The 115,343-nt window shown below is 43.8% G+C and carries 121 protein-coding genes and 3 pseudogenes; 100 read left to right on the plus strand and 24 right to left on the minus strand.

The features are described 5' to 3' along the window. Positions 1–742 precede the first annotated feature (742 nt). Both ACQSGY_RS04585 and ACQSGY_RS04590 read right to left on the minus strand, forming a co-directional pair. Positions 743–1,480 carry an MBL fold metallo-hydrolase gene (locus ACQSGY_RS04585; protein WP_427050863.1) on the minus strand — a complete coding sequence of 246 codons (738 nt, stop codon included), beginning with the start codon at positions 1,478–1,480 and terminating at the stop codon, positions 743–745. 96 nt (positions 1,481–1,576) lie between these two features. After that, on the minus strand, positions 1,577–2,119 hold the full coding sequence (locus ACQSGY_RS04590; protein ID WP_427050864.1) for a hypothetical protein: 543 nt from the start codon (positions 2,117–2,119) through the stop codon (positions 1,577–1,579). A 579-nt stretch (positions 2,120–2,698) separates the two neighbouring features. On the opposite strand from ACQSGY_RS04590, the gene ACQSGY_RS04595 reads away from it, so the two are divergent. Continuing rightward, a complete protein-coding gene (locus tag ACQSGY_RS04595) occupies positions 2,699–3,562 on the plus strand; it encodes an SDR family oxidoreductase (protein WP_427050865.1) in 864 nt (287 codons plus the stop codon). Positions 3,563–3,757: 195 nt separating this feature from the next. Here the strand turns inward: ACQSGY_RS04595 and thrS are convergent, their stop codons facing one another. From thrS to ACQSGY_RS04610, 3 genes are all read right to left on the minus strand, one after another. Continuing rightward, a complete protein-coding gene (gene thrS, locus ACQSGY_RS04600) occupies positions 3,758–5,746 on the minus strand; it encodes a threonine--tRNA ligase (protein ID WP_427050866.1) in 1,989 nt (662 codons plus the stop codon). A gap of 518 nt (positions 5,747–6,264) precedes the next feature. Beyond that, positions 6,265–8,010, minus strand: a complete 1,746-nt coding sequence (locus ACQSGY_RS04605) for a sensor histidine kinase (protein WP_427050867.1) — start codon at positions 8,008–8,010, stop codon at positions 6,265–6,267. Beyond that, positions 8,007–8,768 carry a response regulator transcription factor gene (locus ACQSGY_RS04610; protein ID WP_289374929.1) on the minus strand — a complete coding sequence of 254 codons (762 nt, stop codon included), beginning with the start codon at positions 8,766–8,768 and terminating at the stop codon, positions 8,007–8,009. Before ACQSGY_RS04610 ends, ACQSGY_RS04605 begins: the two co-directional genes overlap by 4 nt. Positions 8,769–8,990: 222 nt before the next feature. Here ACQSGY_RS04610 and ACQSGY_RS04615 point away from each other — a divergent pair, with 222 nt between their 5' ends. Together ACQSGY_RS04615 and ACQSGY_RS04620 are read left to right on the plus strand one after the other, a co-directional pair. Beyond that, positions 8,991–10,043 (plus strand): M23 family metallopeptidase, encoded by a 1,053-nt coding sequence (locus tag ACQSGY_RS04615; RefSeq protein WP_427050868.1) that lies wholly within the window; start codon positions 8,991–8,993, stop codon positions 10,041–10,043. A 460-nt stretch (positions 10,044–10,503) separates the two neighbouring features. Next, positions 10,504–11,007, plus strand: coding sequence for an N-acetyltransferase family protein (locus ACQSGY_RS04620; RefSeq protein WP_427050869.1), 504 nt, complete (start codon positions 10,504–10,506; stop codon positions 11,005–11,007). 94 nt (positions 11,008–11,101) lie between these two features. Here the strand turns inward: ACQSGY_RS04620 and ACQSGY_RS04625 are convergent, their stop codons facing one another. Beyond that, positions 11,102–11,596 (minus strand): DinB family protein, encoded by a 495-nt coding sequence (locus ACQSGY_RS04625; protein WP_427050870.1) that lies wholly within the window; start codon positions 11,594–11,596, stop codon positions 11,102–11,104. A 291-nt stretch (positions 11,597–11,887) separates the two neighbouring features. Here ACQSGY_RS04625 and ACQSGY_RS04630 point away from each other — a divergent pair, with 291 nt between their 5' ends. The 10 genes from ACQSGY_RS04630 (at position 11,888) to ACQSGY_RS04675 (ending at position 21,831) form a co-directional block, all read left to right on the plus strand. Further along, complete coding sequence (locus ACQSGY_RS04630) at positions 11,888–12,307, plus strand: hypothetical protein (RefSeq protein WP_427050871.1); 420 nt, start codon at positions 11,888–11,890, stop codon at positions 12,305–12,307. After that, positions 12,304–13,593 carry an ammonium transporter gene (locus ACQSGY_RS04635; protein WP_427050872.1) on the plus strand — a complete coding sequence of 430 codons (1,290 nt, stop codon included), beginning with the start codon at positions 12,304–12,306 and terminating at the stop codon, positions 13,591–13,593. The genes ACQSGY_RS04630 and ACQSGY_RS04635 overlap by 4 nt, the downstream gene beginning before the upstream one ends. 147 nt (positions 13,594–13,740) lie before the next feature. Next, positions 13,741–14,700, plus strand: a complete 960-nt coding sequence (locus ACQSGY_RS04640) for a DUF1963 domain-containing protein (protein ID WP_427050873.1) — start codon at positions 13,741–13,743, stop codon at positions 14,698–14,700. Positions 14,701–14,935: 235 nt separating this feature from the next. Continuing rightward, a complete protein-coding gene (locus ACQSGY_RS04645; protein WP_427050874.1) occupies positions 14,936–15,394 on the plus strand; it encodes a DinB family protein in 459 nt (152 codons plus the stop codon). 134 nt (positions 15,395–15,528) lie between these two features. Continuing rightward, positions 15,529–16,479, plus strand: a complete 951-nt coding sequence (locus ACQSGY_RS04650; RefSeq protein ID WP_427050875.1) for an aminoglycoside phosphotransferase family protein — start codon at positions 15,529–15,531, stop codon at positions 16,477–16,479. A gap of 17 nt (positions 16,480–16,496) precedes the next feature. Then, on the plus strand, positions 16,497–17,243 hold the full coding sequence (locus ACQSGY_RS04655) for a response regulator transcription factor (RefSeq protein ID WP_427050876.1): 747 nt from the start codon (positions 16,497–16,499) through the stop codon (positions 17,241–17,243). A gap of 66 nt (positions 17,244–17,309) precedes the next feature. Continuing rightward, positions 17,310–18,446 (plus strand): sensor histidine kinase, encoded by a 1,137-nt coding sequence (locus tag ACQSGY_RS04660; RefSeq protein WP_427050877.1) that lies wholly within the window; start codon positions 17,310–17,312, stop codon positions 18,444–18,446. Positions 18,447–18,567: 121 nt separating this feature from the next. Next, the gene (locus ACQSGY_RS04665; RefSeq protein ID WP_427050878.1) at positions 18,568–19,266 is read left to right on the plus strand and encodes a hypothetical protein; all 699 of its coding nucleotides are present in this window, start codon (positions 18,568–18,570) and stop codon (positions 19,264–19,266) included. Next, positions 19,260–21,137 (plus strand): transglycosylase domain-containing protein, encoded by a 1,878-nt coding sequence (locus tag ACQSGY_RS04670; protein ID WP_427050879.1) that lies wholly within the window; start codon positions 19,260–19,262, stop codon positions 21,135–21,137. The genes ACQSGY_RS04665 and ACQSGY_RS04670 overlap by 7 nt, the downstream gene beginning before the upstream one ends. A 145-nt stretch (positions 21,138–21,282) precedes the next feature. After that, entirely contained in the window at positions 21,283–21,831 is a 549-nt protein-coding gene (locus ACQSGY_RS04675; protein ID WP_427050880.1) for a DUF2569 domain-containing protein, read from the plus strand. 80 nt (positions 21,832–21,911) lie between these two features. On the opposite strand, the gene ACQSGY_RS04680 is transcribed toward ACQSGY_RS04675, so the two are convergent. The 12 genes and pseudogenes from ACQSGY_RS04680 to ACQSGY_RS04735 form a co-directional block, all read right to left on the minus strand. Continuing rightward, positions 21,912–22,370, minus strand: coding sequence for a threonine/serine exporter family protein (locus tag ACQSGY_RS04680; RefSeq protein WP_427050881.1), 459 nt, complete (start codon positions 22,368–22,370; stop codon positions 21,912–21,914). Positions 22,371–22,388: 18 nt separating this feature from the next. After that, complete coding sequence (locus ACQSGY_RS04685) at positions 22,389–23,237, minus strand: threonine/serine exporter family protein (RefSeq protein ID WP_427050882.1); 849 nt, start codon at positions 23,235–23,237, stop codon at positions 22,389–22,391. Positions 23,238–23,435: 198 nt separating this feature from the next. Beyond that, on the minus strand, positions 23,436–23,741 hold the full coding sequence (locus tag ACQSGY_RS04690) for a hypothetical protein (protein ID WP_184190620.1): 306 nt from the start codon (positions 23,739–23,741) through the stop codon (positions 23,436–23,438). Between the two features lie 69 nt (positions 23,742–23,810). Then, positions 23,811–24,853 (minus strand): annotated as a pseudogene (locus ACQSGY_RS04695) (S66 family peptidase). Between the two features lie 14 nt (positions 24,854–24,867). Beyond that, positions 24,868–26,211: a DUF4179 domain-containing protein gene (locus ACQSGY_RS04700; RefSeq protein ID WP_427050883.1), complete on the minus strand. Its 1,344-nt coding sequence runs from the start codon at positions 26,209–26,211 to the stop codon at positions 24,868–24,870. Continuing rightward, complete coding sequence (locus ACQSGY_RS04705) at positions 26,208–26,723, minus strand: sigma-70 family RNA polymerase sigma factor (protein ID WP_427050884.1); 516 nt, start codon at positions 26,721–26,723, stop codon at positions 26,208–26,210. The genes ACQSGY_RS04700 and ACQSGY_RS04705 overlap by 4 nt, the downstream gene beginning before the upstream one ends. A 454-nt stretch (positions 26,724–27,177) precedes the next feature. Further along, positions 27,178–27,645, minus strand: coding sequence for an NUDIX domain-containing protein (locus tag ACQSGY_RS04710; protein ID WP_427051194.1), 468 nt, complete (start codon positions 27,643–27,645; stop codon positions 27,178–27,180). Positions 27,646–27,837: 192 nt separating this feature from the next. Then, positions 27,838–28,323: pseudogene (locus ACQSGY_RS04715) on the minus strand (GNAT family N-acetyltransferase); the annotation flags it as partial. A gap of 175 nt (positions 28,324–28,498) precedes the next feature. Then, complete coding sequence (gene flgB / locus ACQSGY_RS04720; RefSeq protein WP_184190612.1) at positions 28,499–28,909, minus strand: flagellar basal body rod protein FlgB; 411 nt, start codon at positions 28,907–28,909, stop codon at positions 28,499–28,501. 85 nt (positions 28,910–28,994) lie between these two features. Next, the gene (gene speD / locus ACQSGY_RS04725; RefSeq protein WP_216516457.1) at positions 28,995–29,813 is read right to left on the minus strand and encodes an adenosylmethionine decarboxylase; all 819 of its coding nucleotides are present in this window, start codon (positions 29,811–29,813) and stop codon (positions 28,995–28,997) included. Positions 29,814–30,098: 285 nt separating this feature from the next. Further along, positions 30,099–30,677, minus strand: a complete 579-nt coding sequence (locus tag ACQSGY_RS04730; protein WP_427050885.1) for a DUF1273 domain-containing protein — start codon at positions 30,675–30,677, stop codon at positions 30,099–30,101. An 80-nt stretch (positions 30,678–30,757) separates the two neighbouring features. Beyond that, complete coding sequence (locus ACQSGY_RS04735; RefSeq protein ID WP_427050886.1) at positions 30,758–31,900, minus strand: RluA family pseudouridine synthase; 1,143 nt, start codon at positions 31,898–31,900, stop codon at positions 30,758–30,760. Positions 31,901–32,088: 188 nt separating this feature from the next. Between ACQSGY_RS04735 and ACQSGY_RS04740 the strand changes: the two genes are divergently transcribed. Beyond that, the gene (locus ACQSGY_RS04740; RefSeq protein ID WP_427050887.1) at positions 32,089–32,496 is read left to right on the plus strand and encodes a hypothetical protein; all 408 of its coding nucleotides are present in this window, start codon (positions 32,089–32,091) and stop codon (positions 32,494–32,496) included. Positions 32,497–32,837: 341 nt separating this feature from the next. Here the strand turns inward: ACQSGY_RS04740 and ACQSGY_RS04745 are convergent, their stop codons facing one another. Then, on the minus strand, positions 32,838–33,548 hold the full coding sequence (locus tag ACQSGY_RS04745; RefSeq protein ID WP_427050888.1) for a GT-D fold domain-containing glycosyltransferase: 711 nt from the start codon (positions 33,546–33,548) through the stop codon (positions 32,838–32,840). 312 nt (positions 33,549–33,860) lie between these two features. Between ACQSGY_RS04745 and ACQSGY_RS04750 the strand changes: the two genes are divergently transcribed. The 5 genes from ACQSGY_RS04750 (at position 33,861) to ACQSGY_RS04770 (ending at position 39,914) form a co-directional block, all read left to right on the plus strand. Next, positions 33,861–34,550: a glycosyltransferase gene (locus tag ACQSGY_RS04750; protein ID WP_427050889.1), complete on the plus strand. Its 690-nt coding sequence runs from the start codon at positions 33,861–33,863 to the stop codon at positions 34,548–34,550. A gap of 17 nt (positions 34,551–34,567) precedes the next feature. Next, positions 34,568–35,557 carry a polysaccharide biosynthesis protein gene (locus ACQSGY_RS04755; protein WP_216516466.1) on the plus strand — a complete coding sequence of 330 codons (990 nt, stop codon included), beginning with the start codon at positions 34,568–34,570 and terminating at the stop codon, positions 35,555–35,557. Positions 35,558–35,591: 34 nt separating this feature from the next. Next, complete coding sequence (locus ACQSGY_RS04760) at positions 35,592–37,112, plus strand: nucleotide sugar dehydrogenase (protein ID WP_427050890.1); 1,521 nt, start codon at positions 35,592–35,594, stop codon at positions 37,110–37,112. Beyond that, positions 37,099–37,842, plus strand: coding sequence for a class I SAM-dependent methyltransferase (locus tag ACQSGY_RS04765; RefSeq protein WP_427050891.1), 744 nt, complete (start codon positions 37,099–37,101; stop codon positions 37,840–37,842). Before ACQSGY_RS04760 ends, ACQSGY_RS04765 begins: the two co-directional genes overlap by 14 nt. Positions 37,843–38,807: 965 nt before the next feature. Next, positions 38,808–39,914, plus strand: a complete 1,107-nt coding sequence (locus ACQSGY_RS04770) for a glycosyltransferase (RefSeq protein ID WP_427050892.1) — start codon at positions 38,808–38,810, stop codon at positions 39,912–39,914. A 142-nt stretch (positions 39,915–40,056) separates the two neighbouring features. Here the strand turns inward: ACQSGY_RS04770 and ACQSGY_RS04775 are convergent, their stop codons facing one another. After that, positions 40,057–40,596, minus strand: a complete 540-nt coding sequence (locus tag ACQSGY_RS04775) for a DUF5412 family protein (RefSeq protein ID WP_427050893.1) — start codon at positions 40,594–40,596, stop codon at positions 40,057–40,059. A 30-nt stretch (positions 40,597–40,626) separates the two neighbouring features. Beyond that, the gene (locus ACQSGY_RS04780; protein ID WP_427050894.1) at positions 40,627–41,520 is read right to left on the minus strand and encodes a helix-turn-helix domain-containing protein; all 894 of its coding nucleotides are present in this window, start codon (positions 41,518–41,520) and stop codon (positions 40,627–40,629) included. Positions 41,521–41,641: 121 nt separating this feature from the next. On the opposite strand from ACQSGY_RS04780, the gene ACQSGY_RS04785 reads away from it, so the two are divergent. The 46 genes from ACQSGY_RS04785 (at position 41,642) to ACQSGY_RS05010 (ending at position 80,642) form a co-directional block, all read left to right on the plus strand. Next, positions 41,642–43,438: an ABC transporter ATP-binding protein gene (locus ACQSGY_RS04785; RefSeq protein ID WP_427050895.1), complete on the plus strand. Its 1,797-nt coding sequence runs from the start codon at positions 41,642–41,644 to the stop codon at positions 43,436–43,438. Between the two features lie 56 nt (positions 43,439–43,494). After that, positions 43,495–45,528, plus strand: coding sequence for an ABC transporter ATP-binding protein (locus ACQSGY_RS04790; protein WP_427050896.1), 2,034 nt, complete (start codon positions 43,495–43,497; stop codon positions 45,526–45,528). 185 nt (positions 45,529–45,713) lie between these two features. Next, complete coding sequence (locus tag ACQSGY_RS04795) at positions 45,714–46,604, plus strand: hypothetical protein (protein ID WP_427050897.1); 891 nt, start codon at positions 45,714–45,716, stop codon at positions 46,602–46,604. Positions 46,605–46,868: 264 nt separating this feature from the next. Then, entirely contained in the window at positions 46,869–48,749 is a 1,881-nt protein-coding gene (gene recQ, locus ACQSGY_RS04800; RefSeq protein ID WP_427050898.1) for a DNA helicase RecQ, read from the plus strand. A 1,523-nt stretch (positions 48,750–50,272) separates the two neighbouring features. Continuing rightward, entirely contained in the window at positions 50,273–52,315 is a 2,043-nt protein-coding gene (locus ACQSGY_RS04805) for a B12-binding domain-containing radical SAM protein (protein WP_427050899.1), read from the plus strand. A 131-nt stretch (positions 52,316–52,446) separates the two neighbouring features. Next, positions 52,447–53,673 (plus strand): tyrosine-type recombinase/integrase, encoded by a 1,227-nt coding sequence (locus ACQSGY_RS04810; RefSeq protein ID WP_427050900.1) that lies wholly within the window; start codon positions 52,447–52,449, stop codon positions 53,671–53,673. Positions 53,674–53,739: 66 nt separating this feature from the next. Then, a complete protein-coding gene (locus ACQSGY_RS04815; RefSeq protein ID WP_427050901.1) occupies positions 53,740–54,072 on the plus strand; it encodes a DUF3024 domain-containing protein in 333 nt (110 codons plus the stop codon). Between the two features lie 175 nt (positions 54,073–54,247). Continuing rightward, positions 54,248–54,853, plus strand: coding sequence for a hypothetical protein (locus tag ACQSGY_RS04820; protein WP_427050902.1), 606 nt, complete (start codon positions 54,248–54,250; stop codon positions 54,851–54,853). Positions 54,854–55,026: 173 nt separating this feature from the next. Further along, on the plus strand, positions 55,027–55,668 hold the full coding sequence (locus ACQSGY_RS04825; protein WP_427050903.1) for a YdcF family protein: 642 nt from the start codon (positions 55,027–55,029) through the stop codon (positions 55,666–55,668). 221 nt (positions 55,669–55,889) lie between these two features. Beyond that, positions 55,890–56,564: a hypothetical protein gene (locus ACQSGY_RS04830; RefSeq protein ID WP_289373752.1), complete on the plus strand. Its 675-nt coding sequence runs from the start codon at positions 55,890–55,892 to the stop codon at positions 56,562–56,564. 260 nt (positions 56,565–56,824) lie between these two features. Further along, a complete protein-coding gene (locus tag ACQSGY_RS04835) occupies positions 56,825–56,917 on the plus strand; it encodes a putative holin-like toxin (RefSeq protein WP_007431380.1) in 93 nt (30 codons plus the stop codon). Positions 56,918–57,240: 323 nt separating this feature from the next. Continuing rightward, positions 57,241–57,828, plus strand: a complete 588-nt coding sequence (locus tag ACQSGY_RS04840) for a M23 family metallopeptidase (protein WP_427050904.1) — start codon at positions 57,241–57,243, stop codon at positions 57,826–57,828. A gap of 340 nt (positions 57,829–58,168) precedes the next feature. Further along, complete coding sequence (locus ACQSGY_RS04845; protein ID WP_427050905.1) at positions 58,169–58,936, plus strand: GNAT family N-acetyltransferase; 768 nt, start codon at positions 58,169–58,171, stop codon at positions 58,934–58,936. A gap of 294 nt (positions 58,937–59,230) precedes the next feature. Continuing rightward, on the plus strand, positions 59,231–59,743 hold the full coding sequence (locus tag ACQSGY_RS04850) for a GNAT family N-acetyltransferase (RefSeq protein WP_427050906.1): 513 nt from the start codon (positions 59,231–59,233) through the stop codon (positions 59,741–59,743). 232 nt (positions 59,744–59,975) lie between these two features. Further along, positions 59,976–60,470, plus strand: coding sequence for a GNAT family N-acetyltransferase (locus ACQSGY_RS04855; protein ID WP_427050907.1), 495 nt, complete (start codon positions 59,976–59,978; stop codon positions 60,468–60,470). A gap of 363 nt (positions 60,471–60,833) precedes the next feature. Then, positions 60,834–61,658: a stalk domain-containing protein gene (locus ACQSGY_RS04860; RefSeq protein WP_427050908.1), complete on the plus strand. Its 825-nt coding sequence runs from the start codon at positions 60,834–60,836 to the stop codon at positions 61,656–61,658. Positions 61,659–61,901: 243 nt separating this feature from the next. Next, a complete protein-coding gene (locus ACQSGY_RS04865) occupies positions 61,902–62,231 on the plus strand; it encodes a low molecular weight protein tyrosine phosphatase family protein (protein WP_289376950.1) in 330 nt (109 codons plus the stop codon). A gap of 70 nt (positions 62,232–62,301) precedes the next feature. Next, positions 62,302–62,706: a DUF4259 domain-containing protein gene (locus tag ACQSGY_RS04870; RefSeq protein WP_427050909.1), complete on the plus strand. Its 405-nt coding sequence runs from the start codon at positions 62,302–62,304 to the stop codon at positions 62,704–62,706. A gap of 158 nt (positions 62,707–62,864) precedes the next feature. Then, positions 62,865–62,966 (plus strand): putative holin-like toxin, encoded by a 102-nt coding sequence (locus ACQSGY_RS04875; RefSeq protein WP_427051195.1) that lies wholly within the window; start codon positions 62,865–62,867, stop codon positions 62,964–62,966. 91 nt (positions 62,967–63,057) lie between these two features. Continuing rightward, a complete protein-coding gene (locus tag ACQSGY_RS04880; RefSeq protein WP_427050910.1) occupies positions 63,058–63,633 on the plus strand; it encodes a dihydrofolate reductase family protein in 576 nt (191 codons plus the stop codon). A 96-nt stretch (positions 63,634–63,729) separates the two neighbouring features. Continuing rightward, positions 63,730–63,849 (plus strand): NUDIX domain-containing protein, encoded by a 120-nt coding sequence (locus ACQSGY_RS04885; RefSeq protein WP_353957318.1) that lies wholly within the window; start codon positions 63,730–63,732, stop codon positions 63,847–63,849. Between the two features lie 191 nt (positions 63,850–64,040). Next, entirely contained in the window at positions 64,041–64,493 is a 453-nt protein-coding gene (locus ACQSGY_RS04890; RefSeq protein ID WP_427050911.1) for a hypothetical protein, read from the plus strand. Between the two features lie 14 nt (positions 64,494–64,507). Then, positions 64,508–64,822 (plus strand): GrpB family protein, encoded by a 315-nt coding sequence (locus ACQSGY_RS04895; protein ID WP_427050912.1) that lies wholly within the window; start codon positions 64,508–64,510, stop codon positions 64,820–64,822. 202 nt (positions 64,823–65,024) lie between these two features. Further along, positions 65,025–65,555 carry an AAA family ATPase gene (locus ACQSGY_RS04900; protein WP_427050913.1) on the plus strand — a complete coding sequence of 177 codons (531 nt, stop codon included), beginning with the start codon at positions 65,025–65,027 and terminating at the stop codon, positions 65,553–65,555. 201 nt (positions 65,556–65,756) lie between these two features. Continuing rightward, a complete protein-coding gene (locus tag ACQSGY_RS04905) occupies positions 65,757–66,560 on the plus strand; it encodes a phosphotransferase (RefSeq protein ID WP_427050914.1) in 804 nt (267 codons plus the stop codon). A 76-nt stretch (positions 66,561–66,636) separates the two neighbouring features. Beyond that, positions 66,637–67,020, plus strand: coding sequence for a nuclear transport factor 2 family protein (locus ACQSGY_RS04910; protein WP_427050915.1), 384 nt, complete (start codon positions 66,637–66,639; stop codon positions 67,018–67,020). 38 nt (positions 67,021–67,058) lie between these two features. Then, entirely contained in the window at positions 67,059–67,829 is a 771-nt protein-coding gene (locus tag ACQSGY_RS04915) for a nucleotidyltransferase domain-containing protein (RefSeq protein ID WP_427050916.1), read from the plus strand. Positions 67,830–68,056: 227 nt separating this feature from the next. After that, entirely contained in the window at positions 68,057–68,479 is a 423-nt protein-coding gene (locus tag ACQSGY_RS04920) for a GNAT family N-acetyltransferase (protein ID WP_427050917.1), read from the plus strand. 192 nt (positions 68,480–68,671) lie between these two features. Beyond that, a complete protein-coding gene (locus tag ACQSGY_RS04925; protein ID WP_427050918.1) occupies positions 68,672–69,109 on the plus strand; it encodes a GNAT family N-acetyltransferase in 438 nt (145 codons plus the stop codon). A gap of 185 nt (positions 69,110–69,294) precedes the next feature. Continuing rightward, positions 69,295–69,822, plus strand: coding sequence for a histidine phosphatase family protein (locus ACQSGY_RS04930; protein ID WP_427050919.1), 528 nt, complete (start codon positions 69,295–69,297; stop codon positions 69,820–69,822). Positions 69,823–70,102: 280 nt separating this feature from the next. Further along, complete coding sequence (locus tag ACQSGY_RS04935) at positions 70,103–70,450, plus strand: DUF952 domain-containing protein (RefSeq protein ID WP_427050920.1); 348 nt, start codon at positions 70,103–70,105, stop codon at positions 70,448–70,450. 56 nt (positions 70,451–70,506) lie between these two features. Then, a complete protein-coding gene (locus ACQSGY_RS04940) occupies positions 70,507–71,025 on the plus strand; it encodes a GNAT family N-acetyltransferase (RefSeq protein WP_427050921.1) in 519 nt (172 codons plus the stop codon). 204 nt (positions 71,026–71,229) lie between these two features. Beyond that, complete coding sequence (locus ACQSGY_RS04945; protein ID WP_427050922.1) at positions 71,230–71,508, plus strand: hypothetical protein; 279 nt, start codon at positions 71,230–71,232, stop codon at positions 71,506–71,508. 66 nt (positions 71,509–71,574) lie between these two features. Further along, a complete protein-coding gene (locus ACQSGY_RS04950) occupies positions 71,575–71,931 on the plus strand; it encodes a DUF2834 domain-containing protein (protein ID WP_427050923.1) in 357 nt (118 codons plus the stop codon). Continuing rightward, positions 71,928–72,266 carry an ROK family protein gene (locus tag ACQSGY_RS04955; RefSeq protein WP_427050924.1) on the plus strand — a complete coding sequence of 113 codons (339 nt, stop codon included), beginning with the start codon at positions 71,928–71,930 and terminating at the stop codon, positions 72,264–72,266. The genes ACQSGY_RS04950 and ACQSGY_RS04955 overlap by 4 nt, the downstream gene beginning before the upstream one ends. Next, on the plus strand, positions 72,256–73,299 hold the full coding sequence (locus ACQSGY_RS04960; RefSeq protein WP_427050925.1) for a hypothetical protein: 1,044 nt from the start codon (positions 72,256–72,258) through the stop codon (positions 73,297–73,299). Before ACQSGY_RS04955 ends, ACQSGY_RS04960 begins: the two co-directional genes overlap by 11 nt. 34 nt (positions 73,300–73,333) lie before the next feature. Continuing rightward, positions 73,334–73,930 carry a hypothetical protein gene (locus ACQSGY_RS04965; protein ID WP_427051196.1) on the plus strand — a complete coding sequence of 199 codons (597 nt, stop codon included), beginning with the start codon at positions 73,334–73,336 and terminating at the stop codon, positions 73,928–73,930. Positions 73,931–73,939: 9 nt separating this feature from the next. Then, positions 73,940–74,563: an NUDIX hydrolase gene (locus ACQSGY_RS04970; protein WP_427050926.1), complete on the plus strand. Its 624-nt coding sequence runs from the start codon at positions 73,940–73,942 to the stop codon at positions 74,561–74,563. Between the two features lie 45 nt (positions 74,564–74,608). Continuing rightward, positions 74,609–75,145 carry a GrpB family protein gene (locus ACQSGY_RS04975; RefSeq protein WP_427050927.1) on the plus strand — a complete coding sequence of 179 codons (537 nt, stop codon included), beginning with the start codon at positions 74,609–74,611 and terminating at the stop codon, positions 75,143–75,145. 237 nt (positions 75,146–75,382) lie between these two features. Next, the gene (locus ACQSGY_RS04980; RefSeq protein WP_427050928.1) at positions 75,383–76,291 is read left to right on the plus strand and encodes a serine hydrolase domain-containing protein; all 909 of its coding nucleotides are present in this window, start codon (positions 75,383–75,385) and stop codon (positions 76,289–76,291) included. 63 nt (positions 76,292–76,354) lie between these two features. Then, positions 76,355–76,798: a GNAT family N-acetyltransferase gene (locus ACQSGY_RS04985; RefSeq protein ID WP_427050929.1), complete on the plus strand. Its 444-nt coding sequence runs from the start codon at positions 76,355–76,357 to the stop codon at positions 76,796–76,798. Positions 76,799–76,857: 59 nt separating this feature from the next. Beyond that, on the plus strand, positions 76,858–77,853 hold the full coding sequence (locus ACQSGY_RS04990) for a hypothetical protein (RefSeq protein WP_427050930.1): 996 nt from the start codon (positions 76,858–76,860) through the stop codon (positions 77,851–77,853). A 203-nt stretch (positions 77,854–78,056) separates the two neighbouring features. Next, positions 78,057–78,740, plus strand: coding sequence for an Lrp/AsnC family transcriptional regulator (locus ACQSGY_RS04995; protein WP_427050931.1), 684 nt, complete (start codon positions 78,057–78,059; stop codon positions 78,738–78,740). A 66-nt stretch (positions 78,741–78,806) separates the two neighbouring features. Next, a complete protein-coding gene (locus ACQSGY_RS05000) occupies positions 78,807–79,604 on the plus strand; it encodes a patatin-like phospholipase family protein (RefSeq protein WP_427050932.1) in 798 nt (265 codons plus the stop codon). A 111-nt stretch (positions 79,605–79,715) separates the two neighbouring features. Beyond that, on the plus strand, positions 79,716–80,084 hold the full coding sequence (locus tag ACQSGY_RS05005) for a hypothetical protein (protein WP_427050933.1): 369 nt from the start codon (positions 79,716–79,718) through the stop codon (positions 80,082–80,084). A gap of 78 nt (positions 80,085–80,162) precedes the next feature. Next, a complete protein-coding gene (locus tag ACQSGY_RS05010; RefSeq protein WP_427050934.1) occupies positions 80,163–80,642 on the plus strand; it encodes a hypothetical protein in 480 nt (159 codons plus the stop codon). A gap of 88 nt (positions 80,643–80,730) precedes the next feature. Here the strand turns inward: ACQSGY_RS05010 and ACQSGY_RS05015 are convergent, their stop codons facing one another. Beyond that, positions 80,731–81,351: a hypothetical protein gene (locus ACQSGY_RS05015; RefSeq protein ID WP_427050935.1), complete on the minus strand. Its 621-nt coding sequence runs from the start codon at positions 81,349–81,351 to the stop codon at positions 80,731–80,733. 122 nt (positions 81,352–81,473) lie between these two features. Between ACQSGY_RS05015 and ACQSGY_RS05020 the strand changes: the two genes are divergently transcribed. The 35 genes and pseudogenes from ACQSGY_RS05020 (at position 81,474) to ACQSGY_RS05190 (ending at position 114,202) form a co-directional block, all read left to right on the plus strand. Then, positions 81,474–82,049, plus strand: coding sequence for a histidine phosphatase family protein (locus ACQSGY_RS05020; protein WP_427050936.1), 576 nt, complete (start codon positions 81,474–81,476; stop codon positions 82,047–82,049). A gap of 74 nt (positions 82,050–82,123) precedes the next feature. Then, positions 82,124–82,870, plus strand: a complete 747-nt coding sequence (locus ACQSGY_RS05025) for a cyclase family protein (protein WP_427050937.1) — start codon at positions 82,124–82,126, stop codon at positions 82,868–82,870. 111 nt (positions 82,871–82,981) lie between these two features. Next, a complete protein-coding gene (locus tag ACQSGY_RS05030; protein WP_427050938.1) occupies positions 82,982–83,566 on the plus strand; it encodes a chloramphenicol phosphotransferase CPT family protein in 585 nt (194 codons plus the stop codon). Between the two features lie 15 nt (positions 83,567–83,581). Beyond that, positions 83,582–84,064, plus strand: coding sequence for a GyrI-like domain-containing protein (locus ACQSGY_RS05035; RefSeq protein ID WP_427051198.1), 483 nt, complete (start codon positions 83,582–83,584; stop codon positions 84,062–84,064). Positions 84,065–84,430: 366 nt separating this feature from the next. Further along, positions 84,431–85,258 carry a transporter substrate-binding domain-containing protein gene (locus tag ACQSGY_RS05040; RefSeq protein WP_427050939.1) on the plus strand — a complete coding sequence of 276 codons (828 nt, stop codon included), beginning with the start codon at positions 84,431–84,433 and terminating at the stop codon, positions 85,256–85,258. A gap of 27 nt (positions 85,259–85,285) precedes the next feature. Next, on the plus strand, positions 85,286–85,981 hold the full coding sequence (locus ACQSGY_RS05045; protein ID WP_145403262.1) for an amino acid ABC transporter permease: 696 nt from the start codon (positions 85,286–85,288) through the stop codon (positions 85,979–85,981). Beyond that, on the plus strand, positions 85,978–86,688 hold the full coding sequence (locus tag ACQSGY_RS05050; RefSeq protein WP_427050940.1) for an amino acid ABC transporter permease: 711 nt from the start codon (positions 85,978–85,980) through the stop codon (positions 86,686–86,688). Before ACQSGY_RS05045 ends, ACQSGY_RS05050 begins: the two co-directional genes overlap by 4 nt. Then, entirely contained in the window at positions 86,685–87,437 is a 753-nt protein-coding gene (locus ACQSGY_RS05055) for an amino acid ABC transporter ATP-binding protein (RefSeq protein ID WP_111272589.1), read from the plus strand. Before ACQSGY_RS05050 ends, ACQSGY_RS05055 begins: the two co-directional genes overlap by 4 nt. Positions 87,438–87,485: 48 nt before the next feature. Next, entirely contained in the window at positions 87,486–88,496 is a 1,011-nt protein-coding gene (locus ACQSGY_RS05060; protein WP_427050941.1) for an LLM class flavin-dependent oxidoreductase, read from the plus strand. Between the two features lie 61 nt (positions 88,497–88,557). Then, entirely contained in the window at positions 88,558–89,052 is a 495-nt protein-coding gene (locus ACQSGY_RS05065) for a DinB family protein (RefSeq protein WP_111272587.1), read from the plus strand. Further along, positions 89,052–89,636, plus strand: a complete 585-nt coding sequence (locus tag ACQSGY_RS05070) for a GNAT family N-acetyltransferase (protein WP_427050942.1) — start codon at positions 89,052–89,054, stop codon at positions 89,634–89,636. Before ACQSGY_RS05065 ends, ACQSGY_RS05070 begins: the two co-directional genes overlap by 1 nt. A gap of 23 nt (positions 89,637–89,659) precedes the next feature. Next, the gene (locus tag ACQSGY_RS05075; protein ID WP_427050943.1) at positions 89,660–89,797 is read left to right on the plus strand and encodes a hypothetical protein; all 138 of its coding nucleotides are present in this window, start codon (positions 89,660–89,662) and stop codon (positions 89,795–89,797) included. Positions 89,798–89,951: 154 nt separating this feature from the next. After that, positions 89,952–90,230 carry a hypothetical protein gene (locus ACQSGY_RS05080; protein WP_427050944.1) on the plus strand — a complete coding sequence of 93 codons (279 nt, stop codon included), beginning with the start codon at positions 89,952–89,954 and terminating at the stop codon, positions 90,228–90,230. Positions 90,231–90,381: 151 nt separating this feature from the next. Next, positions 90,382–91,422, plus strand: a complete 1,041-nt coding sequence (locus tag ACQSGY_RS05085; RefSeq protein WP_427050945.1) for an ABC transporter substrate-binding protein — start codon at positions 90,382–90,384, stop codon at positions 91,420–91,422. A gap of 1 nt (position 91,423) precedes the next feature. Beyond that, positions 91,424–92,200: a (2Fe-2S)-binding protein gene (locus ACQSGY_RS05090; RefSeq protein WP_427050946.1), complete on the plus strand. Its 777-nt coding sequence runs from the start codon at positions 91,424–91,426 to the stop codon at positions 92,198–92,200. 275 nt (positions 92,201–92,475) lie between these two features. Next, complete coding sequence (locus ACQSGY_RS05095; RefSeq protein WP_427050947.1) at positions 92,476–94,197, plus strand: helix-turn-helix domain-containing protein; 1,722 nt, start codon at positions 92,476–92,478, stop codon at positions 94,195–94,197. A gap of 266 nt (positions 94,198–94,463) precedes the next feature. Further along, complete coding sequence (locus tag ACQSGY_RS05100; protein WP_427050948.1) at positions 94,464–95,207, plus strand: hypothetical protein; 744 nt, start codon at positions 94,464–94,466, stop codon at positions 95,205–95,207. Between the two features lie 632 nt (positions 95,208–95,839). Next, on the plus strand, positions 95,840–96,964 hold the full coding sequence (locus ACQSGY_RS05105; protein ID WP_427050949.1) for a GntR family transcriptional regulator: 1,125 nt from the start codon (positions 95,840–95,842) through the stop codon (positions 96,962–96,964). A gap of 547 nt (positions 96,965–97,511) precedes the next feature. After that, on the plus strand, positions 97,512–98,813 hold the full coding sequence (locus ACQSGY_RS05110) for an ABC transporter substrate-binding protein (RefSeq protein WP_427050950.1): 1,302 nt from the start codon (positions 97,512–97,514) through the stop codon (positions 98,811–98,813). 70 nt (positions 98,814–98,883) lie between these two features. Beyond that, positions 98,884–99,819 (plus strand): carbohydrate ABC transporter permease, encoded by a 936-nt coding sequence (locus ACQSGY_RS05115; RefSeq protein ID WP_427050951.1) that lies wholly within the window; start codon positions 98,884–98,886, stop codon positions 99,817–99,819. Between the two features lie 16 nt (positions 99,820–99,835). Then, positions 99,836–100,672, plus strand: coding sequence for a carbohydrate ABC transporter permease (locus ACQSGY_RS05120; RefSeq protein ID WP_427050952.1), 837 nt, complete (start codon positions 99,836–99,838; stop codon positions 100,670–100,672). A 502-nt stretch (positions 100,673–101,174) separates the two neighbouring features. Next, positions 101,175–101,588: a hypothetical protein gene (locus ACQSGY_RS05125; protein WP_427050953.1), complete on the plus strand. Its 414-nt coding sequence runs from the start codon at positions 101,175–101,177 to the stop codon at positions 101,586–101,588. 282 nt (positions 101,589–101,870) lie between these two features. Next, positions 101,871–102,167: a hypothetical protein gene (locus tag ACQSGY_RS05130; RefSeq protein ID WP_427050954.1), complete on the plus strand. Its 297-nt coding sequence runs from the start codon at positions 101,871–101,873 to the stop codon at positions 102,165–102,167. Between the two features lie 305 nt (positions 102,168–102,472). After that, the gene (locus ACQSGY_RS05135) at positions 102,473–103,495 is read left to right on the plus strand and encodes a hypothetical protein (protein ID WP_427050955.1); all 1,023 of its coding nucleotides are present in this window, start codon (positions 102,473–102,475) and stop codon (positions 103,493–103,495) included. Between the two features lie 144 nt (positions 103,496–103,639). Continuing rightward, on the plus strand, positions 103,640–104,152 hold the full coding sequence (locus ACQSGY_RS05140) for a hypothetical protein (RefSeq protein WP_427050956.1): 513 nt from the start codon (positions 103,640–103,642) through the stop codon (positions 104,150–104,152). 289 nt (positions 104,153–104,441) lie between these two features. Then, positions 104,442–104,591 (plus strand): hypothetical protein, encoded by a 150-nt coding sequence (locus tag ACQSGY_RS05145; RefSeq protein WP_427050957.1) that lies wholly within the window; start codon positions 104,442–104,444, stop codon positions 104,589–104,591. 321 nt (positions 104,592–104,912) lie between these two features. Continuing rightward, positions 104,913–106,148, plus strand: a complete 1,236-nt coding sequence (locus ACQSGY_RS05150; protein ID WP_427050958.1) for a DNA cytosine methyltransferase — start codon at positions 104,913–104,915, stop codon at positions 106,146–106,148. A gap of 19 nt (positions 106,149–106,167) precedes the next feature. Further along, positions 106,168–108,039 (plus strand): ATP-binding protein, encoded by a 1,872-nt coding sequence (locus ACQSGY_RS05155; RefSeq protein WP_427050959.1) that lies wholly within the window; start codon positions 106,168–106,170, stop codon positions 108,037–108,039. 554 nt (positions 108,040–108,593) lie between these two features. Further along, positions 108,594–109,295, plus strand: a complete 702-nt coding sequence (locus ACQSGY_RS05160) for a hypothetical protein (protein ID WP_427050960.1) — start codon at positions 108,594–108,596, stop codon at positions 109,293–109,295. Between the two features lie 848 nt (positions 109,296–110,143). Continuing rightward, entirely contained in the window at positions 110,144–110,620 is a 477-nt protein-coding gene (locus tag ACQSGY_RS05165; protein ID WP_427050961.1) for a hypothetical protein, read from the plus strand. A gap of 266 nt (positions 110,621–110,886) precedes the next feature. Beyond that, a pseudogene (locus ACQSGY_RS05170) lies at positions 110,887–110,982 on the plus strand (hypothetical protein); the annotation flags it as partial. Positions 110,983–111,027: 45 nt separating this feature from the next. Next, on the plus strand, positions 111,028–111,597 hold the full coding sequence (locus ACQSGY_RS05175; protein WP_427051199.1) for a TOPRIM nucleotidyl transferase/hydrolase domain-containing protein: 570 nt from the start codon (positions 111,028–111,030) through the stop codon (positions 111,595–111,597). A 362-nt stretch (positions 111,598–111,959) separates the two neighbouring features. Then, positions 111,960–112,130, plus strand: a complete 171-nt coding sequence (locus tag ACQSGY_RS05180) for an aspartyl-phosphate phosphatase Spo0E family protein (protein ID WP_427051200.1) — start codon at positions 111,960–111,962, stop codon at positions 112,128–112,130. 33 nt (positions 112,131–112,163) lie between these two features. After that, on the plus strand, positions 112,164–112,469 hold the full coding sequence (locus ACQSGY_RS05185; protein ID WP_427050962.1) for a hypothetical protein: 306 nt from the start codon (positions 112,164–112,166) through the stop codon (positions 112,467–112,469). Positions 112,470–113,206: 737 nt separating this feature from the next. Beyond that, positions 113,207–114,202 carry a CPBP family intramembrane glutamic endopeptidase gene (locus ACQSGY_RS05190; RefSeq protein WP_427050963.1) on the plus strand — a complete coding sequence of 332 codons (996 nt, stop codon included), beginning with the start codon at positions 113,207–113,209 and terminating at the stop codon, positions 114,200–114,202. A gap of 112 nt (positions 114,203–114,314) precedes the next feature. Here ACQSGY_RS05190 and ACQSGY_RS05195 read toward each other — a convergent pair whose 3' ends face one another. Beyond that, complete coding sequence (locus ACQSGY_RS05195; protein ID WP_427050964.1) at positions 114,315–114,713, minus strand: hypothetical protein; 399 nt, start codon at positions 114,711–114,713, stop codon at positions 114,315–114,317. Positions 114,714–114,950: 237 nt separating this feature from the next. Then, positions 114,951–115,220: a hypothetical protein gene (locus ACQSGY_RS05200; RefSeq protein ID WP_426334332.1), complete on the minus strand. Its 270-nt coding sequence runs from the start codon at positions 115,218–115,220 to the stop codon at positions 114,951–114,953. Positions 115,221–115,343: the final 123 nt, after the last annotated feature.

The raw sequence follows: 115,343 nt of genomic DNA on the forward strand, positions 1-115,343 counted from the left end.
ATATTCTTTATTTCACTGTTAAAGAGAATTGCTAAAAATATTAATTTATAATGTTAGGTTATTTGCATGGCTAGTGTTCTGGGAATCGTTAGAATTCTGCGGAGATCGGAGAGCGAGAGGCGAAGAGTGAAGGTCGGTGGCAAAGGATGAAGAGTGAAGGGTCCGAGGTCGAGGTCGAAGATCGGAGGCTGGAGGCGAGAGTAGAAAGGTCGGAGAGCGAAGGGCGAAGGTTGGTAGCAAAGGATGAAGAGTGAAGGGTTCGAGGTCGAGATCGAGGATCGGAGGATGGAGACGAGAGTATAATGGTCGGAGAGCGAAGGGCGAAGGTTGGTGGGCAAAGGATGAAGAGTCAAGAGTGAAGGTCGGAAAGTGGAAGCCGGCGAGTGAAGAGTGAAGGGCAGAGATCGGAGGCCGAAAGGCGGAGGTTGAACAGCAAGAGGCAAGAGGTGAAGGCGGAGGTTGGAGCAAACCGCGAAAGGCGAGAAGATAAAGCACAAGTACGAAAGGACAAGAGCGCAAGGCAAGCGTCAGATACTCTCTCATCGTATAAAATGAAAACAAAAGCAGCTGCCCTCCGCCAATGTTCTGACATGGGACAGCTGCTTTCAAGAAAGTTGGAACGGGCTAGAGATCGAGCGATCATTACGATTGAGGCATCATTTAGCCATAGTATAGCCATCCAATCGTAATCATCCAGTGGTGATCATGATTTTGCAATCACTATGCCCTACCCGTACGATGCTCAAGCTTCTTCGGGATTCTCCGCAAGCTCGGCAATGCGTTTCTCAGGGTTTTGCGTATATTCTCCCCCGTGGTAGCAGAGGACTTTATTCAGCTTCAAGCCTGTGAGTTTTTTCAGACTGCGCAGCGCTTCTGGCATGTCGGGAGTTGCTGGAGGTGCGGGGCCGACCAGTTCGTCGTCAACGACACGCAGCTCATCGGCAGCAAGCAGGAATTGCTGCTCGCCAAAATACAAACACAGATGACCTGGTGTATGCCCAGGTGTGTGAATGACTTGTGTCCCGCCTTGCAGCGGCAGGATATCTCCGTCGGCTAACGTTCTGCTGATGTTAATCTCAGGCAGCTGCATTAGCAGTTGATCGGCAAGCGCCAGGACAGGGGCGGGCAGCATGGCCCGGCGCTCCGACGTGAATTTGATCAGAGGCTGTGCACCGGTAACATACGGGATTTCATCCGCATGAGCCCAGACCTCCAGACCCGGGATGGCATCCAGCAGGGCGCCCAGATTACCGATATGGTCCATATCCTGATGAGTCAGGATCACACGTTTGATATCGGAGAGGGATACATTCAGGTCTTCGAGTGTGGCCTCCAGCTCGGCAAATTGACCAATCATGCCTGTGTCAACAAGGGTATAGCCGTCTTCGTCACGAAGCAGGACGGGATGGATCGGGTTCTTGCCTGTTGGTGTTGGAATATGCAGCTGTAACACGGTGATGGATGGGATCGGTTGGTTCATATATTTTTCCGGATATGAATCCGGAACACCTCCTTTAATAAATGTAGTTTTTCAAGATAACGACATGCAGGCATTATTAATCTTTCACACATTCATTTATGCCAAGCCTTCATACTTGAGATGTTTCCTGTATTTTTTCACCGCATGCAGAATCCATTCAAACGTCTCTTCCTCATTACTTCCGTCCTTGACGACAGCTACGAACGAAAAGTTTTCGTGAATCAGCCGGTTCCTAGTCTGGAATACCTGATGAAGTGTGGTGCTGCATTGCTCTTTGCCCGCCTTCAGAACGATATGCTGTTTGCCAAGCTCGGCTTCAAGTATTTCCATGTTAGTGCGTGCCCGGTATGCAGGAGTTTTCATGAGTTGGGTCGAATTAAACCTTTTCTGATACGTACGTTTGTAGAGCTGCAGCAGCATCTGCTCCATAATCGAGCATAATTCCACGGTGAGCGAAGCGTATCTTCTGTTTTTTCGTTTACGGACAAGCTCGCTCGTTTGTTCTTCATCCAGCCATTCGTAGTGTTCATATATAGCGGAATCGACATGGTTCAGAATATCGTGATATTCCTGTTCGAGCAGATGGATCTCAAGCTTGGCGAGTTTCTTCACGTGTTTGAATTCCTCTTGGGTCAGCATACGACTTGTCCTCCCATGAATACCGAGATGTGAATGGATAACGATCTGATGATAGGTGTAAAAAAAGATCACCTTAATTATGCTCATTAAAGAATCGCGATAACTCCGGTTCATCGAGAAACCGCTATGACGAAAGCTTTTAAATGGATTACTATGATAATAGTTGCTAAAGATCGTCATAGCTCCGGTACATCCATCAAGGGTTTACAATGATGCTGGTTGTTAAAGAGATCAAGATAGTGAGCTATATAAGTTGAACTATTTATTTACACGTGAACGGAGAGGACAGAAAAAACCTGAAAAAGCGGAGCTAAAAGCTTTCTGCAAGAAAGCTACATCGGAAGCATAAGCTTCGCCTTTATCACCAGATTTTTCCCGTTGTAAAAGGGAATCGAAAAAATCTGGGGATAACAGCGATTGGAAGGTTATTCTGTCATCGGAGGATTGTGTAAAATCTTTAGTTCAACACTTATATATTAAAGTATCGCTTTATTATCTCATATTTTGGAACAAAATTCCGCACACGCTTTCGGGGCAAAAACAATTCACAGAACCTCCGGTTCAGAAGGGAAGAACCATATGTCTATTCAGACTGCAATTGTTACGGGAGCCAACTCAGGCATGGGTTTGGCAACTACCATCGAGCTTGCAAGGCAGGGGTATCATGTCATTATGGCCTGCCGTAGCGAAAAGAGAGGACTGGAGGCGCTTCAGCAGGCTTTGCGCCAGTCTGGCTCTACCCGGATCGAGCTGATGCTCTGTGATCTCGGTTCGCTGGACAGCATACGCCAGTTTGCCCGCAGCTTCCGCGAGCGGCATAAGCAGCTCGATGTGCTGGTGAACAATGCAGGTGTAGTGATGATAAAACGCAAGGAGACATCGGACGGCTTCGAGCAGAGCATCGGCATTAACCATCTGGGACATTTTCTGCTCACTCTGCTTCTGATTGAACCGTTGAAGGCAGCGAAGCAGGGGCGCATTGTAAATGTCTCGTCTGGTGCGTATAAAGCCGGAAAAATTCATTTTGATGATCCGCATTTCCACAAAGGATATAACCCGATCAAAGGTTACGCCCAGTCCAAGCTCGCTAACGTATATTTTACCCGTTCGCTTGCCCGCAGGCTTGCGGGAACCTCGGTTACAGCCAATTGCCTGCATCCCGGTGCAGTTGGAACCAGCATCGGAGTAGACCGCAACACCGGATTCGGCACTCGCATTATGGCTTTTGCAAGCAAGCTTCCCTTTTTCCTGACACCGGAGGAAGGGGCCCGGACAGCGATCTATCTGGCGACAAGTCCAGATGTCGTCGGAGTGACCGGACGTTACTTCTACCGGCAGAAGGAAGAGCGCCTGAAGAACCACGCCCTGGATGATGCGGCTGCTGAGCGGTTATGGACGTGGAGTGAAGAGCAGGTCGGACTGCAACCTGAAGAAAGATTGTAATCTGACCTGAGATGCATGATGCGATGCACCCCCTTGTCACTTGAAGCAGATCAAAGCCACGTCATCTCTTATTACGCCTATCCACCACAAGTCAAGCACGACATTTCAAGTCACGCCTAATCATTACAAGCATGTCTGGTCATTCCACATGACTCATGTCACGCTGCGCTAACAGCCTGCAAGAAGCTTCTTTGTTCAAGCCTTATTCTTCACAGTCTGCAGAATCTCCTCAATTAAAGCATCAACACGCTTCATGCCTTGATCCCCCTGACCGTAAGCGCGGACAGAGACAGACGAGGCATGTTTCTCTTGTTCCCCGAGCACCAGTGAATACGGAACCTTTTGCAGCTGGGCCTCGCGAATTTTGTATCCGAGCTTTTCACTGCGCAAGTCTGTCTCCACACGTATTCCGGCTGCCCGCAGCTGGCTTTGCACCTGAAGTGCATAGTCTGCATAATGTTCCGATACGGGGATCAGCTTCACTTGCACAGGAGCGAGCCAGAGCGGGAATGCGCCTGCATAATGCTCTGTAAGAATACCGATAAAACGGTCGATGGAGCCGTAAATGGCTCGGTGGATCACGACCGGACGATGCCGGAGGCTGTCTTCACCGATGTATGTCAGATCGAATTTTTCGGGCATTTGAAAATCAAGCTGGATTGTTCCGCATTGCCAGCTGCGCTTGAGCGCATCGAGGATATGAAAGTCAATCTTGGGACCGTAAAAAGCACCATCGCCCTCGTTAATGCGGTATTCCACACCACGGGCGTCCAGCACGTTTCGCAGCGCCTGCTCCGCCTGATCCCACAATTCTTCCGAGCCCATGGAATCCTCCGGGCGTGTAGACAGCTCTATTTTATAGTCAAATCCGAAAATGTCATACATCCGTCCAATCAGGGAGATGGCCCGGTTGATCTCCTCTTCAATCTGTTCGGGCATCACATAGAGATGGGCATCGTCCTGACAAAAAGTCCGCACACGCATCATGCCATTCAGGGCACCTGAATATTCATGACGGTGAACCTGACCAAATTCCATCATGCGAATGGGTAATTCGCGATAGGAATGCAGTGTGTTTTTGAAAATCAGCATATGTCCCGGGCAGTTCATCGGTTTCAATGCAAAAGTGGCGTCATCCACATCCGCAAAATACATGTTGTCCTTGTAGTGCTCCCAGTGACCGGACTGCTCCCACAGACGGTTGTTCATCATGAGCGGAGTGCGGACCTCCTGATATCCTTCCTGCAGCTGCAGCTCTCGTGAGAACTGCTCCAGCTCTGTACGAACAGTCATGCCTTTGGGCAGATAGAAGGGCATGCCGGGTGCTTCTTCCGAGAACATAAACAGCTCCAGCTCTTTGCCGAGCTTGCGGTGATCCCGCTTTTTCGCTTCTTCGAGCAGATGAAGATGCTGCTCCAGCTGGGCTTTATTCGGAAAAGCAGTGCCGTAGATGCGTTGCATCATTTTGTTGTCCGAATTGCCGCGCCAATATGCACCTGCCACATTCAGCAGCTTAAACGCCTTGATGCTGCCAGTGGAAGGTAGATGAGGGCCGCGGCACAAGTCGAAAAACTCACCCTGCTCATAGATTGACAGTTCAGCATCCTCCGGCAGATCCCGGATGAGCTCCAGCTTGTAAGGGTCCTGAATGGCTTCGAATAACTCCACAGCTTGCGCCCGGCTAACCACCTTGCGGTGAATCGGAAAATTTTCCTGAATGATCTTGTTCATTTCCCGCTCAATCGCTTCAAGATCGCTGATGGAGAGGGACTGCTCCAGATCCACATCGTAATAAAATCCATCCTCGATGACAGGACCAATGCCCAGCTTCACCTGGTCTGCCCCATACAATCGTTTCAGTGCTTGTGCCAGCACATGGGCTGTGCTGTGACGATACCTGTACACACCTTGCTCGCTGTCCAAAGTCACGATGATCAATTCGCAGCTCTGCTCCAGCTTTTCGCTCAGATCGACATGTCGACCATTCACAATACCGCCGATGGCCTGTTTGCCAAGACTTGTGCTGATCGAAGAGGCAACCTCACCCACAGTAGTGCCCGCATCGTAAGAACGGAGATCTCCGCCTTGCAGCCGAACTTCGATTAACGCTGCAGGTACTTCAGACTGCGGATTGCCCGGGGAACCAGTGTTGTTTTCAAATTTTTGTTTGTTCTCTTGACTCATGTGAACCACTCTCCAATATGTGTGATGGAAGCGCAAAAAACACCCGTCCCGGAAAAGGGACGAGTGCGCTTGGCTCGTGGTTCCACCCTAATTTGGTTATGGTGCAGTCCATTCTCGGCCAGCCGCCGGAAATAGACACATCATAACCCTCATTGGAATCCATTAACGGGGATCAGGCGGTGAACTCTACTGACCGTTTGGACTGATGGTATCCCGCGAAGGCGCGGCAGCAGTTAAACGGAGGTTCGAGACCACGGCTGCAGAGGGGTAACTTCGGTCCGTTCGCTGAAGAAGGTCTCACCAATCCCTTCTCTCTCTGGGCAGCACGCAAACGAAATCATGTCTCTGGTCATTGCCAAATATGAATGGACCATGCGAATCGAATTCTTTAGGTAAAATTCAGATACGTTGATCCAGAAATGTTCAACATTCATATTACCATTTGGAACAGGTGTTACTTGAGTGTCGATTATATAGACTGAAAATGGAAAGGTCAAGTGCAAGATTGAATCGGGCAATTATGAATCCCAGATCAGTCGAATAGTAGTTCCTTCCCCTGGTACAGAGCGGACCTCAATGCGTCCTTTCATCGCTTCGATCAGACCTTTGGTGACCGCCATGCCGAGCCCGGACCCGATGTCAGAAGTGCCTGTATCCGTACCCCGATAATATCGTTCAAACAGCTTCCATACCATCTCGGGGCTCATGCCTTGACCATTGTCAGCAAATTCAATCGTAAATTCACCGTCTCGTTCACCGTTAAGCACACGAACAACAAGAGTAGCTTCTGGCGGGTTGTGGAGCAGTGCATTAGCGGTCAGATTATCTACGATTCGTTCAAAAGAAGGAATGTGCACCAGCCCGTATACAGGCTTGTCAGCAGGTTGAAAAAGAATACGCTTCTCCCCATAGGCAGGATTACGCTCGGCTCGCTGCACAAGATCACAAAGTAGCGCATTTACGTCACTTCGTTTGACTTCAGGCTGGTATCCTCCGCTCCGCAGCCGATAGGTCATCGCCAGGTCATTCACAAGCCTGTCCATGTACATTGATTTATCTATCATAATACCTGCGAATTCCCGGACTTCCTCTGTCGTCCAGCTGTACTTGTCCGTTTCCAGCATATGAGCGTAGCCCTGAATGGAAGAAAGAGGTGTCTTGAGGTCATGCGTAATGCCAGCGATCCATTCCTCTCGAAGAGAATCCGTCTGTTTCCGTTGTTCTTCATTCTGCTTGAGTGTATGAGATAACGCCTGCATGGAATGAAGCACCTCGCCATACACCTGATATTTACGCTTCCATTTACCATTGCGACGCTGACTTCGAGGAATTCCCGAAACTCCTGCAGGCTCCTCGTAGTGTCCTTTCTCCAGACGCTGCAGCCACTGCAGCATATGCAGCATCGGGGAACCGAAGCGATTGGCGTACCATAATGCCACCAAAACCAGCAGTACAATGATGGACGAAATCAAGACGATCAGTGCTGGCTCCAAAATGAAAGCGTAGGGATTGGTCTCATCCGTAATGGATGCCTGAACTGGTACACTGAGCAGCCAAGTCGTTTCATGTTGTTCGTCATACCACGTTGATACAGAGATGCCAGAACGATTGGGATAACGTACCTTGAGAACAAGATCCTGAATGCTGTATTCACTAGGCACTTCAGAAGACGGTTTATTATAGGATGTGATCTCCTTCCCGTAGGTATCCAGAACTTGAAGATAAGCATTTGATTTTCGAAAAGCCTGCTGCTCAGCTGGCTTTACAGTAAGTTTTCCGTGGTCATACAAGAGCTTTGCACGGACCTGATCCATTAACGATGTGGCAACATTCTTTTCACCATATAACAATGTGAAATTCTTCCCGTCTTTCTCTCTGATGAGCATGGAGAGTTGGTACGGGAACGCTTTTTCGGCTACCCAATAGGCGATTAATTCACCAGGTTTGTAGGAGCTCGGGACATCAGGCGGGACGTGGTAATCGTCAATTACAGCCCCTTTTTCATCCAGAACCTGCAGCCATCCCTTATTTTTATCCACCTGCTTCAACAGATCGGGATCGTAGCGTATGGTGTTATCCGGCAGGATCTCCGCTGTATTAATAAGCTGATCCAAGCCGTAGTTTACAAAATCATCCACCAAATTGACTTCATTGGTTTTCTGTACAACCCAGAAGGTGACAAGTGAACCTAACAAAATAATCAGGAGCACAGTACCCGTAAGCATGCCGATAAACCGGGTCATTAATTTGCGGCGAATACTCATGTCTGCACGGCACTTCCAGCTTGAACCAGCTTGTATCCCAGACCTCGCACATTGACGAGAAATACCGGATTGGACGGGTCTGCTTCGATACGTTCCCGAATACGGTGGATGTGCACCATAACGGTGTTATCATCGCTGATGGCTTCCGAGCCCCATACGCGTTCATACAGTTCTGATTTGGTGAAGATTCGGTTAGGATGCTTGCAAAAAAAGAGCAGTAGTTGGAACACGAGTGCCGGACAGGTGACAGCCTTTCCTTCGACACGAAGCTCTCCGGCCAGCTCATTCACCTGAAAACGACCATAGTTATATACCCCTTGCGGTGTATTAGGCGATGACGTTTTTACGTATTCCTGATTGTTTTGTTGAACGTTTGAAGCTTTGGAAGGCAGGTAACGATTCAGCAGCGATTTGATGCGTGCGACCACCTCAAGCGGATTAAATGGTTTGACAACATAATCATCACCGCCAACGGCGAAGCCTGTAAGCTTGTCATAGTCTGTTGTTTTGGCGGTCAGAAACAGAATAGGTGCATCCGTAATTTGCCGTAGAAAAGGACATATTTCCAGGCCACTTCTGCCTGGAAGCATGATATCAAGCACGATGCAATGATACGTTTTATTGCTGCAGGCCTCGAGTGCAGCTTCGCCTGTAGTCACCGTGTCGATATCGAGAAACTGTTCTTTGAGCAGCACGGTTTTGAGCATATGCAAAATCGCTTGTTCATCATCAACAAGCAGCAGCGAGACGTGATCCATGGTGTTAAACTGCCTCCTTGTCATTCCTTTTCAGTATATTGTTCATATCATATCATTCTTGAGACAGCTTGGAAGAGTTGTTGTCTTAACAGAACCTTAATTATGACGTTTAAAGTCTGGCGATAAATTTAACTAGATGTAAGTGAGGGTTAGACGAAGCATAAGACTCATGATGTAGATTTGACAGAAGAAAGAAAAGATAAACAGAAAGGGTGTTGAATGATGAATAAGAAATGGAAACTGCTGCTCCTGACGGTGACAGCGTTTGCTGTACTATCTGCTTGTACAAGTAACAAAATTACCTCCGATGAGGCAGTGCAGGCTGAAAAGCAAGCTGGAGAACAGGCGACGGATCAAAAGGAAAACGGTGACACTTCAAGCAACGAACAAAATGCGGGTTCGACAGATCAACAGGTAACACCGGACAATCTCATTGATACATTGACGAAGGGTTCCAAAGATGCAATTTATAATCAGTTTACTCCTGATATGAAGCAAGCTGTATCCTTGGAAGATTTCAAGGCGTCTGCTGACAGCTTTTTGAAAGGAGTGAAGTCGTGGAAGCAGATGGTGGATGCTGAGATGAATGGTTTGACGGAACATGCGTGGACAGACGATACAGGAACCAAGGGGATCCTCGCTTATTTTACAGAAGATCATCAGATTGCCGGATTAAGCATTACTCTACTGGAATCTCATCCCGATACAGATAACAAGCTGACCAAGACCGAGTTTCATTTTCCGATGAAAGGAGAGATGTATGTCTTCTGGGGAGGCCATAGTGTTCTGGAAAATTATCATTACGAGCATGAAACACAGCGCTATGCACTCGATATTGTTCAGACAAAAGACGGGGCGAGTTATCAGGGAGACGCTAAGAATAACGCCAACTATTATGCCTTTGGTCAGCCCCTCTATGCTGCTGCGGATGGTACGGTAGTGGAGATCAAAAATGATATCGAGGATAATGTGCCTGGTGTGATGAATCCGGAAGAACCAGCGGGTAATTATGTGGTTATCGATCACGGTAATAAAGAATACAGTATCACGGGGCATATCAAAAAAGGCAGTGTAGCGGTGAAAAAAGGGGATCAAGTCAAGCAGGGGGATCACATCGGTGATTTAGGTAATTCAGGCAACTCCAGTGAAGCTCATTTGCACTTTCAGGTATCCGATGGTCCAGACCTGTTCACTTCGCGTTCGCTCAATATTCGCTGGGCTGATCAGAGCCAGGAGTTGACGCGGGGAAATACAGTACAGGGATTGCCAGAGTAATCTGAACAAGGGTTAGCATTTTACAGAATCCCCGAACGAGAAAGCCCACTTCTGTAGACGTGGGATAAAAGTGAGGTCGGATACGGAGTATCACAGATTCATTGGATGTTGGGATGTCGGGATATCTACATGCTGTACGCCAGCTTCCGTTTTCCATTATAATAGCCTTTATATTAAAGCTTTGAACTGGGCGTATACTAATATTGGACGATATAAGTTTTACTATTCATTTACACGTGAACGGAGAGGACAGAAAAAACCTGAAAAAGCGAAGTGTTCGCCTGAAAGCTTTCTGCAAGAAAGCTGCTTCGGAAGCATACGTTTATCACCGGATTTTTTCCTTTATTAAAGGGAATCGAAAAAATCTGGGGATAACAGCTACTCTCCAGGTTGTTCTGTCATTAGAGTGATTGTGTAAAATCTTTTAGTTCAACTTATAAACGTTAATGGAGGAATCGGAATGGAACTGGAAAAGGTGCAGATTGAATACGCGCGTCTTGAAGACTTGCCAGGTATTGTAGCCATTTATAATTCTACGATCGAAAGCCGTATGGTAACGGCAGATCTGGAGCCGGTGACGGTAGAGCAGCGCCTGCCATGGTTCAATGAGCATTCGCCGGATCGTCGTCCATTGTGGGTAATGAAGCTGGATGGGCAGGTGATGGCATGGGCCAGTCTGAGTTCATTTTATGGGCGTCCTGCTTACAATGGCACGGTAGAAGTGAGTGTGTATGTGGATCAGCATTGCCGGGGGATCGGCGCAGGAGGCCGTTTGCTGGAGACAGTGTTTGACGCATGTCCTGCACTGGGGGTAACGACAATTCTTGGTTTTGTGTTTGGGCACAATGAGCCGAGTCTGGGGTTATTACGCAAGCATGGCTTTGAACAGTGGGGATTCTATCCCGAGGTGGCTGTGCTGGACGGTGTGAATCGGGATTTGGTCATTCTGGGTAAAAAAATCTGACTGGAGCCGATTGCCTGCGGCTTCAACGTAAATATAGGAAAACCTCCGTATCCACGATGACGTGGCTTGCGGAGGTTTTGTTCGTTTTATGGTATCACAAGCCAAGCTGCTGCTTGATCTCCAGAATCTGTCCCAGATGGCGCTCCTCATGATAGCTTGTAAAATCGACCCATTGCGCAAGATCCATCTCACCGAAAGCCGGGTGCGGGAACGACTTGCTGCGTAGCAGGGCAACATCATGCTCCTGTGCAAACTGCTCCAGTGCGCGATGAGACGCAGCCAGATCGTTGCGAATATCCGAAAGTGCCTCAGGGTCAGTTGGTGGCTGCACATGAGGAGGGGCTTCAACGGATCGGCTGCGGTCCAGAGACATTTCATAAGGTTTTTTCTCAATGGACACATTTTGTTCTTTTTCCAATGCAAGACGAGCTTGCTTGGTGATTACATTTTCCATAAGATTCAAGTGCCGCAGCACTTGTATAATGCTCCACTGTTCGGGTGAAGGCTTCTGATTCAAGTGATCTTCATCTAATCCAGAGATAGCCTCCCAGATTTGATTGCGTATTTCATCATTACGTTCAAACATCATTAACATCCTCTCTGTAGGTTTATTACAATAACATTACGGTTTTTATATGTTCAATGGAACATATGTAATCTTGTTTAATCAGCATAGAACATAGAAGGAGTAAATGCGAACTTCACCTATATTTCCTCTTGTTAGATGAATTTTTGGAGAAAACAAAAAACATACCCTTGAATTGGGTATGCTGAATCGTATACATCGTCGTCTGTAAAACGAAAAAAAGATTGACGGGCAACCCCCGGCAAACTATAATCGGTAACAAGTAACTTGATATGTAAGGAGTCCTGACATGATATGTTAGTAATCGACGAGGTGTATCACCATACAGCATTGCAAATATCATCGTCCGATCTATTGTACCTTATCGAACGGTTGAAGGTCAAAAAAGAAAATGAGATCGACACACTCAAGCAGAAGATTGAACAGTTTGAACAGAAGCGGCGAGCCGAGGAAGTGGCGTACCAGTCCTTGTCGCCTGTACGCAAATGGTTTGCAGGGCGTCCGGCTTCTCACCACCAGGCGGTGGAATATATGGTGCAGGTGAAGGAACGTTTTCGCAAGATGGAGCAGATTCGCAGACGCATTCGTGAGCTGGATCTGATTGTGGAACGCATTCAACTTGCTGAACAGCATCATCAGGAAGAGCTCGAGCTTACACCCGAGACGATTCGCGAGATCAGACAGCTTAGTGAAACGGAGGATGTACAGGCATGACTTTGGAGACGTTAAGCTCCGGGATCGACACCGTCTGGGTTGTACTCAGTGCAGCGATGATCTTGTTGATGGAGGGCGGATTTGCCCTGCTGGAGGCCGGGTTTGTCCGATATAAAAACAGTGTGAACATCATTATGAAGGTGTTTGCCGATATTACAATCGGTACATTATTGTTTTACACCATCGGGTTTGGATTGATGTACGGTTCAGATGCAGGTGGTTTCGTGGGTGTAACAGGATTTTTCCTGAACGGAGATCTTTCCCATCTGGATGTGCCGGTATCGCTGGAGACTTTCTGGCTGTTTCAGGCGGCCTTTACGATTGCCGTGATATCCATTGTGTCCGGGGCGGTAGCCGAAAGGATCAATTTCAGGGCATACCTGTTGTATATTATTCTAATGACAGCGATTATCTATCCGATTGGCGGACACTGGGCATGGGGAGGTGGCTGGCTCAGTCAGCTGGGCATGCAGGATTTTGCAGGATCAGCAGTCATCCATGCTCTGGGCGGCTTCTCTGCGCTGGCCGCTGCGATTATTATCGGGCCGCGCAAAGGCAAATACACACCGCTTGGTGTGAGTGCGATCGCACTGCCGAGCAATTTGCCGCTGGCATCGGTCGGTGCTTTCCTGCTGTGGTTCGGATGGTTCGGTTTTAATGCGGGAAGTACCTTGAGTGCCACAGATGTCAGAATCGGTCACATAGCAATTGTGACGATGCTGTCTGCAGCTGCAGGTGGTGCGGCTACGCTGCTGTACACCTTGTTCCGCTTTAATCGTTCGGATGCGCCATCTGTTATTAATGGTTCACTTGCGGGATTGGTAGGTATCACGGCTGGATGTGCTTTTGTAGGTGATCTGGCGGCGATATTCATCGGCGCCGTCTCCGGTCTGCTGATGATGGCCGCCACCAGCTGGCTGGATCGCATGCGGATTGATGATCCGGTCGGTGCATTTCCTGTACATGCCGTCTCGGGAATGTGGGGAACAATCGCAGTAGGGCTGTTCGCTACGGATGGCGGGCTGTTCATGGGCGGCGGCTGGAAGCTGCTTGGCGTTCAGGTGCTGGGCCTTACTGCACTGGTGCTGTGGGGATTTGCGATGACCTGGTTTGGACTCAAGCTGATTGGCAAGCTTGTTCCTGTCCGCTCCACTGAGGAAGAGGAGGAACTGGGCCTGGATATCAGTTATCACGGGGTGATGGCTGCCCACCAGTCGCATGAGTTCCTGGATGGTGAGGAGCATATGCTTGCGTATCAGAAGAAATTCCCTGATTCAAATCGATAACATGAGTATTATGAAGAGAGAGGGGCTGACGGAGTCAGCCTCTTTTTTACACAAGAAAGCAGGGAAAAAAGACAAGGCGGAAGAATATACAGGTGTGAGCGTGAATAAGTCTCAGCATAGGTGTAACGTCAAAAAGGGAGGATCTATATGATTAAGCCGGAACAATGTGAACGTCTGACTAGAAAAGCTCGTAAAACCCTCGAAGAAGAATACGGTCTCGGTGCTGTTGCTGATCTGGTGCTGGATGCTGGACGCTGGGGTATTCGTCTGGATGTATCCACAACGGATCAATATCGCAGAACAGGCAATTCGCGTGTAGGCGGGCACCCTGATCTGCCGGAGGATCTGGACTGGCCGCTTACAGAGAACGGGGTGCCGATGACTTTTCTGGCCCAGCTGAATATGGTGGATCTGACTCCATACACGCCGAATGACGGACGCGGAACGCTGCCGGAGCGGGGCATGCTGTACTTTTTCATTGGAGAGGTGCAAACTGGCTACCCGATTGAACATCAGGTGATTTATGAACCTTCAACACATCATTTAGTGAGACGCGAGCCTGAAGGGGACACTGCGCTGGGGGGGAAACCGACGGTAGCTCATTCCGTTACGGTATTGCCTAACCTTGAAGTTCCTACATATCCGTATATAGATGGGGCGGCATTAAATGAACGGCAAGCAGTTCCAGCGATTGAATCCGGGAAAGAGACTGCTGTTGAAGCTGCCGAGGGCAGTTTGTTTGACCGTTATCTTGAATTTGAATCGGATTGGAATCATCCAAGCCCGCTGAACTGGGGTGGTATGTTTGGTTATCCGGAGGGGCAGCATCCCGATGCAGAGCATCAGGCATTAAGTTATATCGAGCTCGGTGAGGCTTACAATGGCGATGAGCTGGAATGTATGAACAAGCTGACAGCACACTACGGTGGTGATGAGGAACGGACGTGGGAAGAGCTGTCGGATACATTGCTGCTGTTAAAAATAGATACGCATGATGCCATCGGCTTTCATTGGCTGGACTGCGGTGAGCTTCAATTTTTCGTTCGAGGTGCGGACTTGGAGGCTGGTCAATTTGACCGCACATGCTGCTTGATTTATTCAAGCTGATTGGCCGCGTTTAAAATGTTGAGTCTAACCCATTGTTGTATTCCATATATTAGGTGAATAAAAATTCGGAATTTGTAACAAAATGTCCCACGCGCCCGTCTATATGAAGGAGCAGGGACTTTTTTTATGCATAAATGTTAGCTGGGGAAGGGGGCGGTTTATAAATAAAATGGAGTCATCGGCTTGAAATGAGATCATACGTTCTGTATAATGTAATTAAAAGGAAGTGGTGACGTTGATTCAGTCTGCATTTAAACATATCGATACAGCTGTTACATCTTTAATGGAAATCTGTGATCAATTAAGTGAGGAAGATTTAACTATAGCACCGATCGAAGGGAAACGAACGATAGGAGAGCTGCTTTGCCACCTGGCTTTAGTCTGTCGGGCAGACTTGTACATATCCGAAGGTGCGTCCGAGCAAGAAATGACTGATTTTTATAATGAAAATCGTGTGTGTACTCTGCAGCAGATCAAGCATGCGCTTATTGAGAATCGGAACTGTCTGTATCAACAATATATGCAGTTTACGACAGAAGAATTGCTTCAGGTCACAACATCCTATTGGGGTGCTTCTTACACTCGTTTGGAGTGGCTGCTTGAGATGATGGGGCATATGTATCACCACAGGGGACAGCTCTACACGATGTTGACACTCACCGGCAGAGAACCTCAGACGGCCATGTTTGTTTGAACGGATACATAACCAAATACATATAAGCTGCGTTGATTAGAATATAGGGTTTGAGAAAAAGGCATATACAGCGTCGCTAATCCATCGTGGTGATTTTGAGTATGCATCATACAATGATCAATGGAGGGCTGAAAATGGCGGAATTCAAGCTTGACCTTTTTTCCGGTGTCAATTTGATTGAGTTTGTGAAAGGCATACCTGAGCTTCAGAACGCGGTACAGGTTGAACGTATCTCAAAAGGATACTCCCTGGATCACAAGTTTAAAGTGGTTACTCCCCATCTGGGGAAGGTGCTGCTTCGGGTTTTTCCTCACAGTGAACTGCAATCCAAGCAAACAGAGGTTCACCTATTGGAACGGTTAAGACAGATGGGAGTTTTGTGCTCTGCACCCCTTGGCATCGGGAAGCTGGATGAGAACAACGGGTATATGATCCTGAGTTATCTGGAGGGCGAGGATGCCTCTGAGGCGCTGCCTCTCCTGAATGAGAAGCAGCAGTGGTCCATCGGCATGCAGGCAGGAGCGGAGCTGAGAAGAATTCACAGGCTTCCTGTGGAGAAGCAGGCCGAGTCATGGTATAGCCGCAAAAGCGAGAAACATCGGCGTTACGTGCACAAATACAGAGAGTGTTCTGTTGTTATGAAGCAGGATCAAGCTATTCTGAACTTTATTGAGGACCATCTGGATTGCATGAAAGGACGTCCCGATTATTTTCAGCACGATGATTTTCATCCCGCCAATCTCGTCATAAACCAGGGAGAATTGGCCGGAGTGATTGATTTTAATCGTGCAGATCAGGGAGACCCTGTACATGAATTTCTGAAACTGGGTTTATTTGCGACGGAGACCAGTGTTCCCTATTCGATCGGACAGGTACAGGGGTATTTCGATGGGAATGAACCGAATGAAGAATTCTGGAGTATGTATTCACTGTATATGGCCATGGCTCTGGTATCTTCCGTAGTGTGGATTCAGCACGTAAAGCCGGAAGAGACGGATGATATGATGATGAAAATTGACCGTGTACGTGAAGATCACGATGATTTTCGCAATCTGATCCCAAGGTGGTATACTGTGAACAGATAAGATGGAATGAACGTTGCATGAAGCCTTACAGCACTTGTGAGATAGAAAGGAACTATGCCGTGGCACAACCAGCATCCATACTGCTTGTTGATGATGAGCAGGATATTATTAAACTGATGGAAATTTATTTCGGCAATGAAGGATACCGGATTCTGAAAGCAAATGATGGAATGCAGGCGCTGAAGCTGCTTGAGACCGAAGTGATTGATCTGATCATTCTGGATGTCATGATGCCGAATATGGACGGGATTGAAGCCTGTATGAAGATTCGGGAGCAGCAGAAGATGCCGATTATTATGCTGTCTGCCAAGAGTACGGATATCGATAAAATCACAGGTCTGAGCATTGGAGCTGATGATTACGTAACCAAGCCGTTCAATCCGCTTGAACTCGTAGCGAGAGCCAAATCGCAGCTTCGCAGATATCACACATTTAATGACGGCAGAGAGAGCAGGGAGTACGAATGGGTCATTGATGATCTGGTGATCAACACGGATACACATGAGGTATGGGTAGATGAGAAAGCGGTTCATCTGACACCCCGTGAATTCGCTGTGCTGGAACTGCTGGCCCGTCATCAGGGCTCTGTGCTGAGCATGGAGCAGATTTATCGCCAGGTCTGGAAGGAAGAGTTTATGGAGTCTAACAACACTGTTATGGTCCATATTCGTAAACTCCGCGAGAAGATTGAGCCAGACAGCAAACATCCCAAATTTATTCATACCGTGTGGGGTGTCGGATACAAAATGATTAAACCGCAGTAATTGGATTGATGAATGCAGTTTGAATAATACAAGCAGTTTGAATGAAACAAGCAGGGAGTTTCTTTAATGAATTCGAAACTGATCAACACGGTACGATGGAAGTTTATTTATGCATTCCTACTGAGCGGTGTGTTAACTGCAGGAATACTGTACGGAGCATCCAGGCTGGGCGAGACGATTCTGGAGACTCAGCGTTATCCGAATTATACGATCCCGGGGCAAGCCGTTCGATGGCTGGTGAATCATATTGGCTCCGTTCCGCTGATGATTGCTGTCGGAATCATCAGTTTTGTGCTGTTTTTCTTCCTGTTCACCCGTAAAGTCATGGTTGTGCTGGATGAGATCACGGCTGGAATTCAGGAGGTAGCCAAAGGTGAACTTTCACATCGCATCGAGGTGAAAACTTCCGATGAATTCGGCGTGGTTGCCGCGAGTATTAATCAGATGGCGGAACAGCTGCAGCGATCCTTGCAGGAAGAACGAAGTGCGGTGGCTGCCAAGAATGATCTGATTACAGGCATATCACATGATCTGAGAACACCGCTGACTTCGATCCTCGGCTTTCTGGAATATATCGAGAAGGATCGATATCAGGACGAATTGGAAATGCGTTATTACGTTAGCATCGCCTATGAGAAATCATTGACCTTACGCAAGCTCATTGATGATTTGTTTGAGTATACACGGGTCAGTGGAGGGAGTCTGCCCTTATCCTTGAAACCGCTGAATCTGAACCCCTTCCTCATGCAGCTTGCCGAAGAGTTTGCTCCCATGCTGGAGGAGGCAGGTATGACTTATACAATGGTTGGAGCCGAGCAGCCCTTATGGATTCAGGCAGCTCCTGGGGAACTGGTGCGAGCCTATGAGAACCTGTTCAGCAATGCCATTCGTTACGGGGCTCAGGGCAAGCTGATGGAAATTGGACTTTCGCTTGAAGACGGAGAGGCCGTTGTACGTATCAGCAATTACGGAGAACCGATTCCGGCGCAGGACTTGCCACATCTGTTCGAACGTTTCTACCGCGTGGATAAATCACGTTCTCGTGATACTGGAGGTACAGGACTGGGATTAGCCATCGCTAAATCAATGATCGAACTGCACCAGGGGAGCATTGCTGCAACCAGTGAACATGGTCGAACCGATTTTGTGACCCGCTTTCCGGCTATTACTCCACCAGCATCGCACGCTGGAGAAGCAGAATAGGTTTTATGGATTCGTTTGGATGAAAATTAAGAATTTGATAAGAAGTTAGCAAAGCCTTTTTAAGAAGTATTCGGTATGCTACCTGTATTACTTGCTGGGAGCATGAGGGAGGATACCGAATATGGGTACAAGAGTAAACACAGTTCGAATGAAATACATATATATCTGCGGAGCAAGTGTGATTCTGAGCACTGTGCTTCTTTTTGTTAGTTACCAGCTGATGAATCTGGTGTATCGTTTCATGTTCCATGATGTGCCGTGGATTACTCAACTGGTGCATTGGTGCATTAATGTCATCGGAAAGAAACCGATACTTTTGGTGGCAGGTGGAGGGTTGTTTGCGTTGTTTTTCTGGATTCGCTCACAGAAAATCGCTGATGATGTGGGACAGCTTGTCCGGGGAACGCAGCAGCTTGCAAATGGCCGGATTCCTGAACCAATCCGAGTGTTGAGCAGCGGTGAACTGCGGCAGTTAAGTGATCAGATCAATGCGATCGCCGCCCTGATGGCAAAGGAAGCCGGGTATCCTCAGATTTCCCGTGTGAGAGCCAAAGAAGCCGAAGCTGTCACTCATGTCCTGCCTCAGGTGGAAAGTAAACGTACGGCCCTACCTGTTGAGCTTACACTGTACAGCATTCAATCAGCATTGGAGGAGCTGATGAATGGGCCGGGCGGGAAGGATCACGAAGTGCTGCAATGGGCAAAAATGGCGTATGAACAGACAAACCTGCTCCAGCATGCGCTTGAAATTCCCGACTGGAGCAATCTCAACAAGCAGCAGGAACAAGACTTTACACAAGCTGAGGAAGCAAAATGTTAAGTGCGAAAGTCAAGCGCTGGGCATACCGAACGTATGATGTTGGCGTCATGGCAGCCGTTCTGCTGGTGATATTATATGTTTACCTTCACACATACGGTAATATGGTAATCCGTAGTTCATCAAATGTAGTGCAGGGGGCATCCTCAACCATTATTCTGGACGAAAATGGACGGGAAATAACCCGGTTGAAGGTATCAGGTCGAGGCTATGCAGCGTATGCAAGTCTGCAGGACATGCCAGAGATGCTGGTTCAGGCTTTTTTAGCTACGGAAGACCGGCGCTTTTATCGTCATTCTGGGTTGGATGTCATTGGTGTGGGCAGAGCAGTGGTACAAAATATGATACATATGGATTGGAATCAGGGTGGAAGCTCAATAACACAACAGCTGGCCAGAAATATGTACCTGGACGGAAACAAAACGATGATCCGTAAAATAAACGAGTTATCTCTCGCAATCGAGCTGGAAAAGAAATTTTCCAAAAATGACATTCTGGAAATGTATCTTAATCAGATTTATATGGGACAGCAGCAGTACGGAGTCAAGGCAGCAGCTTTACGTTATTTTGGCGTGAAGGATCTGAAGCAGCTCGAACTGTGGCAGATTGCCACGCTGGCGGGAATGCCTAAAGGCCCTTCCATATACAATCCGATTGATAACGAAAAGCTGTCCAAAGAGCGCCGGAGTGTAGTGCTTTCTTTAATGCATAAACAGGGGATCATTACCAAAAGCCAGATGCAGGAGGCTGCATCTGTCGAATACAACCCTCCACGCTCAGCGATGCTGAACCTGTCATCAACTTCAGCATCGGATGGGCACGGACCTGCGTACATGTCAGCCGTGGATGCAGTCATTCAGGAGGCAGCTCTTCTTACAGGCAAGAGTGAAGCCGAGATTCGCTCCGCAGGCTGGGTTGTACAAACGGGATTAAACCCAAGCGCACAGCGGGCCATGGAAGAAACCTTTGCTGAACCTGTATGGTTTCAGGATGATCGGGAGGATCAGCAGGTACAGGCCAGCATGGTGCTGCTGGATCAGCATAATGGTGAAGTAAAGGCCATGATGGGTGGCCGAAATCCCGCGAAGGGGGATATCAATCGTGCACTGATTGATGCGAGACAGCCTGGCTCAGTGTTTAAACCTGTTATTGCCTATGGTCCTGCATTGGAATCACAGAAATTCAGACCAGAGAGCATGCTGCCTGACCAGCCGATGCGATACGGAAGTTATAAGCCGGGCAATGTGGGCGGCAAATATCGAGGAACGGTATCGTTGTCCGAAGCGCTGCAGCAGTCTATTAATTCACCGGCTGTATGGCTGCTTAATCAGATCGGATTAAGCGAAGCCAAAGCATTTGCCCAGCGACTGGGGATTGAATTACAGGCCGAGGATATGAATCTTTCCATTGCCCTCGGTGGATTGCATCAGGGAATTTCACCGATGAAGCTGGCGCAGGCTTATGCTGTTTTTGCCAATGAAGGCAGGCTGAACAAGGCACATCTTATACGTGAGATCAGAGATGCACGCGGGCGGGTGATCTATGCTCATCGCTCTGATCACAAACAGGTGATATCCAGGCGCACGGCTCAGGAGATGACCGATATGCTGCAGCAAGTGGTTAGTCGGGGTACAGGAAAACGTGCGCAGCTGCCTCAGGAGCAGGTAGCAGGCAAAACGGGCACAACACAGGCGGCATTCCGAAATGCGCCCAAAGGGGCGAACCGGGATATTTGGTTTGCCGGGTATACGCGAGAGTGGACTGGTGTTGTATGGATGGGATTTGATTATACGGATGCGCAGCATTATTTGAAGTCAGGAAGCGGGAGCGCAGCGGCTTTGTTCGCGGCGGTGATGAAACGGGCCAAGAGATGAAGTGATGAAGAGATGATGTCATGAAGTGATGTAGGAAAATGAGTGATGCAGGCAACCTGATTCGTAAATAAATCCTTTTAATAGCTTTTCATACAGATGTTGAGATATAATAAGTGCTTCCAGATTGTTTTATAAGGAGGCTGAAATGAACCGTCCAAATGCTAGATTAGATGAAGAAAAACGTGATGTTTACTCGTATAAAAGTGGAGCACATACAAAACGTTCGGGTATTTCCGGCCTGGGTGGCTGGTTGATTTTAATCCAGATTAGTCTGTGGGCTTCGCTGGCATTTCTACTCTCGGACCTGTCAAGTGTCACGGTAATTATGGACCCTGCAAGGTGGGAAGGCAGTCGAGGGATTGATCCGCAAATATATACCGAAGTGATCCGACCAATCTTGTGGTTTGGCTTCATCAGCAGCATCATTCTGTCTGTATTGGTCATTATAAATCTTGTTCTCTTGTACCGAAGGAAACGCCTGTTTCCCCGTATGATGATCATACAGTACATTGTGAATGTGATCATCAGTGTAGTTACCTGGATTCTGATTGCTCAGCAGGAGATGGGAAGAGAAGTGCATGTGCTGGATGCGGAGCCTGCTTTTAATCTGATTGTTCGATCCCTGCTTGCGTGCTGTATCTTTATTCCCTATTTTCTCAGATCGGTACGAGTAAAGAATACGTTTATCCAGTAACTGAAATTATGATGCAGGTCTGAAAATTAAAGAGACCCACTGAAGCAAGCCGAAGCTTGCAGACAGTGGGTTGTTTGTATTCATTTGGATGCAGATTTGACGCGGCCTGAACGAGATAGGCTGCGAATCATCTGATTCAGTACCTCGGATAATACCAGTCCTACGGCAATAGCACCAGACAACATCAGCGCTTTGGCAGCCATCTCCATCGCGGCACTGTATTCGTTCTGAACAAAGCTGCGCATGGCGTTGTATGCAAGTCCGCCGGGCACAAGTGGAATGATGCCTGCCACGCTGAAAATGATGACGGGGGCACGAAACATGCGAGAGAACAGCTGGCTGATGACACCTACGGCGACTGTTGCTGCCAGAGTAGCGGGAACAGCATCTGCTGCATATTCAAGCACAATATAGATGATCCAGCCAATCATACCAACGAATCCGCCGTGAAGCAGCATACGTCTGGGGGCATTGAAGATAATGCCAAAAGCTGCCGATGCAACAAAACTTGTCAATGCTTGCTCGATAAAATGGAGCATTTCCTGCATACCTCCGTCTTACATCAAAAGTGAAAACACAACGGCAATACCCGTGCCGATAGCAAACGCCGTCAGAAAAGCTTCAGCGCCCTTGGACAAGCCTGACACCAGATGTCCAGCCATCAAGTCGCGTACCGCATTGGTAATCAGCAGTCCGGGTACGAGCGGCATCACGGAACCGATTATAATTTTGTCCCTTTCAAAGCCTGCTCCAACATATACGAGCAAAAAGGCAAGCATGCCGATGACAAAGGACGCCGTTAGCTCTGCAAAAAATTTAACACGCACCCAGCGGTGAAAGAGAATAACGGCAGCATAACCTGTGCCTCCGCAGATGAGCGCTGGTAGAAAATCACCCCAGCCTCCGCCGAACATGATCGTGAAGCAGGCACTGGATAAGGCAGCAGCGGCCAGCTGAACTGTATACGAGTAACCTGAAGGTTTCCGTTCAATTTCCAGCAGCAGCTCGTGTGCTTCCTGAACCGTAAGCAAGCCTTGTCCGATCCGGCGTGAGACGGCATTCACTTCAGACACTTTATCCAGATCGGTCGTACGCTCGGATATGCGAATCAGCTTCGCTGGCTCGGTGGCATCCACCGAGAAAAAGATTCCTGTAGGCACAACATAGCTGTGTGAATGGGGCAGGCCCAGCGCTGCGGCCATACGCTTCATTGTATCTTCGACACGATAGGTTTCGCCGCCGCTCTGCAGCATGATTTTGCCAGCAAGCAGACAGATGGCAATCACGCGGGAGTGCTCCACTGGTTCAGCAGCATGCTGACTTTGGTTACAGATCTCCGGTTCGGGGTGAACGGGAGGATCGGGTTCATGATGTATGTATTTCAACCGGATCAAGCTCCGTTTCATATAAAATAAGGCATCGACATCATTGTACCACATTTCACACGCTCGTAAGCAATCGCAGGACACATTGTGCATCGAGCTGCCCGAAGGGGCCTGTACGGCGCAATAAGAGTGCAGCCAGGAACAATGGAGAATGGCTTCAAGTAAATCCCAAAAAGCTTCGTCCTCTTCCTCGTAAGGGTGAAGGCGAAGCATTCTGGATTACATGAGCAGTGTAATCACGAGTAATTCATACAGCACCAGCGGCAGAATGGTTGGGCCAAACAAAGCACGCGGTTCAGGATAACCGTGCATCGGTGTCACCTGGAGATACAGAATTCCACGGTCTGCGTTAATGATGACACCTTCCCAGACCTGACCGTCGATGTTCTGAACTTGTACTTTCTTGCCGACATGCTGACGAACGGTATGATGCAGCATATTCCGTACACTTTGCACCGATTGCAGCATTGGTTGATTGGCCTGATATACAACGCGCGCGGATGTTGTGGTTGGTGATTCAGACATGATGCACAACCCTTCCTTGAAATAAAAATCTTTCTTGCTACAAGGTATGCATCTGCCTAGAAAAGGTGATTACACATATACCATCCTGAGTGATCCGCTGCCCTTTTCGTAACTGACCTGTCCCATCGCTCCATTAACAAAGGTGATTTGGGGTGGGATGTGTCCCAAGTCTACATCATACAGCACAGGCACGTTCAGATCACCGAGAGCACTGGAAAGGGCATCGGTAAATGCAAAATCAGCTGTGTCGGAATACCCTGCTGGCCGACCAATGAGAAACCCTTCACCCCGGTAAACCACCCTGCCTGTCTCATCTGCCACAGCCGCCGATAAATATCACCTGCATTCATCTCGCAGCTTTCCAGATACCAGATGCTTCCTTCGTCAGCACAGTACTGATGTAGGTAGTTTTCTACAGGTGCAAACGGGGTGCCGATAAGGCAGGTGATTGTGTCCATGCAGCCGCCAAGCAGCCGGCCGGAGAATTGAATAGTGGAAGCAGCGTTTTCTGCTGCTCCAAGCAGCTTCCAGCGCGATGGTGTGTCCAGATTGAAGCCGGGCGCTTTCATGTTCCATTCGGATTGATAATGAGTAGAGGATACCTGTGTAATCTCTTCCCCAGCGCTGGTTTGTAACACATCAAGCCAGCGGGCAGATACAGCATCCAGCTGGGCTGACCGAATATCCATAAAATTGGTACCATGTGCTGAAGCCGATCCCGTTAACAGCGTATAAGCAAAGAGGAACGTGCTGATATCCGAATAGCCAATAATCCATTTGGGCGGTAATTGCTTTAGCGCATCCCAATCCAGTAAGGGTAGAATATCCAGCAGAAATTCACCGCCCCATGGCGGAATGATAGCCTTTATGCTGGAATCAAGCATAAAGGCGTTCAGTTCAGCAGCACGCGTATCTTTGGGAGCACTCACACATTTGGCATTGTGGCGAAGTGAAGAGCTTTCCTTGACGTTGAAGCCAAGGAGCTGCACCTGAGCTATACTATCTTCCAGGTAGTGATGCATGGCTTCATTTACACCACTGGAGGGTGCGGTTACACCAATCGTATCGCCCTGCAAAAGCGGCTGTGGATATCGGACTGAACGTAGGTTCATGGTATGACCACCTTTCAATTATCAATAGGAATCTCAAGTGAAAATGGTGCTTTTACTCGGGAAGGGTAGGTAGAAATCTGCATCTGAAGCTCACCATGTAATTTTCCGCCATTTTCAATTGTAGATGAAACTGTAGTATGATTCTGGTCTTTCCCGTATCCGGGGCTCCAGCTAGAGCCTGGAACCTGATAAGAATGACCTGAGCTGTCTTTCACTTTACTGAAGGAGAGTACAAAGCTATTTTCCATGCTGTCTGGCACGGAAAAATCAATTGTCAGATCTGCGCCTTTGACCTTGCTGCCAAGCATTTGAAGTCCAGGAGGACCACCGGTAATCTCATGGGTTTTCAGGTTGAGGGTGAAATCGAGTTCCTTTTTATCCAGACCTGAGAAGCCCGAACCTTGCAAGGTCAGCTTTTTGGGTTTGGAGAAGTACATGCTCTCGAAATAGATAGAACGTGTATCTTCACCGATGGAAGTGTCGGTTCTCCAAGCCCGTCCTTGTTCATCGACCAGTTGCAGATTGCTGAGCCCGAAGATTTTTTTTGTGTTGCTTGAATCAAGCTGTACATCAAGCACTACACGTGTTGGATACATCGTAGCTTGCTTCACCTGAATACGTTGTCCATCGATGACTAACAACTGATGAACAGGTATGACCTTTTTCATTCCTTTGGTCAGATTTTTATCTACAGGCAAGGTTACTTTCCATACACCTGGTTTAGCTGCGTTTCTGGATTTGAACACTACGGTTAACACATCCGGAGGGGAAGTTTCGTTGGGAAAGGACGCATCAATAAAGTTTTCATACACCGGATCTTTTGCATCTGAATCGGCATGCGGTGAGGCGTAGCTAAATGCAACCGGAAGCTGTTTACCGTTCTCATCGAGCAGGTCGATGTCGAAGCCTGATTTTTCCACATCCTTAATGCCTTTCATCTTGTAAAAAATAACCATGCGTGACTCGTCCGTAATAATACCCTCCACGGTGACAGAACCCCCATCATGCTCATCGGCGATCCCGACCTTCTGCAACAGGGACTGATCAATCGCCATCATAAGTCCTTTGTCCTGACGGATCAGGCTGACGACACTTTCCATGCCAGGCAGCTGCTCTACAAAGGAGGCAAAGGCAGGAGATACCCGGATACAGCCGGTAAACAGTAACACAAGTGCGGCCGCGGAGATCGAACTGGTCAGCCAGCGCAGTCTGGTTTTTCGTTTACGGGAGGCTTGACGGATTCCGGCTTGTACCGCTTGGGATGCAGCCGCCTCTGGCACACTTATCGCATCATATTCATTCTTGCGTGCCTGAAGTCGTGATTCCAGGTTTTCAAATGCATTATGTTTATCGGTCATAAGGAATGTTCTCCTTTCGGTTCAAGTTGATCGCGGAGCTTTCCCAGCGCACGGTGCAGTCGTGATTTGACAGTTCCAGCGGGAATGTCGAGGATGTCCGCGACTTCGGTGAGTGAGAAACCTTCAAAATAGCTTAAAATAATAATCTGTTTGTATTCCGGCTCCAGTGCAGATACAGCGGCGGCCAGATCGGGGTCCTCGGGACGGTCCCAACGACCCGTTTCCTGAACTGCGGATACGGGATGGAAACGATGCTTATGTTTCCGTTCGTCAGCACAATAATTGAGAAGAATACGGATCAGCCACGTACCGAAGTAAGGGGGCTCTTTCAGTTTTTTTAGATTACGGTATGCGCGGTAGGTGGATTCCTGTATCGCTTCCAGTGCATCTCCTTCATTATGCAGATAAGCGTAGGCGATTCGGTACAGGCGGCTCTGATGCATTTCCATTAAGGCTGCAAAAGCCTCAGCATCCCCTTTTTGTGCGGCGCGGGTAAGTTCGGCAGGGGTCACATGGGGCCTCCTTTCAGGATGTTGTTTCGTATTAGACAGGGAAAGCAACCGAACGGTTCTCGTTTTTTAAAAATTCATTCACTGACTATATAAGTTGAACTTAAGTATTTGCACAATCCACTCCGATGACAGAATAACCTTCCAATCGCTGTTATCCCCAGATTTTTTTGATTCCCCTTTCTAAGGGAGAAAATCCGGTGATAAAGGCGAACGCTTCGCTTTTCCAGGTTTTTTTCTGTCCTCTCCGTTAATGTGCAAAAGAATAGTTTAACTCATATAGATTCAAGTTCATCCAATGATAAAGCAAAAAACCGTCATGCTCCAAAGGGCACTGCTGCTCCAATGAGAGTCTGACGGTTATGAGTGTTGCCTTATTGAAAGTTATGAGTGTGCTTTAATGGAGCTTATAAGTGTTGCCCTAAAGAAAGGGCGGGGGGCGAAACCTCTTGCAGCATCACTGCGCACCATGGTTATACGGTTTGCCCGTATATCGTTTTTTCGCTGCTTCCAGTGCCGGGATGGCAAAACTGGCGAGCGGAGCAGGCAGTTCATGCAGCGGGAACCAGCCGATCTCGCCAACTGCACCACCTTCCTCCATATTGCGTGCTTCCCCGCCGATAACTCTGGTGGAATAGAGCATGGAAATCCAGTGCTCCTGCTGTTCAGGACGAATCGTTTCGGCTGTACCAAGCAGTTCGTCGATAACGATATCCAGATTCACCTCTTCTTTGATCTCACGAATGACAGCTGTCTCAAGCGTTTCATATGCGTCTACTTTTCCGCCGGGAATACTCCAGGTGTGCTGCTCGGGTGCGCGATTACGCCATGCAAGCAGCACCTCGCCGCGTTCATTCAGGATTACGGCACCTACACCGATTCGGGGAGAGGCATCTGGAGTATTAGTGGAACCACCCGATTGGATCGAACTTGCAGAACCAGGGGAGGAAGGGGAGTCCGTTCGAGCATCAGAAAACAAGTCTACATGCTCACCATGTTCATCGTGCTCACGGACTTCCACCGTTACCCCGGCCGAGGGCCGAAAAGAAATCGGGTATCCGGTCTGAGCGGACCAATCTGCTGCCAGAATGCTCATCGAGATCAGATCATACTGTGTACCGTCTCGCAGCACGGCTGCCCGATGCCTTCCTTCCTCGCGGAAACCGGCCTTCAAGTACGCTTTTCTTGCCGCTTCGTTGTATTCAATGACATCTAAAGCAATCCGGTTCAGATTCAATTCATGGAAGGCGTAGCGTAAAATGAGCGCAAGTGCATCACTGCCATATCCCTTGCCGCGATCACGCGCTTCACCGATTCCGATCGCGAGCTGGGCGGAGCGGTTGTTCCATTCAATCCGATAGATCGCAACAAAGCCAAGGAAACGGTTATCTTCAATGGTTCGCAGTGCAAATTCGAAATCCTGACCATTCCGGACCGAAGAGCTTCCTGTTTCATCTGATGTTTGCGGAGTAACAATATCGGTATCCATGTTGCGCATATATTCATACTGTTCCGTGAAGTGTGCAATCTGCACACGGTCCTCGGGGCACGGTGCAGTAAGTCTGACCTTGGAGCCTTGAAAAGCATTGTAATGACGAGCCATGTAGCACCTCTTTTACGTAATATAACGTGTTTGCTTTTACCATTATACTACAGCCCGAGCATAATACCGAACATACCTGGTTCTGCAGCAGAACGGGCGAAAGGAGGAAGCGGCAGCAGTTTTCCAAGGCATTAAGGCACAAAAAAACAGCCACGAGGGCTGCTGCGATAATCTGTTATTTTAAATCATTCAACAAATTTTTCATCTTTTTATAGTGTCCGCTGACGCGATCAGCCATGTAGTTATACAAGAGCTGATTCTCGGAGAGTAATGCCATCTCACGGTCAATATCTACGTTATTGTTGTTGTTATTCATCGCTGTTTCATTGTTCTGCATTACACGGTACTGGACGATGGAAGCGTTCGGATTGCTGATCGGAAAATGCTTTTCATGTGTTCGCTGCATCTGAAGCTGTCCTGATTTGCCGTTCTCGATGATACGACGCAGCTCATCCTGAAACTCGACCGTTGTGCTTTTGTAATTCGGCGTATCTGCATTCGCAATGTTGTTGGTGATGGCTTGATGTCGTGCGTTTAAAGCCTGCAAAAGAGATTCATTCCGTTTGGAAGTCTGGGTTTCGATCATGCTTCGATCCTCCTTCACCGCATGTACAAGCAGTTCTCTCTATTTTAAGAAATTCGCACGCACACTGTCAAGGAGATGATTAAAATCAAGCATCAGAGCGGTTGATATTTTTGCCGTAATAAATCTCGTCCATCTCCAGCTTCAGCCATTCTGTAATCTCTTGCTGCTCGGCTTTGCTGAGCTTGTCCTTGGTATATCCAAACAGGTAATTATCGAGATCAAAATCCTTCAGCTTGCATTTGGTGTGGAAAATATTTTCCTGATAGACGTTCACGTCGATCATATCAAAGCCGCTTTTGATCTCATCAGGAATATAATTCTGAATCGAGCTGATCTCATGGTCAATAAACAGCTTGCGTCCGCTTGTATCCCTTGTAAAGCCGCGTACCCGATAATCCATAATCATAATGTCTGTGTCAAAGGAATGAATCAGATAATGCAGCGCTTTGAGCGGTGAAATCTCACCGCAGGTCGAGACATCAATATCTGCACGAAAGGTGCTGATGCCTTCGCTGGGGTGGAATTCGGGATACGTGTGCACTGTAATGTGGCTTTTATCCAGCTGCATGACTACATTATCCGGCAGGGGGCCGGGCGATTCGTCGAAGGATTCCTCGGGAACTTCCACGATGGGCCCTTCCGAAACCAGCATCGTTACACTCGCGCCTTGCGGCACATAATCCTGCTGTGCGACATTCAGGACGTGTGCTCCGATGATGTCCGATACATTTTTCAAAATATGCGTCAGCCGATCTGCATTATATTGTTCATCGATATATTCAATGTACGCTTCGCGTTCTTCTTTGGTTTTGGTGTAACAGATATCGTACATATTGAAACTGAGTGACTTGGTAAGGTTATTGAACCCGTGCAGCTGGATGCGCTGCTCTGGCGTTAAAGTCATGGTTGCAGTTCCCCTTTGTCCCATACGACATAAAAATCGCAGTTTTAATACTACTTATACCCAACCTTGCCCGAAAAAAAACATGAGTTTCCAATTGCGGCAAGCGGAGTACTCTTTTTGAGTTCAACGTAAAGACTGATTAACACAGTCTAAAAATGAGTTACAACGTCTCGCCCAACGATCGCAGAGTGCAGTCCGATAAGAAGGAACAGTCCAATAAAACAGAGTCCAGTAAAATGACAAAAAAATGCTGCACAGCATGTGCTGTACAGCATTTAAATTTCGTTAGAAGGGCGTATCCTCATCATAAGCAAATTCACTCATGCGCTCTTCCTCTGCAACAGACTGGATGTCCTCCGAAGTTATCGTGATAATAGGGTAATCCTCGTGCTGCTGTTTTTTGATTGCCTTTTCCTTCACAAAACGCGGGCTGCCTTCGCCGGCATCCTCGTCATAGACGAGCAGCAGGCCATCGCTTTTGCGCAGCAGCAGATCGTCACGAGCGGTGAACTGCCAGGGTCCGATATAAGGCTGTTTGCTGATCGCACCATAATAATCGACCCCGGACAAGATGGAACGGTAGTATTCCTGCTTGTCTTCCTTCCACTGCTCCTCCGGATTCTGAAAAGCAGTAATGATCGACAGTTTCAGATGCGGATAAGTCCGCTTCAACTCCAGCACAACCTCGCAGGCCCACAGGTCAACGCCATATTGACCGGGCGTAAGCACCCATTCCAGTCCATCCTCTACGAGAGGAGTAAGGCGGGAAGCAATGGCTTTTTTAATGAAGGGAATGCCTTCATGTTTCTGACCAAAAATCTGGAGTTCATGGGCGCGATACCCGGTGATCAACAGGTTTTGCAAACGTGATAACCTCCTTTCGGACGGAGAGAGCTGCGATGTAGTGAAGGATAGGACTTCCCGTCCGTCTTGGTACGAGCACGTTATTGTGCAGATGTAGTCTCTCCGCGGAACGGATACAGGAAGGGCTTCGGAATATCCGTCTCAAATGTCATTAATTTGCCTGTTGTCGGGTGTATGAAGGAGAGCAGGCGTGCATGCAGTCCCAGACGTCCAAGATCTCTTGTACGTGCACCGTATTTGCGATCCCCGGCAATCGGGTGTCCAATGTCCTCCATGTGCACCCGAATCTGATTTTTGCGGCCCGTTTCCAGACGAACCTCAAGCAGCGAGAATTCACGGTTTGCTTTCAAGCGTTTGTAGTGAGTAACTGCATGCTGCCCATCATTCGGGCGGGAGCTGGAGTACATCTTCAGCGTTTTGGTTTCCTTCAGCCAGGAGGAGATGGTGCCTTCCTCTTGCGCTACCTTGCCTTCAACGAGAGCGACATAGACGCGATCCTGAACGTTTTCTTTCCAATTATGCTGCAGCTGCTGCTGCACCTCTTCGCTTTTGGCAAACATCATCACACCAGATGTGTCGCGGTCCAGACGGTGTACAATAAATACCCGGTTCAATGGATTGCTGCGGCGCACATGCGCCATTAGCTGACGATAGGCGGTCAGGTCATCGCTCTTGTCAGCTGCGATGGACAGGAGTCCGGCTTCCTTGCGAATTACAATGATATCATCGTCTTCATGCAAAATGTTGATGCCTGTAAGGGAAGGCGCGGCAACCGCTCCTTCTTTGCTGATGGATACGATCTGTCCGGGCAGCAGCGGCTCGTTAAACTTCGTCACAACTTTCTCATCTATAGATACTTGTCCACGCCCCAAGATGGATTTCACCGCATTGCGTCCTGACTTTACATGCTTCAGCAGAAAATTCAGCAGTTCGTCTGGTTCAGAGACCTTATACTGGCGCGGCGGTTCGGATTTGCGATAAGGTGCATTGCCTGGACGTTTGGATAACGCAGCCGTTTTGGTCGTTTTGGTTCCTTTGCCACCGCTTTTTGCAGGGGCCGCAGACGAATGGGAGGTTGAAACCTTCTTCGCAGCATCTTCCGAGCGAGGGGAGTAGGTTCCCGATGATGAAGCGTTGGAGCGGCCGGAACGCGGCTTGGAAGAGCCTCCATAGGATTTGCCTTTGGCAGATGAGCTGCCGGTTGAGCGTTTGCGTTTATTCATTGTAAATATCTCCTTCTGAACAGCCTGTACCCTTTATGTGCATACGATCCGTTCATTTCGTTATGCAGTTCAATATACCATTAACCGCACTGAATTAAAAATAGGTTCATCAAATTTGCAACTATCCAATCCGAAGAGTTATCAGATTCATAGAATATGATATCCCATAGCATTGGAGGTGTTACTTCATGGGCGTGTTTCTTGATATGAGAACCTCGGAGAACTCGGGATCTGTTGGAGCACCAGGATTACCTTTGTCCGAATCCCCTGAAGTCTTCGGCGTAATCGGTCTTCAAACCCAGGGGGTCATTAATCCGATCATTACCTTCAACGGCACGGTGGGTGTTACGGGAGAACTGGGAGATACGTTTGTTGTAGAGATTGTACGAGGTTTTATCTACGATCCATTCTACGTGATCTATCGCGCGGAGGGTACGGTCGGGCAAAATGGCGGTGCCGAGTTCCATTCGTTCACAGCTCAGGATTTGGCTGCACCACCAGCGCTGGAAAATGTTTATACCTCGTTCATCTCGGGCGTGTCCACAGCTGTGCGAACCGGGCCGGAGATGTTCTACGGCATTGCTGCGACCAACTAAGGAAACACTGGATAGACTTTAGAGAGACCCTTGAGAAAGAATGACGGGAAGTTCGGTCACATGCGATCCACGTGATGTAATGTCATTCGCGCTTATAGTAACGTTTGTTGTCCTCGTTTCAGCTGAATTGCAGTCCAGATATAACTCAAATCCCCGCCTCGGTTGGCGGGGATTTTGAGTTTGAGATGGAGCAGGATTTGAAGAGCGTTGATATACAAGGAGAGAGAAGTAGGGGTACAAAGAGAGGGATGAACAGGAGTACAAGTAGAGAGATCAGTAGAAGTACAAGTAGGGCTGGCGATAGCAGGTATGAAGAAAAAACTGAAAACAATAGATGGAGCTTAGTTCGGACGTCCTTTCAAAATCATGTTGTTGGCTTTGCCAAAATCGATGGCGACTTTCCCTGCCAGTGCTGCTGTTCGTTCTGCAAGAATGACGGCATTAACACCGCAAGAGAACAGAGCAACATCAAAATCATCCTGATGCATTTGAATCCATTGCAAGGTCTCATCCAGCTGATCATAGTTGTCAAACGGCAACGCACTTACGATGTTGAGATGGTAAGGTTCCTTAACGAGTGCGGCCTGTAACTCATCCAGCTCACGCGTAACGAGCAGCACACGTTTGCCGGCAAGCATCTGCCAGAACCGCGGTACCTGCACAAGTTCACGATTCACGCAAGCATGACAGGTCAGCTTTGGCGCGATGCCATAGTGAGCAAAGATCATATCGGTCAGCGGCCGTTTGAGATAATCCGGTGCTTTGATGGTGCTGTCTCCACGTGGAAGGACCCCTACAATAGTAGCCCGCTTCAACGAAGCAGCGACTTCGTCCCGCATCTTCAGGTTGGGAAGGCGCAGCCCCTTTTGTCCGAGATTGGCTTTGATCGCCCATCGTTCTTGCAGTACTTGTTCCATAGGCCATACGGATTCTTGCGACATCACGATATTTTCACCATCCCCCACACGCACCAGAGAAAACGGACGCTGTTCGCTTAAAGCCGTTTCGAGCTGATCCAGCACTTCCTGCATTTCAAGATAAATGGAATTCATTCCGAAAGCCTGCCCCCTTTGAAAATCAAGCTCCTCTATTCTATGTTGCGAGAGAAACCGTGATCTGTGCGTTCGACCTCCAAGAGAGAACTTGGGGTGTATATCAATCTATTTATAGGAAAATCAGTACATATGTCGGTGCCGGAATGTTCAGGAGTTCATACGTTATACTGTGCTGGCATTTAAGAGAATTGAGGTGTAAGCGATCAGCGCGAGGAACGAATTTCGTAGATACGAGATTTCATTTCAAAAAACTATGAAAACGTCTGTACTCGCCTACACAGGCTTACAGCGTTCACGAGGAGGAAGGGTATGTCCAGGAAAGTTGTGATTGAGATTAACTTCAATAACTACGGGTTGGATCCGCAGCGGCTGACCCGCGAATGGCTGGAGCGCCGTATGACCATTTTTCGCACATTTACATTGCATTGTCTCAAGGCTCAGACCAATCAAGATTTCCTGACGGTAGTGAAGCTCTCGAAGGAATCCGGGGAACTGATGCAGGAGATTTTGGCGAGCCAGGAGCCGCTGCCTTCAAATATTCGTTTTGGAACCCATATCGAGAGTGTGCGCGCGATTTTGGAATTTGCCAAAGACGTAGAGAACATCTATATTGCCCGTCTGGATTCGGATGATCTGTATCACAAAACATTTGTGCAGCAGCTTTACGATGTACAGCCTCAGCCTGGAACGATGGCGTTGATCAATCAGAACGGCTATCTGTGGGACAGTGTGAACAATGAGATGGCCCCTGCGTTTCACCGTTCACCGCAATTCTATGTCTATCTCTATAAAACGGCGGAATATGCCGCAGGATATCGGGTTAAACTTCCGGGCCGGGGCACGCATGGGAATGTGATCGACTTGCCGCATGAGCTGCTTGCACCGCGGAACTATGTCAATATCGTGCATTCCAGCAACACGTCAGTCAAAAAGGTACCGCCCAAAGACCGGCTTAGCCGTGAAGAAATGGCTGAGGTTTTACGCGAATTTATGATCTGAACAGGAGGGATTCATCCATGATTCAAGGACAAACGATTCTGGTCACCGGAGGAACTGGCTCCTGGGGTCAGAAGCTGACTGAGGTGCTGCTCGCGCAGAACCCGGCGGAGATTCGACTGCTTTCCCGGAACGAATATGCTCAGATCGCGATGCAGCGGGAGTTCAATCATGATCCGCGTCTGCGTTTTATCATTGGGGATATTCGGGATTACCGGGCAGTGGAGGAGGCGTGTAAAGGCGTGGATGTGCTCTTCCATCTGGCAGCGCTGAAGCATGTTCCGGTCTGTGAGGATCAGCCGGATGAAGCATTTAAAACAAATGTGATTGGAACACAAAATATTATTCGGGCGGCCATCCGTATGGGGATTCCGAAAGTCATTGACGTATCCACCGACAAGGCGGTTGATCCGATTAACGTATACGGCATGACTAAAGCGTTAGGTGAAAAAATGATGATTCGTGCCAACTGGCTGAGCGAGAAAACCCGGTTTGTATGCATCCGCGGTGGCAACGTGCTGGGCACAAGCGGCAGTGTGGTGCCCCTGTTCCGGCGCCAGATTGATGAAGGCAAAAGCCTGACCATTACGGACGAAGGCATGACGCGCTTTTTCCTCACCCGCACCGAGGCCATTCATTTATTACTAAAAGCAGCGGAAGCCGCGGTGGGCGGGGAGACTTTTGTAATGAAAATGAAAGCTTGCAACATGACCGAACTGGCTTCAGTCATGCTGGACCAGGCAGGCCGCCCGTCAGGCGATTACAAAGTGACAGGCATCCGTCCAGGGGAGAAGCTGCACGAAGTGCTGATCTCGCCATTTGAAGCACCGCGTACACGCCAGTACGATGCGCAGTATTATGTCATTTTGCCGGAGCATCCTGACCAGGAACTGACAAAGCATTATGATCATCTGCCGCGTGTGAAATTTGCCCAATACCGTTCAGACAGTGAAATGATGAACAAACCGGCGATTGCTGCGTTTTTGCGTGCAGGAGGATATATCGACTAACGGAAGGGAGGCGGAACGTTTGGAGGTGGAAGAGATGAGTGAGAACAGCCTGAATCCCGAAGAGAAGGGGCAAGAAGAAAAGGAAAAGCAGGCACAGACTCCAGCAGAGCACCGTGGCCGGAAACAGCAGCGATTAAAGCAGCTCTACCCGAAACCACAGCAGACCACGCTTCAATGCATTCATGACCGCTCCCTGAAGGCTGTTGTCATCGGTCTTGGTTACGTGGGTCTGCCGATGGCCGTTGAGATGGCACAGTCCGGTTACCAGGTGCACGGTATTGATATTGATGCAGGCAAAGTGGCAAAGCTCCGCGCAGGCCATTCGTATATTATTGGCATTGAAGATGAGGTGCTTCAAACGCTGCTGGAAGCGAATTTGTTGACAGCAGGCACAGATTATGCGGCAGTCGCTGATGCGGATGTCATTGTCATCTGTGTACCGACTCCGTTAACGGATGCACATCAGCCGGATATATCTTATATTTCATCAGCTGTGGGGGGCATGACCCCCTATCTTCAGATGGGTTGCCTTGTCATTCTGGAGAGCACCACGTATCCAGGCACAACGGAAGAGCATGTGAAACAGCCTTTAGAAGCAGCACGCGGCTGGACAGCAGGTGAACATTTCTATGTCTGTTATTCTCCAGAGCGGGTCGATCCGGGCAGTGTGCATTATGGTGTGAAAAACACCCCCAAAATCATCGGCGGTTCGACTCCCGCCTGCCTAAGCTATGGGTCGCAGTTCTACGGCTCGTTTCTGAACGAGGTCGTGCCTGTAAGCTCGACAACCGTTGCCGAGACAGCCAAACTGTTCGAAAATACGTTTCGTAGCGTAAACATTGCACTAGTTAATGAGTTGACCCCGGCCTGCGAGCAGATGGGCGTGAACATCTGGGAAGTGCTGCAAGCGGCGGCAACGAAGCCGTTTGGATATATGCCGTTTTATCCTGGGCCGGGCATTGGCGGGCACTGCATTCCGATTGATCCGATCTATCTGTCCTGGGCGGCTAATCGTCAGGGATCGGAGCTGCGGTTCATTGAGCTCGCAGACGCGACCAACAGACAGATGCCGCAGCATGTGGTTCAGCGTGCAGCAGCCTTGCTGGAGCAGCGCGGCCATTCTATTCGTGGTGCCCGCGTTGTACTGGCGGGTATGGCGTACAAAAAAGACATTGACGACCTGCGCGAATCGCCGGCGCTCGACGTCTTCCGGCTGCTGCGTGCAGCGGGCGCCGACGTTGTTTTCACCGATCCGATGGTGCCCGTATTCCGTCAGGATGATGGTTCAATGCTTCAGTCCCGGCCAGCTTCGCCCGAATTATGGACATGGGCTGATCTCGTGATCATCACAACAGACCACTCCACGTTTGATTACCAGGAGATGGCAGATCATGCACCTTTGATTTTTGATACACGCAACGCTACGGCCGGATGCCGCGGAGACAACATCGTTGTGCTCGGTCAGCCTGAGCGGCAAGACCGAGGGACAGCACAGAGCTTTGGGCAGGAGAAGGGTACTGGAGGGGAAGCGGGAGATAACTATGGCGAATCATGACCGGGTGAACGAACGTTATTACGGGGAGATTAATTCCGAAGATTCTCATGAAGCGACGAGGACCCGTGTACACTGGATGTGCCGGGAGACCACAGGCAAACGTATTCTGGATGTGGGATGCAGTCAGGGAATTACGTCTATTTTGTTGGGGCGTGAAGGGTTTCGTGTGACAGGTGTGGATCTGGAGGAGGAAAGCATTCGCTATGCGCAGGAGGAACTGGCTAAAGAATCAAAACCTGTCCGCAACCATGTAGATTTCCGCATGCTGGACATCACGCAATGGAAGGCGAGAACAACGTTTGACACCGTACTGCTGGGAGAAGTGCTGGAGCATTTTGCGCATCCGGAGACACTGCTGCTGCAGATTCATCGTCTGCTCGTAGAGGAAGGTACACTCATCGTGACCGTTCCCTACGGCTACCATCCATTCTACGATCATAAACAGACGTTCTATGCGAGTAATCTGGCGATGTGTTTGATCCCGTATTTTGAAGTAATGAAACTGGAAGTTCATCATAAATATCTATGTTGTGTGGCGCGTAAACGGCAGAAAATACAGCTCGACGTAAAACCTCCTCTGAGCCAGGTGCTGGATTGGATGAAGCTGGATCATACCCATTTTGAAGAGGTAGAGCAGCAGCATCTGCGTTCCATGAAACAGCGTAAAAAAGCGCTGGACAGTGCCGTGGAACAACTGAGACGGTTACGTCAGGGGAATGAGGAAGTGTAGCGCAATAAGCTTGAGGAATGACCCTGGAAGGAATTAAAGGGGATGTATCAATAGTAAGAGAAAGGGAGCAAGCAGGAGAGCAGCAGGGAATGGTAGTTGGCGAGCCGATGAGTAGGTAAGTTGGAGAGCAAGAATGAATAGTAGCTAACGGGACAGTGAGTAAGAAAGTGGAAAAGCAAAAATGAATAGTAGTTAGTGGGACAGTAAGTAAGTAAGTAAGTAAGTAAGTAAGTAAGTAAGTAAGTAAACCGGAAGAGCAAGAATGAATGGAAGCCAAGCGTGAGCAGGCGAGTAAGAAGAAAAAGAGCACGAGTGAAAGAGAGCAGAAGAGAATGAAAGGTAGTGAGCATACAAGAGAGTAAGGGAGTAAGTGAAGGAGTTAGTGATCAATGTGAGTAAACGGAAGAGCAAAAATGAATGGGAGCTAGTATGGGCAAGTGATCAAGAAGAAAAGGAGTACGAGAGAAAGAGAAAAAGAGCGCAGATGAGTATGGGAGTTTAATGAGCATACAATAGAGTAAGGGAGTAAGTGAAGGAGTTAGTGATCAATGTGAGTAAACGGAAGAGCAAAAATGAATGGGAGCTAGTATAGGCAAGTGATCAAGAAGAAAAGGAGTACGAGAGAAAGAGAGAAAGAGCGCAGATGAGTATGGGAGTTTAATGAGCATACAATAGAGTAAAAGAGTAAGTGAAGGAATTGGCAGGTAAGTAAGCGGGAGACTAAGGGACTACGAGAGTAATTGCATTTTAACGATTCCCAGACACCTTATTTGTGCCATTTTGCATGGTTGAAAATTGTAACGATTCCTAGTGACGCTATTTCATGAAAATCAGGCAAAATGTCCTGAATTTACACATGAAATGAGAGAATAGCGTTTCTCAGAATCGTTACATTTTTAAAATGCCTGAAATGTATGAAATAGCGTCATCTGGAATCGTTAGCCGCTGCAGGGAGGGCTTGATACGTGATCACCATCAGTTTATGTATGATTGTGAAGAACGAGGAACGCACACTGGCGCGATGTCTGGATTCGGCAGCTGGCATTGCAGATGAGATCATCGTTCTGGATACGGGTTCGTCGGATCGAACGATGGAGATTGCCGCGACGTACACTGACCGGGTATACACGTATGCGTGGAACGAGGACTTTGCCGCGGCGCGGAATGAGTCATTCGCTAGAGCCACCCAGGAGTATATCCTGTGGCTCGATGCGGATGATGTGCTGCTGCCCGCGGAACGGGCGAAGCTTGCGGCGTTAAAGGAGCAGCTGCCGTCCGGAGGTAAGACGGCGGGTGTGATTATGGGTTATACGCTGGCCGAGGGGCCGGAGGGAAGTCCGCTGGTGGCGGACCGCCGGCTTCGCCTGGTCAAGCGGGATGCCGGGTGCCGCTGGCATGGCCGGCTGCACGAGCAGCTGCGCTTCCCGCAAGGCGAGGTCATTACGGCAGATATTGCCGTCACACATCGCCGCGAGGCGGGGAACCATTCGGCGCGAAATGTGCGCATCCTGCGCAAATGGATCGCCGAAGAGGGCATAGCCCAGGGACGCCTGCTATTTTATTATGCAGGCGAATGTTATGACCGCCAGCGCTATGCGGCGGCGGCACGCGGTTACGCGAAGCTGCTGGAGCAGCCCAGCGGTTACCGCGAGGACCGGCTCATTGCCTGCGCAAGGCTGGCGGAATGTTATGAGCGGCTTGGCGAGCCGGGCCGCAAGCTGGGCGCACTGCTGCAGTCGTTCCGGTTCGACCTGCCGCATGCCGATTTCTGCTGCGCGATTGCCTCCTGCTTCCATGAACGGCAGGAAGTGATCTCCGCCATCTACTGGTACATGCAGGCGGTGGATGTGAGCAGCCGCGATCCGGGTCTGCGCCCCGTACCGGCGGCCTGCCGGACCTGGCTGCCGCATGCCCGGCTCTCGATCTGTTATGCGCATCTGGGCAACTGGGAGCAGTCGCTGCGCCACAACAGCAAAGCGCGTGAATACCTGCCGAATGATCCGGGGCTGCTGGACAATCGCCAGAAGCTTGAAGCTGTGATCCGCAAGCAGAGGAAAGAACAGGAGCTATAGAGTTAAGCCACCGTATTCCTGATTCCGAATATGAGGCCAGACATAAAATCAACCCCGTTCAACCGAGAGAATCGGTAAACGGGGCTGGTTTTATTTTTTCACAAATAAATAGCTTTGGTTGCAAGAGGTGTAAACGATCGAATTATTTCAATGTCTTCACATTTTCAGGTGTGAGGCATCGCACGTACTGACCCGTTGTGCGCCAGCTTTTGCAGGCCCAGCCCCGGCCATCATAGATTTCTTCATCAATATTTAATGTAACCGTTTCGTTGGTGTACTTGCTCCAGTTCTCGATCCGCAGGGTGTGATCATTCTCCCATTCGAGGTGATTGTTTCCGTGAAACTCCGTACGATATATACTTTTAGCACTAGTAGTGTCCGCATCCCCTGTTTTCCTCACGTCAACCCAGATCGTTACTCCACCTGCCGCGCCGCCATAGGGAACCCCGTATAGCTCAGCAATATACTCCCCGTTTCGTGAAGGCATTGAGTAGCTCAGATCACCTTCACCAGACCGATCAAAGGTAGAGAGATAAGGACGAAGTGTGAAGAAAAGCGTTAAAGCAAGCGCAGGCACCACTAACATTGCGATCCCTACCGATGCGAGGGGATGCCTGCGTATCCAGGATTTACGGGTGGTCATAGGAGATAAATCCGACCTTTCGTTCATATTTTTAGTCATAACATTGCACCTTCCATTTTGGAGCTTTGTTCAGAGCACAGCTTGTTTCGCAGGGATATAGATGTCGAGTTCGCCGTAATGCTCCTCTGCCAGACTGCCATCGATTCGTTCAAAATAATAAGCATCACTCTTGACGTATCCTGAATGGCTCTGCCAGTATTCATCGATAAACGTCCACACACTATCCAGATGATCAATGTTGATCAAACTCGGGTGGAAGTCACATACAAACTTGAACACCGCATATTGATTGGCAGGTACTTCTATACCGTTTAGCCCCTCCGGGATCTGTTCCAGGCTGGTTACTTCGATCGATGGCTGATATGTACTGTGATGATCCTTGATTTCATTCGTAAGTCCGATGTATACGTTCGGGTACAGCACGTTGGGAATCCTGTCAGCATATTCTTCATAAAAATGGTTGCCCGCCGAATTGGCTTCATACGTTTCCTCGTTGTCCACATATCGAATGCGGGATTGCACACCGATCAGCTTCATTGCAGGTTTGCGTACATATACAGGCTTGAAAATATACCCATATGGAAGCAGCGTAATCATGGATGAGGTCATACGGGCAGTGAATTGTAGATCCCCCGCACCTTGTTTACGATACTGCAGAGGTGTAATACCGAACGCCTGCTTGAAAGCCCGAATATAGGACTGCTCATGTTCAAAAGAATAATGCCCGCTAATATCGATGATTTTCCAATTCAGATCCACCAATTGCTCCAGACTGCGGGCTAATTTGCGGGAGCGAATGTATTCCCCCGGCAGCTGTCCGCTGGCATGTTTAAACATGCGATGCAGATGGAACTTGGAGATATGGGTCACGGATGCCAGGTGATCAAGTGTTAATTTTTCGTGGATATGCTCCTCGATATAGTCAAACAACGTATCTAATGTCTGCAGCAGATCTTGTTGCATAGCTAATCTCCTTGTATTGTCCTGATTTAATGAGTACAGCAAGAAATGTTCATTTTTTCCTTATCACTGATGATATCATAACCAAGTATTTAATTTAACGACAAGATTGGAGTCATCAAGCATGTTAGTCGAGCAAAGCATATCAGAACCCAAAACGTATCGTCCTATCAAAATACTAATACGGTTATGGTCCTTGACCGGAACCTATCGATGGTTTGTCCTCCCGCTACTAATCGCTGCCTTGGTCGCTTCACTGGTGGAAGTAGGTTATCTCGAATCGATCCGCAGATTAGTTAAAGGGGCTTCCGAGTCCCAGTTTTCTCTCATCTATTCTGGGCTGTTGATCGGTGTATCCATTGTGGTGCTCCGTATCGTTGTAACCGTATTCACGACGTGGACCGAGACGGCATTTCAGCAAAAAACACAAGTATCTATTCAATCCAGGCTGCTGCACTCCCTTGGGCAGACAAACACACAAGAGCTGGCGAAGTATCATACCGGGGATCTCACCTCCAGAGTGTGGACTTCGGCAGCAGAGGCACAGAAGGGCATTAATCAGCACGGGATTGAACTTGCCAAAAACATCATTCAATTGCTTCTCTCTTTTGCTTATTTCAGCTGGGTGAACCTGCCGCTGACGTTAGCGATTATTGCATTTACGTTAATCTACCCTCTAGTGACCGTAGGGCTGGGGAAAAAACTGCAGCGCGAGCATGACCAGATGCATGCAAGCGAGGCATCGCGAGATGAGCTGCTGACGGATGTGATTCATGCCCCTGTGGAGATCCGCAGCTATGGACTTGCAGGTTATGTACAGCAGCTTTTTCAGCAACGAATGCATCGGGTATTCAAACAGGCGATGTCGGTATCTGTGATACAGCGTTTGTCGGAGGCAGCCGGGCGGGTTTCCACCTATGGCGGGATGATCCTCATTCTGTATCTTGGTGGCATGCAGGTGCTGCAGGGGCAGATGGATGTGGGGGGCCTTGCGGCTTTTCTGGTGGCAAGCAGCCAGCTGACACGTCCGATCGAAGCATTGTCGGGATTATGGAACCAGGTCATCGGCTCAGCGTCCCATGCAGCCCGTATGTTTGAAATATTGGATTTGGTAAAAAAGAAACCAGCTGCTGCTTCGCCGCAGCACATGTTGAAGAAGGGGAGTGTCCGTGTAGAACAGGTGTCCTACAGATATTCAGAGCAGGAAGAAGTGTTATCTAATATTTCTTTTACAGCGGCAAAAGGTGAATTAACGGTCATTACCGGGCCAAGTGGCTGCGGAAAGACCACATTATTGAAGATGATCGCCGGAGTATATGAGCCTGAGAGCGGCTCCATTGAGTTTGGGCATGTGAGTGGTTTGAAGGAGCGGGACGATTCCGACCTTTTGCCCGAAAAGCAAAACACAGATACAAAGCCGATTTATGTTCCTCAACAAGCCTTTGTATTCTTAGGGACCGTAGAGGAAAATCTCGTATTTGGAGCGGAAGGGTTATCTACCGAAGAAGTACAGCTTGCCGCTCATATGACTCATGTGCACAAAGCCATTTTGCGCCAGGCAGGCGGATACGAGACGCAGCTTCAGCCACAAGGTGGTCCTATGTCCGGCGGAGAGCTCCAGCGGATCAGCCTTGCCAGAGCAGTGCTGCGCAAACCTGAAATCCTGCTGCTGGATGAACCAACCTCATCACAAGACCCGTGGCATGAGCAGCAGTTGAATCTGTTGTTTAGCGGATTAGCTGCGGAGCATGGAACAACGATTATCGCGGTTACCCATCGACTGTCTTTGCTTGAGCGCGCGGATCAGGTGATCTGTATGCAGGATGGACAGATTGTTGATATCGGTACTCATCTTGAACTGCTTGAACGTACGAATGGTTACCATGCCTGTATTATGGAGCAGGAGGACAAGGTGATATAGATTTCGGAAGTAGCGAGACGGGAAGAGAGTAAGCGGAAGAGAAACTGGAGGACGACATGGCACGACAATATAAAGATAAACCAGAAGCTGACCAGATCCATGTAGCTGAAACAGATGAACAACAAGATGTGCCAGAAACTCAACAATCAGCACAACGAGAAGCTCAACAAAAAGTTCAACAAGGAGTACCGCAAGAATTACCGAAAGAAGTACAACAAGAGCCAGCAGATAAACAGCACGTCAAAGTGTTGATATCAGAAGATCGTGAGAAGATCGAAGACGGAGAGCATGACCACCTGGGAGAAGACCAGGCAGAGATTAAGGTTGAACCGGTGTCTTTACGAAAGGTATGGCCAGTTATTGCGCGCTTTATGAAGCCATACAAATGGGCAGTCATCATCATGATTCTTTTTATGGCAGCGGATGCTGTGTTTGACTGGGGACTTGCTTTTGTACAGGGATTTTTCGTGGATGCCATTCATGATGGGGGACAGGAGAAGCTGAATGAAACAGCAGTAACTTTTGTTGCGGTGCTGATTGGATTTATTGTACTGCTGGGGATGCATCGTTATGTGCTGGTACGGCTCAAGGAATCGATGCACAGAGACATGTCGATGAGCCTGCTCCAGCTGTTAAACCGGATGCCCTACGCCTGGGTACGCAGACAGAAGTCCGGGGACGTACTGCTGCGAATCAAGGAAGATACCAGGCATGGTGCAGAAGTTGTGGAAGCACTTGCCGAAGGGGTTACAGTCATATTTATTATCGCGCTGTCGCTCGGATATTTGTACCGTGCTGATGCATGGGTCGCCGGGATTGCGATTGTCAGTGCGGCTGTAATCTGGTTTACGGCCAGATTGTACGATCAGCGAATTGTATGTTTGTCAGATGAAGTGGAATCATTGGAGGGGGAGTCACAGCAGCAGATTCAGCAATACATGGATGGAATTCCTGTGATTCAGGCTTACGCTGCTTCGCCCTGGTTTCTTGGACGCTTTCGTACGCAGCAGCAATCACTGAATCGTGTTCAAGCGAAGCTTCAAATGACTCTGAGCATGTCAGATAATGTGGCGATGGCTATATTCGGGCTGGCGCAGCTGGCAGCGTTATTCCTGATCGCATTAGCAGCGGCTAGGGGTGCTTTGTCCCCAGGTATGGTCGTTGCAAGCAGCCTGCTATTCGAGCTTGTAGTCTGGCCTGTGCTAGGCCTATCCAGCCAGTGGAGCCAGATGCAGGCGAGCATGGGGGCATTTGCGCGGATTCTGACATGGTTGAACCTGAACCAGCGAATGGGAGCAGAAGCGGCTAATCCAGAACAAGAAAACGCACAACCTGGAAGCACGCTAGCCAATAATCCGTCCATCCTTACACTTCAGCAGGTAACGGTATGTGATGAGAGCAGTGGCCGGACCATTCTGGATCAAATTACACTGGACCTGGTTCCGGGTGAACTGGTGGCGCTGGTGGGAGCCAGTGGATCAGGCAAATCAACCTTGTGTCAAGTATGTGCGGGGCTGATTAAGCCAGCGGTTGGACGAGTGATGCTTGGCAGCGAGGACATGGAGCAGATCGTGAGGAGGGATAATTCATCCCGCCTGACGTATATGCCACAGACGCCGGCTTTTTTTACAGGTACGATTGAAGAAAATATTCGACTGGGCGGCAAGGCTGGATTAAATGAGGTGAGACTTGCAGCAGAACGGGCGGGATTGCATGCATTTATTGAATCCCAGGAGGGACAGTACGATGCGATGCTGCAAGAAAAGGGAGCGAACCTGTCGGGGGGACAGCGCCAACGCTTGTCACTTGCCCGGCTGCTGCTGAGAAACTCAGATATATATATTCTGGACGAACCGACATCATCACTGGATAATCAGACAGAGCAGCAAGTCATGCAGCAGCTTCGCCGTTTCGTGCAAGAAAAAACAGGTCTGCTGGTGACTCACCGCATGGATATTGCCCGTCAGTGCTCCCGCATTCTGGTGATGGAAGAGGGGCGGATCGCCGAGGATGGTACACATGAACAGCTGATGCAGCAGAAAGGTTTGTACTATCGAATGAACGTCAACGGTGCGGCTGCCGCAGAATGAAGGAATATAGAAAATGTGTTGCCTCCGTGTCATATAATAATTAACAACAAGCAACCGTTAGTCCTGAATCGGGCAAACGGTTGTTTTGCTTGACGCAAAAGTTATAAGAACTTGCTGCAAACGGAAACTTTTTATCTTTCAGCATCGTTAAGCTAATGAATATCTTCAAGAAATGGAGGATAAATATGAAAAAGAAACCATTCATCAAGTACATCTCAGTGTTCATCGCAGCTTTGTTGTTGTTAACGAATCTTATACAAGGAGTTAGTGCTGCTGAATCTGTTAGCGAGACGCCAACATTTTTCAACAAATCAGCCCTAAAACAAGGGACATTTGGTTTTGCCAATCTGGAGGGAACGAAGCTGTTGGTGGATTACCCGCAGGAGCAGGAATTGAATTGGTCACAGTTCAACGTTGCCGTTGGGCACAATGGACAGCGACTCCTGATCAAATTAAAGGGCAAACAAAAAGAAACAGACGAAAATAACGGGAGACAGACAGCCTATAATTTTGATCAGCTGGGTGGTTTAATTTATGAGGTCATTGGGGGCAAGGCGGAGTCTAATGAAACTTATTTTATAGTAAAGGATTCTGCCCTGACAGATCGTATGTTGCTTGAATTAACTTCGATGAACAAGAAAAAGCCAACTTCAAAGATGAAGTCAGAGATCACCAAGCTGAAAAATCGTGCGGTAAAAAATCTTTACCCTTTACAAAATATTAAGGAAATCGGAAATGTATATTTAGTTGAGTACAAACCAAAAGGGAAAGACATGTTAGCAAGCCTGGCTGTATTAACATCCGATGGATGGGTATTTAAGGACTACCCTGCGAAGTTCAGTGACAATAGTGCCTGGCGTGTTGATGACGGGGGAAGCATTACACCGGATATGTTCTCATTTACCTTTGCTGCCCGTTCACAGCAGGGTTTTATCATTGGTGTGCAATGGCTGGGTGCAGAGGGGGAAAGCACATCGTTTTTAGAATATACACAAGCGAAGAAAGGCAAGAACGGAAAGAAAGCGAAGTTATCCGAGCTTGATGTCAGGTACAGTCGGTACATGATGCCAATCTAAAAAACGGAAAGCAGCCGTTTATCCTGAATGGGATGAACGGTTGTTTTGCCTGATCGGATAAGCTTCGGACGTTTTGGTGGAAAACGCGGTTGCTCATTCGGGGCTGGCCCGTTAAACTAAAGGGAGCGGCGTTTTGCTTGACGGACAAGTCATGAGAACGCCATTTTGTTGTCAAGGATGCGGTGAGCATGTCGTGTTCGCATGTCAGAATCGGATAGAACCAAGCTGGTGCAGGAACACCGGTGACAAGTAAGGAGTCTTTACATGAGTGTGCAAATCCCTTCTTTAGAAGAAGCGCAGGGTCTTCTGCAAAAATATTATGGATACCCCGACTTTCGCGAGGGTCAAAAAAAGATCGTCTCCAGCCTGCTCGAATATGAGGATACGCTGGGCATTATGCCAACCGGGGGCGGGAAGTCGATCTGTTACCAGATTCCCGCTTTGTTATATCCGGGGCTGACACTGGTTGTCTCCCCGTTAATTTCGTTGATGAAGGACCAGGTCGATGCGCTGACGACCGCGGGCATTGCCGCCGCTTATATTAATAGTACGTTAAGCGGCAGAGAAGTGAATGAGCGCATCCGCGCGGCGCAGCGCGGTGAGCTGAAGCTGCTCTATGTCGCGCCGGAGCGACTGGAGCTGGATTGGTTCCGCGATGAGATGGGGCAGCTGCCCATCTCCTGCGTTGCTGTGGATGAGGCCCACTGTGTGTCACAGTGGGGCCATGATTTTCGGACAAGCTACCTGGCGGTAGCGCCGTTTGTGGACAGTTTGCCGGAGCGGCCGGTGGTTGCGGCCTTTACGGCGACGGCGACGCCCGAGGTCATGGGTGACATTCTGCGGCTGCTGCGACTGCAGGACCCGCAGACGTATGTGACCGGACTTGGGCGGGATAATCTCGCGTTCAGCGTGCTGCGCGGCGAGAGCAAAAAGGATTTTGTTTTGAACTACGCGCGCGAGCATGCCAGCGAGCCAGGTATTGTATACGCCGCGACCCGTAAGGACGTGGACGATCTGCATCAGCGTCTGCTGCAGGCAGGTTTGCCGGCAGGGCGCTATCATGCAGGCATGACGGACGATGAACGGGCCCAGAGCCAGGAACAGTTTTTGTACGATGATATCCGGGTCATGGTTGCGACCAATGCATTCGGAATGGGGATCGACAAGTCCAACGTGCGTTACGTGCTTCACTACAACATGCCGAAAAACATGGAGGCATACGTTCAGGAAGCCGGGCGTGCGGGACGGGACGGCGAGCCGAGTCAGTGCATTTTGCTGTTCGGCGCGCAGGATATTATTACCCAGAAGTTTCTGATTGAGCAGAACCCGATGGAGGGCGACCGCAAAGCCAACGATTACCGCAAGCTGCAGCAGATGGTCGATTACTGTTATACGACCCGTTGTCTGCGCAGTGCACAGCTGGATTACTTCGGTGAGGTGCACGAGGACAAGCCGTGCGGCATTTGCAGTTCTTGCACAGACGACCGTGAGCTGGTGGATATGACCATCGATGCGCAAAAAATATTCAGCTGCATCCACCGCATGCGTGAACGCTATGGGGTATCGCTGGTGGCCTCGGTGCTTAAAGGCTCTCGTGCCAAAAAAGTGCTGGACTACGGCTTCGATTCCTTGCCAACGTATGGGGTCATGGGCAACCGCACGGAGCGTGAAATTGCAGAGATCATCAACGTTATGGTATCCGAAGGTTATTTGATGTTGTCCGAGGGGCAATATCCGGTAGTGCGTTTGCAGCCGCTGGCGGTGGAAGTACTGAAGGGTCAACGCGAAGTCATGCAGCGTGTCGTACGCAAAACAGCAGCTACAGCTTCTGGTACGAACTACGGCGGACGCCGTGGACGTGATGCGATGCCTTCGGCCGTGAACGAAACGGTGTTTGAACAATTGCGCCTGATCCGGCGCGACTTGGCAGCGAAAGAGCATGTGCCGTCCTACATCATCTTCAATGATGCCACCCTGCGCGAGATGAGTGTGGTATGCCCGCAGACGGAACGTGACATGCTGAGTATCAAAGGGGTCGGTGAGGTTAAGTACCGCAAGTACGGCCTTCCGTTCCTAGAATTCTTCCAGAAGCAATCGGGTGAAGAAGTGGACACAGACGACGATGCTTTTTATGAATATGAGTGATATATGATAGTGATACGTGATACGTGATACGTGATATGTGATGAGTGATGAGTGATGAGGAAAAATGACAAGTGATATCTGATCTGTGATCGCAGACTAAAGACTGAACCTGAAGACTAAACCTAAATATTAAACCTAAAGACTAGGGCATGTCTGAAAACTCTGAAGGCGGCAGATTTTGCTGAATTTTCGTTCCAAGCCAGGAAGTTTTCCGCAGGCGTGCCGGGGCACGTCAAGGGAAAGTGACGCAGTAGGGGGCGAAAAGCGGTAAAAGATGCACTTCAGTAGATTTCAAGACACGTCCAAGATAAAAGGCTACAGTTTAGGAAAGGGAAATTAGATACAGACAGAGATATGGACAGAAACAGAAACAATTTAAATTGAGCCAAAGAAACGACATTATGCCGCTTAACGGTTCATGATCGTCAATGAGCGCTGTAATGGGGCAAGAAACCAGCCTTGGCAGGCTGCTCAATTCGAAAATAGAATGCTAACGATCCCCATAGAGCTTATTTGCCCTAAATTGGCGACATTTGAAATCTAACGATCTCCAGGAAGCTTATTTCATTCATAATCCTGAAAAATGAGCCTGATCAAGCTGATTTCAGCAGAATAGCGTTTCTTGGGATCGTTAGAATTTTCCAAAGCCCGAATATGCCGAAATAAGGCTTCTCCTGATCGTTAGCGCTCGTAGTAGTAGCAGTAGAGGATGGCAGATTTGCACTAGCGATGAGCGATGGGTGATATTTGCTAATGTGCCTGCATTGATGAGCGTATCGGAGTGGATTGTGTACATTGTTTAGTTCAACCTATATAGATCAGAAGCAAAAACGTGAACAGAAACAGAATAGAACTAGATTAGATGCAGAAATAATGAGAATTAGAATCGGAAGCACAACTAGCGGAAGTAGAAGCACAAGAAGTAGAGCTAGAACCAGAACCAGAACCAAGAACAGAACTAGATCATAAGCAGATAAAGAAGTAGAACAAGATGCCAACAAGACAAGAAGCAACACAAGTGAGCAACATAAGGAGCACAATAAGAACCAGGACCAGAAAAAAACAGAAACGGGATCAAAATCAGGATATGTATCTCATTAAATATGTCTCTATGGAGTAGACAAAGTGGGTGAGATTGTCTTTCAAAGGGTGGACATGGACGTAAAAGGTTGCTAACGAATGTTGGCACAGTATATAGTGACTTTGATGGATGGTAATCTATATATTGTGGTTTTGGTCGGGCGGAGAGTGGTATGTGTTTTTAAAAGATGTGTCCACTCTTTGAAAGACAAATTAGGGATTTGTTTATGAGACGTGGACGGTTATAGCATAAGGTTAACTTGTTATGCGAGTGCGCTGGTGCGTGATGCGCGTGCTGGTGTGAATTTGTGCAAGTGTGGCCTTAGATAGGGCTCGGACTTGCATTAGAGGTTTGTCTGAACAGCATCCGGGGGAGGATGGCTGTGGGGCTTTACTTTTCCCAAAAAAATATGGTCTGGGTGTCCAGGCAAAGGTTGTGAATCATGAAGGTAATTCTATCGACTTTGAATGCAAAGTACATCCATACCTCGCTGGCGCTGCGGTGTTTGAAGGCATACAGTGAGAAGGATTTTGATATTGAGCTCGCGGAGTATACGATCAAAGACCCGGTCATGAATATTGTGTCCGATCTGTACCAGCGCGGGGCGGATGTGATTGGGTTTTCGTGTTACATCTGGAACATTGAAGAGACGATCAAGGTGATTGATAATTTAAAAAAGGTTATGCCTGAGGTGAAAATTTTGCTGGGCGGGCCGGAGGTGTCGTACGACACCGAATATTGGATGAACCGGATTCCCAATGTCGATTTTATCGTCATGGGTGAAGGGGAAGAAACGCTGCATCAGCTGCTCACGGAGCTGGAGGGAAGTAAGAAGTTCCATTTTGTCTACGGACTGGCGTATCGCAAAGGGGAAGAGGTCATTCTCATGCCTGCGCGTCCAAAAGCCGATTTGAACGATCTGCCGTCACCGCATCGTTTTGAAGAGGATATTCCTGATCTCGGGAAACGTGTGGTTTATTTCGAGACCAGCCGGGGCTGTCCGTTTAGTTGTCAGTTCTGTCTTTCCAGTATTGAGGTTGGCGTGCGGTATTACGATATCGAGCGGACGAAGTCGGATATTCTATACCTGATTGAGAAGGGTGCGAAGCTGATCAAGTTTGTGGATCGCACGTTTAACATTAAACGGGATTATGCGATGGAGATGTTTAAATTTTTGATCGAGAATCATCAGGGTACGGTGTTTCAGTTTGAAATTACAGCTGATATCATGCGTCCTGAGGTGCTTGACTATTTGGCAGAGAATGCGCCGCCGGGTATTTTCCGTTTTGAAATCGGGGTGCAGTCTACGAATGATCCGACGAATGAACTGGTGAAGCGCCGCCAGAACTTTGCCAAGCTGAGCCGTACGGTGAACAAGGTCAAAGCCAGCGGCAAGATCGACCAGCATTTGGATTTGATCGCAGGCTTGCCGGAGGAAGATTATAATACGTTCCGCAAGACGTTTAACGATGTGTTTGCTTTGGGGCCGGAAGAGCTGCAGCTCGGATTCCTCAAAATGCTGCGCGGTACGGGTCTGCGTCTGGATGCAGACAAATACAACTATACGTACATGGATCACGCGCCGTATGAAATTCTGGGCAGTGACGTGCTGCCGTTCAGCGACATCGTTCGCCTGAAACGCCTGGAGGATGTGCTGGAGAAATACTGGAACGCACACCGGATGGATCATACGCTTAAGTATTTGATGGAGCAGGAGTTTGATTCGCCGTTTGATTTCTTCCAGGCGTTTGGCGATTACTGGGAGGGTCAGGGCTGGCAGAAGATTGGTCACCAGCTGGAGGATTTGTTTACTCGTCTGCACAGCTTCCTAGAGTCCCGGAACACGCCGCATATGGATATCGTGCTGGGCCTGATGAAGCTCGATTATTTCCTCGGTCACAAGTACAAGCCGCGTAAAATCTGGTGGGACGATGCGCTCCAGAAGGATCAATGGGCGGGTTATATGAAAATGCTGGCTGAACGTCCAGAAGACGTTCGTCTGCCGCGTGTTGCCGGTGCCTCTGGCTCGGCATGGCTGGAAAGCAGCGGCGCAAGTGGAACGGCCGCTGCGGGAACTTCGGCGGCTGCCGGAGAGGACACTGCCGCGGATGCGGCGGGTGTGATCGGCAGCCATGGCGGGGATGCTGCGTCGCTTGCAGCGCGCGACGCGGCTCCGTCCGCCGCGGATGGAGCGGCGGACATGGGGCACGGCAGCGCTTCGCGTGCGCTGCCGATGACCTCGGCCATGACCGCACAGACGGTCATGGGTGCCCGTGCTTTCGCCGATCTGGGACTCGGCGAAAAGGAACTGCAGAAGCACGCCGTACTGGACGTGCTTCCGTTCCGGCTTGAGCGTGTGCTAGCTGGCGCCAGCCCGCTTGCCGCGAAAGGCCAAACGCTGCTGGTCGTCGTATACCAGCAGCATGAAGACCAGCAGGCGCAGTATTACACGCTGCCGCTGGGAGAAGAAGCCGCTGCCATGTAGGTGCAGCGGCCATATTTCCAAAAGCATTGGAAGATCATTGGATTCCTTTACGGGATGAAAATGATCTTCCTTTTTTATTTTCCAAATTCAATAGAACTCATATATCCAATTGAGCTGAAGGAGAATGCCGTATGAAGAACAAAACAGAAGCTGCCATCATGTTAACTAAAGGTTCGGCCGATTCACTGCATGTTCAAATTCCATATAATACGGTGCATATTCAGCGAATTCGTCAGGTAACAGGGAGAAGGTGGGAGGCTGATGCAAAACGCTGGATCATCCCCTACTCAGAGGTATCTCTTCAGGAGTTTACAAAGCACTTTGATGCGCTAGATGTAGAGATTTCCGCGGAGTTGTGGGTGGAGAGCGACATATTGAGAAACTGGAAGTTAAGTGGAGAGCAAACACAATGGAAAAGAGATGATTTGCAGCAAGCGCTGAAATTAAGAGGATACAGTCGCAAAACGATTAAAGCATACTGTAATCAGATTGAACGATTTGTGGCCAGTCTTCCTCAGATCGATACAGAAATCCGTGCATCTCATGTCCAGACATATTGTTTGAATCTGCTTGAGCGTGGAATCTCTCATTCCAGTGTTAATCAGACGATTAGTGCGATCCCATTTTATTGTAAATATGTGCTCCATCATCCTGCTGAAATTCAATACATACGCCCCAAAAAGCAGACGAAGCTGCCCAATGTCATGTCCGAAAAAGAAGTTACCCAATTACTTAAATCCGTAAATAATCTCAAGCATAAGACAATCCTGTATCTCACCTATTCGGCAGGGCTTCGTGTCGGCGAAGTCGTTCGTCTACGCTATAGTGATATGGATATTGAGCGGCAAACCATTATTGTAAGGCAGGGAAAAGGTCAGAAGGATCGGAGAACGCTTCTTTCTAATCTTGCTTGGAACATGGTGCAGAAATACATCGCAGAGTATCGACCCGATCGCTGGCTATTTCCGGGAAAAACTTCGGATCGACATCTTACCGAGCGCAGTGTGCAAAAGGTTTTTGAAGAAGCTAGACTAAAGGCCGGTATTGTAAAAAAGTGTAGCATCCATGCTTTGCGGCACTCTTTCGCCACGCATTTGCTGGAAAACGGAACAGACCTGCGCTATATACAAGAAGCTTCTTGGTCATACGAGTGCACAAACCACACAGCGATATACGCATGTGAGCACGAAAAATATCCAGCGTATTCAAAGCCCGCTGAATCGTATGGATATGGGAGATTGAGTAACTCAAACTTCTCCCTTTTTCACCAAATTTTTCTTCGCAAATATCACCCCGTAGGTTATCATATACGTAGTTCATATATTACGTTAAATGGGTGGCATTTACGAAGTACATAAATAAGATGTTATGAGACATCATTGTGATATAAACAGAGTAAAACGGATAAGAGAGGAGAGCCATAAATGGATGATTTTACGAAGAAGCGGATTATGAAAATTATGGACAGTTACACACAAAACAAAGTACCAGTTCATTTGAAGAACCAGATTAAAGTCAGTTACAAGATCAGAGGAAAAAATGTGACACTAATAGAAGAAAGACAAGGCTACAAAAGTGACATATGGGTGCAGATGCCAGTAGCTCAGTTCAGAATAGATGAAAAAAGCAAATGGAAAGTCTATTGGCAAGATAGTAAAAATAAATGGCATTTCATAGATGATATCGAACCGAATGAAGATTTTGAAACACAATTAAAGATAGTGGACGAGGGGCATAACGGAATGTTTTGGGGTTGATTCGAAGAGGTCAATGACATCTCATAACATCATATTCAAGCAGCGGCTCCGATGGAGCCTTGGTCTGCAAGGTGGATTTCGAAGAGGGAATTCAGCAGACAACCCCTTTGGGGTTCGTGAATACAGGAACGTTAGCTGAAATTGATACAAAGAACTCAAGTAGGTGAATATCCAGATGCCATATATAAAACCAGTAATTCGAGAACCTTACTACGATAAACCTTTATGGATTGAGAATGAGGTGACTCGAGAGGAGTTCACTTTGTTATCCTCAAAAAGTAGTACAGCTGAAGTTGAATTATTTTTATTGCACTTATTTGGCTACAACGGCATTGATGCATCGCAGTCTTTTAAAAAATCATTTAATGAGCTATTGGAGGAAGATGAAGTAGCGATATTAGGTGGGGTTACTTTTATACAGGATGAAGAAACGTTTATAATGCCTAGCTGTTGTTGTGGGCTTGAGGAATTTCAAACTATCACTAATACTATTAATGCCAATCAAAGCCCATGGCTAGGGCATGACCCGTCACCTGGAATTAAATATTATGAAGATTATGTCTTAGTATGGTCAGATGATCCAGAAATACAAAAGGAAGAATTATTTAGTATTAGGTTTACCTATAAAGAACTATTAGAGGGACTAGAGAAATGCAAAAAGGACTTATTAGGATTTATAGAAGAACCATTATACAAATGGATTAAGGTAAGAGATGAAGAAATAGCTAATCGAATGAAGCAAAGAATGCTTCAATGGTTCTTAAAAGACGATTATTCTTGAATGCATTCCAGGAAGTCAGGAACATCAGCTAACATTATATCCACGCTTCGGGGCCTACCGGCCCCTCGGTCCGCCCGAAGGCATATGTAGGGAAGTGGAATCAGGCGGACACATCCGCACCGACTAACCGCTTTGCGGTCGCTCCCGTTGGTCGCTTAAGTCGGTGGGATTTCGTGGATACAGGAACGTTAGGCGAAAGATATGCAAATTATACCAAGGAGGAGTATATGTATTTATCTCAATTAAACTTAGAAGATTTAGAACACTCAACTATAAATAAGATTATCTTTGAGAACCTTGATGACGATGGACAAATAGGGGATATCATTTTGGTTTTTGGAAGTAAAACAGCACCTAAATACAGAGTGCCAAAAGCAGTAGAACTATTAAATGATAGTAGAGCGAAAAAAATTGTTATGTCAGGTGGTCAGTCTGACCCACCAGAAGCACTAAATATGAAAAAAGCTGCAATAAGTCTAGGGGCTAGTGAATCGGATATCTTACTTGAAACAAAATCAACAAACACAGCAGAAAATATTATATACACAAAAGATCTGTTAGAAGAATACTATGGGTTGAAAAATATAAAAAGAATTTTATTAGTTACTAATTATTTTCACTTAAGACGTTGTTTGTTATCGATGAAAACCTTTATGCCTGAATGGATTGAGTATAGCTTATGTGGAGTTTTAGATACCAATACACGTCCTGACAATTGGTGGACAAATGACAAAGGAAAGACACGTGTAATGAATGAAATTTATAGATTAGTTAAATATACAAAATCGAAAGAGATTATTGATTGTTTGATCTAGAGGGCATATCCTTCGCCTAACATCATATCCACGCTTCGGAGCCTTACGTTTCCTCGGTCCGCCCGAAGGGGAGTAGCAGGGGAGTCGAATTAGGCGGACACATATGCACCGACTATCCGCATCGCGGGCGCCCCTGGCGGGGCTTAAGTCGGTGGGACGTCGTGGATACAGGGAACGTTATAAGAAAGTCGGGCAAAAGGAAATAAGGAGAATCTAAACAAATGACAATTATTAGTATTGAGGGAGCAAGTGCTGCGGGGAAAACTACAACATCTGCGACGCTTGCAAATCAAAATGGATCATTTCATATTCCTGAGGTCGCAGCATGGTGGGAAAAGCCAGAATTAGTTTATCCAGAATGGTTTTTTGAGAGGCAGGTAGATCGATGGAAGATTGCGACCGAGAAAGAAAAAGATGGTTTAGTGATTATTGATATCGATTTATATCAGCCGTTTTGGTACAATTGGGCTTTTGATTTTACGTTATTTGATGGGCAGTCATTAGAATTTGTTGAAAATTTTTATAGACCACTATTGAATCAAAGGAAGCTAGGGTTCCCTGACAAATATTTTATTCTACACACACAGGAAACTAATCTGAGACAAAGGAAAGCAAGTGATGAGACTAGATTGAGAAGAGGATTTGAACAGAATTTAAGATTTATTGAGCCCCAAAAGAGATATTTTCAAGCACTAGATAATTTTTGCCCAGGATTAGTTTGTTTTATTGAATCAGATGAAATTGAGACCAACGTAAGAAAGATAAAAAGTGAATTACCAAATTGTAAGAGTACTCATAGACATTCGATAGAGTTGTTTGATTTTATGGTTCATTGGTTGAGGGAGAATAAAGCATCTTGTGCGAGTAAACTCAAAGAAGGCCCGACCATCTTATAACATAATATTCACGCTGCGGCTCCTTTGGAGCCTTGGTCTGCTGGATGAATTTTGTGGAAGCGTTTCAGCAGACACATCCGACTTCGCCGGACGTCGTGAATACAGGAACGTTATATGATAGAAATGATGTGCAACAAATAGAAAAGGGAAAATGCAAGAAAGCAGATAAGAACACTTGTACGTAGATGTAAACATAGGTAAAATATAGATACAATTGAATCTTGGGTGGGTATGGTTTCCCTTCGAAAGGAGGTGAAACCATGGAAGTGAAAGATGCGATGACCCTAATGCTATTATTCGGAACATTTATTCTTGCACTTTTAACGTACATCAATAACAACAAGAGAAAGTAAAAACCCACCCCAAGGTTGAGAGCCAAAGGTGGGTTTTTGTCCTGACTTGACTTAAGAAGGGATTAACCATCCAAGCCAATTGTACTGACCAAGTGTTCGCAGCACTTGGTCTTTATTTAAGAATATGATAACACAACTGAAAAGATGAATCAAAATAAAAAGAGCAATGAAATAGAGCGGATAGTAAGCAATGCCAAAGAAGAATTTCCATTATATAACATATTTAAGCTGCGGCTCCTTTGGAGCCTCGGTCTGCGAGGTGAATTGCGAAGAGGGATTTCAGCAGACAACCTCTTCGGGGTTCGTGAACATGGAAACGTTAGATGCAATTGGGACAATGCTTTTTGCAAATCAATGAAGAAAGGATGAAAGATATGAATATCTCTGAAGTGATTATAAATCCTGTATTCAATCATTTGTTTCTAACAATTGAACATCCCGAAGGGCAGTACGAGTACATAGGTGATGCATTAGGTAGAGATTGCATGATTACCAGATTCAAAGACGGATGGATGCGAATGTATGATGGTGACGGTATGCTCAATGAGAATTGGTATACATGGGGTGCTGATGTACTAGCTCCATTCGATGGAGTTGTGAAATCTATATTTATAAATCCGATAACTAATAATCCCGGAACTTTAACACCAGGAAGGGCAAGTTTTATAGTATTTGCAAGAGAAGATGGTGTTCTTGTTACTTATGCCCATGTAATGGATATAAGCGTTGAAGAAGGTGACATCATCACGACTGGTCAAGTAGTTGCGAAAGCTGGGAACAATGGATATTCCAGAAATCCACATATTCATGTGGGGGCATGGATTGGTGATACTCCATTACAAATCCGATTTGACTTGCAGAGAATGGGAACCCAGATGAAGGAATTTGGAGAAAGACTATATTTATGTTAACTCAAAGATGGTCCAACAACATATAACAAAGTATTCACGCATCGGTGTATCCGCCCCTCGGTCCGGCAAAGGAATTTCGGGGAAGAGATGACAGCAGGACAACCCTGCACTGGCTAAGTCCGTCGGACACGCGCTTACGTGCTTAAGTCAGTTAGGGTTTGTGAACAAACAACGCTAGATGAAATAGCCTTAAAGAAAAAAAACTTTCATCAAAGCTCAGATGTACTTTAAGTTAAACCAGCTTAATACATTTTTGAACTTCAACGAGCTATCTGTATGGTAAAGTGTAGATTATCAGTAATTTTTAAGTGCAAATTGCTTAGATGTGGGGGGATAATTGGTGTTAGAATTAGCGAAGAATGAGTTCGAGACTGTTCGCTTTTTATGCAGCGGTATAAGTAATACAGTTCTTTTTGCAAATATAGAAGGAAAGATAGGAAGGACATGGATTGACAGTAAGAAGAAGCCTGCGTACTCCGTAATTATTGCAGGAGATTTCGCATTCTTACTTGGAAGTGTCGAAGCTTTGAAAGAAGTAGATGTTCCATTGCGGTTTGTTCTTGAAGAATGCAGGGGGAAAATCATAATTACAAATGAGTTTTCTTGGATATCCCTTTTATCTCAACATTACTCGGATTCATTCCAAAAGTTTAACCGGTATTCCTTTAAGAAAGAACCGACTTTCCAAGTAGAACAGTTAGAAGAGAACATAAAAAGGATAGATACTGCTTTCAAAATCGTACCCATAGATGAACATATTTACCCAATGGTACTGCAAGATCCCTTTATGGCAGATTGTTGTTGTTTCTTCTCTTCCTTAGAAGAATTTATGCAGCATGGAATTGGATTTGTTATCCTCAAGGATAATCAGATTATTACCGGTGCTTCTTCTTATACTTATCATGAAGGGTGTATTGAAGTTACAATTGGGACACATCCCTTGTACAGGCGCCAAGGTTTGGCACTAGCTTGCGCATCAAGATTGATTCTTGAGTGTCTGAGCCGAAATATCCACCCAAACTGGGACGCAGCCAATTTAGAGTCAGTTGCTCTTGCAGAAAAATTAGGTTACAAAATGGAAAAAGAATACGAAGTGTACTCTATATAAACAGTCACACTATGGGGACGGCGTTAAGATAACAGGACACGGTAGTTGAGTGTTGCAAAGAAAATAATTGAAAGTAATTCAAAGAAGGCGGATACATCTTATAACAATATATCTACGCCGCGTCGCTATCGCTCCTTGGTTTGCCCGAGGATTTTCGAAGAAGTAGATTCAGGCAGACACCCTTGCAAGGCTAAGTGGCGGAGCCACTCATTCGCTTTGCTACTTTAAGCCTTTCGGGTTCGTAGATACAGAAACGTTATAAAAAAAGAATATAAAAAAGAGGTGTCATATCGAATGGATATTGAGATTACAAAAATAACAAAAGATCAAGCGGATACTTTTTTGAATTTGTATAATTTATATTTGTATGACTTATCAGAATATACCTGTGAAGATCCGAAAGATGATGGGAAATTTGATCCAACAAATACTTACCTGTATCTAGAGAGAGAGGAGTTGCATCCATTTTTTGTTATGCATCTGGGGAAACCAATCGGCTTCATATTAGTTTGTGCGCCTCCGTTTGTTCCAGAAGGAGTTGATTTTACAATACAGGAATTATTTTTATTAAGGAAATATCGTGGTAATCGAATTGCTTCGTTAGGAATAGAGAAAGTATTTAAGCAATTAAAAGGAAAAATTAGTATCGGTCAACTCGTGGAAAATAAACCAGCAGTGAGATTTTGGAAGAAATATTATGAGGAGCATAATATTGATTACTTCGAAGAACAAGAGACTATTGAGATTGATGGCTTAGGACTACAAAAAGTGATTTCACAAACTTTTGAGATTCCGAAAAACTGTTAAGCAATTCGAAGTAGGCATTCCAATCATATAACATCATATCCACGAATCGGGGCCTGACGGCTCCTCGGTCCGCCAGAAGGAGAGTAGTTGGGAAGCTGGATTCAGGCGGAAAAAGCCGCAATGAGTAACCGCATCGCGACTTTTTCCGTCAGTCCATTAAGTCGGTGGGTCGTCGTGGATACAGAAACGTTATTTGAAAGATGACTAAAGGCTACAAAAGGAGAAGACTTTGATGATTACAATACATAAAGTTGAATACGAACAAAAATCTATTTTACGGAATCTTCTTGAATTATATAAATATGATTTTAGTGAGTTTGATCCTGATGATGATTTAAACTCAAATGGACTTTATGAGTACAAGTACTTAGATCATTATTGGACAGAAGACGGAAGATATCCATTTTTGATCAAAGTAGATGATAAATTAGCTGGTTTTGCTCTTGTTAGAGATATTGGGAAAAATGAATCTGATCAAACTGTATACTGGATGGCAGAGTTTTTTGTTATGAAGAAATATAGAAGAATGAGAGTCGGGCAGTTTGTTGCCTATGAATTATTTGATAACTTCAATGGTCATTGGAAAGTTGCTCAGATAGAAGCAAATACGCCAGCTCAGGCATTTTGGAGAAAGACAATTGAAAGGTATACGAATGGAAACTACTTGGAAATAAGAGATGATGATTGGGAAGGACCGATTCAAACATTTTCTTCAGTAACTCCATGAAGAGTCATACCTCACATAACAAAGTATTCACGCATTGGGCGTTCGTCCTCGTTCCGGAACGAAGTTAGAAGAAGATTCGGAGGGGAATACTGTGACTGAAATTATATTTTGAACACGTTAGAGTAGGGAATACTTCAGATGAAAAAGTTAAAGCTTAAAGTTGTAGGTGGAGTTTAATCAGAGAATTTACAAAATGCTTGATTCCAGTCCTTGATGATTTTTTGGCGGACATGATTAAGTTCTTGTAAAAGGTAATTTTTATATAAACTACATTAATTTGAAGTTCTATTATCCAAATAGAAACATTTTCTCTATGTATCGCGTCTAAACTTGCAAATGATCCTAATTTTAGGAGTGATACATATGTTCAAGAAAATATCTTTTACAATGCTGGCAGCTTATATGCTTATCCTGCCTAACTTCAGCTCATCCAGCTTTGCTGCTGATACACCAATCACCATAGACAGCGGTATTTTAAAAAACAATCGAGTACTTATCCCGCTAAGAGCTGTTTCTGAAAACCTCGGGGCAGATGTGAAATGGAATCAACAACAAAAAACCATTACGATTGCTAAAGAAAATACAGAAATGGTTCTCACCATTAATTCTAATAAAGTAATGCTTAATCAATCGGAGATTGTATTGGATGTTCCAGCAGAACTAAATTACAATTCCACATATGTACCTGCTCGTTTTGTAAGTCAAACTTTAGGAGCGGAGGTAAACTGGAATCAACAAGCGAGTCAGGCGACGATCACGTTAGATGGGAAGCAACTCCAAGTAACCATACAAAAACCACAAGTTCAAATTCCGATTGCAAAAAAAATCACGGATAAGCTCACGGATAAGCAAAGACAGGTATTCGTAAACAAATTAAATGAAGCAACGGATCTATCTTCGATTAAGCAAATCCGAGCGACCTTCAGCCCATATTTTACGGATAAATTTATCAATGAAATCATTCGTAGCAAAGGGTTGAAATATGATTTTAAATTTACAACCGTTTATCAATCGGCCATCAGTTATACCAACACCAATACCGCCAAATTAAGTCAGTCTTCGGGTCCTGATTCTAAATATGCTCCTAATGAAACACTCTACAGAACAGCTAAGCTTGTATATACCAATAAAGGCTGGAAAGTGGATGGGGTAGATTTCTCCTTGGTCAATGAAGTATTCAATCCGTAACACTACTTAAAAGAATAAGACGGCTCCACATCGAAATGTGACGAAGAATATTTTGGTACACATCCATATATTTATACTGACTAGTAATTGTGGAACCATGAGGGCCAAGTACTGAACCGTATATCTTGGCTTTACCCCATTAAGATATAGCTGATTTGCTATTTTGGCCATCAAGGCATTACCCAATCCATCCGCATCAGGGAGAACAATTATCAAAGATCATAAAGGAATAGGTGACAAAACATTAAATTACTTTTTATCTGTAGTCGTAATAAATGGCGTAGTTTAACTGCTGAGAAGATTTTTGATAAATACAATGACTATGAAGTAAGATCGGCTGGAACGGAAGAAGGAGCGAGAATTAAGGTAACTGAAGGACACATTGGGTGGTCAGACTTAATTTTTGTAATGGAGAAGAAGCATACGAGAAGGCTTAAAGATAAATTTCCAATCAGCCTAAAGAATAAACGATTAATCTGTCTTGATATCCCGGACGATTATCAATTTATGGATGAAGAATTAATAGAAATATTGAAGTCAAGAGTATCAGAACATATTGAAGTGCCCGAATAACTAAATTTGAAATATTAACAAGACATGAAAAGAGCTTTAAAACATAATGACACTTATTGGAGGTTAATTGATGGGAGCATGGGGAACTGGAATTTTTGAGAACGATGATGTATTAGATTGGAAGGCAGATTTACTTGATTCTGATGGCATCGAATTCATTGAAGAGACGATTGAAGAAGTATTGGAAGATGAATATATTGAGTCAGATTTAGCTTCAAATGCTCTAGGGGCAATTGAAATTCTTGCAGCATTACAAGGTAGACCTGGGAAAGAGATATTGAATAATCAAAGTAATACTGGAGATCTATATGACTGGATCAATACAAATAAGGGTAAAGGAAAAAAACTCATTTCAAAAGCTAAACGAGCAGTTAAGAAAATCAAGAAAGAATCAGAACTAAAAGAGCTATGGGAAGAATCAGAAGAATATCCAATCTGGTTAAATACAATAAATGACTTAGAGAATCGATTGTAAAGGAAATGGATAGCTTTTCAAGCAGAGATAACTTCACATAACAAGAAGTTCAAGCGACGTATCCTTCGAAGTCTTGGTCTGCGGGAGGGGTTTCAAAGAGGAATTTCAGCAGTCAACCCCTTCGGGGGTTCATGAATACAGGAACGTTATGTGAAACCATGGAAGTGAAAGATATAATGACTCTGATGCTTTTATTTGGAACATTTATTCTTGCACATTTAATAGAGGTATTTTTGTGGATGAGTAGAATATTCCATTAGCAATGTATAAGAAACACATCCAGGTTGAATTTTATTAAAATGTAGTTAATGTATTATGTTGAAATCCCTCATGAACAAAGGAGAACTGAAAATGAGAAAACTCGTTTTATTTCTGCATGCTTCGCTTGACGGTTTTGTAGAAGGGCCGAATGGTGAAATGGACATTGGTTGGGTTTCATATGATGCTGATTTGGAAAAGCATGCAAAAGAAATTCTGAGTACGGCCGACACTGTCATTTGGGGGCGGGGGACTTATCAGATGATGTACAGTTACTGGCCATCTGTGCCTGCTGATCCATCTGCTTCGCAACATGAACGGGATCATGCCAAGTGGATCGAAAAGACAGCCAAAATCGTTTTTTCCACAACGCTGGATAAAGTCGAATGGAACAATTCAAGACTGGTGAAAGAAGATGTCGAGAAAGAGATCAAGAACCTCAAACAGCAGCCAGGCAAGGACATGGTCATCCTCGGTAGCCCCAGGTTCGCACACCACCTTATGCAGCTTGATTTAATTGATGAGTATAAAATTACGGTTTCTCCCGTTCTGATCGGTAAGGGATTGCCGTTATTCCAAGGTATCAAGGAGAAGGTCAATCTTAAACTGATTGAAAACAAGACCTTTGATTCTGGAGCCTTAGGTCTTGCTTACCAGACGATAAGATAACCGTGTCACCTAAAGTAGATTACTAACCGGTAAAGATAGTTCAAGATAACATACGACCCAGCCTAAGATAGGAGCTATCTAGGGCTGGGTCGCGTCATGAATAAGGAGTCACTGGAACTGCCAGTTGGCAGATTGGAACTCTACGAATCCATAGTAGATGGACGGAGAAGAGAAGTTTATGAAGAAACAGGCTTGGCCGTCCAACTCCTCAGGTGAGTACGGTTCGCTGTGGGACTGATTACCGAGTAATCCTCCCTTTTCCACCAATTTTTTCTTCGCAAATATCACACTTTAGGGTATCATATACGTAATTCACATATCTCCGGGATATGTTGTATATACAGATACATAAATTAGATGTTATACGAAATTCGTTAAATTTAATAATATACATAAGGAGTGAATATATGAGTTTATTTACTTTGAGCGCTGCTAATGAGTATGCTCGGGCCAATGATATAGAAACGTGGGTTCATCTTTTTTTGAATGGAGAAGGCAACAACATAGTCATGTCAGAGGAATTAAAAAAGAAAAAACGCTATTGGTTAGGACCTATTGAAATTGATATAAAATATATGGAAAGAGTTGTTGGACCAGAAAAACATTTAGAATATGTGGAGGATATTAACTGGTGGAACTACAACATTGATCAAATCTGCAATAGATTAGAAGCTGGGTGGGACATGCCTCCATTAATTGCGGAAAACAGAAATGGTAATTTTAAATTAAATGATGGTAATCATAGACTCGGTGCATTACAGAAATTAAAAAGGAAAAAATACTATCTTATTATTTGGGATGACTACTCATATGAAAACATAATAAATCAATTAAAAACTTGTGGTGTTAATTTGAAATAATAAGCATGATTTGAATGTTTATTCGAGAAGCAAAAATTCTGTATAACAAAGTGTTCACGCTTTGGGTCGTTCAGCTCTCGGTCCGACAGGGGCAGTTCGAGGGAGTGGAGGCAGTCGGACACATCGATTTCGGGCGCACATTATTTATTGAACTAGGATCGAATTTAAGAAATTCATTAGGAAATACTGCTCTTCGAATTGATCATATTGGCTCAACATCAATCGAAGGAATTGATGCAAAACCCATTATAGATATTCAGATATCAGTCTTAGATTTTGACCGGGAAAAACAGATTTGTAGGTATTCTCATGGCAATGACTTTAGATGACCTTCCATTCACGCGTCGTAGCCTGACGGCTCCTCGGTTCGCGAGGTGCATCTTCAAGGAAGAGGTTTCTGGCGGATAACCCTGCTAGGCTAAGTGGCAGAGCTACCCGGCGACTTCGTCGCCTTGAGCCTTTGGGGTTCGTGAATGCTGGAACGTTATCCAAAAGACTCACGATACTACATTTGAAGATAGAGGTGTAAGTATGTTCTTTTTACAGATGTCGGGATTCCCAGGATCAGGAAAGTCAACACTAGCAAGACAGATTAGTCAAGCAACCGGAGCTGTCATTGTGGATCATGACATTACCAAAACAGCAATTATGAAATCGTTATCACTGCAAGGGAATACGTTGGAAGGTAGAGCGATAGGACAACTATCCTATGATGTAGATTGGTCGTTGGTGGATTTTTATTTATCGAATGGACACAGTGTCATTATGGATAGTCCTTGTTTGTACAGTAATGTATTAGAAACCGGATTTGAATTAGCGAGAAAACACCAAAAGAGATATAAGTATGTGGAATGTTATATAGAAGACATTGAAATAATACGAAATCGATTAAAAAATCGAGAAAGACTTCTGAGTCAAATCGAAGCACCATCATCAGAAGAAGGATTTTATAGGGCTATAAAAAACAGTAAAAAACCAGAAGGAGAGAAGTATATAGTGGTAGATTCATCGAAACCAATCGCAGATTACTTTCCAAAAGTTTTGGAATATATAAATGAATGAAAATAACACTGCATTAACGAATTGGGTCATCCTTCCCTTAGTCAGCGGAGGTTATTGGCAGAGAAGTAGATACTGCTAACAACCCTGCGAGCCTAAGTCTGACAACTTGTTGCGCTCCGCTCCACTTAAGGCTCTCGGGTTCGTGAATACATAAACGTTATAGAAAATCAGCGCAAATACAAAAGAATTAAGGGGTACAAAATGATAAAAAATCAATTGTTATTACCGAGTAAATTAATGGATTTATCACAGAAGTTGATTAAAACTACAATCATTGAAAAAGGAAGAGATTATCAGTCCTTATATATGTTAGAGTTTAGTAATTCTCTAAAGTATGTATTAAAAGAAAAGAACGTTGAAGACTCTGGAAGTTTAATGGACGAAGCAGAAAGACTAAAATGGGTAAATGGGATAATTCCGGCCCCAGAGGTGATCAGCTATCAGGTGGAGAATGGAAAAGAATACATAGTTATGACCTATATAGAAGGTTGTGCTGCGGAAGAATATCAGCAGGGAGAAGGGCAAAAAAGTCTAGGTTATATTTTAGGAGAAGGTTTAAGAACAATACATAATGTCCCCATCAATAATTGTCCTTTCGATGATTTTTCACCGAAAAAACTTATTGATCTAGTAAGAAAGAATATTAAAGAGAGAAAAGATGAAGTTATTAATGTAGTTAATAACGTTTTTCCTAACTATACAATTGAGCAACTGACTGATTTATTGGAGATGAATAAAGCGTCGGAGGAGGAGCTAGTTTTTACCCATGGTGACTATGGTTCAGGAAACGTAATGATAAATAAAGGGCGTATTGAAGCATTTATTGATCTAGGAGGAGCGGGAATATCAGATGCATATTATGATATTTATTACTTGGTAAAGAGTCTTACTTATTATACTGATAGGAAAGAAGAAGTAGAGGAGTTTATTAAAGGCTATGGAATTTCAGAATTAGACGAGGATAGAATGAAATTCCATCAAATCATAGATGCTTTATTATTGTAATTTCTTAATTATCTGCCAAACGGTATCTGAAATCAAGGCAAACCAATAGTTTAAAACTTAGGAGCGTGAGTTGAATATGGAAAATTCGAAATTAAAAGATCTTATTGAACAATATTTAAAGGCGTACAATGCGTTTAATATCGATGGAATGATAGATGTTTTACATGAAAGCGTTCATTTTAAAAACATTACAAACGGTAATGTAGATACACAAACACAGGGAATTGAAGAATTCCGTGCCTTGGCAGAACAGTCAGCTCAGATCTTTTCGCAAAGATGTCAAGTGGTTAAGAGCATTGCCTTTACAGATGATAAAGCAGAAGTTGAAATTGATTATGAAGGAATATTGTCCGTTGATTTACCTAATGGAATGAAGGCGGGAGAATCCGTAAAACTTCAGGGGAAATCGATCTATCAGATGAAGGATGAAAAGTTAGTATTGATTGAGGATTACAGTTAAGTTCCCTCGGCAGCTGAGGACATTTAGGAGGAGTCTATATGATATTAGAAAAAGTTATAAATCAAATTACGATACAAAGTGAATATAAGGATTTGGTTGATAAGTATGTAGAGCATATCCTGAACGAATTCAAAGATAAAATTCATAGCATTTATATGTGCGGCTCGATTCCAAAAGGAACGGCTACACCTTTTAAGTCAGATGCAGACTTTACGATTGTATGTGCAAATCCTGAAGATATAGATTACGAAAAATTGTCAAATATTAAAGATAAGCTTTTGGAAGAATACCCATTTGTCACGAAGATGGATACGATCATTTGCTCGATTGACGATGTATTAAGTAGACCGAATGATTGGGGGTTTTGGGTTAAGATCATCTGTGTTTGCATATATGGGGAGGACATTGGTGAAAAGGTACCCCCGATCATCATTTCTCCAGAATTCATTTTAGATTTAAATACAGATACCAAGGAGGAAGTGGATCGTGTACGTCGTTCACTATCTAATGCTAGTGATGACGCGATGAAAACCAGATATACTAAAGGTTACTCGAAGAGATTACTTCGTGCATTATACTCGTTGATTATAGAAGATACAGGGGTATGGGAAGACGACATGGCCAAGATGAAAAATGCTATATTAAACTATTGCGAGATCGACCCCGCTTTAGTTGAGTATCTGTATGCTTGTTATTTGGATAGTAGCAGTGTACCAGTTGAAGAGTTTCTGGGAATTGCAGATCAAGTGTATGACTATTTTGAAAATGCCTTGAAGACAATGGCTGCTTCCAGAAATTCCTCCCGCTAACACCATATTGACGCTCCGAGTCATTGTGAGAAGTAACTAACCACATCTGGCTCACTAAGCCCGTTGGGACGTCACTGCATTAGGTGTTCTGCAAGCCACACAAGTATAAGCAGCGGCTCTAAGGGGCCAGGAGAAGGACGTCGTCCATACAAAACGTTAGCTGAGATGTCTACACTGCATAATATATATACATCCAACAACAATAAAACTTATCGCAGGTGATTTCAGTGGAATTAAAAATACTCAAAAAACAAATTAATGTAGAAGATTATATTAATCTAAGGGAAATCGTGGGTTGGGGTAGTCCTGAAGATAAAGAGGCCATTGAACTTGGATTAAAGAACACTTTATATTCCATCTGTATAGAGCATGAGGAGAAGACCGTAGGATATGGAAGAGTCGTAGGAGATGGTGGTTTTACTTTTTATATCCAAGATATTATCATTTTACCTTCCTATCAGAGGATAGGTTTAGGCAGTAAAATAATGACGGAACTTATGGAGCATATAACAAGAGCTTATCCTGCAGGAAGTTTAGTGGGACTCATGTCAGCAAAAGGCAAAGAGGAATTTTATAAGAGATTTGGATTCATTGAGAGACCAAATGAAAGTTATGGTGCAGGAATGATCCAATTCATAAAGAAACAATGAGGAAGAGAAGAAACAATTATAAGTAGTATGCCTCAGGCTGCTTGAACGTCATGAAAACAGGAACGTTATCAGACATAGTTATGTTTTAATGTTGTGAAGGTAAAAGATGAAAATATTTCGGGGAAAACCATCCCCATCACTCTTGGGCAGTGCCAATTTATTTGATATTAAAATGAAAATCGGAGGTTACCAATGGATATTAAAATTCGTGAAGTAAGAGAAAGTGATTATCCTGAAATAGTATCGCTTTGGAATAATGACTTGGGAAGTCCTAACGTTAATCTTGATAATATTTCCGAACGGATTGCAAAAATGAAGAAGGATGAAAACTACAAAATATTCGTAGCACTGTTTGAAAATAATGTTGCAGGTTGTATTTCGGTCGTACAAACAATGGCATTGGAATACGAAGTTGGATACTTGAAAATTAATGGTCTTGTTGTACGAGGAGATTTTCAGAAAAAAGGCATAGGATCTAAACTTCTAAAACATGCCGAAGATTATGCTTTAGAGAAGGGGCTTTCTTATCTCATATTAAATACCGGCTTTCAACGAACAGAGGCGCATCATTTTTATGAGTCCAAAGGTTATGATAAATTGTCTTATTGTCTCACAAAGAAGGTGTACTAGAGAGAATTAATAAAGCCTATAAAACAAGGATATTTGCGTCTCCTTTGGAGGTGGGGGCTGCTGGGTGAAATTCGACCCGAGGTAATTCAGAAGATCCCCCTCTGAGTTCATGAATACAGCAACGTTAGATAAATCCCGGAATTCAAAAAACATTGGCCTATGTAATCTCAAGGAGGAAAACTTGAATGATTTATATCGTTAGACATGGACAAACCGATTTGAATAAAGAGGGTAGATTGCAAGGTAGACTGGGAATGCCATTAAATGAAGCAGGAATTCATCAAGCGCAGGTACTAAGAGACGAGCTAAAATCGATTAAGTTTGACTACGTTTTTTCTTCTCCTCAAGAAAGAGCTATTCAAACTGCTGAAATAGTGAGTGGCTTGAAGGCCGTAATTGATAAAAGACTTGATGTATTTGATCTGGGAGAAGCGGATCGATTACGAAGAGAAGAAGTAATAATGTCAGGTTCAATACCTGACCCCAGTCTGTATAAGGGTGTAGAAGAAATTAAGATGTTTATACAGAGAGTTTTTCATTTTATGTCAGACGCAGAAGAGAAATTTAGTGGTGAGAATACAAATATACTGATATCTGGACATCGCTGCACTACAGGTTGCATGGGAGCATATTTTCTAGGAATTCCGGAAGACAAAAATGTATTAAAGTACTCATCAGATAATGGGAAATATAAAGCTTATGAATTCAAGTAGATAAGTAGCAAGCAATGGAAGTAATTCAAAGAAGCCCCTGGGCATCACCTAACATCATTTTCACGTTGCGGACATTCGTCCTTGGTCCAGAGGACACCCAGCATGCGCTGGGTCGTGAACACGGAAACGCTAAAATAAATGGCCGTAAATTAAAACATGCATTAGGGGAATTTATGGAGCATCAAATAATTGAGTTGAGAGATTATCCAATTTTTTAAAAAAGAAGCAATCGAGTATTTATGTAATGGGTGCATACACTTATTTATAGGGAGGAGTTATCATGATTATCGTACATGCACTTCCGAGAACTGATTGGGAGTCAGCATTAGTGAATGGTACATATAGAGGGTCGCTAGAGAAGGAAGGATTCATTCATTGTTCTCCAATTGAGAAGATTGCATCTGTTGCAAATTATAATTTCAGAGGAGTACAAGGACTAATAATACTATGTATCGACGAATCAAAAGTTAAGTCTGAAATCAGATGGGAAGATTTGTACAATGAAGGAAGAGAGTATCCCCATATATATGGTGAGTTGAATCTGGACTCTGTAATAAAGACTTTTGATTTCGAGCCGGATGAAAATGGGATATTTGTATTACCTAAAGAATTAGAAGAGATGGTATAAAAATAAAGGACCGTTACGCGTAATACCCGAAATAGAATGAAATGGAGGCAATGCTGTTGAAAGATCCGTTGGTTTTAACTAATCCGAGTATTGAACTGAAAGACGCCTATTTGAGTTTTTATCAGGAATGGAAACAAAGTGGAGAAGGTATGGTTCCATGGGTGATTCAGAAAGACCCCGAAAACTTTGAAGACATGATTACCTGGCTTAATCATAACAAACAAGGAAAGAATACCAATGGTTTTGTTGCCAATTCAACTTATTGGCTAGTAGCCAATGATATTGTTGTAGGCGCAGTAAATATTAGACACGAATTGACAGATAAACTATTTCACAGTGGTGGACATATTGGCTATGGAATCAGACCGTCGGAAAGACGGAAAGGATACGCTGCAGAGCTTTTAAAACTGGCATTACTAGAATGTAAAAAGCTTGGAATATCGAAGGTGCTTTTAGTATGTGATGAAATTAATGAAGCATCTAAAAAGACCATCGTTAAGAACGGTGGATTAAGGGATAAAGATTTTATAGAAGAAGATGGAAACGTATTAAATAGATTTTGGATAGAGACTTGAAAGCTCTTCAAAGAATAGACCAATAAGCGCTGCATGACTTGGGAAATAATTTCTGAAGGAGGTGTAACCGAGCAAATTTCCACACATCCAGATTGGAGGAGGAAAGTTACAGGTGGAACTAGAATTGAACCTAATACCACTTAAGATTCCAGCAGGCTATGCCATAACGTATAACAAGTTCTATGATGTAGAACCTGTTCTAGTATGGATAGTGACTACTTTATTGAAAATTGGGGGTTCTTCACAGAAGACTTATTACAGATTACGAAATTAAAAATAAAAAAAGGGAAGTGGTACATCCCTGAAAAAGAAGAGGTTATGCTACTGGATCTAGGATGGTACCCCGATTCAGATATGAATGGTCAATATTGTTTGCAGCTTGTTGATGGGAACTGGAATGAGATTAAAAGTATTTGTTCCAAAGATCGATTTCTTATAAAAGAGACACTCGAAGAATGGATGGAAGAACAACAACGAATGTAATCAATACCTGATTAAGGATCGTTCAAGGTATTAAAATCGTTATCGTTTATAACTAAAATTTTCGAGGTGAGCAGTTTGAAATATTTTTATGGAGTGTTATCCATTTTAGGAATAGCGTTACCTTACATGGAGTTTATTCCTTGGATTGGCGAGAATGGGTTTAACCTGACGTTGTTATGGAATGAAGCAAGCCAGAATCGAATTAGTGCTTTTGCCTGGTTGGATGTACTCGTTTCGGCCGTTGTTTTAATTGGATTTATTATATATGAAGGAAAGCGAGTTGGCATAAAGTATAAGTGGATACCGATCCTTGGGACATTAACTGTGGGTGTTTCTTTGGGATTGCCATTATTTTTATTACTGCGTGAAATTCATATGGATAAAATGAAAGATAGAAACCTAAAAGATCTGGAATATTTTTGAGTAATGGTGTATTGCTTGAAGTAGTAAAACAAGAAAGTCCAAGCTATCTTAATAATCCTGAGTCTTCTATCGAAAACTTAGTGGATTTGCTAATTGAATACTTTGTCGGAAGATATGAGTCATATATGTCTAATTACAATATATTAGGTGTAGGAGTTTCATTTCCTGGTCCAGTAAATAGTGTAGGCGCGGTTTCTTCAGCACCTACACTTTGGGGCGGAATAAATACTAGGCACATTCCTTTAGCTGAAATATTAAAGAAAAAGTTAGATATAGAAGACATTTACGTGGTAAATGATATGACAGCAGCGGGCTATCGATATTTTGATACTTGATCTGAATTTAGTCACATCTTTCGGAATCAAAAACAGACCTGGAGATAAAGAACAATTAAACGTTCCTATGTTTTCCGTCTATATTGATCAAAGCAGAACCATATTAATTTGTGATTCAATAAATTCCAGGGTCATTGAAATTGATTTAGAAGGCAATATAGTGTGGCAATACGGTAATGCTGGAGAACTTGGATCAATTGACGGTTTGTTGTGGAAGCCGACATGTGCAAGACGTTTGGCTGATGGCAGTACAGTTATCGCAGATTCAAAGAATCAAAGAATTATCACCGTAGACTTCTCAGGCAAAATAGTAAATGAAATAGGGCACTCACCTGTTGAAAAACACCTCCTTACTTATCCAAGAAGTATTCAGGAAGTTAATAATTATTGGATTATTGCAAACACTCACAAAAATAACTTTTGCTTCTACAACAAACAATCTGGTATTTCAAACTTCTGTTCATCACTTGCAGGTTCTTTTAACGATTATAATCATGATGACCAGCTTAACAGTTTGGGTGATCCCCACCATATTGAAGTTGAACGTAAGACTGGTAACCTACTTATCACCTTGACAAGCAATAACGAGATTGTTGAACTTAACCAAAACGGGGAACTGTTACGAATCTGGGCAGATCTAGACGACCCTCATTCTGCTAAGTACTTTTCAAAAGGAATAGTGATAGCCAATTCTGGTAAAAGCCAAATTATTTTGATAACAGTTGATCAAAGACGCGAAGAGATAAATGGTTTTTATTCATTTGAAGATAAAAAATGGGACACGTTTAATAGACCTAGGTTTATGATGCCTTATTTGAAAGGTTTTTTAGTTATGGATACAGCCAACCAAAGGATGGTATATATCTTAAAAGATGGTGAGTGGTATGGTAAAGTAGTAAAAATTATATATCCCGATAAGCTTCCCCTTAAGAAGCTCTGCGCTGCTCGTTGGATTGAAATCGCTAACAACGGCGATCTACTTATTACGGATACAGAAAATAATCGAGTTATTCAAGGGACTCTAATCTTATAAGGTGGTGTGAGCGATTATTATTTCTTTTTCTGGGATTGATGGTGCAGGAAAAACAACGTATGCTCAAAAAATAGCAGCAGCTCTTTATGTTAGAGGATATAACTCTGAATACTGTAAGCCGGATTATGTTGTTAATGAGATAATAAAAAAATATTGTGAAAATGAATTTGGTGATCCGTTCTCATATATTCCAAACATCAATGGTAATATGTATATTTACGGTATTTTAATTGATTGGTTGGATACATTTAATAAAAAACTTCAAAATCATTCTAATAAGATACTTGTGTTGGATAGATATGTTTATGATATCCTTGCTCAAGGTCTGCATTATAATGCCAATATTGAACCTATGATAAATTTGATTTCCCATTTTTTTCACCCTACCATAAGTTATTTTATTGATATCGAGCCCATAGAAGCTTATCAAAGGTTAACAGAAAGACTCTCACCCCCAATTCATCATTTAGAAAGTTTGGATAATCTAGAAATTTTAAATAAGTGCTATTCAGAGGTTTTCTCAAGAATTAATTGGAATAGAACTCATATTTCAGCCGGCATGCCTGTTGAAGAAATCTTGAGTCTACTTATATCAGAATATAATGACATGTTGTCAAATTACGAAAGGTAGGAGAAGACCATGAGTTCAGGTATTGAATGGCTTGATTGGGTTAAGAGGATTCAAGCCATCGCGCAAACAGGTTTGACATATTCAAAAGATGTATATGATCTTGAACGATATGAAGAATTAAGAGCCCTTAGTATTGAGATTCTTGAGAATTATACTAATGTAGGAATGGATAAGATTAAACTGCACTTTGGAAGTGAAACGGGGTATGCTACTCCTAAGGTAGATATACGTGGTGTTGTTTTTCAAGAAGGTAAAATACTCTTGGTAAGAGAAAAGGCTGATAATGCATGGGCGTTACCAGGTGGTTGGGCTGACATTGGCTATTCTCCTTCCGAAGTAGTAGTTAAAGAAATAGAGGAAGAATCAGGGTTCATTACTACATCGAAACGAATACTAGCTGTACTTGATAAAAAATTTCATGATCATCCACCAGAACAGTATCATGTATATAAAATTTTTATTCATTGTGAGATTGTTTCGGGCGATCCAAAAGGGGGGCTTGAAACTCTTGAGGTTGGTTTCTTTGATAGAAAAGAGATACCTACACTGTCACTTGAAAGAAATACTCCTAACCAGATCCAAACGATGTTTCAATTTCTAGATGACCCGCAGAAAGCAGTAATTGTTGATTGAGAAGTGTCTCTCTCAAGAGGTTAAAAAATCAAATTAGGGGGCTACATGAACGTAAAACCAGTGATTATCGAAAAATATAGTGAAGATTGGCCTTTAAGGTTTTCAGAATTAAAGAAAATATTGAAAGAACACCTAGGTGATCTGGCCTTATCTATTGAACATGTAGGTAGCACTTCTGTTCCAGGTCTTGCGGCGAAGCCAATTATTGATCTTGATATCGTCATAGATTCAATGGAATTACTTCCACAGGTAATTAAGAGCTTGAACCATCTGGGTTATATTCACGAAGGAAATTTAGGAGTTGAGAACAGAGAGGCATTTGCAAGAGCGGATGACAAGGTGCCTTATACCAGAGAAAGTAATCAAAAAGCAGAACATCGTCTTTATGTTTGTAGTAAAGAGAGCGATGTTTTGTTCAATCATATTACTTTTAGAGACATCTTACGAAAACAACCTGAACTTAGTGAAGCTTATGCAATTCTAAAGAAAGAGCTCGCCGAAAAATATAAACATCATCGTGAAGACTATACCAGAGGGAAAACTGAATTTGTAATAAAGGTGATCAATGAATATAAGCAATAATACACGTTTTTAGTTGTAGTTTCTGGTGATCAAGATTTACAGGTGTACAGTTGGGAACTGATTATTCAAAAAGAGCTACAAGGGAATTTTTGAATGCGCTTCCAAATACTGCGAAGAATGGTACTTCGTCAATTACGATTTGAGAATGCAGCCGAGCAGTCGTGTTTGCTGTTTTAAGTAAGGATCATAGGGCAATTGAAAGAATATGAGGAATAGGTTTCTGAGGAGGATCAAGTCATGGACAACCCTGTACTATTAGATAATATGTTCAAGCCACTCATCTCACATACTCAGGAAGCTGTGAAGAACTATGGTGCCTCGGCGGCTTCTGTGATCGTCATTCAAGACAATCAAATCACCACGGAGTGGTACTCGGGAAAACATCATTTTAAAAGCGGTGCTCTTCAAGTTAACGCGGATTCCATGTTTAATCTATATTCCGTAAGAAAGACCTATGTTGGGCTGGCCACAGCCATTGCCGTTATAAAGAGCAGAGTGTCTATAGATACGAAGGTTGCAGATATTATCACCGATATGCCTGAAAGTGATTTGAACGGCATAACGATCAGGGATTTAGCTGCGAAAACAAGTGTTAAATATTTTGGTGCAGCTCGAATGGAACGAGAAGAAGTTGCTTCTAGGTTAATCAAAGAAATGACAGGTAGCACCATTGCAAAGCTTATAACCGAGTGTGTGTTTAAACCTTTGGAGTTATCCAATACGCAATGGGTTTCAGCACCTCATTCAAGATTGGTTTGTGATTTTCAAGCTGCAGACGGCTATGCTTCTATCCGAATTGAATCAGATGAAGGCCATGAGCGGAACTTGTACGCAAGCGCAAGAGATCTGGCATATTGGGGCAATCTTCATTTACATCAGGGCCTAAATCATAACAAACGAATCGTACCCCTTGAGGTCTTCCAACTTGTAGAGCAGCTAAGAGAGGATACAGCAGATCGAAACCGGATTTTTGGCTGGTATTATCAAAAGAACGGATATTACGCTACCGGGGCTGCCGGATGCCATTGTGTAATTGTACCTGAACTGAATGCTGTAGCGGTGCGAATGTTAAACAAATATACCCATAACTATGCGGAAGATCAGGTATCCTTTAATGAAACATTTTATAAGTGCCTTCAATCCTGATATACATAAAGAGATACAGTAAATCAAGAAATAAAACGATATTGTGAAGGAAGGTGGGATGGCGTGACGGGAGCTCGTTTGGTTCATGCAGATGAATTAGAAGATTTGTTATTGCTGTACACGTTTCTTCAGCCGAATGATCCTGTACTGGACAGGAATCCAGGTTTGGCAGATCTTTGGGCTGAGATGCTGCAGGATAAAAACATGAATATTGTTGTTGTAGAGCATGAAGGCATACTTGTTGCTTCTTGCGTCGTTGTCATCATTAGAAACCTTACTAGAAATGCAAGACCTTACGGATTGATTGAAAATGTTGTAACACATAGGGATTACAGGAGGCGGGGGTTTGGTCGACTGGCTTTAGAAAAGGCCAAGATGATCAGCCGGGAAGCCAATTGTTATAAATTAATGTTAATGACGGGTTCTCAGCGGGCAGAAGTGCATCGTTTCTATGAGCGAGCAGGGTTTACAAAGGGCAAAAAGACGGGATTTGTATTAACGATGTGAGAGATGCTTGAGACGAATTAAATAATGTTGTTTGAATCAAAACAGAGGAGTGACCACGGATGGACATTAAAAGTCAAAATGGTGATTTTCTTGGTAAAATTCAAATGCAATCGCTGGAGAGTGATCATGCTGTAGACCAGATCATACGTACGTTAAGACCTGGTGACGGGAAGGCCATTTACATTGCGGATGCTGAGGCAAACAACCAGTTTACACAGCAAACGAATTATGCGGCTGTTGAATGGCAGTACAGTTTAAATGAATTGAAGGAAGCGATGACGCATTGGCAGCCTAAGTTTCCAAGCCATGCTGAGGCTGATCACATTCAGGTTTATTACGGGTTCGATAATCTGACCACGGATGAAATTGAAGCCATGTCAGAGGAAAGCAGAATGACAGGTCAGAAGGTGGTGGTCCGGGACCTGAAACCAAATAACACACTTGTGGGTGTCCGGTTAACCTATAAAGGAGAGGGTACGTGCACACTCCATATTTTCGGCACAACCAAGAGTCGGATTCAACTTTCCGAACATGAGCTGTCTCAGGTGAAAAACCTTCTTGTGCGGGGGGCGGAAGCATTTTATTTTTCGAATCATGGAGCAGATCGCTTAATCTGGATTGAAGCAGGAAGTAGCGGTAAGGCGCTGCAGTATGAACTTATAGGCGAGCAGATGTCCGAGGCTGCTTTGATACACATTGCAGAAACGATGAAAGAAAAGAAAGATTTGACTGATCATACGATGAAGAAAACAGCCGTAGTGAGTTTGTATTTTTTGAGCGAGGCAGAGGGCGGACAGAGGGCTGTAATCAAGGAGGATTTCTCTGCACCTGTTGTGTTTGATGTGGATCAGGATTTACAGTTTGGGCTTTGGAGTGCGGTCGTGAAGTTACATAGTCAGCCTGATGAGAACAGGAAAGTCAGAGCTGATTTACATTATTTATTTCATAACTCAGCAGAAGTGCCGACCCATTTGTTAGCACCGGGAAACACGTTTTCTCTAAGAACGAACAAGGTTATTGCTAGAGGAGAGATAGAATTCATCAAAGATAGGTAGAAGAGGGGAAAACAGTGAGGTAAGAAAAACAAGAACTTGATACATTCGGACAAGTCGTCATGAGTGATGAAAGGGATCGAAGCTTCAAAAGGAACATTGACGATATCATATTCAGATGATACGATAATCCACAAAAAGCCCAAGAACGTTAAAGGTTTAATATTGAAAAACACATCACATAGATGGAAGGGAGGTGAGCCGCTATGGCACTTTCCAAACGCAGATTGCAGTTCCTGGAACAACTGGTTGACATGTATCAGCAGAGCCGTTTGCCCGTTCATTATGAAGCGTTAGCCAAGGTTCTCGGGGTGAGTAAATGGACGGCATATGATATGCTGAAGGCTATTGAAAAAGCAGGCTTTGTCACCCGTAGCTATGAGACGAATCCAAATGTGACGGGACGTTCGCAGGTGGTTTTTACACCCACGGAGAAAGCAGCGGCGCTGCTAGGGAAAGAGGCAAAGCTGGATCAGGACGGTGAACCAGAGAAGACACAGGTTAGTCTTCAATTTATTCGTGATATGCTGAGCGGGTTCAAGGACGCAAGTGCGCAAGAGCTGATAACCAAACTTCTAATTGAGATTCCTGAAACGGGCTCTAATTTCGAAATCTGCGGATACATCTCCGGCATATTAATAATATATACCAGACAATTGAATCGTCGCATGAATGCGCTAATCCGCAAATTGGTACAGGAGACTGATGGGGATCAGCCCCGGCTGCTTATATTCATTGGCACAGTGGTAGGCACAATTGTACAAATGATGAGCAAAGATGTTGGACAGGACTTAATGGTATTGGTCGGGTCATATGCGAATCGAATCCAAGCGTTAAGTCAGGCGGAGCATACGGTGCTTGCCGACTTTATTCTCGAAGCACTTGCGTAGAAGCTTCTGTGCTTAGTTTTTGGGTCTTTTGGGTGGATGGAGAAATAATGGAGAGGCGGTGTGTAGATGAAGAAGTTAGGTTTGGTTCTGGGCGGTGGGGCTGTAAGAGGGCTTGCCCATATTGGTATCTTGAAGTCTTTGGAAAAAAATCACGTTGCGGTGGATTGCATCATTGGCACAAGTATGGGCGGCGTTGTAGGTGGTTTGTATGCCGCGGGTGTGCCTGTCCATGAGATTGAGAATACACTTATTCATACACCCAAGCTTCGTTTTCTCGATCGTGGGAATTGGCTAAAGGGCATTCTGGCTGGCAACGGGATTGCACAGGTCGTGAGCGGTTTACTTGCTGAGCATGAATTGCAAGACATATGCATTGAGCAGCTACCGATTTCGTTCAAAACGATTGCTGTGGATTTGATGGAAGGCACACAAGTTACGATAGATCAGGGCGATCTGGTGACTGCGCTTCGTGCAACGTCGGCTTTTCCGGGTGTTTTCGCTCCTTTGATGTGGAATGGACGAATGCTGGTGGATGGCGGAGTTCTGAACAACTTGCCGGTAGCCAATATGAAAGAGGAAAACGTAAATTGTATACTGGCCGTAGATGTATCCAGAGAGCATGAAAAGAAGCCACCGCGTAACATGGTTGAAGTGGTCTATCGCTCCTACAGCCTGATGACTGCCGAACGAAAGCATAGCAGCCTAAGCTTGGCTGATATGGTGGTCAGACCCGATGTAGGTCCGTACGCTGCCTTTGATGTAAGCAAATCCCTTGAATGTATTGCGGCTGGGGAAGAGGCGATGGATGCGATGATGCCTGAGCTCCAACATAGACTAATGTCCGAAGAAATGAGTCTGATTTAGGAAAAATCAAGGCCTTGTCATAACCCAAACTTATTTTTGGAATGTTTTCCTTTGGAATTGATTGGGAAGGGACCCATAATAGTATAGTCAACTGTGTAATGAGGTGAAATAATGGGTGTGCAGAAAAAATATAAACGCAAGATTATTCGTGCAAATCGACTGTTTTATTGGTATGTAAAGCAGGATTTCGATGACGAAGGCGTGATGAAATTACATATCGTTTCTGAGGATAAAAAGTTTATCGTTTCTTATGAGATAGGACAATGCAGTAGAGGCCCACAAGCGTCTCCGATTTTAGTTATCCTCGGTAAGGAATTTGAAGGGTGGACCGAAGATTATATCGGCCATAGAAGAGTATTAACACCATCATGGAATGATGAGATTGTCACGCCAGGGCTAATCGGGCAGATAATCGATTGGTGTCTCTCGAAAGACAAAAAGATCAGAAGTGTGAATTGGAAAGGTGAAATGATGACTTGAGAACGAAGTAGTTTAATGAATGGGAAGACAGATATTCGACCGTTTTGTAACATTTAAAAGTAAGCTATGGAGGGTGTTATGGACATTGTAACCAAGCAGTTGAAGCTGGAAGAGCTTAGTGAATTGAAATACGAGGTGCATATGGGAGATTCCCAAGCCGTTCATTACTGCAGCATCATGATCTTGAAATTTTTGGGGGAGTATGGTTTTGGTTCAGCAGGGAACTCAGATGCCAGATATATGTGTGCGATTGGAGAAGCGGTGGTGGAAGCCTGGGAACCTTCAGGTTTGATTCTTAATTTGAGTGAACTTGCATATGAGTGGGGAGATCGGATGGAAAATGTCTTTGATATTGGTCACGCGAAATACGGGGACATTCCTTTTCCAACAGCACTTATTGTCGGAGAACGCTCGGAAGAAGCGATAAGGACATTGATTTTAGGTATATACAGTGATCAGACCATTGATGACATTGACTGGGTGCACCGAGATTTGAGTAGCGCGTGGGCGTACATTGAACAGAAACTGGCTGCGTATGATCGGGATAAACGGTTGTAGAGCATAGTTTGAACAATTGAGATGAGAAAGAAGCCCCTACCTCGGGGCTGATCTGATTAAACGTATCTTTATGACAATGGAGATGAAATTAAGAATCTTCGCCTAAATTGTACTTTTTCATAACAGAGTCGCGAAAGGCTGCGTATTCTGAACATTGTTGTGCTGTGGCGGCTTCAGGCATGCTGCTCTGACGGATGCCCTCCAGGCTGAATTTTCCCAAGCTTCCATTGATTAACCCGTAGTCGCCATAAGTATTTCGCATCAAAAAAAGTACACTTGTATCCCCCTTCTGCATTTCCACATAGCCATCGGCTGTATATTTGACGTCCCCATCCAGGCTTACGGGTTCAATGATGGTCAGGTCCTGCTGATCTGCAGGAAAATCCTCCGGTTTCTTCAATATCTTCTCAATTCGAATAGGTGTATTTGTATGAAAGGATTGCATCGTGCCATCGTCGAATGCTGTAATGACATGCTCCCGAGCCCTGAAATCTTCTGTGGCATAACCAATAACGATCAATTCCGCAAAGGCATCGAGTTTATCTATTTCATGAAAGGTTAAAGCGTTGGCTGAAAGATGTACGACTTTATTTATTGGAGCGTCTGGCTTGGTTTGACCATTTATAAATAGGATTGCGCTTGTACCTATGGAGATAATAAATACAACGAGTAATGAGAATAGTAGACCTTTCTTTTGGAAAAGAGACATGGTTTAATCCTTTCACTTAGATTTACTTCTTTGTAATGGAAATGGTTTATTTTTACTATACACATATTTAAAAATGATTGTAAATTACTTATTGTACGAGCCAGGCACTTGAGGAGGGTCCTATGAAAACGATCGTATACATGGTTAGGCATGCAGAGTCACCCTACAATGAAGGAACGGAAAGAACAAGGGGCCTTACCTTGGCGGGGCAGATGAATGCAGTCAAAGTAACAGAGATTTTGAAAAATGAAGGCATACATACGATTATTTCAAGTCCTTATGCGCGAGCTGTTCTGACCTTGGAGGGGCTGGCGAAGGCGTTAGCAATGGATATCCAGACTGTAGAGGATCTGCGGGAGAGACATTTTTCAGATGAGCTTATTGCTGATGAGGATTTCGGTCCTGCGGAGAAGATGATGTTTGGTGACCCCGATTATGCTTTACCGGGAGGTGAGTCGAATCGGGTGTGCCAGAGTAGAGCAGTGAATGTATTGAAGCAGATTTTAGTTGACTATAGGGGGAAAAAAATAGCGATCGGCACACACGGACATGTAATGACGTTAATGATGAATTCTTTTGACTCAAGTTATGGGTTAGACTTTATGCATCAGACCCGGAAGCCGGATATCTACCAACTACATTTTGAGGAGGTGAAGTTAGAGAAAGTGACAAGGCTCTGGGAAAATAACACGATATAAAAAAAAGAGAACACTTGTTCTTTCGAGTGATTTCTGGTAAAATATAGATAAGTTTGAATATGGAGGCGTGTCTTTTGCAATCTTCGGAGCTTGTCCGTCAATTTATGAATTGTTTTAATCAACTGAATGTATACGATATTTCCCCTGTGTTTGAAACGAATATGCCAGGATTTCATCATCATCCGTCCCTCGGTATTGTGGAGAATCATCGTAACTTTTGCCATCACGGGTACTATGCACAGACGTTAATTATATCAGAGCACACGGGCTCACACGTAGATGCCCCGGTTCATTGTCATGGAGAGAAGGCAACGATTGATCAGCTTCCGATAGATTGTCTAATTGGTCCTTACAAGAAATACGATCTGGTAAACTATGCTCTTGAAGCAGGCAAACCTGTTGGAATAGATATACTCCGAGAGGTAGAGGAGCGGGATCACTTTTCTGTTCAGGCCGGGGATATTGTACTGATTGACTTTGGCTGGGATCAATACTATAAACCGGACGCGAGTGGCAAGGAAAGAGACTGGTGGGGGAAAAATGAACCAGGTTTAACCAGTGAAGTATGCCAGTACTTTTACGAATCGGGAATTAAAGCTATTGGAGCAGATACCCCAGGGGTAGATATTTGTATGGTGAATGGGGAAATTCTGAGCGCTCCAGGTCATTCTAAATATTTTTTACCCAACAAGATTTTGATTATGGAAGGCTTCAGCAGAATGAATCAGGCCCCGTCAACAGGCGTATTCATGGCACTACCTTTGAAAATTAAAAACGGATCTGGCTCACCGATTCGCCCGATATTGCTGGCTTATGAATGATCAAAGGAGAAGAGCGATGATTTCAATTCAACCTGTTGAATACGAACAAAAAACTATTTTATAAAATATGTTCTGGTAGGGAGAACAAACCAAATCATAAGGGGGATTTATATGGAACGAGGTCTTATTATATTCTTGAACGGAACGTCAAGCTCGGGAAAATCAAGCATCGCGGAGGAAATGAAAAAGCAGGCAGAAGTCCCATTACATCATCTGTCTGTAGATCAATTTTTCCTGAATTATGAGCAGTTTATCGACAATACATACCCGGATATGCAACCTACAAGAGAATTAGATGCAAATGAAATGACAGATATTCTTATTGACCCGATTGGCTCATTATACTATGCAACTATTAAATTGTTCTCGGAGATGGGCTTGAATGTCATCGTGGATACGGTCATCTCCAACGACAAGTTTTTCAATGATTTTTATGATGTGATTGCAGATTATCCGATTATGTTTGTAGGCGTGCGTTGCTCGAAAGAAGAACTCACCCGAAGAGAGCAGAGAAGGGGAAATCGCGCAGCTGGACTTGCTCTTTCTCAATTCGATTATGTCTATGCCTATGAAGAATATGATCTGGAAGTGAACACAGAAGAACTCAGCTCAGCTGCATGTGCCGAGAAAATACTGCAATACATGCAGTCCGATCAGAAATACTCGGCCTTTAAGAAAATAAATCGAAGAGACTGAAGGAGATGAAGGGTGATGGGTAAAGAGCTTTCAAGATCATTTGACATTGAAGTAGTAAATAGGGAATATAAGCTCGTAGGCCTGTGTGAGACGGGGAATTTTCCAGATGCATTCCCTGAGCTCGCGGTTGAGGTTCAACGTGCATTCTGGGATCGTAGAAAGAAAATTAAACATGGAAAAGATTACGAAGTATTATTTAGTCCATTCATGTGTAATGGCATTATAGCTACGTATTTTGGTTGTGTCGAGGTGACAGAGATTGCGGATGTTCCTGAAGGAATGTTGGCTTTTGTACTGCCAGAAACCACTTATGTCAAAGTCCTGTGTACGAATAAAACCATTGGAGAAGGCCACGATAAGCTTCATGAATGGATCAGGCAGAATGGATATGAACCTCAATTATACGGTTCGAGTCAGATCGAGATTTATTATATCGATGAAGAAGCAGATGAAGAGCCTGTCGAAATCCTCTTTCCAGTCAGCAAAGTTAACCCATAATATAGAATAAACGAGATGATAACAGTTCGGAAGGTATGGATTCCTTGGGGTAGGGAATCCATACCTTTCTTTTTTGAACAAGTTCATTGATGCACCAGATATGAAGGCTGCCGCTTTCATGTTAGCCAAGCGACTTGGCTACCTATGGGCGGCCCCGCGGGTGACTGCGATGACGTTTCATCCTCAACATGTGACTTGGGCGTAATCGCACCCATTGAATATTTTATTTATATATAGAATTGTTCTATAAGTAAACCCGTTGACGATATTCCTGTTGGAATGCTATTTTTATATAAATTAATTCCTAGTTAACATGTAAGAATTAATGGTTTAAAAATAACGGTAAACATAACGGGGGAGAAAAACATGAAAAAATGGTCTGTTCTAACACTTACAACTGCAATCGTATTAGCGCTGACAGGATGCAGCACCGGGGGAGACACAAAGACGGCATCGGGAGCTGACGGAGCGAAAGAACCAACCAAGATTATTGTAGGAACAGGCACACAATTTCCGAATGTCGCTTTTATTGACGAAAATAACAAGCTGACGGGATATGATGTAGAACTCGTCAGAGAAATTGATAAACGACTGGATGATTATGAGTTTGATCTGCAGACGATGGAGTTCACGAACTTGCTGCTCAGCCTTGAAACAAACAAGATTGACATGGTAGCGCATCAGATGGAGAAAAATCCGGAGCGCGAAGAGAAATATTTATTTAATAAAGAAGCGTATTCTCACTGGAAGAACAAAATAGCTGTTCTCAAAGATGACAATACGATTCATTCCATCGATGATCTGAAAGGCAAAAAAGTGTTAACGACCGCAACCAGTGCCCAGGCCATCTTGCTGGAAAACTACAACAAGGAACACAACAACGCACTTGATATTGTGTATTCAAGCGGTGTGGCGAACGATTCTATCGCACAGCTCAAGGCTGGACGGGTTGCAGCGTTTGTAGCGGCGGACTTTACACTTCCACTCGTAGATCCTAATGGCGATCTGAAGCTGGTGGGTCCACCACTTAGTGAATCGGACACCCTGTTTATGTTCCGCAAAGACGATCCGGACGAGCAAAAGCTCGCTGACCGCATCGATGAAGCGCTGAAGGAAATCAAGGCAGACGGTACGTTGAAGAAACTGAGTGAGCAGTGGCTTGGCTTTGACGCTACGCAATCAGAAAGCAAATAACACGTAGACGAAAGGCAGGTCGCAGCGATGGGTGCACCATTTGAATTCAGTTATGTCATTGACTACTTTGTAAAGCTCCTACCCACCATCAGTACTACGCTTCTAATTGTAGTTAGTGCAATGGTGTTTGGTCTAATCATCAGTTCCATCGCGGCACTGCCGCAGATGTACAATATTCCGGTGCTGAAACAGCTGTCTAAGCTGTATGTGTCCTTTTTTCGCGGTACACCGATCTTGATTCAGCTGTTTTTGTTCTATTACGGTGTTCCGGAAATTTTGGGTTTGTTCGGTATTAATGCCAACCGCGCACCTGCAATCTACTTTGTCATTCTGACTTACTCGCTCCATAGCGGAGCGTTTATGGTGGAGATGATTCGGGCTTCCGTCGCTTCCGTGGATCGGGGTCAGGTAGAAGCTGCTTATGCCATGGGCATGTCTGGCCCGCAAGCGTTCTTTCGAATTGTATTGCCGCAGGCCTATGTGACGGCATTGCCTATATTCGCCAACATGGTCATTGGCAGTCTGAAGGATACATCCCTTGCCTTCAGTGTTGGTGTCATGGAGATGACGGGCAAATCGTCTACACTGGCAACGATCTCTCGTCATTTTATTGAAGCGTATATCTCGCTGGCACTCATTTATTTTGTTTTGAGTTTTGTGCTTGAGCGGGTGTTCGGTGTGCTTGAGCGGAGAGTGCAAAAGAGGGGGTTTGCTCCGATATGAGCTTTGATCTTTCCTTTGTATGGACCGCCTTTGTGCAGCTTCTCGGTGTCATCCCGATCACACTGGCCATCACGGTAGTCTCGGTAGTCCTCGGTTTTATCATCGGCACAGCGGTTGCACTTCTCCGCCAGTTTCGTGTTCCTGTACTAAGCCAACTGGCGACTGCCTATGTTACGTTTATTCGCGGTACACCCATGATTACACATCTGCTTCTGATCTATTTCGGTCTGCCGATGATTATTGACAGCGTGTCTTCATCACTCGGGCTTGGGTTCAACTCCTCGTCCATTCCATTGATCGGCTTTGCTTACCTGTCATTCTCGATTACCGCGGGTGCGTATGCGTCAGAGATAGTCAGATCCGGCTTGCTCTCGGTGGATCGCGGGCAGATTGAAGCCGCGTATTCTCTGGGCATGACAGGGACGAAGGCACTGCGCAGAATTGTGTTGCCACAAGCCTTTGCAGCCAGTCTACCCAACATCTCAAACATGCTGATTGGCATGTTGCATGGCTCTACACTGGCATTTGCGGTATCGGTGGTGGAGATTAACGCCAAGGCGCAAATTGTCGCATCAACCAATTGGAAATTTTTTGAGGCTTACGTGGCGGCAGCCCTTATTTTCTGGGGTCTGACCATCATGATTGAAAGACTGACCGCAGTGGCAGAGAAGCGGTTCAGGTCGTACAGCCGGGGAGGCGTGTCATGATTGAACTAAAGCAAATACACAAAAGCTTCGGAGACAATAAGGTGCTGTCAGGAATTAATCTGAATGTAGCGCGCGGAGAGGTCGTTGCGATTCTGGGACCCAGTGGATCAGGAAAAACAACGCTGCTACGCTGCATGAACTATTTGGAAAAACCAGATTCCGGGCATATCACACTGGGTGATTTTACCTTGGATTACGGGAAGCACACCAAAAAAGACATCCATGCCTTACGCCAAAAATCAGCGATGGTCTTCCAGCAATATAATCTGTTCCGCCATAAAACAGCGCTGCAAAATGTGATGGAAGGACTTGTGGCTGTCCGTAAAGTGCCAAAAGATGAAGCGAGAACGCGAAGTGTTGCCTTGCTTGAAAAAGTAGGTCTCGGAAACAAGCTCGATTCATACCCTAGTCAGCTTTCAGGTGGACAGCAACAACGCGTCGGGATTGCACGGGCGCTGGCGATGAATCCGGAGGTTATTCTGTTTGACGAACCGACCTCCGCGCTGGACCCGGAACTTGTAGGTGAGGTGCTGGCGGTTATTCGCCAGATTGCGGAGGAAGGCATAACGATGATCATCGTGACTCACGAGATGGGCTTTGCACAGGAAGTGGCGAACCACGTTGTATTTATGGATGGCGGGGTCATTGTCGAAGAGGGAGAGCCAAAGCAGTTGTTCCGCTATCCGAAGGAAGAACGGACGAAGCAGTTTCTCAAACGCATTACACCGGATAGTGCGTATTCCATATAAGAAAACGGGATAAGAAACATCAAAAGGAATATCTAAGGGGGAAGAAAAATGTCATTTACATTAGGGATTTTGGATCAAAGCATTGTATTTCCGGGCCAGTCGGCTGCGGAGGCGTTGAAAAATACCGTAGAAGTGGCGAAGCTTGCAGAATCACTTGGATATGACCGATTTTGGGTAGCAGAACATCATGACTCGGAAGGTGTTGCCGGATCCTCGCCAGAAGTGCTCGTTTCGTATCTGCTCGCACAGACTCAAAAAATCCGTATCGGCTCCGGTGGTGTCATGCTCCAGCATTATAGCCCATATAAGGTGGCGGAAAACTTCAATGTACTTGCGACATTGGCTCCGGGGCGGGTTGAAATAGGGATCGGGCGTGCTCCAGGCGGCTTGCCTCGTTCCACGAAGGCGTTGCAAAAGGGAATTGCAGAACCGGAAACGCTGGATGACAAACTGGTAGAACTGAGAAACTTCCTGAACGCTCCGGCAGGAGAAACCCATGCGCAACCAGGACTGACAGCTCATCCGTTACCGGGCCAGCCTGCACGTATTTACATGCTCGGCACGAGTGTTTCCAGTGCGGAACTTGCAGCAAAGCAGGGGCTTCCTTATGCGTTCGCGCTGTTTATCAACAGTGATCCCGAGACGGCACGCGCTGCGCTGGATACGTACCGTACGCAGTTTAACACGGAACATGGCGGAGAGCCTGAAGCTATTCTGGCTTTGTCGGTCATTGCAGCAGATACGGAGGAAGAGGCTAATGCGCTGGCGGGACAGCACAAAACGGTGCGTGCAACGCTGGAGAGTGGCAAAACCGTGAATGTGCAAACGTTGGAGCAGGCGGCGGAATTTGCAAGGCAAGCGGGAGAAACATATACGGCGGTTGAGCGCGAAGCGGACATTACACGTGGCACCAAGGAAACCGTGCGGAAGCGACTGCTTGAGCTGTCGAAGGAATACGGCGTAAACAGCTTTGTGTTTACAACCATTATTCCCGATTTTGAACAACGGAGACGTTCATTCCAATTGCTGAAAGAAGCATTTACGGGGGAACTGGTGTAAGCACAGCAATTCCTGTCATCCGTATTTAAGTTAAACTTATATAGATCGGAGAGCGGTAATTATGGGGAAAACAACAGTGAAGACAGAATCGATTATATCGGCATATGTACACGCTTATGAAGAGATTGAACAGGAGATTGCGGGGCTGACCGAGCAGCAGTTGAAGTGGAAGTCTTCTCCATCCTCCTGGAGTGTTACCGAAGTGCTGGCACATCTGGTGGATCATAGCATCGTCGTTTCCTTTCGCATCCGGGAAATATTAGCGGGATCACAGGCGACGCTGCCTGGTTTTAATCAGGAAGCGTGGATTGTCGGACAAAAAGCAAATGAGGAGCAGATTTCTCAGCTGATTACGATTGCCAATGGTCTGGTTCAGTACAACTCAGGATTACTGGAGCGGCTGAGTGATGAAGAATGGGAGAAAACTGGAGTTAACTTCAAAGGAGAGACGGTATCTCTAGCTGTGATCATTCCGGGTTTTGTCGCTCATGTGCAGAACCATCTCAACCAGATTCGCAGAATCAAGCAAGCAGCAGCTGAAAAGCAGGTGCAGTAATGGCAAACACAGAGGCGCAATCAGTGGACAGCCAACACCCGAATTCGGGTACGGGCAGCCGAGAACTGATTATCAGGGAAGCGGCTGCCAATGAAGGTCATTTGCTGGAGGCCGTCCTGTATGAAGCATACAGTCAATATGAACAGGAGCTTCCTCAGGATGCCTGGTTTGCCTATAAAGCGGGCATTGCAGAAGCGATCCGGAAATCATCAACGATTGCCAAGCTTGTCGCAGAGCTGGATGGAGAAATCGTCGGCAGCGTATTTGTGTATGACTCATCCGAGACGGCATACGGCAATGCAGCGCTAGGCATCCATTCCCCGATTATTCGTCTGCTGGGCGTAACTGGCAAGGCTCGCGGAAGAGGTGTGGCAACAGAGCTTATTCGGGCCAGTGTCAAACTGGCGAGGGAACGAGGTGCGGACACGTTGTACCTTCACACCTCGGACATGATGGGGTCGGCGATTCGTCTTTATGAACGTCTGGGGTTTGAACGAGCGTTGGATAAGGAGTTTATGACAGGGGGAAACACGCTGGTCAAAAGCTATCGCTTGCAGCTTGCCGACACCTCATTGCTTCAATAACGGATCGATGCGGGAGGTTGACTGTGAGCAAAGCGAAACAGCTTGAGCTAGGCAGCATTATTTTGGGTGTAGGCGGCACAATGTCCAGTTGGCGTCATCCCAGTGTGCCGATGGATGCCAGCGGAAATATGATGAGGTTGTGCAAATCCGTGAACTTATGATGAACGGACCGATCCCGAACCGAATAGAAACAGCCAAAGCGTATTAGTATCGCCTCGGCTGTTTTTTTGATTTTATTTTAACCGATTTACATTATAATGAAATTTTATTAGGTGTTATATAGGTTGAACTAAAGATTTTACTGAAGGAGGAGCCATGAATACAGAAGAGCATATTCAACAAATGTTACATACAATTATTGAAAATACACAAGCCATCATTAACGATCAAGGAAAGCGGTCCTTTGGCTCTCTGGAATATTTCCTGGGACATATTTTAGAGTATCGAGATGAGAAGCAATACCTGACAGAGGAGTGGCATATCCGTACACCGCGCTGGCTGGGGGAGTATGGCAATACGCCGGAGGAAGAAGAACTTCTTGCAGACATTTACCGTCTGCATGCTTACATTGCTGAAAAATTAAAAGGTGGATAGTGAATGGGGAAAATATGAATCATCATGTCGCATTAGTCCGACTAAAATGTCGCAAAAGTACATGGTAACACGATACACAGATCGTTTATACTCTCTTTATGTTTCGATAATGAAAATCATTATCACTAGTATACATAAGGGGGATTTACAAATGAAACAAGGAACAAAGGGGCAAATGGCCGGAAGCAAAGGTTATACTGCTCACAAATCACGATTACTGATGGGCTTGATGCTGGCCCTGATTCTAGTCCTGACGGCGTGCGGTGCCGGAACAGGTACAGATAGCGGTAAACAATCTGCGGCAACACCTTCGGATACACCTGCGAGTACAGAGACGAAGACCGACGGTGCTTTTCCAGTAACGATCAAGGGCATGAAGGGTGACATCACTCTAAACGAAAAACCGAAAAGAATTGCAGTTCTCGATGTTAAGTTTTTGGATCAAATGTTAGCGGTTGGCGAAAAGCCAGCGGGTAGTGTTATCGCTGGAGGGAACACCGATTTTCCAGAATACTTGGGAGACCAGCCAAATGGCGTAGAAGTTCTGGGTACACGGGACGAGCCTAACCTGGAAGCCATTGTAGCACTCGACCCGGATCTGATTATTATGACCGACTTCCAGGAGAAGCAGTATGAGAGTGTAAGCAAAATTGCACCTACCCTGGTACTGGATTTCTACGAAGACTGGCGCGATACGTTAGCCACTGTAGCTAAGATTACAGATAAGCAGGACGAAGCAGAGAAAGTGCGCACAGCGTATGAAGAGAAAGTGGCAGGAATGAAAACGAAACTGGCTGAGAAGCTGGGTGATGAGACGGTAGCATTGATTCGTCCGCGTAAAGAAGGTATCCGTGTTCATGGTATCGAGCACCGTACAGGCGGCATTCTGTATAATGATCTGGGCTTGAAAATGCCTGAACTCGTTGCGGGAATCAAGGATGACACTTCCGTAGAAATCTCGATGGAGAAGGTGCCTGAGATTGGGGCAGATCGTTATTTTGTCCTGTCGGATGAGCTGTTTGCCGCAGAAGCAGAGGCGATGGTGAACAATCCGGTATGGAAGTCTCTTGATGCTGTGAAAAATAACCGCACGTATGACGTAAACTCCACACTATGGATTGCGTACTACGGACCGCTTGCGATTAATCTGATTGTCGATCAGGCATCGGAAGCTCTGCTCGGATCGAATTAATATGAGCCGATATCTCTCGACAGACGTATGGAAAGAGACGGTAGAGGATCATTCGATTTTGCTTGGCGAGCCGCCTGAACATAGTGTCCGTAGCATCTCTCTGAGTGAGCTGCATGACGAAGAGGCGTGCCGAGAGTATATCCGCTGGTTTCAACATTATATCGATGCACCAGACATGAAGGTTGCCGCTTCCATGTTAGCCAAGCGACTTGGATATCTATGGACGGCTCCGCTGGTGACCGCGATGACGTTTCATCATCAGCATGTGACGTTTGAGCTGGAGAACACCTTTCTCTATCATCCGAAGCTCGAAAAACATGAGGGCGGTACACGCTTTCCTTTTCTAGCGGTGAACGAGCTTAAGGCTGAAGAACTGACGGGAGAACGGGCTGTGTGGAGGGAAAAGGCGGTCCAGGAGATGTTTGCGGTGCAGCTGACACCTCTGTTAAAGACACTTGCTGCGATTGCGCCTCTTTCGATGAGCATTCTCTGGGAGAATATCATGGTACGGATCGGGCGACTATTCGCTCCTGACGAAGGCGAGACGGAGCAAGAACGAGAGCTAATTCAGGCAGACTTTGCCTATCTCACGCAAGTGGCTTCTGGGCAAGTGTTTGGCGAGAGAAAGAATCCGTTAACCCGCTTCACCGATTGTAAGGACAATGTACATGTTGCCAAAAGCGAGCGCATCACCTGCTGTTTCTACTACCAGATGTCAGGGGAATACTGTCTCAAATGTCCGAAAATTGACAATGAGAAAGAATCTCAACTACAATGACAACAGCAACATTCTATTTTTGCTAAGGTAACTATAGAAGTTGAACGAATTATTTTCACAGGAACGGAGAGGACAGAAAAAACCTGAAAAAGCGAAGCGTTCGCCTTTATCACCAGATTTTCACCTTTAAGAAAAGGGAATCAAAAAAATCTGGGGATAACAGCGATTGGAGGGTTATTCTGTCATCGGAGTGCACGTGTAAACATCGTTTGTTCAGCTTATATAGTAGAGACATTTGCCTTAGCAAATAATGCGATTGTCAGGAGATGAGAGAAATGCCGCTGCAGGAACAGACAAGTGGTTGGAGTGATACAGCAATCAAGATGCTGGACGGATATAGCGGTACTTTGCAGACAGGCAGCGTTTTACACGAAACAGATGTAACTTCTAATGTGCTGTTGCTGGCATACGGAGGAGAAGGGGAGCTTGCAATGGATGGCGAGGGTTGCCACATTGGAGCTTCTTTTGCCTGTCATGCGGTGAAGGGATCATCCTACACGCTGACGGCCAGATCAGAGGACATTCATTATATAGTGATTAAGTACAAGGCTTCTTCCATGGAGGGAGCCTCTATTGTTATGCCTTCGTACCGAAAACACCCGCTGCGCAGAGCATTTGTGCTGAACTCGGCAGCCCACGCGGAATGGATCGAGAATGCGGAAAAAATCGTGGCCAAATGGCGCCGCGGTGAAGGACTGGAACGCTTCTATGCGAACGCGTTGCTCCAGGGCATGATTTACGAGCTGATCATGGCATATGAACGGGGGCAGGGGGGAGCGGAGTCTGATATGGTGGATGTGGTCGCTTCTTATATTGCGTCACACTATCGTCAGAACCTGGAGCTGAAAGAGCTGGCTGTCCTTGCGGGCTGTAGCGTAAGACAATTGCAGCGTCGTTTCAAACAAGAAAAGCAGCTTGGACCGATGGAGTATGTTATTCAACTGCGCATGGAAAGTGCTTCACGCATGCTGCGTCATACGGATGCTTCCATAGGAGAAATTGCCGACAAACTGGGCTATCGTGATATGTATTATTTCAGCAGAGCATTTAAAAAGTATTACGGCGTTCCACCGCTGCATTATCGGCATGCCGCCGCTTCGAGAACCGATGCAGACTATGCGAATGCTTTATTGCAAAACCGCACAGCTTCATCCTATGAATCAGCCCAAGGCCCGGTCATCTGTCATATGCAGGGGGAGTACACCGTCACCGAAACACCCCAGCGTATCGCTGTACTCGATGTGCAGTATGCCGATCATTTGCTTGCACTAGGCTTGTCTCCGGTGGGCAGTGTTGGACTGGGAAGCGCGGTATTAACGTTTCCTCAATCCCTCCGGGCAGGACTCCAGTACACCGAATTACTAGGTACATATGAATATCCCGATCTGCCTGCGGTGGAACGACTTGCGCCGGATCTGATTATCTGCACTGAGGTACATGAGCAGTATCTTGAACGGTTAAGTGGGATCGCTCCAGTGCTCATGTTTAAACGTAATGAAAACTGGCAGACCATCCTGAGTCTGTTCGGTGAACTGACAGGCAAACGAGCAGAAGCCAAGCAGATTATTGCGGACTATCTTCGTAGAACGGCTTTGCTGTCCGAAGAACTGGCTTCGGTATTGGCAGGCAAAAGTGTAGCCCTGATCCGTCCGCTGGACTCTCTCGTTCGCGTGCATTCAGCCGCTCATCGCACAGGAGCTGTACTGTACCGTGATTTGGGTTTGCCAGTTCCGTTATTTGTTGCAGACACCTCTGATACGGCCTATCATATCTCGGTTGAGAGATTACCAGCAGTGCAGGCAAGTCACTACTTTTTGCTGAGTAATGAGTTTATGCAGGATGGGATATCAGCAACAGAGGAGCGGGTTTTGGGGATGCTTGGTGGGGGAGAAGAGCAACGAGTGTATTCGGTGGATGCCGCGACCTGGATTGGGTGCTATGGGCCGGTGGGGATCAATGGGATTGTGGATCAGGTTGAGAAGGTTTTGTTGGGGTGAGGAGGAGTTAATTAAAAGAGACCGTTCCTTGTTAATGGAAGTATGGGCAAGCAGTACACCCAAGGGAACGTTCTCGTTATATATTCACATACTTTGAATTAACCCTACTTGAGATATAGATTTTCCAGTGAATAAACTTACTCAGATCAACGTAATGCATACATAAATTTAACTATAATATTAAAACTTGTAATGAAGGTGTGATTAATCAATTTTTTTGGATTTGGTATAATTTGTTTCAGGTGAGATGAAAGGAGAACAATAAGTTGGAAAAAAGGTTCGGAATATTAGTATTGTTAAGCGTAGTTCTACTCTCAGCGTGTGGATTGGATAAACAGGAACCAGTTAATCAGAATGCTGAACCTACTAGTCAACAAGAAACTAGTCAATCAGGAGAGAATTCTAACGAAGTTTTAATTGAGGCAACAGAAGATGAGGAAGTAAAACTGTATGCAAACAAAGAAAAGAATCAGGTTATTGAAAGTGCAGCATTGGACGTTAATGGGGTAAAAAAGAATTTTGGTTGGACAGTTCCTAATACGGGTACAAAACCGCAGCTGTTTTATACGGACTTAACGGGTGATGGTGAGGAAGAGGCTGTAGTTATTATCCAAACAGGTAAAGGAACCGGTTTAGATAACTTTGAAATTCATGTTATTAATGCTTCTGATTTATCCGAAATCAAGGTACAAAGCTATGAAAATATCGTGTCTAATCATATAAAATCAAAAGTTGTTAAAAGTGATGATGGAATAGCTGTTTCAGTTATAACGCAAGGAAAAGAACTGAAGTTTGAAAATAAATCTGCTGTACCAGCACCAGATCAGAAGGAATTAGCTTTTGGTGGTGTAGTTATTTATACACTTGAGAATCAAACAATAAAGCTATCCATCCCTGGTTCTGTCGGAGAGTCACCAATATTTGTGTGTGACTTTAATGTTTTATATAAATATGACAACGCCAAAAATGAATTTATTGTTGATACAATTGAAGCAAAACCCATCAAATAGTAATAAGGAACGGGGCTGTCCCATAAGTTATAAAATGGCTAGGACCAGCCCCGTTCTACCAAACAATAAAAATGAAAAGCAGTGCTATACTTTGTCGCATAGTCGCCTCCAATAACTAAAACGTGAATAAGGCGGAGTAGGCCTTATTTACGCAGTGAAATGCTAAAAATTATTTGAAATCTAGATTTTTTTTACATATGTATTAGATACAAATATTTACATCTAATTTTTTTATAAGTTAATTTATAAAAATTAACAATTATATTACATTGAACTGATAATTCATAAAGTGATCACGAAAGTTCGGAGAGATTATCTCAATTCAGTTGAATGAGAATGTGGGTTACTGGAAGATTGCCCACAGCTTGTGCGAGGAGATTGGAAAATCTCAACACATCCATTCCGATGATCCTGTCCAAGTCATGCCTTCATATGGACGCATTATCCTCGCTCGTAGATCAGCCTTGCCTCAATGTCAGCTCGTTCGGATCTCTTAAACATTTCATGGACACCATGGCATCCACTAAGATGTTGCATACCCACAGAAGTTCGGCGGTAATCTGATTAACTTTGCGAATGACTTCTTGTGTAATATACTTAGTATATTAATATTATGATGTCAGGGTGGTCTTGTGGAATTGCATTTATACGAGCAGATATATGTCTATATTGTACAAGAGATCAAAGAAGGTCGATTAAAAGAAGGAGACCGAGTCTCTTCTGAAAAAGAGTTGGCTGAACAATTTGGCGTCAGTCGTATTACATCTAAAAAGGCTCTGGAGAAATTGGCCGATTCCGGGGTGATCAAACGAATACAAGGAAAAGGTTCATTTGTGGCCGATAGTATAATTGGAGGACAAGAACCGAAGCATTATTCAGAGGTAAAAACGACCTTGGTTCCTGAGGATGATAAGCGATTGATCGGTTTTATTATACCGAATTTTTCTGACGAGTTTGGCCTGCAGCTTCTTAGATCGATGGAAAAGCGGAGCGCTGAGCACAATTATCAACTCATTATCAAGCGAACATGCGGGGATCGGGATGAGGAAAAACGTGCGATCGACTTATTTATGGGTTTAGGCATCAAGGGATTAATCGTGACCCCCATTCATGGTCAACACTATAATTCGGAACTGCTTCGGCTTGTATTAGATCGGTTTCCAATTGTTTTGGCCGATAGATATCTTAAAGGAATTCCGGTTTGCTCGGTATACACAGACAATAAGAAAGCAGCCATGGATCTTACGCGACATCTGATTAACAAAGGACATAAAAAAATTGCCTTTTTATCTCCGCCGGAAGAAAACACTTCAACATTGGAGGAAAGGCTGCTCGGATATACGTTTGCCTTCACCCAGGAAGGGATGAATTTGAACAAAGATTATGTATTGACGAACCTGAAGGGCACCCTTCCTATGAACATAAATGGAACAGCGATTGAAAGTGATAAGGAAACAATAAAGCATTTTTTGAAACAACACCCTGATGTAAAGGCGTTTGTCGCGTCGGAATTTCTAATAGCTACCATGCTGGCTCAAGTCATCCACTCGATGGGGAAATCTCTGGAGGAATTCGAGATTGTTTGTTTCGACTCCCTGAATGATTACTTGGGTCAACCCATCTTCACTCATATTAAGCAGGATGAGAAGCGGATGGGTGAATTGGCGGTGGATATGCTAATCTCTCAGCTGCATGGAGCAGCAGTTCCCGAGCTGAACATTATTGAACATCGTATGGTCGTGAAAAATAACACATAGGGTGAATACAAACTCAGTGCAACTCAACAAAATCAAGGATATTTTTCAATGTGTCGAGAAGTCCTCAGGGGCTTTATCGGCACTTTTTTTTGATATCAGAAATATGAACTTCGAAGCTTGGACCTTCCGGACCTGATATCGCAGGAAAAACTTCTGCTAGATGTCGTCTGTCTTCTGTGAAGTATGGCGGTAGCCGTTTTTCTTATGGTAAAGCTTGTTTCACATCAGGGAATGGGATGGGAGACCGGAGATTAACGAACCTCGAAAAATCTATTCACATATCTAATTATAGTCATACGTCATACATATTCATGTCGTAATATTGCAATTGACATGATTTGTGATGTCATATTAATATACTTAGTATATCTAGTGTAACTAGTAGGATTCTTATAACCAATTCACTTCGTTCATCATTTTCTGATTTTAATAGTTCATATCACCAATGTTGTTAGCGCTTACATAAATAATGGATTGTTCAGAAAAGGAAGTGGATTCTATAGGAATTCAAGTTAAACGAATTCATTTAACTTAAGGGGGACTTTGAATGAGGAGATCCAAAAAAATCGCATTTCCAATTCTTGCTTACTTCCTGGCTATGTTACTACTTCTAACTGCTTGCTCAACGAAGGCAGGCTCCGGCGATCCGGCCGGAGAGGGGAATACAACGGTTACGATGTGGCATGGTCTTACCTCCATTGATTTAGATAATATGAATAAAGTCGTGAAGGCATTTGAGGAGAAAAACCCTAACATCAAAATGAAATTGGTTTATACGGAATCCAGCGAGGGATCCGATCAGAAGCTGCTGACTGCGGTCGCAGGCGGCAATCCGCCTGATGTTGCACTTTTCGACCGATTTAAGGTCGGTACGTGGGCTGCCCAAGGTTCGCTGACTGACTTATCCTCGATGGCAGCAGAATCCGGAATTCGTAAGGAAATGTATTATCCATTTGCTTGGGAGGAATCCAGTTATCAAGGAAAGCTTTATGCAATGCCGATGGATACGGACTCTCGCCTGCTATTTTACAATAAGGATCATTTCAAAGAAGTAGGGCTGGATCCCAACAAACCACCACAAACGATCGCCGAGCTTGAAGCGGCCGCCGATAAGTTAACCATCAAGGAAGGGAAACGTTTCAAACGGATTGGGTTCATCCCATGGTATTCACAAGGCTGGCTGTATACTTGGGGATGGGCGTTTGGAGGAGAATTCCAGGACGCTGCCACCGGCAAAATTACTGCAAATGATCCCAAAGTCGTTGAAGCGCTGCAATGGATGACCGACTTCGGCCAAAAATACAATGTCGAGGACATTGCCGGATTTACTAGCGCAGCTGGCACGGAGGAAATGGATCCCTTCATTTCCGGTCAAGTCAGCATGAAGATCAGTGGAAACTTTACGGTTAAGGGGATCGAAAAATTTAAGCCGGATCTAAATTACGGCGTTGCACCGATACCGACTCCAACGGGAGCGGATTTTACGACATGGTCAGGAGGCGGCTCCGCTATTATTCCTAAAGGGGCCAAGAACGTCGCTGCTGCTTGGAAATTCCTCGAATTCTTAGGGAAAGAAGAGGGGCAAACGTTATTAAACGCCGACTCTCAAATTTCCGTTATCGATTCGGTTAACGACAAATACGGTTACAAGGACGATCCGATCATGAAGGAATTTATTACTATTTTGCCTAATTCACACAACCGCCCTGTTATTCCTGAAGGACAGCTGTTGTGGAATGAGTTAGCTTCCGCTACGGAAAAGGCTACCCGCGGCAACGGTACTCCGAAAGAGAACCTGGATCGAGTAACAGAGACTGTTAATAAGGCTTTAGAAAAATACGACAAATAGGGTGCTCGGTAGGCAGGGAGCGAGCTTTCTCCTTGCCTATTCATGAATGACAATTGGAAGGAGAATGCACATGGCGAAACTAGCCGATTCCGTTCAAGTAAGCGCAATTCCATCGGCAAGGAAACGGGCACTTCACAGAACTAACGTGATTGGGTGGCTGTTTGCTTCCCCTTGGGCTATAGGGCTGCTATGCTTTTATGCAATTCCGATGCTTATGTCCATCTACTTCAGCTTTACTACTTACAGCATTCTGCAGCCTGGTGAATTTGTCGGAATGAATAATTATCGAGATCTTTTCCAGGATCCTCTGTTTTGTAAATCCATATACAACACGATTTATTTTACCGTATTTTTTGTTCCATTAAGTATATTCTTCGGTGTGGCACTCGCTATGATGTTGAATATGAAGGTCAAGGGTATGGCTGTATTCAGAACGATCTTTTTCTTACCTACGCTCGTGCCGCAAGTGGCTCTGGCTGTTCTGTGGATGTGGCTGTTACATCCAAACTTCGGATTGGTTAACGGGATGCTGGCGCATATCGGTATCGATGGGCCTTCTTGGCTAGGTGGTGAGTCGTGGTCCAAGCCCTCTCTCATTCTGATGTCGCTCTGGGGTATTGGACAAGCGGTCGTTATCTACCTTGCTGGACTAGGAGATATCCCTGATGAGTACTATGAAGCGGCACAAATCGATGGAGCTAACTGGTTTCAGAAAACGAGAAAGGTAACTCTGCCTTTGCTCACTCCCGTTATTTTCTACAACCTTGTCATGGGGATGATCGGTGCATTCCAACAGTTTACTCTTCCCTATACGTTGACCAAAGGGCAAGGAACTCCTGCGAATTCCATGACTTTTTACGTCATGTATTTATATGAGAACGGATTCAGGTATTTCAAAATGGGTTATGCCTCCGCCATGGCCTGGATCTTATTTATTATCGTTATGGCATTAACCGGAATTATTTTTATTACGTCTAAACGCTGGGTGCATTATCAAGGGAAATAAGGAGGGGAAGTAAGGGATGAGTCCTATCGCGATCAAAAGAATCAATCGTGCGTTAGCCTATGTATGTCTAATTGTTGCTTCTGCATTTTTCATTACTCCGTTCATTTGGCTGCTTTCGACTTCTCTTAAACCACTCACACAAATCTTTACATTCCCGCCAGAGTGGATTCCGAGTCCCATTCTGTGGAGTAATTATTCCCGTGCCGTGGAGTATATTCCTTTTTGGACCTATCTGAAAAACACGGCGATTATAACCATCGCGAGTACGCTTGGTGTGATCATATCCTGTCCCTTGGTTGCATATAGTTTTGCCAAGTTAGAGTACCGTGGGAGAGGTATACTGTTCTTTGTAACCCTCGCTGTGATGATGATTCCCGGACAGGTGACGATGATTCCTCTGTTCCTGTTGTTTACTAAATTAGGTTGGGTAGGAACAGCTCTTCCACTGATTGTACCCCAATTTTTTGGAGTGCCCATTTACATTTTTCTATTGCGGCAGTTTTTCATGGGACTGCCTGATGCCCTGCGCGAAGCGGCCCGTTTAGACGGTGCTAGTGAGTTCCGCATATATTTACAGATCATGTTTCCACTAGCCAAATCCGCCGTTTTAGCCGTGGCATTGTTTCAATTTATGGGGAGCTGGACTGATTTCATGGGCCCCTTGCTCTATTTAACCAATGAACCATCTTACACGGTTTCGCTCGGATTGCAGCAATTCCAGAGTCAAAAGGGATCCGAATGGGGTCTATTAATGGCCGTATCCACCTTGATGACATTGCCTATTATTGTTTTGTTCTTTTTTCTTCAAAAGACGTTTATTAGCGGCATTACATTTAGCGGTATAAAAGGTTGAACATCATGGGTATGAATGAAGCTCCAGCGATACGGAACCAAGGCGTGTTAGGAGAGACCTGGACTTGAGAGGCAGTTTTTCATGAGGGAAAAACAAAAGAAACCGTTTCGTAGTAAATGGAAGCGAGAGCGACCATATACCAAAGGAGACGGTTTCTTTGTACATTTTACATACTCGAGTGAGGATACATTGGACTAACTCGGAGGTTGATACAGGACGATATATGAAGTCAGGTGTATATGTTAAAATGATAGAGAGTTTTGAAAATTCGAATAACAGGAGGTATAGCACATCATTTGGCAGGAAGTGAGAGAGCTTTTCCCTGACCAATTCGTACTGTATCCGAACAAGATGCGAATAAAGAGTTTTTTCGATTAGAGCCTGGTAACGTTGTATATCATACTTCAAATCCAGACTTTGTGATTCATCTCCGTAAAGATCCATTAATGAGAGTGGTGGGACATTGAACGGGTATGGAGAAAGAGACTTAGAAGGAGAACCTATGAACGAAAAAGCTAAAAAGAAATTGAAAATGAAATTTGGTTTTATCATAATATTTATTTTTATCATTGGCGTGCAATTAATTGTCAAAAACTACTTTGTGAATCCTCCCCCTGCATGGACAACTGGATTATCCATTTCTGGTTTTATTATATTTTGTATACTTGGGCTGCTAACCTACCTTGATCTCAAGAACCAGGAGCAATTCGTAACCATTGGACAAATCGTAGATGTGAATAAGGATAAAAGTATCATTATAGTCAAAGGATTGGGACGAGGTAATCGTAAAATATTAATAAAAGATAGTCATATCCTGAATATGATGCAGCCAAATGAACTGATCGAAATCACAAGATTAAAATATACAAACATGATAACGAGGAAAGTGTATCAGGACCAAGAGTTACAACTTTGATCAAGTGATGAAAGAGTTGTAGTTTTTTTACATATCTTTGACAGTAGTAATTAACAAAAGTAGATTTTCCTGAAGCCCTAGGTTGTGAAAAAACTAAGTCTTTGATGAAGCTCAGGCAAGCATTCGAGAAACAAGAGTTATGTCTGAACTCCATTCTACTGGACGTTATGCTTTATTGAGAGATGACATCGCTAGACTACATAACGCCGATCTTAGAGTACGAGATGTAAAAGGCGAGCTATTCATAGATCAGAGATAAGGAGGTCAGAGAATGGAAACAAAATGCTGTTTGGTGTATTTTTGGTCTTCTATACACCTGAATACGGAACCATTGTGATGGGGGCGAACGAAGAGTTGGACGATCTTCTTCCTTCAACCATTCAAGAGATGATCGTTCATCAGATCGTGATTAAAATAGTACATGGAAAAAGAGCGGTATATGACGTCTTTTCTTCTCAAATCAATAATTCCATTGTGGGTAAGAAGAATATTGAGATATGTTTGGGAAAAGGATTATCACCAGATGAAATAGTGGCTGGTTCAATTTTTTACTATATTCATCAGGACGATGATAAGTAGTGTAGCTTGAGTAAAGAACTAAGAAGACATTGGAAGTTCACTTGATTCTGTATTGGATGAAGAAGGAACTTCCTTTTTGTTTTGACATTTACAAATACTCGAAGTGTTCAAAGTCCATTGGATCATATGGACATGCGCATCGAATTTTCTCCCTTTTTCACCAAATTTTTCTTCGCAAAAATCACTGTATAGGTTATCATATACGTAGTTTAAGTATTAGTTAGAATGTGTGGTATTTACGAAGTACATAGATTAGATGATCTAACATATCTAAAAATGAAGTCTTAAAAACTAGGAGTGAATTTATGTTTAACGGTAATGTTCGTTTTCTTAAAAACGGATTTCATAAAGAAATTAATAGCTACGATTCCTTTATCTTAGATTCTAATGTTGTAATGAAATTACGAGACTTATTTTACAGTCCTCATAAAATGAATGTAAGTGAGGTGGATTACTATATTGGTTTACTTGAGTTCTTCAAAGATAAAGATGTTGTTCCTGGTATTGCAATACAAGAGCTATCATGGGATTTTGAAAAGTTTAAAATTGATTTCAACAAACAGACGAGATTATTGAATGCCATTGATACTTTATTTAGTTACGATGAATCAACTATATTACGAATTAAAGCACAGCAAGAATTTGTTGGAGGGATGCAACCTATAAAAGGGGGAAAGAAAAATTTTCAAAGTTTAGCTTCAAATATAGATGCTAATATCTTTCTCGTGCCGTCTTTTTGTGTAATGCTTAAATACCACCATGTATTGAGAAATTACTCAGATAATAAATCAAGGTATTTAGAAATATGTAATTTTTTAATGAATACATTGAAGTTAGTTGGAGGGTACGAACTAGCATTAATAACGGAACTACTATTCTCTTTAAATGAGGATAGAACTAACGCTATTAATAGTATGTTGAAAATAGAAATTGAAAGTAACTTGCTGAAAGGGATATGGAATTCCTGTTGGGATATATTCTTTCTTAGATTTATAACAGGTTTTGCTGCGAACACTTTGAGCAATTTACCTACGCAAGGAATATTCAACCCTATACTAGTGACTCGTGATGAAAATTTGTATAGAGTTGGATGTTCTATCGAAAACAATAGTGAAGTTGTGTTGGGAGATCAAGTTTACCCTGGGATAGCCGGTAGCTTTGAATATTCTAATGAAAATACTGAGATAGTTCTAAAGATGCGCGAAGTAATTTTAGGATCAAGTAGTGATAGAGTAAAAGCTTTTGATAAAATGACGGAAAAACAAAGGGAAGATCACTGGTTGAAAATAATTAAAAATTTAGAGATCGAATTGTTAAAGGTCACTTAAAATAGATACGTCAGATAACATAATATTCACGCTGCGGACATTTGTCCTGGGTCCGGGAGGAGCCGGACACCCAGAATGCGCTGGGTCGTGAATACAGGAACGTTATACGACAGTGAGTAGAATAACTCTTGAGGTGTGATTCATATGATGACAAACAATGATTATAAATTAAAAGTGGAGAAGGAACTGGGGAAAGAGTTAAAAGAAATAATGTATGAGTATTGTGTTGAGAAAGATCTTATCCCAGCTGAAATCAGTAGCATACTTAATGTACCTAAAAATACCATAATCCAGTGGAGAAATCAGTTTCGATTTGGTCCACAGCAACGCGCTGTGGATTCATCAAGATTAATACGTCAAAAAGTTATTAATGATTATAAAAATGAACTTCAAAATATTGACTTTAATAGAAAATTTGATTTTAAGGAACATTCGCTAAGCGGGTTCAAAGAATTAATTGAAAGATTTCTTGAATTAGAGAAGTACCGTAGAACAATGATAAACTCGAATGCCCTAGCAGATATGTCGGTTATGATAAGAATAGAAAGTTTGAATGAGATGCTAGGTTATCTCAATGACTATCAAGAAAATCAGCTTTATAAGAGATACGAGCAAGAGATTCAAAACTTAGAAATGTATAAAGATCTTTGTAGATAGTAGTTTCAATTCACCGTCGTATAACATAATAATATTCACGCATTGGGGCATATGTCCTTGGTCCAGTAGGAGAATTTCGGGGAAGTTGAAGCAACTGGACATACTCGGCATTCGCCGAGCGTGCTGAATACAAGAACGTTATATACAAACTGAGAGAATCAGAATCCATAAAGGAAAGAATAAGATTACGAAGTGTGTACATTTTTGATTGATTCAAATCCGATCGATATTGGATCTATTAGCTCAATTCAATTATACGTTTCCAACTCATGAGGAATTATGTAACTTAATGAAAGCTTTGAATGCTACTCTTAAGGTGGAATTAAAAGAAGATGTTTTAAAAGTGTTTTTAAAACATGCTAGCCTTAATTTGAAGCTAAGTCCAAGAAAATTATTAAAAAGTCCAATTCAAAAGCGTGACAACAAAGAAATTATTTAGGGATAATTGTCCGATTTAAGGATTCTAGTTAGCCTAGTTAAAAATTTTGAAAGCGAAAAATTCTTAACATATTCTTCAAGACGTGAAGCTGATACTTTACATAGAAAACATGGTTAAAGATGATGTGAATTTTTCTTTATCATTAGAAACGTTAAGAGATCCATTTAATTTATCACCAAGTTAAGTAAAAATAAAAAATATTTGAGTCATTGACATGTAGCGGGGGTGTGAATATAGAACGTTATGAGTCATTTTATATAGATACAATAGGTCGAAAATTTGATAAAATATATTGTCAAATATAATAAACGAGGAGTCATTATGAATTATCTAGACTTATTTTCAGGAGCCGGCGGGCTGTCTGAAGGATTTACAAATGCAGGATTTAATGGGATCGCCCATATTGAAATTGATGAAAATGCTTGTAAGACGCTTAAAACTCGTAATGTGTATCATTATCTGAATGAAATTGGAAATATTGATTTATACAACAAATATCTTCTTAAGCAAATAAACGCAGAAGAACTTTATTCAAGCGTTCCAAAATATATTACGGAAAATATATTACAATATGAAATAAATGAGAGTAATTTAGAATCAATTTATGATGATATATCAGAGTGCATGAGTATTAACAATGCATCAGAAATAGATTTAATTATAGGTGGACCTCCATGTCAAGCTTATTCAATTATTGGAAGAGCAAGAGATTCAAATGGTATGAAGAATGATATAAGAAATTATTTATATATTCTTTATATAGAATTTTTGAAGAAATATAAACCTAAGGTTTTTATTTTTGAAAATGTAGTTGGTCTTTTTTCAGCTCATGAAGGTAAATTATATCAAGATTTGGCTATTAGGATACAAGAAAGCGGATATACCTTTGAGGCTAAAATTCTTGATTCATTTGATTTTGGGGTGATGCAAAAAAGAAAAAGAGTAATTATAATTGGGTGGAGAAATGATTATAGTTTTAATTATCCTATAATAGAAAAAGTTGAGTTTAAAGAAAATATATTTGATTTATTTTCTGATTTACCCTCTCTAAAACCTGGTGAACAAAAAAATGGCGCTGTCTATATTAAAAATGCAAATAGTTATTTAATAAATTCAGGTATTAGAAATCTGGAGGATACAATATTAACTTGGCATAATTCACGGAGTCACATTTCACGTGACTTAGAAATATACCAAACTGCTCAAGAGTATTGGTATAAAAATAAGATACGCTTAAAATATGATATGCTTCCACCCCATTTGCAAAGTCAGAATAACCTAAAGTCCTTTTTAGATAGATATAAGGTTGTTGCTGGTGATTTGCAGTATTCGCATACAATGGTAGCACATATTTCAAGAGATGGTCACTATTATATTCATCCAGATATAAATCAGATACGATCAATATCTGTAAGAGAATCCGCGAGGATTCAATCATTTCCCGATAATTATTACTTTGAGGGATCTAGAACTTCAGCTTTTAAACAAATTGGGAATGCAGTTCCACCTCTAATGGCAAAAATATTAGCTAAGAAGATTTATGAGAACATGAAATAATTCTAAAGGAGATATTAACATGAGTGAAAAAAAGCTGCTTCTTAAATTTGACCCTAACACTATTCAACATTTGGGGATTTCCTTATACTCACATATGCCTAATGTTCTGGCAGAACTCATTTCTAATTCATGGGATGCTGATGCTGATTTTGTTAACATTAAATTTATTGAAGAAAGCATAAATAAGAAAACTATTATTTTTGAAGATGATGGAATTGGGATGTCATTTGATGACTTAAACGAACATTACTTATTAATTGGAAGAAACAGACGAAGTTTAATGTCTGAGATAACAGAAAAAGGAAGGAATGTTATTGGAAAAAAAGGGTTGGGAAAGCTATCAATATTTGGAATTTGCAATGTTATTAGAATTAGGACAGTTAAAGCTGGCATCTTAAACGAATTTGAAATGAGTTTAGAAAAAATAAAAAATACAACTAAAGAGGCTTATGAGCCTGATATTATTTCTTTCAATGAAATTACTGATGAACCTAGTGGGACAAAATTGACTTTAATGGAGGTAAGGAGAAAAACGCCTTTTAATTGTAAATTAATAGCTGCTAGTATTGCAAAAAAATTTACAATATTTGATCAAATGAAAACTACAATTGCTTGTTCTGATCAAGATACAATATTAGTTACAAATGAAATGAAGTTCGAAGATTTTAAAAAGGAATTTTCTTGGACATTCCCAAGAGATTTCAAAGGGATAGATTATTCGTTTGCAAGTAAAATTAAAGGCGAAATTTTCACACTAGAGACACCTATAAAAGATACAGAAATGAAAGGTATATATCTAACATCAAGAGGTAAAATTGTAAATAAAGCTGAATTTTATGGATTAAGAGATACTGATTTATTTCACACATATGTAACCGGATATTTAGAAGTTGATTTCATTGACGAAATCGAAGAAGATGTTATTTCAACTGACCGTCAGTCTTTAAATTGGGAAAATGAAATTACTCGAGATCTTCAAAAATATCTCCAAGATGTAATTAGAAAAATCGGAAGTGATTGGAAAGAAAAGAGGAATGAAAAAAAGATAAATAATTTAAAAGTTGAGAAGAATATAGATGTTATAAATTGGCAAAAATCACTCCCAAGTGTAGAACGCGAACTTAGTCATAGAATAATTAGTCCTATTTTAGAAAATAGTCAATTAGATATTGAAGAATCAAGCAATCTGATTGAAAATGTTATCGATAAATTTGATAATAGAACATTTCATGAATATGCTTCTAGAATTGCCGACTTAAATGCACCAGAGCATATTCCTAATCTTCTGAAATTGATGGATGAATGGAAAACTATAGAATCAAAGCAATACTCAGATTTAGCCATTTCAAGGATTGAAGTTATCAACAAGTTTGAACACTATTTATCTAACGACACTAAAGAGGTTCCTACATTACATAATTTTCTGAAAAAATTCTCTTGGATATTAGATCCTAGAATTTTAGAGTTTAAAGATGAAGTAAGATACTCAACACTCTTAAAAGAAAATTATCCGGATGATTCACTTGATAGGGATGATAGGAGAATTGATTTTTTATGCAGCAATGCTCTTGGTGGAGTGCTATACGTAATTGAAATTAAAAGAAGTACCTATAAAGTTGATTCAAAGGCAATTGAACAAGCATATGAATATGGTGTTTTTTTAAAGGATAAGTTTGCTTCTGAAAGCGGGTTTTCAAATGTCGTTGCCTTTGTAATTGGTGGAGAAAAGTCAACAAACAATGGATTATTCCGTGCCAAAGAAAAAACATATAGAGAAACAGGTGAAGTTTTTGTGAAGACATACACAGAACTTTTAGAACAGTCGAAAGAATACCACAGAGAGTTTATCACTTTATTTAATGATATTAATAAAAAACAAAACGATGCATAATTTCAAAATTTACACCCTTGAACCGGTTGTTTTGACTTTTGCGGTGATGCTTTCAAAAGTCTCATCAAGTCTGCTCTTGAAGGTTAGACAACTAGCAGTGTAAGTTTATTTGCACCTGAAAGATTGGGCACTCGTAAGGAATTAATAAGATTACAAAGCGCCGAGTTCCTAATCGGCGCTTTTTTGATTAGGGTGAAAAGTATTTGAAAAATCAAAGAAATGTAGAAATCGAAGAACGATTAAAGGGTCAGATCCAGATTTAAAATAGAAGCAGGGGGGCGTTTCCAGTCAACCCGATGAAAAAGGATTTTGGAAAAGATTTTAAAGCAAAGAAATTTGAAAAAAATGACAGAAAGAAAGCATAGAATTGAAGAAGGAAAAGATCAAGTGAGATTAAGGAATTTGGAAGAGCACTGGCATCATATAACATTATATTTACCTTGTGGACATACGTCCCTTGGTCCGACATGCGTCAGAAACCCAGCATACGCTGGGGTGTGAATACAGGAACGTTAAGTGAAATCTCTGTAAATTAGAAAGGAAGTAGTAGAAATATGCAAACCCAATTATATTTTTGGAATCCTTCTAGATACAGAAATGAATTGAAGATTGTATTAGATTATTTCAATAAAACAAAAACTTATTTTGGAAATATTGAAACTGAAGCAAAAGAGTATGGTAACAATTTGTATAAGAGTTTTAGAAGTAATGAAGATACTGACTACTCTGCAGTAGCTGAATGGGCAGAAGAAGAAAGTGTAGAGATGTATCAGAATTTGCTAAGGATGAAATCTAACCACCTTCTTATGACTATTTCCCTTCTCTATCACACTTGGGAACAGCAATTAATAAAATTTACTATTTCTGAACTAAGTCATAATATTCATTTTCCAAAGAAAGTTTTGCATTTTGGTCATGTACAATCAATTTTTCAATTACATAGAGTTAGTATTTCGGAGACAAAGGCATGGAAAAAAATTCGAGAACTCAAACAATTAACAAATACAATTAAACATGGTGACGGGGAATCGGCTGATAAGTTGAGAAAACTAAGACCCGATTTTTTTCAAAGTGAATTTTTTAATGATACGGATACTCTAGAAATATTGGGATCAGTGTTGTTGGAAGGATATATACTTAAAGTAAATGAAAATGATTTAATAGAATATGTTAATGCAACTATATCATTCTGGGATGAAATGCCTGAGAGAGCTTATGCAGATATAGATTTAGTACTAGAAGTATTAAATAAATAGTATTCTTAAGTTATTCTTTGATGGCAGGGCTCCACTTAATATAATATTCAAGCGGCGGCTCCTTTGGAGCTTGGTCTGCGGGAGGGATTCAGGAGAGTAGTTTTAGGCAGACAACCCTTCGGGGTTCCTTTATAAAAGAAGGTTAAGTGTAAATTCTGAAAGATTAGAAGCTGAGAATATCTAATGATCATATCAATAAAGCAAACCCAGTCTTAGCTTCGTCAGGTGTTAAAAGTAAATGAAACAGAATGCACCTAATATTTGCTTCTATTGTAGTTATTTCTGCTAGATTCTTCATTTGAGGAATCAAGAATATTAGACTGTTAATGAAACTGTTTCAATAAAGACTACAAGGGGAATGACTTGAATATTTTTCGCTTCAGTTGATGAATTTATAAATCGACATTTAGAATTAAAGTAGCTATACTGATGTTTTGGCTTACGCATATATATTTTATGTATAAAAAGAAAGTTGTATGCTGGAAGGTGCTACTAAAGGGTCATACCAATAAAAATACGATAGAGTAAGACTGAACAGAGGATAAAAATAACATAGGACATAAAAACTTATGAGTACTGTAGGAGGAGGCGACTATATAATGAGATTAATTTGGACTCAGATTAAGAATTTCAGATCCATAAAAGATTCTGGAAGAATTTATTTTAACCCGAATCTAACAATTCTTGCCGGAAAAAACGAATCAGGATAATCCAATATTTTAAAAGCTTTAGATTGTTTCTCTAACAATAAATTTGATAAAGAGAATGACTATCCAATAGATTACATTGATGAATATCCCGAAGTTATTGTTCAATTTGAATTAGATGAAAGTGAACTTCAAGATATTTTGGATACTTTCGAAGTAAATAATAGTGATTATAATGGTGTCACTGTAATCCGAGCGGCGGAGTCAAATGAGATGATTCATCTTGGAATTTTTAATAACGCAGTAGAATATATGGCTACGGAAATTGGTATAAATGTAGATAAATTTGACAAGGGATTTAATTCAAATTACAAGGAAGATATTAGTGAACTTACTGTCAGTAATCTGTTGAATGTTATTAAAGAAACAAGATCAATTTTCTCGGATGTTAATCATACTCTAACTGATGAGAAGGTAGGTAGAGTTGAAAAAATCATTCAAGATATGGAAAGCTACTCTGAAGCACTGAACAGAATATTTGATTATACTCATAGCGATAGTTTTAGAGCACTCATACCTAATTTTGTATATTTTAGTTCCTTTGATGATATAATTCCTGACTCAATTTCAAGAAATGAAGAAATAAAACCTATTGTAAAAAGGTTTTCAAAGTGGTAGATCAAAATCCGACAGTCTTATTTAATGAAGTTAGTCCTCAAAGAAGAAGGCTACTAACTGATAAAATTTCGGCAGGAGTCTCTGGTGACTTTATGGGCTAATATTCTCAGGACAGTGTCTCCCTCAAAATTAATTTAGATGGGGAAGAGATTAATTTTTTTGTTTATGGAACAGATACTCAAAAGCCTTTTCAGCCGAGAGGTTTGCAATGGTTTCTGTCATTTTATTTGACATTACAAGCAGAAATGTAAACAGGTAGCGTTTTACTAATTGATGAACCTGGATTGTATTTGCATGCTGCCGCTCAGGAAGATTTATTAAGCATGCTCAACGATCTTTCTGCTAACAGTCCAATTATCATATCTACCCATAGTCATTGGTTAATTGACCCAGATAGGTTTGAAAGAATTAGACTAGTTTTAAAGGATAATGATCATACCTTTGTAGAGAATAAGATCCATAAAGGCGCTGATAACTACACTATGAAGCCTATACTTTCCACAATTGGACTGGGTTTAAACAAAGACATCAGTTCTTATGGGAAAACGGTAGTTCTTGTTGAAGGTTATTCGGATTATTATTATCTTGAAGCGATGAGGTATTACTTCATTGAAATACTAGGGATAAAATTGGATTATTTCCGAATATATCCATGCATAGGATCAGCACAAATATTAAATGTACTTACTTTTATTATTGATTCTGATACTGAATATTTTATTCTGTTGGATAATGATAAGGCTGGAAAACAAACAGAAAGAAAATTGGTTAGTGACTGCGGTATAGATAATAACAAGATACTATTTACTACTTCAAAAAATAAAAGCAATTCGACAATTGAAGATATGTTTTCAGAGGAAGATTTTTGCGGAATCATTCTTGAATGCTTACAGAAGAGTAAATTTGATAAAGTATTGGTATCAAAACGATTTAATGAGCGTATACACATGGGTGAAATAAAAGTATTGTCTGATTAATCGGTTGAAAATTTCAAGATAATTTTAGATGTTGTTGGCGCTAAGCGTGTATACAGTTAGATATTATGAGTTCATATCAATAGTGATCCTGATAAGAAAAGGTTGGGGAACAATTATCCTTTTCTTATCAAGTCCAAAAAATAATAAACCATACTATAGTTTTATGTTTAGTAATTTCCACAATACCCTATATTTCTTTTTTTGTGATACTGTGGAATGGAGACTAACTTGATATGAACTTGATCTAGCTGATACATATTGATCAGAGAAATTGTATTCTAGCTACATGGTGGTATAATCTTCATTTTTTATTTTAATTCGATATCCTCATTAAAATCATTTCATAGAGTCTTATAATCTTGATGAGACGAAGGTGTTCTCGCAAGCTTAATCAGCTTGGTGAGGCATCCTTGAAGCAAGCGATTCCGTTGTGGGACAATCCTGCGGTTCAGGAACAGAGCCGGAGGGTGGATGAACTGGTTGCACGAGTTAGTGAAACGAAGGCGAAAGATAGTCGAGTGGCACGGAAATGAGCGAAGTACATAATGCGTAGGGGAGGAGACGTTATGGATTTTCCACCGTGGATGCAGCGAGCGATTCAGGCAAGGCTGGATGAGGTGACTGTGCAGATCGAGCATGATCCTGAACTGAGTCGTGTACGTGGGGAAACAGATAAAGCGTTTGAGGCTTTGTTTGCTAGTCAAGATGTCGAGCAGACACCTGAATACATCGAGTGGGAGAATCTATATATTGTCAGCAAAGGCATAGAGAATGAAAGGTTGTACATGCAGGGGCTGCGAGATGGTATTCAGCTAACGGCTTCCTTGTTAGGTCAGTCGATGTTGGTGGAGAGAGGGAATGAATCTGACTAACGCTAGTTGATTTATGCACTTAGCAGTGTGAAAGGCCCGTGCATGCTTACATAGCTTAGCTTAGCTTAGTAAGCATGCACAGGCTTGATCCACTAACGCGAACTCATAGTCCAGGGGGAGCGTCTCCGCTTTAAACTAAAAAAAACGAGCCGAAGCGTGAATAACCGCTTCGGCTCGGGTTTTTAATGCTCTACTTTTCCCAACAACAAATCCTTACTTCCCACTCACAAACTTGAACCAATCATTCACCTCTTGGGTGATCTGGGAACATCACGACTTTACCTGCATACCGGTTTTCTGGTTTCTCAAAGTTTTTAATCAGGAGAAAGTCATTAAGAGTATGAATTAATTTAATAGCATGTAACCATCTAAGCCGGACACTTTACAATTAATTGATAGAGGTTGGAGGAGAGAAAATCGAAAAAATACAAGTATATATGAACTTAAGAGAAGTGATTGAACAAATATGGGCAAAATTGATATGATTAATATAAAGTTGGAATATGTAACTTCTATCCAAATTTTTGATGCTCATTGTAATAATGCTTGGAAAAAAAGTAAGAACAGGGCCCGAGGAGCTCTGAATACCATCAGATTCAAATACACTCTGGTGGAGTATGGATCTGTGGGGGAGGGGAAAAGACAATTCCTTTGGAGTTATTAAAGCAGTTCGTTTAGGTTCATCTATAAGAATACATAAGACAAACAGGATGTTGCATAAAGCATAGTTAACGGTAATGGAAATGCGAGATTTTTTCAAAAGAGGAGTGATTAAAATGCTTTCTTTCTTCTATCAACGATATAAAACGTGGTTTTGGTTTGTTTTAGCTTTGGCTTTTGGGTCAGGTGCGGTGTCCAAATCTTTTCATTCCTCGTTGTGGGAAGTGCTGCTCAATGCTAGTCTGGGGTTAATCTGTCTTGGGGTATTTATTGTCTTTCTTTTTCGTAAAAATTCAATCGCGTCTCCGACTACGAACAAAAATGGTCGGTTAGTTGTAACTTTCACCATCCTTGGCGTAGTTGGGGGAGCTACTATTCTACCTTATTTGATAGGAACCGTAGGAACTCAATTGACTGAACAATTCAACCTTCCTCTGTATGGGATCGTTATTATTACGATTTTGAATGTCGCATTTATGTCTTTTATTGCTAGTACGGTCGGACTCATTTTAGCCGAAAAAGTTCAGCTTGGTGTTCCTATTTTAAGAAGATTATTGTACTCAGGCAGGTTATCAAAAGTTTCAAAACAGTGGATTATTATTGCGATATTGGGTAGTTTTATCGGAACTTTTGTCATTGTTATGCTAGAAACGTACATATTTCAACCACATATGCCACAATTAACGGCAACTCCAACATTGGCATGGTGGAAAGGTTTACTGACTATTTTTTATGGTGGAATTGTCGAAGAAGTTTTTCTGCGTTTATGTTTAATGACGGTACTGGTATGGGGAATGGTGAAGATAAGTAAAACTCAAGCAAGCATTCCTGCGGCTATATACTGGATTGCCATCATTATGTCTACTGTATTATTTGGGTTAGCACATCTGCCAGCGACTGCGAGTTTGTTTGGAGAATTGACTCCAATATTAATTATTAGAGCAATTATAAACAATGGAGTGTTAGGAATTCTGTTTGGTTATTTATACTGGAAAAAGGGTCTGGAATACGCGATTATTTCTCATATGTCAGCAGATTTTTTCCTTCATGTCATTTGGGCATCTTTAGTATGATCGTTCTTCCGATTAACAAAAAAAACAAGCCTAGGCGTTAAAACTAAACGCCTTGGCTTGTTTTTTTGTTTCATTTATTTTGCCTAATACTACTTTTCACAACAACAAAATCTTACTTTCCACTCACAGACTTGAACCAATCATTCACCTCTTGGGTGATCTGGTTGCCGCTGTTGGATTTCCACTTAGCTACGAATTGGTCGAACGCATCGATTGGCAGTTTGCCGTAGATGATTTTGTTGAAGGTTTCGAGCTCGGACTGACGGAGCAGGTTCCACTTGGATACCATGGTTGGTGTGGCTGCGCCCGTGAAATAGTTTTGTTTGCGGATATCGATTTGGGACATTACGACTTTACCTGCATACCAGTTTTCAGGTTTGCGGAATTCAGCCATTTGTTTCTCATAAGGTGTTTCAGGCTTCTCGCCGTTCGAGAGTTTCACGAGTGTTTTCATGTACAGGTCCGGAATACGCGCCGGGCCAGTCAGGAACGGGAATTCGTTGTTTAGCAATCTAGTCCTTGGAACTGGTTGAGTAATCTTTTTCGGACACAAAATTATCCGACGTTCTATTTATTTATATGGGAAGTATATCCTTTAATGAGGAATTTGATTTATAATGTATGAATATAGAATACATGGGTATCGTCCCAAAAGTATACGTCTAACAACGTAAAGATGATCTAGATATTTGCTCCAGATCATTTCTGATTAAATATATACATTACGTTTTTGTTTAGGTAGACTTTTTCAGGAATCCTTTTTCGGATTTCGACGATCTATAAACCAGCCCGGTCCTTCTACACTGAGAACCTCCTGTGTATCGTAGTTGTAAGAAACGGTAATACGTTCATCCTCATGTCCAGTTATGTGACCGTACAGGTATAGACGTGAATGGATGGAAGGGTCATCCACATCGTGACTCGTTACAACAAAGTCTGCATTGTAGTATTTCTTTATGTACTGAATGCTTATGGGTGTAGCCTTTTCTACAATCATTTGTTTATCTGAGGCAGACATACTTGAACATCCTCCTAGTATAAATAAAAAAATAATGAAGGTTAGCAGCAGCAATTTGTTTTTCATAGATGTTAAATCTCCTTTTATGGAAATAAACTCTAAAAATACTTTAATACATATTAT

It is taken from the genome of Paenibacillus sp. TC-CSREp1, assembly GCF_050171015.1.
Taxonomy (GTDB): Bacteria; Bacillota; Bacilli; order Paenibacillales; family Paenibacillaceae; genus Paenibacillus; species Paenibacillus silvae.

What these genes read in the sequence shown, in the direction of transcription:
- ACQSGY_RS04890 (WP_427050911.1), top strand. Translation starts at nt 64,041, where the DNA reads ATGAGTTTATTTACTTTGAGCGCTGCTAATGAGTATGCTCGGGCCAAT.
- ACQSGY_RS04665 (WP_427050878.1), top strand. Translation starts at nt 18,568, where the DNA reads ATGGGTACAAGAGTAAACACAGTTCGAATGAAATACATATATATCTGC.
- ACQSGY_RS04860 (WP_427050908.1), top strand. Translation starts at nt 60,834, where the DNA reads ATGTTCAAGAAAATATCTTTTACAATGCTGGCAGCTTATATGCTTATC.
- ACQSGY_RS04640 (WP_427050873.1), top strand. Translation starts at nt 13,741, where the DNA reads ATGATTAAGCCGGAACAATGTGAACGTCTGACTAGAAAAGCTCGTAAA.
- ACQSGY_RS04915 (WP_427050916.1), top strand. Translation starts at nt 67,059, where the DNA reads ATGATATTAGAAAAAGTTATAAATCAAATTACGATACAAAGTGAATAT.
- ACQSGY_RS04745 (WP_427050888.1), bottom strand. Translation starts at nt 33,548, where the DNA reads ATGAATTCCATTTATCTTGAAATGCAGGAAGTGCTGGATCAGCTCGAA.
- ACQSGY_RS05085 (WP_427050945.1), top strand. Translation starts at nt 90,382, where the DNA reads ATGAAACAAGGAACAAAGGGGCAAATGGCCGGAAGCAAAGGTTATACT.
- ACQSGY_RS05020 (WP_427050936.1), top strand. Translation starts at nt 81,474, where the DNA reads ATGAAAACGATCGTATACATGGTTAGGCATGCAGAGTCACCCTACAAT.
- ACQSGY_RS04635 (WP_427050872.1), top strand. Translation starts at nt 12,304, where the DNA reads ATGACTTTGGAGACGTTAAGCTCCGGGATCGACACCGTCTGGGTTGTA.
- thrS (WP_427050866.1), bottom strand. Translation starts at nt 5,746, where the DNA reads ATGAGTCAAGAGAACAAACAAAAATTTGAAAACAACACTGGTTCCCCG.
- ACQSGY_RS05135 (WP_427050955.1), top strand. Translation starts at nt 102,473, where the DNA reads ATGTTTAACGGTAATGTTCGTTTTCTTAAAAACGGATTTCATAAAGAA.
- ACQSGY_RS05050 (WP_427050940.1), top strand. Translation starts at nt 85,978, where the DNA reads ATGAGCTTTGATCTTTCCTTTGTATGGACCGCCTTTGTGCAGCTTCTC.
- ACQSGY_RS04815 (WP_427050901.1), top strand. Translation starts at nt 53,740, where the DNA reads ATGGATGATTTTACGAAGAAGCGGATTATGAAAATTATGGACAGTTAC.
- ACQSGY_RS05155 (WP_427050959.1), top strand. Translation starts at nt 106,168, where the DNA reads ATGAGTGAAAAAAAGCTGCTTCTTAAATTTGACCCTAACACTATTCAA.
- ACQSGY_RS05040 (WP_427050939.1), top strand. Translation starts at nt 84,431, where the DNA reads ATGAAAAAATGGTCTGTTCTAACACTTACAACTGCAATCGTATTAGCG.
- ACQSGY_RS04945 (WP_427050922.1), top strand. Translation starts at nt 71,230, where the DNA reads ATGGATAGTGACTACTTTATTGAAAATTGGGGGTTCTTCACAGAAGAC.
- ACQSGY_RS04850 (WP_427050906.1), top strand. Translation starts at nt 59,231, where the DNA reads ATGGATATTGAGATTACAAAAATAACAAAAGATCAAGCGGATACTTTT.
- ACQSGY_RS05185 (WP_427050962.1), top strand. Translation starts at nt 112,164, where the DNA reads ATGGATTTTCCACCGTGGATGCAGCGAGCGATTCAGGCAAGGCTGGAT.
- ACQSGY_RS04630 (WP_427050871.1), top strand. Translation starts at nt 11,888, where the DNA reads ATGTTAGTAATCGACGAGGTGTATCACCATACAGCATTGCAAATATCA.
- ACQSGY_RS04900 (WP_427050913.1), top strand. Translation starts at nt 65,025, where the DNA reads ATGTTCTTTTTACAGATGTCGGGATTCCCAGGATCAGGAAAGTCAACA.
- ACQSGY_RS05065 (WP_111272587.1), top strand. Translation starts at nt 88,558, where the DNA reads ATGGGGAAAACAACAGTGAAGACAGAATCGATTATATCGGCATATGTA.
- ACQSGY_RS05005 (WP_427050933.1), top strand. Translation starts at nt 79,716, where the DNA reads ATGGGTGTGCAGAAAAAATATAAACGCAAGATTATTCGTGCAAATCGA.
- ACQSGY_RS05110 (WP_427050950.1), top strand. Translation starts at nt 97,512, where the DNA reads ATGAGGAGATCCAAAAAAATCGCATTTCCAATTCTTGCTTACTTCCTG.
- ACQSGY_RS05045 (WP_145403262.1), top strand. Translation starts at nt 85,286, where the DNA reads ATGGGTGCACCATTTGAATTCAGTTATGTCATTGACTACTTTGTAAAG.
- ACQSGY_RS04755 (WP_216516466.1), top strand. Translation starts at nt 34,568, where the DNA reads ATGATTCAAGGACAAACGATTCTGGTCACCGGAGGAACTGGCTCCTGG.
- ACQSGY_RS04775 (WP_427050893.1), bottom strand. Translation starts at nt 40,596, where the DNA reads ATGACTAAAAATATGAACGAAAGGTCGGATTTATCTCCTATGACCACC.
- ACQSGY_RS04590 (WP_427050864.1), bottom strand. Translation starts at nt 2,119, where the DNA reads ATGCTGACCCAAGAGGAATTCAAACACGTGAAGAAACTCGCCAAGCTT.
- ACQSGY_RS04990 (WP_427050930.1), top strand. Translation starts at nt 76,858, where the DNA reads ATGGACATTAAAAGTCAAAATGGTGATTTTCTTGGTAAAATTCAAATG.
- ACQSGY_RS04585 (WP_427050863.1), bottom strand. Translation starts at nt 1,480, where the DNA reads ATGAACCAACCGATCCCATCCATCACCGTGTTACAGCTGCATATTCCA.
- ACQSGY_RS04605 (WP_427050867.1), bottom strand. Translation starts at nt 8,010, where the DNA reads ATGAGTATTCGCCGCAAATTAATGACCCGGTTTATCGGCATGCTTACG.
- ACQSGY_RS04970 (WP_427050926.1), top strand. Translation starts at nt 73,940, where the DNA reads ATGAGTTCAGGTATTGAATGGCTTGATTGGGTTAAGAGGATTCAAGCC.
- ACQSGY_RS05010 (WP_427050934.1), top strand. Translation starts at nt 80,163, where the DNA reads ATGGACATTGTAACCAAGCAGTTGAAGCTGGAAGAGCTTAGTGAATTG.
- ACQSGY_RS04615 (WP_427050868.1), top strand. Translation starts at nt 8,991, where the DNA reads ATGAATAAGAAATGGAAACTGCTGCTCCTGACGGTGACAGCGTTTGCT.
- ACQSGY_RS04675 (WP_427050880.1), top strand. Translation starts at nt 21,283, where the DNA reads ATGAACCGTCCAAATGCTAGATTAGATGAAGAAAAACGTGATGTTTAC.
- ACQSGY_RS04765 (WP_427050891.1), top strand. Translation starts at nt 37,099, where the DNA reads ATGGCGAATCATGACCGGGTGAACGAACGTTATTACGGGGAGATTAAT.
- ACQSGY_RS04595 (WP_427050865.1), top strand. Translation starts at nt 2,699, where the DNA reads ATGTCTATTCAGACTGCAATTGTTACGGGAGCCAACTCAGGCATGGGT.
- ACQSGY_RS05130 (WP_427050954.1), top strand. Translation starts at nt 101,871, where the DNA reads ATGCTGTTTGGTGTATTTTTGGTCTTCTATACACCTGAATACGGAACC.
- ACQSGY_RS05095 (WP_427050947.1), top strand. Translation starts at nt 92,476, where the DNA reads ATGCCGCTGCAGGAACAGACAAGTGGTTGGAGTGATACAGCAATCAAG.
- ACQSGY_RS04870 (WP_427050909.1), top strand. Translation starts at nt 62,302, where the DNA reads ATGGGAGCATGGGGAACTGGAATTTTTGAGAACGATGATGTATTAGAT.
- ACQSGY_RS04895 (WP_427050912.1), top strand. Translation starts at nt 64,508, where the DNA reads ATGTTTATTCGAGAAGCAAAAATTCTGTATAACAAAGTGTTCACGCTT.
- ACQSGY_RS05115 (WP_427050951.1), top strand. Translation starts at nt 98,884, where the DNA reads ATGGCGAAACTAGCCGATTCCGTTCAAGTAAGCGCAATTCCATCGGCA.
- speD (WP_216516457.1), bottom strand. Translation starts at nt 29,813, where the DNA reads ATGACTTTAACGCCAGAGCAGCGCATCCAGCTGCACGGGTTCAATAAC.
- ACQSGY_RS05180 (WP_427051200.1), top strand. Translation starts at nt 111,960, where the DNA reads ATGAGACGAAGGTGTTCTCGCAAGCTTAATCAGCTTGGTGAGGCATCC.
- ACQSGY_RS04655 (WP_427050876.1), top strand. Translation starts at nt 16,497, where the DNA reads ATGAAGCCTTACAGCACTTGTGAGATAGAAAGGAACTATGCCGTGGCA.
- ACQSGY_RS04975 (WP_427050927.1), top strand. Translation starts at nt 74,609, where the DNA reads ATGAACGTAAAACCAGTGATTATCGAAAAATATAGTGAAGATTGGCCT.
- recQ (WP_427050898.1), top strand. Translation starts at nt 46,869, where the DNA reads ATGAGTGTGCAAATCCCTTCTTTAGAAGAAGCGCAGGGTCTTCTGCAA.
- ACQSGY_RS04925 (WP_427050918.1), top strand. Translation starts at nt 68,672, where the DNA reads ATGGATATTAAAATTCGTGAAGTAAGAGAAAGTGATTATCCTGAAATA.
- ACQSGY_RS04820 (WP_427050902.1), top strand. Translation starts at nt 54,248, where the DNA reads ATGCCATATATAAAACCAGTAATTCGAGAACCTTACTACGATAAACCT.
- ACQSGY_RS04685 (WP_427050882.1), bottom strand. Translation starts at nt 23,237, where the DNA reads ATGAAACGGAGCTTGATCCGGTTGAAATACATACATCATGAACCCGAT.
- ACQSGY_RS04740 (WP_427050887.1), top strand. Translation starts at nt 32,089, where the DNA reads ATGGGCGTGTTTCTTGATATGAGAACCTCGGAGAACTCGGGATCTGTT.
- ACQSGY_RS04790 (WP_427050896.1), top strand. Translation starts at nt 43,495, where the DNA reads ATGGCACGACAATATAAAGATAAACCAGAAGCTGACCAGATCCATGTA.
- ACQSGY_RS04805 (WP_427050899.1), top strand. Translation starts at nt 50,273, where the DNA reads ATGAAGGTAATTCTATCGACTTTGAATGCAAAGTACATCCATACCTCG.
- ACQSGY_RS05060 (WP_427050941.1), top strand. Translation starts at nt 87,486, where the DNA reads ATGTCATTTACATTAGGGATTTTGGATCAAAGCATTGTATTTCCGGGC.
- ACQSGY_RS05035 (WP_427051198.1), top strand. Translation starts at nt 83,582, where the DNA reads ATGGGTAAAGAGCTTTCAAGATCATTTGACATTGAAGTAGTAAATAGG.
- ACQSGY_RS04935 (WP_427050920.1), top strand. Translation starts at nt 70,103, where the DNA reads ATGATTATCGTACATGCACTTCCGAGAACTGATTGGGAGTCAGCATTA.
- ACQSGY_RS05015 (WP_427050935.1), bottom strand. Translation starts at nt 81,351, where the DNA reads ATGTCTCTTTTCCAAAAGAAAGGTCTACTATTCTCATTACTCGTTGTA.
- ACQSGY_RS04760 (WP_427050890.1), top strand. Translation starts at nt 35,592, where the DNA reads ATGAGTGAGAACAGCCTGAATCCCGAAGAGAAGGGGCAAGAAGAAAAG.
- ACQSGY_RS04795 (WP_427050897.1), top strand. Translation starts at nt 45,714, where the DNA reads ATGAAAAAGAAACCATTCATCAAGTACATCTCAGTGTTCATCGCAGCT.
- ACQSGY_RS05200 (WP_426334332.1), bottom strand. Translation starts at nt 115,220, where the DNA reads ATGTCTGCCTCAGATAAACAAATGATTGTAGAAAAGGCTACACCCATA.
- ACQSGY_RS04830 (WP_289373752.1), top strand. Translation starts at nt 55,890, where the DNA reads ATGACAATTATTAGTATTGAGGGAGCAAGTGCTGCGGGGAAAACTACA.
- ACQSGY_RS05055 (WP_111272589.1), top strand. Translation starts at nt 86,685, where the DNA reads ATGATTGAACTAAAGCAAATACACAAAAGCTTCGGAGACAATAAGGTG.
- ACQSGY_RS04680 (WP_427050881.1), bottom strand. Translation starts at nt 22,370, where the DNA reads ATGCTCCATTTTATCGAGCAAGCATTGACAAGTTTTGTTGCATCGGCA.
- ACQSGY_RS05070 (WP_427050942.1), top strand. Translation starts at nt 89,052, where the DNA reads ATGGCAAACACAGAGGCGCAATCAGTGGACAGCCAACACCCGAATTCG.
- ACQSGY_RS04610 (WP_289374929.1), bottom strand. Translation starts at nt 8,768, where the DNA reads ATGGATCACGTCTCGCTGCTGCTTGTTGATGATGAACAAGCGATTTTG.
- ACQSGY_RS05125 (WP_427050953.1), top strand. Translation starts at nt 101,175, where the DNA reads ATGAACGAAAAAGCTAAAAAGAAATTGAAAATGAAATTTGGTTTTATC.
- ACQSGY_RS04910 (WP_427050915.1), top strand. Translation starts at nt 66,637, where the DNA reads ATGGAAAATTCGAAATTAAAAGATCTTATTGAACAATATTTAAAGGCG.
- ACQSGY_RS04735 (WP_427050886.1), bottom strand. Translation starts at nt 31,900, where the DNA reads ATGAATAAACGCAAACGCTCAACCGGCAGCTCATCTGCCAAAGGCAAA.
- ACQSGY_RS04650 (WP_427050875.1), top strand. Translation starts at nt 15,529, where the DNA reads ATGGCGGAATTCAAGCTTGACCTTTTTTCCGGTGTCAATTTGATTGAG.
- ACQSGY_RS05145 (WP_427050957.1), top strand. Translation starts at nt 104,442, where the DNA reads ATGAAAGCTTTGAATGCTACTCTTAAGGTGGAATTAAAAGAAGATGTT.
- ACQSGY_RS04855 (WP_427050907.1), top strand. Translation starts at nt 59,976, where the DNA reads ATGATTACAATACATAAAGTTGAATACGAACAAAAATCTATTTTACGG.
- ACQSGY_RS05120 (WP_427050952.1), top strand. Translation starts at nt 99,836, where the DNA reads ATGAGTCCTATCGCGATCAAAAGAATCAATCGTGCGTTAGCCTATGTA.
- ACQSGY_RS05090 (WP_427050946.1), top strand. Translation starts at nt 91,424, where the DNA reads ATGAGCCGATATCTCTCGACAGACGTATGGAAAGAGACGGTAGAGGAT.
- ACQSGY_RS04620 (WP_427050869.1), top strand. Translation starts at nt 10,504, where the DNA reads ATGGAACTGGAAAAGGTGCAGATTGAATACGCGCGTCTTGAAGACTTG.
- ACQSGY_RS04835 (WP_007431380.1), top strand. Translation starts at nt 56,825, where the DNA reads ATGGAAGTGAAAGATGCGATGACCCTAATGCTATTATTCGGAACATTT.
- ACQSGY_RS05190 (WP_427050963.1), top strand. Translation starts at nt 113,207, where the DNA reads ATGGAAATGCGAGATTTTTTCAAAAGAGGAGTGATTAAAATGCTTTCT.
- ACQSGY_RS04930 (WP_427050919.1), top strand. Translation starts at nt 69,295, where the DNA reads ATGATTTATATCGTTAGACATGGACAAACCGATTTGAATAAAGAGGGT.
- flgB (WP_184190612.1), bottom strand. Translation starts at nt 28,909, where the DNA reads ATGATCGAAACCCAGACTTCCAAACGGAATGAATCTCTTTTGCAGGCT.
- ACQSGY_RS05080 (WP_427050944.1), top strand. Translation starts at nt 89,952, where the DNA reads ATGAATACAGAAGAGCATATTCAACAAATGTTACATACAATTATTGAA.
- ACQSGY_RS04690 (WP_184190620.1), bottom strand. Translation starts at nt 23,741, where the DNA reads ATGTCTGAATCACCAACCACAACATCCGCGCGCGTTGTATATCAGGCC.
- ACQSGY_RS04880 (WP_427050910.1), top strand. Translation starts at nt 63,058, where the DNA reads ATGAGAAAACTCGTTTTATTTCTGCATGCTTCGCTTGACGGTTTTGTA.
- ACQSGY_RS04905 (WP_427050914.1), top strand. Translation starts at nt 65,757, where the DNA reads ATGATAAAAAATCAATTGTTATTACCGAGTAAATTAATGGATTTATCA.
- ACQSGY_RS05140 (WP_427050956.1), top strand. Translation starts at nt 103,640, where the DNA reads ATGATGACAAACAATGATTATAAATTAAAAGTGGAGAAGGAACTGGGG.
- ACQSGY_RS04980 (WP_427050928.1), top strand. Translation starts at nt 75,383, where the DNA reads ATGGACAACCCTGTACTATTAGATAATATGTTCAAGCCACTCATCTCA.
- ACQSGY_RS04885 (WP_353957318.1), top strand. Translation starts at nt 63,730, where the DNA reads ATGAATAAGGAGTCACTGGAACTGCCAGTTGGCAGATTGGAACTCTAC.
- ACQSGY_RS04875 (WP_427051195.1), top strand. Translation starts at nt 62,865, where the DNA reads ATGGAAGTGAAAGATATAATGACTCTGATGCTTTTATTTGGAACATTT.
- ACQSGY_RS05150 (WP_427050958.1), top strand. Translation starts at nt 104,913, where the DNA reads ATGAATTATCTAGACTTATTTTCAGGAGCCGGCGGGCTGTCTGAAGGA.
- ACQSGY_RS04840 (WP_427050904.1), top strand. Translation starts at nt 57,241, where the DNA reads ATGCAATTGGGACAATGCTTTTTGCAAATCAATGAAGAAAGGATGAAA.
- ACQSGY_RS04810 (WP_427050900.1), top strand. Translation starts at nt 52,447, where the DNA reads ATGAAGAACAAAACAGAAGCTGCCATCATGTTAACTAAAGGTTCGGCC.
- ACQSGY_RS05000 (WP_427050932.1), top strand. Translation starts at nt 78,807, where the DNA reads ATGAAGAAGTTAGGTTTGGTTCTGGGCGGTGGGGCTGTAAGAGGGCTT.
- ACQSGY_RS04700 (WP_427050883.1), bottom strand. Translation starts at nt 26,211, where the DNA reads ATGACCGATAAACATAATGCATTTGAAAACCTGGAATCACGACTTCAG.
- ACQSGY_RS04995 (WP_427050931.1), top strand. Translation starts at nt 78,057, where the DNA reads ATGGCACTTTCCAAACGCAGATTGCAGTTCCTGGAACAACTGGTTGAC.
- ACQSGY_RS04780 (WP_427050894.1), bottom strand. Translation starts at nt 41,520, where the DNA reads ATGCAACAAGATCTGCTGCAGACATTAGATACGTTGTTTGACTATATC.
- ACQSGY_RS05030 (WP_427050938.1), top strand. Translation starts at nt 82,982, where the DNA reads ATGGAACGAGGTCTTATTATATTCTTGAACGGAACGTCAAGCTCGGGA.
- ACQSGY_RS04625 (WP_427050870.1), bottom strand. Translation starts at nt 11,596, where the DNA reads ATGATGTTTGAACGTAATGATGAAATACGCAATCAAATCTGGGAGGCT.
- ACQSGY_RS05160 (WP_427050960.1), top strand. Translation starts at nt 108,594, where the DNA reads ATGCAAACCCAATTATATTTTTGGAATCCTTCTAGATACAGAAATGAA.
- ACQSGY_RS04750 (WP_427050889.1), top strand. Translation starts at nt 33,861, where the DNA reads ATGTCCAGGAAAGTTGTGATTGAGATTAACTTCAATAACTACGGGTTG.
- ACQSGY_RS04785 (WP_427050895.1), top strand. Translation starts at nt 41,642, where the DNA reads ATGTTAGTCGAGCAAAGCATATCAGAACCCAAAACGTATCGTCCTATC.
- ACQSGY_RS04670 (WP_427050879.1), top strand. Translation starts at nt 19,260, where the DNA reads ATGTTAAGTGCGAAAGTCAAGCGCTGGGCATACCGAACGTATGATGTT.
- ACQSGY_RS04660 (WP_427050877.1), top strand. Translation starts at nt 17,310, where the DNA reads ATGAATTCGAAACTGATCAACACGGTACGATGGAAGTTTATTTATGCA.